Consider the following 115,343-nt stretch of genomic DNA (forward strand, 5'->3'; position numbering starts at 1 on the left):
GCAACTTCTCCGGCCGCACCCGCGGCGAGCAGATGCACCCCGAAAAGCGAATCTGGTGGGTCTATATCGAGACGCAGCAGGCTTCGGGGTGGATTCCGGTCGATGATCGCGTCCTGGTCGATATCCTGAAGACCTGATGGGCCTCGATCCGTCGATCCCTTTTCCTCCTTGATCTGCAGTGCCTATTTTGGCCTATACTGATGAACCTGCAGTACACAGATTGACTGAACGCTTCATCTCACCCGGCAGTTTTCTCGTTTCGCGGTATCGCGGGAAAGAGAGTGTGTGAGGCAGCCGAACTGCGCCCCGATGGGCCGCTTCGGCCGACCGAGACAACCAACGCACGTCATCCCAAACCGAACCGACCGAGAGGACTCTATGACAACGGGCATTCAAAGCCTGTTCGACGCCTTTCTCACCGCCGATCACCGACCTCATCGTATCGTTTTTCCCGACGGCCACGACCCGCGCATCGTCAGCGCCGCAGCCTACGCCGGCAGCAAGGACTGGGTGCGCCCCGTCTTGCTCGGCAGTCGCTCCGAAATCGAGCAGGTCGCCGACGACGCCGGCGCGTCGCTCGAGGCCGTCGAGATTCTCGATCCCGAGGAGTCGCGCCAATTCGACGACTACGCCATCGATTTCGCCGAGCGCCGCGGCATCCCGCTGCATACGGCGCGCTGCATGACGACCGTGCCGTTCTATTTTGCCGCCATGATGCTGTGCAGCGAAGATGTCGACGCCATGATCGCCGGCGCGCAATGCTCCAGCCAAGAGATCTTGATGGCCACCGATTTGGTGGTGGGCACGCGCGACGATGTGTACACGCCGTCGAGCTTCGTGGTCATGCAGATCCCAGGCTACGCCGGCCCCGAAGGCGAGTTGCTGGTGCTCGCCGACTGTGTGGTCAACCCCGAGCCCGATTGCGACACCCTCGCCGACATCGCCCTCGCCACTGCCGACACCGCCGAGGCGGTGCTCGACTGGGACGCACGCGTGGCCATGCTCTCGCACTCGACCCACGGCCACCCGCTCGAGCCGCGCGCCGAGCACGTCTCCAAGGCCGTCGACATCGTGCGTCGACGCGCCCCGGGCCTCAAGATCGACGGCGAGTTGCAGCTCGACGCTGCCCTCAACCTGGCCGTAGCTCAAAAGAAGCTCCCCTTTGCCAGCACCGTCGCCGGCAACGCCAACGTGCTCATCTTCCCGGACATGAACGCCGGCAATATCGCCATCAAGATGGCCCACGAACTCGCCGGCGCCACCCTGTGCGGACCGGTCCTGCAGGGCTTCGCCGAGACGATCGGCCTCGTCTCACGCGGCGCCACCACTCGCGACATCCTCGGCACCATCGCCCTGACCGGCGCCTACGCCACTGCACGCAAGCGCCCCCTCCCGCGCATCGTCAACGGCACCGGCGTCGGCGTCGACGCCCGGGCCGCCGCCGGCCCGGGATGGTCACCGAGGGTCGTGCGGGTCTAGGAGTTTGGGGGCTTGGGGGTTTAGGGGTTTAGGGGGGTAAATCGTCCGGAAGCATCGTAGTGGGGTGAGAATGATTTGCACAAACCGCCATTCAGAGCGACTCTACCCAAGCTCACAACCCCAAACCCCGAACCCCCCAAACCCTAAACCCCTAAACCAAACCCCCTAGCCCCCCATGCCCAACGACTCCAACCAACGCGACCCCTCCGAAGTAATGTACCGCGGCGTGATGGGCATCGGCGGCCTGCTGCTCTTTCTCTTTGGCGCGGGCATGTCCGGCTACGCCATCTATTCGCTGATCACCGCCGGATTTGCCGTGGGAACTCTGGCCACGCTCGGGATCATGGGGGTGGTCGCCATCGTCGGGTTGGTGATGCTGCGCGTGTCGCGAAGCTCGAAGTCGAGTGACGACCATAGCGACGACGGCGACCTGCTCGAAGGAAGCCGACAGCGCGGCGTGCTGCGCACGGCGCGCAAATACGAAGGGCGAGTCACCCTCGCCGAGATCACCCTCGAGACGCGTCTCGACGTCGCCGAGGCCCGCAAGCTCCTCGACGAATTCGAGCTGCACGGCATCGCCGAGTTGCAGATCTCGGACAACGGCCAAGAGGTCTACGTCTTCCCCGCCTTCACCGACGGCGGCCGCGACAAGCTCACCGCCCGCTCCCCGCTCGACGAAGATGCCGAGGTCGAGTTGCTCTTCGAACAACTCGCCGAAGAGCAAGCTGCCAAACAGGCGGAACAATCGGCTGAACAATCGGCCGAAAAGGCCACCGTGTCTGCCCATTCGTCCGATTCCGACGCCTGAATCACGGGCGCCCGCTCCTCCCCAAAGCCTCCGCACAACCATCACCGACGACCTCTCCGGGGGATGTTGGACCTGCCGCACGTGCTTAAGTTTAGCGTGGGCGGACCAGAACTTGGGGATTGAAGGACTATTGGAGCTGTTTCCGGGGAGGAAACCGATGCAGATCAACTGGGGAAAATGTTCGAGTTATGGAGGCCGCGCGGCGGCCTGCACGGCCACTCTTGCGGCCATCGCACTGGCACTCCTTTCGACTGGCTGCGACCGCTACGGCACCCAGGTCGCCAGCCAACCGGTCGCCATGGGCGTGCCGCCGAAGGTGACCCAAAAGGTCGACAACGCGCAGGCTGCCTATATCAACTCGCTGCGCACCATCGCCACCGACTACGACGCGGCCGTCTGCGAAGAAGAGAGCCAGATGGCCCAGTCGAGCCAGGAGCGCCAGGCGATGTCCGAGGCGAACCTGGAGGTGGCTCAAGCGTGGCAGACGGCCAAAGAGAGCGTGCAGACCAACCGCGGCGGCGGACCTCCCGGAGACGAGGGCGTCATCATCATCGAAGAGGCGCCCCCCGAGAAGAAGCGCGACCGCGGCGGCTGGACCTGCCAGAACGCCTCGAACGAACCGTCCTGCGTGGCAGCCACCGCCAGCGCCACCGCGCGCAAGGTCTTCCGCGATCACATGAGCGGCTACAACCTCAACCCGGTGACCATGGGCGACGTCTTTGAAGCCTTCGCCGCCGACGCCGCCTGGGCCGACCAATACCTGGTCGCCGCCGACACCCAGGGCGAGGCCTACGAGCAGATTCGCCAGGCATGCAAAGCCGGCGACAGCCCGCTGGCGCAGTTCTTCCGCGCGGCCGCCGACTTCGACCATCCGCAGGTGCGCCGCGACTTGCTCGCCGTGCGCGACGACTTCGTCGGCGTGCAGCAAAACGTGTGCGAGGCGCTACCCATGTACTACGAGAACGTGCTCAACGACTTGCAATCGGGCCTGAGCATGCGCATTCGCAATAACCGCTGCACGACTCCGCAGTGGGAAGCCATGTGGGAGTAGGCTTCGACTGAGCAGTCGCTCGTCGCCAGGAGGTCGATATGAGCACGAGCCCTCGCAACAACGCCGTACGATTCGTCTGCCTCGTCGCCGTCACGCTCGGCTGGCTGGGCTTCGCGCCCGCTGAGGCCGGCGCTCAGGACCAGTTTGTCGAGCCGGGCGAACTCGCCGAGGACTACGAACCGCGCGAGGGACTCGAGCTCGACCGTCCCCTCGAGCTCGACATCACCTTCGACTACCTGCACGTGGCCCGCAAAGACGGCGATATCGCCGTCGCCTACCAGGTCGCAGATTCAGACTGGAAGCGAGTCCGCCGGCACAACATCACGCTGTGGGTGAGCATCTACATACCCAGCGAGACCACGCCGCCCACTCTGTCCTACTCCTACCACCTACCGCTCGACGACGGGCGCACGGGCCTGGTCGAGTTTCCCGAGTGGCTGAGCACCCTCCACGTCGACGAACTCGGCGTCTGCGTGCTCGGCACCAAACCCTACGACAACCTGGGCCTGGGGCGCGGCTACGCGTGCAACGAGCTGCTCCTGGCGCCGGTGCATCGCCGCCTGCAGCAACGCGGCGACGGCGTGCGCTTCGAACTCACCTACTACGGCGGCATGCCCTATTACGGCTATTTCCCGTGGCGCGGGCCCTTCCTGTAGGCGCTCCACATCTCCGCACGACGACGCTCCAGCAGAGATGACGTCTGGAGCGACATCGCCTATTCTCACCGGTGTGTATCACGCATTTTGATGCTAACCGGCGATGAAACGACCGAACAACGACCTCCAAGCGCTCACCACGCAGTGGCAAACGTGGGGCATCGACGACCAGCCGGTGGTCGATGAGCGAACGCAGACGATGCGTCCGTCCGTCTCCTCCGAAAGCGCGGTCGCGACCTTGCCGCGGCTCCCCTCGCTGCTGAGCCCGCCCAACACCGACACCATCCCCGAGGTCGAACTCGGCAGGCGGCTCGGCATGGGCGGCATGGGTGAGGTGCGCCTGGCGAACCAGGTGCCCGTGGGACGCGAGGTCGCCGTCAAAAGCCTGCGCAAAGACGCCTCCGAGGTCTCCGGTCGCCCCTCGATCGAGGCGACCATGGTGCTGCTCCGCGAAGGCTGGACCACCGGGATGCTCGAGCACCCCAATATCGTGCCCATCTACACCCTCGGGCGCGACGACCAGGGCTCACCCCTCATCGTCATGAAGCGCATCGAGGGAGTCTCGTGGGCCGAGCTTCTGCGCGATCCCTCCAAGGCCCCGCGCAACTTCGACTCCGACGACCCGCTCGACTGGCATATCGAGATCCTCAATCAGGTCTGCAACGCGGTCCACTTTGCCCACAGCAAGGGCATTATCCACCGCGACATCAAGCCCGAGAACGTCATGATCGGCGCCTTTGGCGAGGTCTACCTGCTCGACTGGGGCATCGCGGTGAGCTTCGGCGAGGAGACCGACGCCCGCCTGCCACACGCCTCCGAGGTGAGCGGACCTGCCGGAACGCCGCACTACATGGCCCCCGAGATGGCCGCGGGCGAGGTGGGAACACTCGGCGCAGCGACCGATGTCTATCTTCTGGGCGCTACCCTCTACGAAATCCTGACCGGCGAGCCTCCGCACCGCGGCGAGTCGCTCTACGCGATCATGATCCAGGCCTACCGCGGCGAGCCGGCCGATTTTCCGGACGACGTCCCCGACGGGCTCGCCCAGATCTGCCGACGCGCGATGGCCCGCGAGCCCGAAGACCGCTTCGCCAGCGCCGAGGCCTTTCGCGTGGCCCTGGCCGACTACTCGCGCCACCGTGAATCGATCCGCCTGACCGAGGAGGCCGAAGCCCGGCTCTCCGATCTCGTCGCTCTGTCGAACGAGGACGACGACGAGACCACCCAAGCGAGCCTCTACAAACTCTTCGGCGAGTGTCGCTTCGGCTTCGAACAAGCTTTAGAGACCGACGAGGGCAACGCCCGGGCCCGCGACGGACTACAGCGCGTCCTCGAGGTGATGGCCGAGCGCGAGATCGATCGCGGAGGCTACGCCGCCGCCGCGCTCCTGCTCGCCGACCTGCCCCACCCGCGCGCCGACCTCGAAGAGCGCCTCGAGGCCCTGCGCGACCGGCTCGACGACCGCGAGCGTGAATTCGAGGAGCTCAAGCGCGAGCAATTCGAACACAACGTCGAGGTCTCCCGACGCACCCGCAGCCTGGTGACGCTCGCGCTCGGCCTCGTCTGGGGCACACTATCGGTCTACCGATGGGTCGAGCCGTCCAAGGCCCACGACTCGGGCGACTACTCGCTCTACTTCGTCGAGCTCGGCGTCGTCGCGAGCCTGCTCGCCCTGAGCTTCTGGCTCGGGCGCAACCGGCTGCTCAAGAATATCGTCAACCGACGCATCTTGATCTGCTTCGGCCTCGGGTTTTTGGGCAGTTGGCTGCTGCGTCTCAACGGCGCCACGGCCGGATTGCCCGCCCACATCATCGGAATGCACGAGACCCTGATCTTCGGCGTGTGCGCCGGCGTGATGGCGGTCACCCTCGACCGTCGCATCTGGTGGGCCGCCGTGCCCTACGTAGCAGGCTCGTTTCTCGGGCTGCTCGTCCCCGACTACACCCAGCTCATTTGGGGGCTGACCAACTACACCTCGCTCGGCCTTTTGGCCTGGGCGTGGTGGCCGCGCACCTCTCGGACGGCGACCTCATGAACGATCCCTCGCCAAAGCCCTCGCCAACGGGCATGCGTCTCGTGCGCTTCGCCACCGTCGGATTGATCGCGGCGAGCGCGGCGTGGTTCGTCAACGAACTCGCCGTCTGGCAGCTCGAGCGTCATGCCCCCAAGCCGCCCGCCCCCGTCGTCGCGGCCGCCACCCCGAACAAGCCCGAACCGCCGGCGCCCGCACCGGCGCCCGTGGCCCCCGAGATCATCGTCGAGCACGAGCCCAGCATCGCTCCCGTGCCTGCGCCCCCGTCGGACGCCCCGGTCGCCAAATCCGCCCCCGAGCCGTCCAAGAAGACGCACGACAAGCCGAAAAAGCGTCGCGCGAAGCCGGCCCGCAAGCAGGCCGCCAGCAAGCAAATAGCCGACAAGCCGACCGTCCGCGTCTTCACCGTCGACAAGCAGAAGCTCAAAAGCCGTTTCAAAAAGCCGTCCGACACCGCCGGCCACGGCCACGTCGTGCCCAACTGGGTTGACGGCGAGCGCCGCGGTATGAAGTTCGCCGACGTCGCCGCAGGCGGCATCTTCGCGCGTCTAGGCATCCAGAACGGAGACGTGGTAATGTCGGTCAACGGCATCGAGATTACGACGCAACAAAAAGCGCTGGCCGACCTAAAAAGGTTGCGCAACGAACGCACATTTGATGTTGTCCTGCAGCGCGACGGCAAAGAGCGCCGTCACCGCTACATCCTAAAGTGAGCAACCGAGCCCGCCGTTTCGCTCTTTTGCTCGTTCACTTGTTACTCTTTTGACTGTTTGCGCCCCATGAAACACACGATTCATCACGGACTCGATAAAGACCTCGCCCGCAAAGCCACTCACAAGGCGTTCGAAAGCTACAAAGAGCGCTTCGCCAAGTACGACCCCAAGGTCGACTGGTCGACCGAAGACCGCGCCGACGTGTCGTTTTCGGCCAAGGGTGTCACCCTCGACGGGTCCATCGAGATCACCGACAGCGACGTGCTCCTCGAGCTCGACGTGCCCTTCATCCTCAAGCCGTTCAAGAAGAAGGCCGTCGGCGTCATCGAGGACGAGATCCAAAAATGGGTCAAGAAAGCCGAACGCGGCGAGCTCGACTGAGCTATTTGACCCGTGTCCCTACTCTACCGCTCGCTTCGACAGCTTCTGAGACTGGCGGTCGATCTCTATTTCGTCGAGATCGACTCGACCGGCCGTGAAAAGGTGCCCCGCAAGGGGCCGGTCATCTTCGCGGCCAACCACCCCAACTCGATCATGGACACGGTCATTTTGGGGACGCAGGTCGACCGTCAGATCCACTACATGGCGCGAAGCGGGCTCTTCAAAAACCCCGTGGTGGCGACAATCTTCGACCGCTGCGGGGTCATTCCGATCCACAAGAATCCCAAACAAGACGGCGGCAGCAACGACGCGGCCTTCGCCAGCGCCTACGAGGTGCTCGCCCAGGGCGGCTGTATCGGCATCTTCCCCGAGGGCCAAAACTCCCTCGAGCGCGAGGTCCTGCGCGTCAAAACCGGCACCGCGCGCATCGCGCTGGGCGCCGAGCGCGCCAACGACTACGACCTCGACGTCAAGATCGTGCCCGTCGGCCTGAACTTCGAGGACCGCGACCGCTTCATGTCGCAGGTGCTCGTGCGCTTCGGCGAGCCCATCGACGTCGGCGAGTTCGCCGCGACGCACCAGATCGACCCAAAGCAAGCCGTCGTCGAACTGACCGACCGCATCAGCGACGAGCTTCGCCAGATGGCCACCCACATCGAGGGCGACCGCGTGCGCCGCCTCGTCGAGCAAATCTGGAGCATTTACGGGCGCGAACTCCTCGAGAATATGCTCGAGCACCGCGCCGAGCTCGAGCGCGAGCAGCGCTGGGACTTCGACGACCTGCGCGACGGCGACATCGCCGACGACGCCCTCGTCGACGACCTCGCCAACGACGGCGGCGGCCGCGGGCTCAGAACCTGGCTGTGGGACGCAGTCCGCTCGACCGACGCCCCCCGCGAGGACCTTGAGGCGAAGCTGTGGGTCCAAAAACGCATCGCCGACGCTCTGACCTATTTCGAAGAGCACGACCCCGACGTGGTCCGCCAGTTGCGCTACCGGGTCTGGCGCTACCTCGACCACGTGCGCCAGGTGCGCCTCAAGCACGACTTCTACGAGCGCCCGCCCGAGACGCTCTCCTCGCGCAAGGAGGGCGCCAAATTCACCGCCTACGCCATCGCGTTTGCCCTGCCGGCCATCTGGGGCTTCGTGCACAACTTCGTGCCCTACCAGCTCACCAAGCTCGCGGCGGTGCGCGCCCCCGACGAGGCGATCCGCGCCATCACCGCCCTGCTCACAGGCGCGCTCCTCTTCCCGCTCTTCTACGCGCTCTACGCCGGAGCACTCTGGTGGTCGACCGACGGCCTCATCTGGCCCGTCGTCCTCTACGTGCTCACGCTCGCGCCGGCCGGCTTCTTCTTTCTTCGCTACCGCCAGCGCCTCTCCCTATACCGCGGCCGCATCCTCACCCGCACGATGTTCCGCACCGAGCAAAACCTCGTCGACACCCTCGTCGACGAACGCCGCCAACTCGTCGACGAATTCGACAAGCTGCGCGACCGCTTCCGCGAGGCCCAAGGTCTTCAACTCGACCAGCGTCTTCAACTCGACCAGCGTCTTCAACTCGAAGAGTGACGCCCTCCAAATCGAGCATCTGCTGCTTATCCTTATGGCATGCTCGACCTCATCATCATCCTCGCCTTCGTCGTCTACGCCGTCGGCTCCGGCCTCCGCGCCCGCGAAAAGGCCTCCGAGAACCTGCGCGAGTACTTCCTCGCCGGGCGCTCCATCGAGGGCTGGCGCGCGGGCTTTTCGATGGCGGCGACCCAATTCGCCGCCGACACGCCGCTCTTGGTCATGGGGCTCATCGCCACCGGCGGGGTCTTCTTGCTGTGGCGGCTCTGGATCTACGGGCTGGCCTTCTTGCTCATGGGCTTCGTGCTCGCCTCGAGCTGGCGACGCTCGCAGGTGCTCACCGACGCCGAGCTCACCGAGCTCCGCTACGCCGGGCGCGGCACCCTCTTTTTGCGCTCGGTCAAGGCCATCTACTACGGCACGGTCATCAACTGCGTGGGCATGGCGATGGTGCTCGTCGCCGCCGTGCGCATCGCCGAGGTTTTCTTGCCGTGGCACGAATGGCTCCCCAAGGCCGTCTACACGGTGCCCTATAGCGCCGTCGACTGGGTCGGCATCCCGCTCGGCGAGAGCATGACCGGGCTCGCGCCGATGGTGATGACCACCAACAGCCTGCTCTCCATCGTCATCATCGTCCTCTTCGTCGCGCTCTACTCGACCACCGGCGGCCTGCGAAGCGTCATCGCCACCGACGTCGCCCAGTTCAGCTTGGCCATCATCGGCACGGCCATCTACGCCTGGATTGTCGTCGACGAGGTGGGCGGCATCGGCGCGCTGGGCGAGCGCATCGTCGACCTGTACGGCCAGGCCAAGGCCATCGAAATGCTGGCGTTTGCCCCCACCGGCGAGGAGATGCTCACCGGCTTCCTCATCGTGGTCAGCCTGCAATGGTTCTTCCAGATGGGCAGCGACGGCACCGGCTACCTCGCCCAGCGCTCGCTGTCGTGCAAGACCGACCGCGACGCCACCATCGCCGCCGTCGTGTTCACCTGGCTGCAGATCGTCTTGCGCAGCGTCTTATGGCTCATCATCGGCGTCGGCCTGCTCGTCATCTACCCGTTCACCCAGCAGCAAGCCGGCGCCGACGACTTCGCCGCCTCCCGCGAGCTGGTCTTCGTGACCGGCATCGCCGAGCTTCTGCCGCCCGGCGTCACCGGTCTGATGCTCGTGGGCTTGCTCGCCGCCCTCGCCTCGACCATCGACACGCACCTGAACTGGGGGGCGAGCTACTGGAGCCGCGACATCTACCAGCGGCTCGTCTGCCAAGAGTGGCTCGACCGCCAGCCCGGCGACCGCGAAATGGTCCTCGTCGCCCGCCTGTCGAGCGCCGGCATTCTGGCCATCGCGTTCGTGATCATGGCCAATTTGGGCTCCATCCAAGACGCCTGGCACATCACGCTCACCTTCGGCGCGGGCATGGGCTCGGTGCTCGTGCTGCGCTGGCTGTGGGAGCGCATCAACCTCTTCTCCGAACTCGCCGCCATGCTCGTCTCGATGGTCGCCGCCCCCCTGCTCATCGCCTACACCGACGCCGAATGGATCCGCCTGGGCGGCATGGCCGTCCTGTCGACCGCCGCCGCCATCGGCATCACCTACGTCACCCCGAGCACACCCATCGAGCGACTCGCCGGGTTCTACAAGCAAGTGCGCCCGATGGGCTTCTGGCGCCGCGCCGCCGAAGCCGCCGACCTGCCCGACGCCCGCCCCGTGCGCCGACTCGGCCGCGGCCTCTTCTACACCGCCGTCTGCGCCGCGAGCGTCTTCTTGATGCTCGTCGGCCTCGGCAAACTCGTCGTCCGCCCGCCCGGCGAGCCGGTCTGGTGGGCGGTGCTGTACGTCACGGGCTCGCTGGCGCTGATCCCCGCATGGTGGCGCGGCCTCGCAGAAGACGCGCCGCCGTTCAGGCGCCCCTAATAGCTGGCGCCACTACTCTGCAGGGCCGCCGCATCCCCCTTGAACCCCCCGCTCACCTCACATACACTGCGCGAAAATCCAGAAAATGCCTGATTTCAGGATGTTGTAAGTTGAAGTACTACCATCACACGGCTCTCCTCATCGCCCTCGGCACGCTTACCCTGAGCGCCGCTCCCGCAGCCGCCCAACAGGTCCCATCGGGCGACGACGACGCCTCCACGGTCGCCGCCCCCACCGAAGCAAGCAAGGAAGAAACCGACCTCGGCGCCGCCGCCGAGACCACCGGCGAGTTCCTCTTCGGCTCCTACGGCCGCGCCCAATTCGAGCTCGACGGCGAGGGCAACGACGGCGCCGCGCAGAATATCGTGTCGCACGGCCCGCGCCTCTTCCAAGAGGACTACGCCGAGTTCGACTTCAGCTACACCCTCGAAAAGCCCGACGGGTTCACCTCGCAGGTGCTCTTCACCTTCGCGCTCTTCGGCCCCTTCGCCCACTACGACGGCGACTTCCTCGACCAGCCCATGGCCGTGCGCAACCTGTACGTACGCATGGCCAACCTGAGCCAGGCCCTCGACGGGCTGAGCCTGTGGGCCGGCTCGCGCATGTACCGCGGCGACGACATCTACCTGCTCGACTGGTGGCCCCTCGACGAGCTCAACACCGTCGGCGGCGGGCTGGCCTACCGCAAGCACGGCTTCGACGGCCGGCTGCACCTGGGCGTCAACCGCCTCGACAACGACTACCAACTCCAGGTCATCGAGGTCCCCTCGACCCCCTTCGGCACTCGCCCCAAGGTGCTCCTCGACCGCCAACGCCTGCTCGGCTCGGGCCGCTTCGAGTACGCCGCCACCGACCTGGTCGCCCGCTGGGGCGCCAAGGGCGTGCTCTACGGCGAATACCACCGCCTGCCCGAAGGCCAGCGCATCCCCCAAGAATTCATCCAAGACGGCGCCCCCACGCGCCCCGAAGCCGAAGTCCTCGAAACCCTCCCCTCCGACGACGGCTTCGTCCTGGGCGCCGAGCTCGGCCTCTTCGAGTCCGAGACGACCAACCACCTCAACCTCTTCTTCCGCTACTCCCGCGGCCTGGCCGCCTTCGGCGAATTCGGCGTCCCCTTCGGCACCGCCCTCGACGGCACCTCCGGCGACGCCGAAGAGATCCTGGGAGCCCTCTCCGGCAACTGGGAGAGCCAATACTTCGGCGTGATGGCCGGCGCCTACCTGCGCAAATTCACTGACGCCGACACCAACACGAGCGACCTCGACGAATTCGTCGAAGGCACCGCCGTGGTCCGCCCGGCCATCTACGTCACCGACCACTTCCACCAGGCCTTCGAGGTCAGCTACCAACGCCGCTACCCCTTCGGCCTCGACCCCGATACCGGCGAATTCGAAGACCCGCAGGTCTGGCAACTCAGCGTCCTCGAGCTCCTCAGCCTCGGCCGCGGCAACTACGCTCGCCCCCAGATCCGCCTGGGCTACACGGTCGCCTTCGCCAACGATGCCGCCCGCAACGAGTACCCGGTAGGCGACACCCGCCGCCCGGAGGACGTCGAGCACATCGTCAGCGTCGGCGCAGAGTGGTGGTTCAACTCGTCGACGTATTGAACTCACGCACAACAAGGCAAGGGCATCCTCTCCGCCCGCAGCGAAGCGAAGGGAGGGAGAGGACCGAGGAGAGGCGTCCCTTTCCACGCAGCAAAGCGAAGTGGAGAGGGATTCAGGGAGAGGCTGTTTCGCCGGCCTTCGCTACGCTGCGGCCGGCACTTCCCCACGCGCTAAAAAACGCGCTGGGGAAGGGGATTGCATCTCTGAACCACTCTTCTTGCCTGCAATCCCCCTCCCCGGGCCGCCTTTCAGGCCGCGGGGAGGTGGGGGCTGTAGCGCAGCGGAAGCCCCTGGAGGGGCCCTCTCAACAAGCAAGGGATCTCGACTCGAACCAGCAGCACGGCCTACGTGCATCGACCGCCCACACATGTTCGGCGGGCCGGAGCACGGTCAACCCGCATAAAGCGCCGCCGGCGGTCGCGACGACCGCGCCCCAACCTCGCTGCGCGCCACAGCCAGGCCGGGGCGCGGTGCTCTGCGCCGCCCAGCAGGTCAAAGAGCGGCTGACCCAGCAGGACCGCGACTTTCTGGCCTCGCAGGTCTTCGCCGGTCGACCGCTGGTCGAGGTCGTCGACGCCTGGCTCGACACCGCGCTGCTGATGGGTCGCCGCGTCGACGAAAGCAGCGCCACGACCTACTCGCCAGCCTGCGCGAGGCCGAAGAGACCGCGCGGCGGCGCGCGGCGGGCGAAGAACCGATTGACGAGCCCCAACCTGAGGAGCCCGTGGACGCCGACGTCACCGAACCAGTCTGATCCCGGAGCGCTCCGCTCCGAAAGTCCACCAGAGCATCGCCAGGCCGGAGATCTCCGGCCTGGCGATGCTTTTTTTCATGTTCGAGACGGACGCTTCCGCCAAAAAAGTGCACAAAAGCATTGCGACGGCGGAGGCGTCCGCCGTTTTTCTTCGTCGACAGCCTCGAAAGCCGGACGCTTCCGCCAAAAAAATGCTCTAACCGCCTCGACGGGCGGACGGTTCCGCCCCTTCGATGCTCCAGAGCACACCAAAGCCGGACGTCTCCGCCCAAAAAATGCTCCAGTTGCCTCGACGAGCGGAGGCGTCCGCCAGGAAACTGCTCCAGTTGCCTCGACGGGCAGATGACTCCGCCCGAAAAATGCTCCGGCGGGCTCCGTCGGCGGGCGCCTCCGCCGCGAGCTTGCTGCACGCCACAGCCAGGCCGGGGCGCGGTGCTCTGCGCCGCCGCGACCGCCTCCGGCGTCGCCTTGCGTGGTCGACGGGCGACCTCCAAACACGGTGTCAGACACCATGTTGTGCGTCGACGTATTGAGCGCGGTCTGCGTTGGATTCCCTTGCTTGCTGAGAAGGCCCCTTCGCCGGCCTTCGCTACGCTGCGGCCGGCACTTCCCCACGCGCTAAAAAACGCGCTGGGGAAGGGGATTGCATCTCTGAACCACTCTTCTTGCCTGCAATCCCCCTCCCCGGGCCGCCTTTCAGGCCGCGGGGAGGTGGGGGCTGTAGCGCAGCGGAAGCCCCTGGAGGGGCCCTCTCAACAAGCAAGGGATCTCGACTCGAACCAGCAGCACGGCCTACGCGCATCGACCGCCCACACATGTTCGGCGGGCCGGAGCACGGTCAACCCGCATAAAGCGCCGCCGGCGGTCGCGACGACCGCGCCCCAACCTCGCTGCGCGCCACAGCCAGGCCGGGCCACGAGGCATCATTGGCACGCGTCGTGGATCGTCCTACACTGCCCGGAAGACCCGCTCACCACCGCAGCACGCCCCGTCGAGGACTCAGCCCATGTGCAATCACTACCCCCGCCGACGATGGTCCGTGGCCGCCGGGATGCTCGGCGTCGCCCTCGCCCTGACGTCCTGCTCGAAGCAGGGCGCGGAGCAAGCCTCGCCTGCGCCTGGCGCCGCCCGCGCCGTCGCCGTCGAGGCGACCGCCGAGCGGGAGCGGGCGGAGGAGACACGTGCGCAGACGATCGCCAAGACCGCCATCATAGGCGACCGGTTCGAGGCGCGCTTCGAGCTCCCGGACGACGTCGTCGACGAGTACGTGAGCGTGACGATCGAGCTCGCGCCCAGCCCGTCGCAGATGCGCGTCGCGTTCTACCCACACCTGGTCAAGGCTCCGATGCGGGGCATGATGCTGACGACCTACAGCAATATCCCCAACGCCCTGCTCTTCGAGCGGCTGCAGACGATTTCGCCGCAGGCGTGGGCCAAAGACGTGACCGTGGCCTACTTCGGGGCCCACACGCGGGGCGCCGACGACTACGCCGCGCACCTGAAGAGCACCAAAGAGATGCTCGCCGAGGGCTACCAAAAGCTCCTCGGGTACCAGAATGGCTCGCGTGGCTTCACGAACGAGGACGGCGAGATTACGTCTTTGTCGACCGCGTTGGGACTGTTGCAGTTGGCTGCGCTCGACGAGGTGATCGACATCGACGCCGTGCCCGCGATGCGTCTGGCTGCCGACGGCCTGCTCGAGCGTCAACAGCCGCTCGGGCATTGGGAGTACGATGACGGCTGGAGCGCCAACGATCCTCCAGGCGACGTCCCGACGATTCGCTCGACCGCCTTTGCGGTCTGGGCGCTGAGCCGGGCGGGGCTCGGCGAGGAGTACGATGAGGCGATCGACCGCGGCTGCGCGGCGCTCGAAAAGATGGTCGAAGGCCCGAAAGTCGCCCCCTACGCCCGCGCCCTCGCCGCCAACGCCCTGCTCGCCCGCGGCCGTCGGGCAGCCGCCGTGACCATCCTCGACACCCTCGCCCAGGACGTGCAGACCCAGGGCGACCAACGCTACTGGAAGCAGCCGCACCCGACCTGGTCGGGCAACTCGACGAAGTACGCCTCCGTCGCCGCGACCGCCCTCGTGGTGCGCGCTTTCGCCCGCGCCGAGGTCCACGCCGACCTCATCCCCGGCACCGTCGCCTACCTCGACGAACAGTCGAGCTCGTGGGCTTTCGTGCGCACCGACGCCTCCATCTGGGCCATCGACGCCCTGCTCACCCTGTACGATGGACTGTCCTGGGCGCCGGTCACGCTCACCGTGCAGGCCGACGGCGAGCCGGTGACGGGAGCGGCGGGGCGCCGGTTGGAGAAGCTGCGGATCGACCCGAAAGCTGAGGAGGCCGTGACGCTCGAGGCGATCGTGCCGCGCGGCACGCACACCATCACCGTCGTGCCGGACGAGCCGACGAGTGTCATCGCGACCGTCACAGCTCGTTTCGAGGTCGCCGAGGCGCGAATACGTTGATGGCGCCTCAACTCTTTAACTCTCACAAACTTGGAGACAAATCATGCCCAACGAAAGGAAGTTTATTCTGGTCACCGGCGCCAACCGAGGCGTCGGCCTGGCCACCGTCGCCGCCTTGCTCGACGAGCGCGACGACACGCACGTGTTCCTAGGCTCGCGCTCCCTCGAGCGCGGCGAAGAGGCTCGCGACAAAGTTTTGGCCGACCAATCCGACGCCGACCAATCCGACGCCGACAAGCGCGTCGAGGTCGTCCAGATCGACGTCTCCGACGACGCCTCGGTGCAACAGGCCGCAGAGACCGTGGCCGAGCGCCTGGGCGACGCGCCGCTCTACGGCCTGGTCAACAACGCCGGCATCGGCGACCGCGATCGATCCATGCGTACCGTGCTCGACGTGAACACGCGCGGGCCGCACCGGGTCTGCGAGGCCTTCTTGCCGCTGTTGACCCACGACGATGCGCGCATCGTCAACGTGGCGTCGGCCTCGGGGCCGAATTTCGTGTCGGGGTGCAGCCCCGAGCGCCAGGCGCAGTTGACCGACCCCGAGATCACCTGGGACGAGATCGAAGAGATCATGGACGAGGCCATCGCTATCGACGAGGGGGACGGGGACTTCGAGGCGGCGGGCTTTGGCGGCGGCTCGGCCTACGGGCTGTCGAAGGCGTGCCTCAACGCCTACACGGTCGCGCTGGCCCGCGAGCATTCCGACCTGACGATCAACGCCTGCACGCCCGGGTTCATCGAGACGGGCATGACCCGGCCGATGGCCGAGCGTCAGGGCGTGAGCCCCGCCGAGATGGGCATGAAGCCGCCCGAAGAGGGGACCACCGCCCAGATGTTCTTGCTCTTCGGCGAGCCGGGCGGCAGCGGCTGGTACTTCGGCAGCGACGCCGAGCGCAGCCCGCTCGACCGGTATCGCTCGCCGGGTGACCCGCCCTACACCGGCGAGTGAGGCGAACGCGCCCGCACCACAATTAGAACAATTCTAATACTTTACACTTATCTACCTGGGGCTTTTGTGGCTATACTAAACAAAACAAGCACATGAAGCCCCAGGTAGTATCATGTCGTCGAAGCCCCATGACGTCCTCATCGATTGCGAAGAGGGCCGCGCATTAGGTTGCGCTACTTTCTGTTGTCGTCTGCTGGTGCGCCTCGACCCCGACGAGCGCGAAGTCGGCCCCGACGGTCGCGAGCGCCGGTTCATCGAAAAGCGCCCCGAAGATGGCCTCTGCATCTACTGCGACCCCGAAAATCACCGCTGCACGCGCTGGGAAACGCGCCCGAGGGTCTGCCGCGAGTACGACTGCAACCAGGACAAGCTGCTGCAGGTCGTGTTGCGCGACGGGTTCACCTCGCTGAGCGAGTTGGTGACGGCCGACAAGAACTTTCGCGGCTGCCCGCCGGTATGTGTGCCCCCCGTCGACGAGGAGAGCTGAGGCGGGTTTGGGCGGCCAACGGCTTGCAAATCCACGCTAAATCAGTGAAAGTCGCTTGTCTTCAAGCGGACCTTATCTTGGGCAGTCGTCGTGGTTGAAAACGAGCAAGTATCGCGAGGCGCGGTGCCTCCTCCTGGATCCTCCTCCACTTCGCTTCCCTTCGCGGAGGAGGGCGCCCCTCCTGGCCTCCCCTCGCTTCGCGGGGGAGGAATATTGCTGCTCTGTGCGGCGCTGCTGCTGAGCGGTTGCGGTGAGCCATCCGCCCAGAACAACGAGCCGGCGCCGAAGCCCGTCGAGGCGGTCGAAGAGCGCCCGGTCATCTACCAACTCGTCGTTCGCCTGTTCGGCAATATCAAGAACAACAACCAGTGGAACGGCGGGCTTGTCGAAAACGGCGTGGGCAAGTTCGCGCACGTCGACGACAAGGCCCTCGCCGAGCTGCAGGACCTGGGGGCGACGCATATCTGGCTGACCGGCGTGCTGCAGCAGGCCACGGCCACCGACTACGCGCATATCGGCCAGCCGGCCGACGACCCGGACATCCTCAAGGGCAAGGCGGGGAGTTTCTACGCCATCCGCGACTACTTCGACGTGAGCCCGGACTACGCGCTCGACCCGAAAGAGCGCCTCGAGGAGTTCGACGCGCTCGTCGAGCGTATCCACGCCCGCGACATGAAGGTGGTCATCGACTTCGTGCCCAACCACGTGGCGCGCACCTACGATTCGGATATTCGCCCGGAGCTGAGCTTCGGCGAGGGCGACGACACCTCGGTGTTCTTCTCGCCGCAGAACAACTTCTTTTATCTGAACGACCCGCCCGGCCAGAAGCTCGAGATTCCCGCGCCCGACCATTGGCCGCGGCCCGTCGTCGGTGATGGGATCGTCGCAGACGGGACGATCGAGCAGGAAGACAACGACGGCACCCCCGAGGGCGACGTGCCCAAGGTGACCGGCAACGAGGTGACCAGCGCGCAGGTCAGCGTCAACGACTGGTACGAGACCATCAAGCTCAACTACGGCTACGACTTCACCACCGGCGAGGCCGAGTACGATCCGGTGCCTGACACGTGGGAGAAGATGGACGAGATCTTGGCCTATTGGCAGGCCAAGGGCGTCGACGGCTTCCGCTGCGACTTCGCCCACCTGGTGCCCATCGAGGCGTGGGAGTACCTGATTCGGCGCGCCGAGCAGCGCGACCCGGAGGTCTTCTTCTTCGCCGAGGCCTACGAGGGCGCCGGCGGCCCGCCCGGGTTCTCGTTCTCGAATTTCGTACAGGTCGGCTTCGACGCGGTCTACGATGACGGCTCCTACGACACGCTCAAGGCGGTGTATTGCTGCGGCAAGTGGGCCAACGACCTCGACGATCGCCAGCCGGGCGACTTCATGTTCTCGCGCTTTTTGCGCTACGTCGAAAACCACGACGAGCGCCGCATCGCCTCGCCGCTCGAGGCGAGCAGCAATCCCGACGACAGCGGCTTCGGAAGCTATGAAGCCGGCAAACCCGCCGCCGGCGTGCTCTACCTGCTCGGCGACGGACCCATCCTGGTCTACAACGGCCAGGAAGTCGGCGAGGAGGCCGCCGGCAGCGAGGGCTTCTCGGGCGACGACGGCCGCACGACCATCTTCGACTACTGGACCATGCCGCGCATGGCCGAGTGGGTGAACGGCTACGCCTTCGACGGAGGCGGCCTCGACGACGGCCGCAAGCAGCTTCGCCGCTTCTACAAAAAGCTCATCGCCGTCGCCCAGAAGCCCGGCTTCGCCTCGGGCAACTTCTACGGGCTGCAGTCGGCCAACAACAGCAACCCCGAGTACACCTCGGGCCAATGGATCTACAGCTTTCTTCGCTACGACACCGACCGCGACGCGGTCTGGCTGGTCGTGGCCAATTTCAGCGACGAGACGCACAGCTTCGACTTGAAGGTTCCGGCCGAGGCGACCCAGTTCGCCGGCTTCAGCGACGTCGACGAGGTCACGTTCACCGACGTGATGCACGACGGCGCTCAGCCGAAGGCGGCCGAAGTGGGACGCCTCGACGTGACCGGCGTGCCGGTCGAGCTTGGGGCGTATGGGTTGAAGGTATTTGAAGTGACGTGGGAGAAAGAATGAACAGCAAGAAAGCAACAGTCTCCTCTCCGCCCGAAGGGAAGGAGAGGACTAAGGAGAGGCGTCCTCTTCCGCGTAGCGAAGCGAAGCGGAGGAGGATTCAGGAGGAGGAAGGTCGACGTGCAAACGGCAAAAGGGGCCTCTCCCTCGGTCCCTCTCCACTTCGCTTTCGCTACGTGGAAAGGGAGTCCTCTCCTCGGTCCTCTCCTACCCTTCGCTTCGCTGCGGGCGGAGAGGAAGATGTTGCTTCTCTGAAGCGCCTTTCCGCGTTTGCGTTGCTGTTGTTGCTCGCCCTGCTTGTTGGCGTCTCGGGCTGCCGCGACGTCGAGTCCATCGAGCCGGGCGCCAATATCGACACCCACGTCGAGGACTGGCGCGACGAGGTCATCTACCAGATTCTGGTCGACCGGTTCGCCAACGGCGACCCGAACAACGACTACCGGGTCAACCCGCACGCCATGGCCGCATACCACGGCGGTGACTGGCAGGGGATCATCGACAAGCTCGACTACCTCGAGGAGCTCGGGGTGACGGCGTTGTGGATTTCGCCGGTGGTCAAAAACGTCGAGACCGACGCGGGCGTAGACGGCTACCACGGCTACTGGGCGCAGGATTTCCTGGCGCCGAACCCGCATTTTGGCGACCTCGCCAAGCTGCGCGAGATGGTCGACAAGGCGCACGAGCGCGACATGAAGGTCATCCTGGACATCGTGACCAACCACGTAGGCCAGGTCTTCTACTACGACATCAACGGAAATGGTCAGCCCGACGAGTCGGTCTTCGGCTCGGGGACGACCTCCGAGCTGACGCGCGTCTCCGAGTACGACCCCGACTACGACCCGCGCGGCATCCAGGCGCGCACCTCGCTCGGCGAGGCGGGCTTGGCGCCGGTGATCTTCATGAATCGGCCCGACATCAACCGCATGCCGCCGATGCCCGAGGAGTTCCAGAACCCCGACTGGTATTACCGTAAAGGGCGCGTGTGGGACTGGAACCAGCGCGACCAAGTCTTGACCGGCGACTTCCCCGGCGGCCTCAAGGACCTGAAGACGACCCACCCGGACGTGCGCAAGGCGCTCATCGACGTCTACAGCTACTGGATCGGCGTGGCCGACTTCGACGGCTTCCGCATCGACACCCTCAAGCACGTCGAGTACGGCTTCTGGGAGGAGTTCGCCCCGGCGATTCGCCAGTACGCCAAGGACCACGGCAAGGACAACTTCTTGATGTTCGGCGAGTCCTTCGACGGCAACGACGAGCTCAACGGAAGCTACACCTTCAACGGCGGCGTCGACTCGGTCTTTTACTTCTCGCACAAGTTCCAGGTCATCGACGGCGTCTTCGTCCACGGCGGGCCGACCTCGCAGATCGAGAGCCTCTTCCAGGCCCGCGAGCAGAACTACGCCTCGGTGCCCAACGCCAACGGCCCCACCGACTCGGAGGGCAACGGGCTGAGCAGCCAGGACCTGCTCATCAACTTCATCGACAACCACGACATCCCGCGGTTTCTGTACATGAACCCGGACGTCAACGCCCTGCACAACGCGCTGGTCTACCTGATGACCATCGACGGCATCCCGTGCATCTACTACGGCACCGAGCAAAACTTCGAGGGCGGCAACGACCCATATAACCGCGAGGACATGTGGGACTCGGGCTACGACACCGAAAACGAGACCTTCAAGCTCACCAAGCACCTCATCCAACTGCGCAAAGACCTCGCCCCGCTTCGCCGCGGCGACATGCAGATTCGCTGGGCGACGCCGCGCACCGGCGCCGAAGAGGACGCCGGCATCTTCGCCTTCGAGCGCACCTACAAGGGCGAGACGGTCCTGGTCGTCATCAACACCCACGACGACGAAGCGAGCCACACGAGCTTCGAGGGCAGCGACATGCAGACGAGCTTCTCGCAAGGGACCGTGCTGACCAACGTGTTCGAGGACGACGACACGGCCAACGACCAGGTGACCGTGGGAGCGAACGGGACGTTGAAGGTCGAAGTAGAGCCACGCGGCGGCAAGGTGTACGTAGTCAAATAAACCAAACAAGACGAGCCCGAAGGGCAGATCCCAATCTCTTGATAGCCCCCTGCGTAGCGAAGCGGAGCTGGGGGATGCGAAGGGCGGATCCCACATTTTTGATAGCCCCCTGCGAAGCGAAGCGGAGCTGGGGGAATGAAGGTCAACATGGCAACAGCCCCCAAGACAACCCAACCCCAAGGCGCCATCGACCTCCGCGACCTCATCAAGTCCTACGGCGACACCGAGGTCCTCAAGGGCATCAACCTGACGATCGCCCCCGGCGAATTCTTGGTGCTCGTCGGCCCCTCGGGTTGCGGCAAATCGACGCTCTTGCGCTGCATCGCCGGGCTCGAAGAGATCACCGGCGGTGACCTGGTCATCGACGGGCGCAAGTGCAACGACGTGCACCCGAAGGACCGCGACCTGGCGATGGTCTTCCAGTCGTACGCGCTCTACCCGCACATGACGGTGGCCGAAAACCTGGCGTTCTCGCTGACGGTTCGGAAATTCGACGACGCCGAGATCGAAAAGCGCGTCGCCGAGGTCGCCGAGCGCCTCGGGCTGACGCCCTTGCTCGGGCGGCGCTCGAAGCAGCTCTCCGGCGGCCAGCGCCAGCGCGTGGCGGTGGGCCGAGCGATCGTGCGAGAGCCCAAGGCGTTCCTCTTCGACGAGCCCCTGTCGAACCTCGACGCCGCCCTTCGCGGCAAGATGCGCATCGAGCTCAAGAAACTCCACCACGACCTGGGCGCCACGATGATCTACGTGACCCACGACCAGGTCGAGGCGATGACGCTCGCCGACCGCATCGTGGTCCTCGAAGGCGGCCACGTCCAACAGGTGGGAAGCCCCACCGAACTCTTCGAGAACCCGTCGAATATCTTCGTTGCCGGCTTTATCGGCAGCCCGCCGATGAATTTTCTGTCCAGTGAGCCCAGCTCGGATCTGCGCGTGGCCGGCGAGGGCTTCGAACTCGCCCTGTCCGACCGCTTCAAAGGCGTCGACCTGCCCGCCGAGGTGACCGCCGGCGTGCGCCCCACTGGGCTCGTGCTCGACGGCGACGGCCAAGGCCGCGTGCGCGGCCGAGTCGAGGTCGTCGAGCCACTCGGCTGGGAGTCGTACGTGCACGTGAGCATCGGCGACAGCGAGGACGAGCGCATCGTCGCGCAGATCCCGACCGAGCGTGCACGGCAATACGACCACGGCGACGCGATCGAGCTGACCGTGGCCGCCGAAGACGTGCACGTGTTCGATTCGAAGACGACTCAGGCGATTCGACCCACGACGGAGGAGCGAAATGGGTCGGTATAACAACATCTTCCTCTCCACCCGAAGGGAAGGAGAGGACCGAGGAGAGGCCTCCCTTTCCACGAAGCGAAGCGAAGTGGAGAGGGACCGAGGGAGAGGCCTTCTTCGCGTTTGCAGCGCATTGCTGATTTTGCTGTTCGCACTCCTCACATCGAGCGTCGCCTTCGCCGCCGAGATCGACGTCTGGCACAGCTACCGCGGCGCCGAAGAAAAGGCGCTCGCCGAGCTCGTCACCCGCTGGAACGACACGCACCCCGACGAGCCCGTCCGCCTGCTCGCCGTGCCCCACGAGGCCTACGCGAACAAGCTGACCTCGGCGATTCCGCGCGGCCAGGGGCCAGACCTGTTCATCTTCGCCCACGAGCGCATCGGCGACTGGGCCGAGTCGGGCATCATCGCCCCGCTCGACGACAAGCTCGACGAGGCCGAGCAGGACGCGTTTTTGCCGGTCACCCTCGACGCGCTTCGCTACGGCGACAAGCTGTACGGCGTGCCGCTGGCGTTCAAGACGGTCGCCCTCTTCTACAACAAAGACCTCGTCGACAACCCGCCCGAGACCACCGAGGAGCTCGTCGCGCTCGCCGAAGCGCAGCGCGACGAGGAGGCCGGAAGCTTCGGACTCGCCTACCAGGCCGACAGCTTCTACTTCCACGCCGGCTGGTTCTTCGGGTTCGGCGGCAAGATCTTCAACGACGACGGCACCGCCCGGCTCGACCGGCCGGAGAACGCCAAGAGCCTGGCGTTCGTCGCCGATTTGCGCGAGCGCGGGCTCATCCCCGAGGAGCCGACCGGCGCGCTCGTCGGCGAGTTGTTCAACGACGGCAAAGCGGCCGCGGTCATCCAAGGGCCGTGGTTCTTGGGCGAGATCGACGAGTCGGTCGACTACGCCGTGGCGCCGCTGCCGAGGGTCTCGGAGACCGGGCTTCCCGCCCGGCCCTTCCTGACGGTCGAGGCGGCGCTGGTGTCGGCCGAGGCGACGAACCCCGACGGCGCGATGGCCTTCGCGCGCTATTTGAGCGCGCCCGACGGCGCGAAGTTTCGCCTGCAGGAGGGCAAACAGCTCGTGGCCAACGAGGCGGTCTACGAGGACGCAAGCGTCGAGCTCCCGCAGGCGCTGCGCGCCTTCCAGGAGCAGTCGAAGCAGGCCAAGCCGATGCCCAACCAGCCGCTGATGCGCGCGGTGTGGGAGCCGGCGGCGCTGGCGATGCGCAGCGTGCTCCGAGGCTCGCTGGGGCCGGAGGGCGCGCTTAAAAAAGCGCAGCAGCGCTTCGAAGTCGTCACCCGCGCCCCGCCCGAGCAGAAGAATCCGTTCCCGTACCTCATCGGCCTCGTCGTCCTGCTCGCCGCAGCGCTCGGCTGGCTGTGGCTCGGCCTGAAGCGCCAGGGCGGCATGGCCGCGCTTCGCCAGAAGAAGCACGCCTACCTGTACCTGCTCCCTGGCGGGCTCGCGCTCGTCTTGCTCGTCCTCGTGCCGTTCGTGGTGGGCACGGCGGTGGCCTTCTTCAGCCACCGCGGCGGCGAGTTTACGTTCGTCGGGCTGTCGAATTTCGTGAGCATCATCTTCAGCGAGGACTACCCGGTCACCGACCCGCTGTCGTTCTACTTCACGCTCGGCGTGACGGTGATGTGGACGGCGATCAACGTCTTCTTCCACGTCTCCATCGGTCTGGCGCTGGCGATGCTGCTGCGCAACAAGTGGCTCAAGCTCAAGGGCGTCTACCGGGTACTCCTGATCGTGCCGTGGGCGGTGCCGAGCTATATCACCGCGCTCATCTGGAAGGGGATGTTCCACAGCCAGTTCGGCGCCATCAACGGCATCTTGGAGAGCGTCGGCTTGGAGCCGGTGCCCTGGTTTTCGGGCTTTTGGACGGCGTTCGCGGCCAACGTGACCACCAACACATGGCTCGGTTTCCCGTTCATGATGGTCGTCTGCCTGGGCGCGCTGCAGGCGGTGCCCAAGGACATCGAAGAAGCCGCGATGATGGACGGCGCCAACGCCTGGACGCGCTTCTGGCGGGTCATCCTGCCCCAGATCAAGCCGGCGCTGGTCCCGGCGGTGGTCCTGGGCAGCGTGTGGACCTTCAACATGTTCAATATCATCTACCTGGTCAGCGGCGGCGAGCCGGACGGCTCGACCGAGATCCTCATCTCGGAGGCCTACAAGTGGGCGTTTAGCCGCCAAGAGCAGTACGGCTATGCGGCGGCGTACGCCACGTTGATCTTCTTGGCGCTGATTGTGTATTCGGCGCTCACGCAGAAGCTGACGGCGGGAGGTGGAGATGATGATTGATCGAGTCAGTTGGAACGGAGTTCAGAAATCGCAACGCCCTCTACATAAGCAATTAAGGACATGAGGGCTGCGATTTGGAACCACGTCGCGGCTCGCAACCCCTATGTCCTTAGATGCTTATGTAGCTGGCGCTACGCACCTGCAAGGCTTTGCTAAGATGAGTCAACCATCAAAAACCCAGGTTTTCCTGACGAACGCGGCGCTCATCGTCGCCGTCTTCGTCACGCTCTACCCCGTGCTGTGGGTCGTCAAGATGGCGCTGACGCCCTCGCAGGCGTTTTCGATGTCGGTCAACCCGATCCCGACCGAGTTCTCGCTGGCGAACTTCGAAGACCTGCTCTTCGCTCAGGACATGGAGGGCAACTGGTTGTTTTTGCACCAGTTCATCAACAGCATCGCCGTGTCGGTGGCCACGACCATTCTGGGCGTCGGCTTCGCGACTACCGCGGCGTACTCGTTCTCGCGGTTTCGGTTTCCGGGCCGCGAGGGCGGCATGAACCTGTTGCTCATCACCCAGATGTTCCCGGGCGTGGTCATGACGATCCCGCTCTACATCATCCTCGAGGAGCTCGGGCTGCTGAATTCGCTCACGGGCATGGCGCTCGTGTACTCGACCACCGCGGTACCCTTTTGCGTGTGGATGCTCAAGGGCTACTTCGACACGATCCCGCGCGAGCTCGAAGAAGCCGCCATCATGGACGGCATGGGCCGCTTCGGCATCTTCACCAAGATTATCTTGCCCCTGGCCAAGCCGGGCATCGTCGTCACGGCTCTGTTCTCGTTCATGACTGCGTGGAATGAGTTCATCCTGGCCGCGACCTTTTTGAGCGAGCCGACCAAGTTCACCCTACCGGTGGCGCTGCAGCGATACGTCGGAGACTACTCGACCGAATGGGGCCGCTTTGCGGCGGGCGCGATTTTGGTGTCGATTCCGGTGATGGCGTTGTTCTTTGCGCTGCAGAAGCATCTTGTGGGTGGGTTGACGGCGGGGAGCGTGAAGGGGTGATGCCTCGTTCGAAACGCGAAGCGTAGCAATGCGGCGCCCCCCATCCGCCCTCCGCTTCGCTCCGGGCACCTTCCCCGAGGGGAAGGGATTCCCTTGCTAGAACCGCAGAAGTAGCTTTTCGCAGGGTAATCCCTTCCCCTGGGGGAAGGTGCCGAGCGCGCGGTTTAGCGCGAGGCGGATGGGGGGCGCCAGAAAGCAAAAAAGTACAGATTTGAACCATACAATAGCCCAACGAGTTCTAAGATGAACAAATACACAATCCTACTCCTCACAGCCGCCCTCACCCTGGCGGCCTGCTCCGATGACGACACGAACAACGCGTCGAATAACACCAACAACGCCGCCGACACCGGCGTCGACACGTCCCCTGACACGTCGACAGACACCGCCGAAGAAGGTCTGTCGGTCATGTCGATCCAGCCCACTAGCGGCGGGGTCTCGGGGGGTACGGCGGTGACGATCGCGGGCACGGGCTTTGTCGACGGGGCGAAGGTCTTCTTCGGCGACACTGAGGCGACCGACGTCACCTTCGTCTCGAAGTTCCAGCTCGACGCGACCTCGCCGGCGGGCGCCATCGGATCGGTCGACGTCGTCGTCGAGAACCCCGACGGCGAGCAGGCGACGCTGACGGGCGGCTTCGAGTACGTCGACGATGCGCCGACGTTGTCGGTGGGATGGTGCGTGCTGCAGTTCCCCGACTCGACCAGCGTCGAGGCGGGCAGTGAGACCGAGGAGATCTTCGGGCGCGTCTACGTCGAGGGATGCTCGGAGGCCGACGCGCAATGCGCCGAGGTAACTGCGCAGGTGGGCTACGGTGTGGCAGGCGACGACCCCACGGTCGACGCGAACAAGTGGACGTGGACGATGGCGTCCTACAACCCCGGGCACACGAGCGACGACAACGACGAGTACGGCGCCAAGCTCACGCCCGACACCGCGGGCGACTTCGTGTACGCCTACCGCTTCTCGGTCGACGGCGGCACCAACTGGACCTACTGCGACCTCGACGACAGCACGAACGGCTTCAGCCTCGACCAGGCCGGCGAACTCACCGTCACCGAAGACACGACCGTGCCGACCGTCGACATCGGCTGGTGCCGCCTGCAGTGGCCCGAGTCGACCTCGACCACCGTGGGCGCGAACACCGAGATGATCTACGGCCGCGTCTACTCGGCCGGCTGCACCGACGGCAACGCCCACTGCGACGAGATCACCGCCCAGGTCGGCTACGGCCCCACCGACGGCGACCCCACCGCGGACGCCAGCGCCTACACCTGGACCGACGCCAGCTACAACGCGGGCCACGAGTCCGACAACAACGACGAATACCAGGCCGCCCTGCAACCGACCGCCGAGGGGACGTACAGCTACGCGTATCGCTTCTCGGGCGACGGCGGCGCCACCTGGACCTACTGCGACTTCGACGACGCGGCGGGCTTCGTCGCGGGCAACATGGGCACGTTGACCGTCGATCCGTAACCGCAAGAAATCACCACGGGGAGCACCGAGGCACGGGGAAAAGCCCTAAAAAAGCCTCTCTCCGTGTCCCCGTGCTCCCCGTGGTGAAACCCTCGGCACGTTGACCGTCGATCCGTAACGGCAAGAAATCACCACGGGGAGCACCGAGGCACGGGGAAAAGCCCTAAAAAAAGCCTCTCTCCGTGTCCCCGTGCTCCCCGTGGTGAATCTCTTCTGTTCCGCTACTCACGTGCGGTTGCGCACCCGCTCGAAGCCGTCGCGGATGTCGCTCATCAGCAGGCGGATGTCTTCTTTCATCCGGTCGGCCTCCGACTGGCCCTGCTGGCGCAGCCCTTTCATCTTGGTTTCGAGCTCCTGGAAATTCTTCTCGACGTCTTCCCAAGCGTCGCGCGCTTCCATCTTGCCCAAGTTGAGCTTCACCTTGAGCTCGTCGCGCTTTTGCTTGAGCTTGTCGAATGTTTCTTGAAGATTGTTATTGTCCGCCATGGTCATACCTCGTTTGGTTTCATTCCCATTCGTTTCGAGTCCGAAACCAACGTTTACACACGCCGATGAACGTCAAGGACTGCGCCCTGTTCTTGCGCTTGGGTGGTGGAAACGTTAGGCAAGACGAGACGCCTTGCAGCCCTGAACCACGTTCAAAAGACCCTTTCCAAAACCACCCAAAACGGAAGTCTGTCATGTCTGTACTCATCCTGGGAGCAACTTCGCCGATCGCCCGCGCCGTGGCCGAGGAGTACGCCGCCGACGGCAAGTCGGTGGTGTTGGCGGCGCGTAACGCCGACGAGGCCGAGGCGATCGCCTCGGACATCGCCATCCGCTTCGAGGTCGACACCTTCGCGCGCAGCTTCGACGCGCTCGACATCGACGAGCACGACGCGTTCGTCGCGTCGGTCGAGGACGAAGCCGGTCCCATCGAGGTGGTGTTGGTGGCGTTCGGGGATATGGGTGACCAGGAGGCCAGCGAAGAGGACTTCGAGCGCGCCCGCCGCGTCATCGACGTCAACTACACCGGCGCCGCCTCGCTCAGCGAGGCTGTCGCCCGGCGCATGGTCGAGCGCGGCGCAGGCTCGATCATCGGCATCTCGTCGGTCGCCGGCGACCGCGGCCGCAAGTCGAACTACTTCTACGGCAGCGCCAAGGGCGCCTTCACCCTCTACCTGCAAGGCCTGCGCAACCGCCTGGCCGACGACGGCGTCCACGTCATGACCGTCAAGCTCGGCTTCGTCGACACCCGCATGACCGTCGACCTCGAAACACCCATCCCCATCGCCAACCCCGCCAAAGTCGGCAAGGCCATCGCCCGCGCTCAAGGGCGCGGCGTGGACACCTTCTACTACCCGCACTTCTGGCGCGGCATCATGGGCATCATCAAGGCCATCCCCGAGTCGATCTTCAAGAAGTTGTCGCTCTAAGGTTCACCACGGGGGGCACCGAGACACGGGGAAACACAAAAATGCCTCTCTCTGTCTCTCCCCGTGTCCCCGTGCTCCCCGTGGTGAAATCGCCTGTCTAAGCAGTCGCCCTGAAATCCCGCAAAAAGACCGGCTTGCGTTTGCGCCCCCAGGCGCCCGGCTTCGCCTCGAAGACACCCGCGCACGGCGTGCTGCAGGTGTTGCAGCGTCCTTGTTCGTCCAAGTTCCAGCTCTTCAGCTCGTACCAGTCGCGTACGATCAGTGCTTCGCCGCACTCGTGGCAGAAGGTCGTGTCGCCCTCTTCGTCGTGGACGTTGCCGGTGTAGGCGTAGCGCATGCCGTTTTGCATGGCGAGGCGGCGGGCGCGTTGCAGGGTCGAGGCGGGGGTGCGCGGCTTGTCGCGCATGCGGTAGTCGGGGTGGAAGGCCGAGAAGTGAATCGGAACGTCGGGGCCGAGGTGCTCGACGATCCAAGAGGTCATCTCGTCGAGTTCCTCGTCGGAGTCGTTCTCGCCGGGGATGAGCAGGTTGGTGAGCTCGAACCAGACGTCGGTCTCGTGGGCGAGGTATTCGAGGGTGTCGAGCACAGGGGCGAGGTCGCCGGCGGCGATCTTTTTGTAGAAGCGCTGGGTGAACGCCTTCAGGTCGATATTGGCGGCGTCCATATGCTCGAAGAACTCGCGCCGGGGAGCCTCCTCCATGTAGCCGGCGGTGACCGCCACCGTCTTGATGCCGCGCTCGCGGCACGCTTGGGCGACGTCGATAGCGTACTCCATGAAGATGACCGGGTCGTTGTAGGTGAACGCGATGCTGCGCGCGCCCAGCTCCTCGGCGGCCCGGGCCAAGGTCTCGGGCGTGGCTTGGTCGGCCAGCGTCTGGACCTCGCGCGACTTGCTGATGTCCCAGTTCTGGCAGAACTTGCAGGCGAGGTTGCAGCCGGCGGTGCCGAAGGAGAGCACCGGCGTGCCCGGCAGGAAATGGTTGAGCGGCTTTTTCTCGATGGGATCGATGCAAAAGCCGCTCGAGCGGCCCCAGGTCGTCAGCACGATCTGGTCGTCCTGGCGCATGCGCACAAAGCACATGCCGCGCTGGCCCTCGTTGAGCTTGCAGGCGCGCGGACAGACGTCGCAGCGGATCTTGCCCGAGTCGAGCTCGGTCCAGTACTTCGTCGGTACGGTAAATGCGTCGTGAGTCATGGGATCAATCGTCGTCGGGACCATGCCAGAAGATACTGCTTCGATGTGGTTTGAACGTATGGCGCGGGGTGCTAATTTCTTGGCGGAGAGTTACTTGATCGGAGTACGACCATGACCCGCACGCGCCCCACCGCCGTCGCCGGCCGCTTTTACCCGGCCGACCGAGCCGAACTCGAAGAGCAAGTCCGCGCCCATCTGTCGCGCGGCGACACCCAAAAGCCCGCGCCCCGCGCGGTGATCGCGCCGCACGCGGGCTACGTCTACTCGGGCGACGTCGCCGGGCGTGCCTTTGCGCCCATCGAAAGCGCCGCGGACACCATCCGGCGCGTCGTGCTCGTGGGGCCGTCGCACTACGTGGGCTTCGACGGGCTGGCCATCAGCAGCGCCGACGCCTTCGAGACTCCGCTCGGCGAGGTCCCCGTGGACACCGAGCTTCGCCGGCAACTCGTCGACGCCGGCTTAGCCCAGGTGCTCGACGAGCCCCACACCCGCGAGCATAGCCTCGAGACGCACCTGCCATTTTTGCAAGGCGTGCTCGGCTCGTTCGAGTTGCTCCCGGTCGCCGTCGGCCGCGCCACCGGCGCACAGGTCGCCGACTTGCTCGAAGAGGTGTGGGACGACGACGAGACGTTCATCTCGGTGAGCTCGGACCTTAGCCACTTCCACCCGTACGACGAAGCGCGCGACATCGACCGGCGCACCTGCCAGGCGATCGAAGAGCTTCGCCCCGACGACCTCTCCCACGGCGACGCGTGCGGCCGAATCGGCATTCAGGGCTTGCTCGAGGTCGCCAAACGCCGCGGGCTGCGCGTCGAGACACTCGACCTGCGCAACTCGGGCGACACCGCCGGCCCCAAAAATGAGGTCGTCGGCTACGGGGCGTGGGCGGTTTACGCATAGACGCATCTAAGAAAAAATATCCCCCTCCAATCCCCCTCAGCACGTCTTCAGAGACAATGTCTTCCGATTGGGGGATAGTCACCAATGACAGACGGACTTATGGTTGTAAGTACACCACAACAATGCAACCTATCTCGCTACAAGCGATGAGAAGGTGGACTCTTCCGGGGGGAGGAGTCTATCTGCGGGTCCGCCCTGGCTATCCGAAATCCAAATCTGGGTAACTTGCGGGCGAGGCGTGTCTTGGTCGATACTGTCGGTGTCCGCGACAGTGCTTTTGGAGGCCGAGATGAACGTAACCGAGTTGGGAATGGGGCCCACCCTTGTGCTGCTTCACGGCGACGCGTCGCCCGAAAGGGTCGAGCCGTTGGCGCGCGCGTTGGCAGACGAGTTTCGCGTCTTGTTGCCCGATATTTCGGAGTATTGCGCCTCCGGCCCGCTCGACCCGGACGGTCGCCGACGCTGCCGTGAGGCGCTCGAGGAGATGATCGACCAGTGGACCGACGTCGCCCAGGTCTCCATCGTCGGCCACGCCGACGGCTGCTATCGCGCCTTCGACCTCGCCCTGGCCGGCCGCGTCTCCATCGGCGCCATCGTCGCGCTGGGGCCCTTCGACGCTCCCGACGAGGACGAAGCGGAGCGCTTCGAGCATTTCGTCGAGCAGCTCGGGCGCATCACCGCCCCGGTCTACCTTCGCACCGCGGGCGACGACCAGCCGACCGCGACCCTGCTGGCCCACCAACTCCAACGCTACCTGAGCAACGCCACCCTCGACGACGTCGACGCCGACGACCTGCTCGCCGGCGACGCCCTCGACGACACCGCCGAAGCCATCAGCGACTTCTTTTTGGGCGCGCGCCGCACCGACGTGCTCGAGCTCGCCGACGTGTTGGCGTACGAGGAAGAGTTGGATTAGTCGCGTCGCGCGACGCCAAGCCCCAACCCGACCAACAAGAGCAACGCCACGCTCGCCGGCACGTCGCGCCCGCTCGACGTGCAGCCACACCCGTCGTTTGACTGGAAGTTGGCGCCGGTGATCGACCCGTCGGCACCGGCGTCGGCGCCTCCGGCGTCCGGCCCACCCGGGCCTACATCATCTCCACCCGCGTCGGCGCCGCCGGCGTCTTCACCGCCGCCTCCGAAGTCGGGGCATGCGCCCGCCGCGTTGCCCGCGTCGCCGAGCAGGCGCTCGGCGAGCGCGGCGATGAGCTCGCCGCGCTGCGTGCTGTCGGCGACCGTCTCGAGCGGAAAGCCCACCACGATCGTCTGGCCGTCGGCCGACTCGACCGCCGCCGCACCCGCCGAGTAGGCGAGCACGGCCTGGCCACCCGACTCGGGCTCGAGCACGTCGGGCCACTCCATGCACGCTGCGTCCGCGGAGCAGTCGCCGAAGGTGAGCGTGCCCAGGCCGAGCGCGCTGGCGTCGACCTCGGTGGTGTCGGCGTCGTCGCCAACAAAGCCGGCGCCCAACATCGTGCCGAAGAACTCCTGGTCGGCCGCGTCGCCCTTCTCGACCAAGTCCCAGCCGATCTCGGCGCCCGAGATGAGCACCTTCGTGCCGCGCTCGAGCAGCTCGGCGACGACCTGTTGGTCGGCGAGCGCGAAGGTCTCGTCGCGAGTGCTCGTCTCGCCGACCGCCCAGATGACCAGGTCGTAGTCCTCGTCGGCGATGAGGCGTCCGGCGTCCTCGTCGGAGGTCATGTCGAAGCCCACCCCGCTCTTGGCGAGTTCGATGGCCGGGCCGTAGATGCGTGCGTAGGAGCGCGGGTTATTCGGGTCGGTCACCTGCTTGACCTCGCGGTCGACGCCGTCGACGTAGAGCACGCGCGCGCCGCCCTCGTGGGCGAGCTTGGCGCCCACGACCGTGCTGTCGAGGCTCTCACCGGCGTCGTTGACGGCGGTCACGCGCACGTACATCGCCTCGCAGCCGTCGAGCGGCAGGCTCAACGTGGTGTCGGTCGTCTCGATGGGCTCGGGGTCGAACAATAGACCGTCGGTCGAGGTGTAGACGCGATAGCTCGTCGCGTCCGAGTTCGGGTAGACCGAGTCGGCTTCGGGCTCCCAGCTCATCACGAGTTCGCCGTCGACCGCCTTGGCGTGCAAGGCGACCGGGGCGAGCGGCGGCACGAGCGCGTCGGCGCCCTTGAAGTGGCGGATCATCGCCACGTGCACCGCGCGGGCGGCGTCTTTGCGAAAGCCCATCTCGCGAATGAAGCGCGCGTCGTAGTCTTTGTCGTGGAAGGCGAGCTCGACGAGCGCGGCCGGAACGGTCAAGGGGTCGGCGACGCCGTGGGTGTACTTGTCCTCGTACCAGCCGTGACGGAAGGCCCGCAGCTCGCCGAAATTCGCGCCCTTTCGGCCGCGGTTGGTCCACTCGGAGTCCCACTTGGCGCGGATGCTCTTGACTATCTCGTCGTGGATGGCCGTGCCCCACTCGTCGGTGCCGGGCGGCAGCTCGTTTTCGACGAAGCCCGCCTCCCAGTTGGATTTGGAGACCCACATGTCCTTGTACCAGGTGTAGGTCGAGGTGCCCGTGCCGCCGCCGGCGTTGGTGTGCAGCGCGAAATAGGCGTCGACGCCGCGGTAGATGGCATAGAGGGGCCGCCCGGAGACGTCGCCCACCTTGAGCCAGTCGGGCGCGCCGACCCACTCGATGTAGGGGACGGAGGCTTCCTCCCAACGCGGCCGACCCGACGGCGCGCCGTTGCCGCCGTGCACAAAGCCCTGGCCCGCGCCGATGCGCATGGCGTCGGCGATGACGACCTTCTCGGCGTCGCCGCCCTTGTTGGAGAGGCTGATCGCGTAGGTCTTGTTCGCCTCGAAGGGAAAGGTGCCCACGTAGTGCCACACGTCGTTAAGCGTGCGCGCGGCGTCGGCGCCCGGCGGGATATTCGGGTAGTCGGCGCGCTCCCAATCCTCGACCAAAAGCTCGGACTGGTTCAGCGTGCGCGTGGTCTGCCCGCCGACGTGCTCGACGGTGTACTCCGCGGCCTCGGTGCGGTTGTTGCTCGCCAGAAAATACGCGTAGACCGGATACTCGCCGTCTTCGGGCACCGAAAACTCCCAGCGCGCCTCGGCCGAGCCGTTCGGGTCGAGATAGGCGTAGCGGTACGTGCTGCCAAAGCCCTCGCTCGAGCCGGTGTCCCAGGTGCCCGACGCCTCGACGTAGCCTGTGCCCTCGTCGTTGTCGACGACGACCTCGGCCGTGCCGTAGTTGCGCTCACGCATCGTGACCGCCGTGCCGCCGGAGCGCTCGACCATGTCGATGAGAAAGTCGATCATCGTCTGGTTGGTGTGGATATCCTCGCGCAGGCCCTCGGTGACGCCCCGCTGGAACGACCACGTGCTGCGGTCGCTGTACCACATGATGCCGTGGCCGCCGCTAAGGCCGATGCGAAGCCCCGACAACGCCCCGTCGCCGGGAACGGCGGTGTAGTGCGGCCGTTGGCGAAGCTTCTTGGCCCGATAGACCCGCTTGGCGCGCTCGAGCAACTCCGGCGACAAGTCCTCGCCGACGTGTCCGTGGGCGCTCAGGTTCGCCTCGGTCGACGTCGGCCGCGGGGGCAATCCCGGATCGGCGTCGGCGAATTGTGGGATGATCATCCCCAAAATGACGATCAACAAACAGATCCAGCAAGGCTTCACGCCGGTCTTCGGCGGGCATCCAAACGGTCCACACATGGCAAATTTCGTCGGCGTCGGGCAACACTGATTTGCGAGTCATTGACGCGTCGGAACGTAGCAGAATGGGCGATACGTGCCAAGAGTTGGCGTGCGCACCACGCGCTCCCCGATCTTGAAACCTCCACCCACGCAACTACATCTCATGGCTGCGACAATGACCAACAATCAAGAATTGAGGAGTTACAGATGAGCTATTTCGGCGATCCCAACTACGGCATCACCACCACCCTCGAAGGCGTCGGATTCGACGAGGCCGTCGAGCGCACCACCGCCGCACTCAAGGAAGAGAGCTTCGGCGTGCTCACCAGCATCGACATCAAGGAGACGCTCAAAAAGAAGCTCGACGCCGAGCACCGAAACTACGTGATCTTGGGCGCGTGCAACCCGCCGCTGGCCCACCAGGCGCTCACGGCCGAGGCGCCCATCGGTCTGCTGCTGCCGTGCAACGTCGTGGTCACCGAAGACGACGATGGCAACGCGGTCGTCTCGGCGATCGACCCCGTCGAGATGTTTAATGTGGTGGGACGAGACGACATCCAGCCCATCGCCCAGGACGTCAAAGAGCGCCTCGAGCGTGTCGTCGCGAGCTTGGCGAGCTAAAAGTTTCGAGACGATCGCGGCGCCCCCTGCCCTGCGAGCACGTATCACACGGCTCGCCCCCCCTAACTCCGGTCGCCGGGCAGGATTTTTCGAACTCGACCCCAAGAGCGTTTGCCCACGGGGCAGGATTTTTTCGAACCCGACCCCAGAACTTCTGCCCGATGGGCAAAACGGAAGGGGTGGGATGGGGCAGGGTTTTGCTCACCGGGCAAGATCTTTCGTGGTCGACCCCAAAAATTTTCTGCCCCACGGGCAGAATGAGGGGGGGTTCGACGGGGGGGGTTCTGCCCGTAGGGCATGATGGAGAGGGGTCGATACCGACCTCGCTTAGTACTACTTGGTCAACTTCGTGGCCCGCACCTGAGCGAGACCAGGGCCACGAGCGCGAGAAGGCATTCTGACAGCGATGCCGGTGCGCATCATGGAAGAATGACGCCGAAGCGATCGTGGTTCTGGGCCGCTCCAGGGCGGGTTCACCGAAAGTGACCAAGTAGTATTAGTCACTGTTCACGACCGACATCACCACCCCCGGCGCAGCCACCAACACACTCGCAAAGATCGCGTACACCGCCGGCACCGCCGGGTTGGGGAAGCCGAGTTGCGCGGCGTTCGTGTCGAACAGATAGACCAGCGGGCCCCAGCCGGCGACGACCTCGTTGAGGTTGACCACCGGGTCGCTGAAGATCGCCGAGTAGTACCAGCCGGTCAGGCCCAGGTAGACGCCGAGCGCGACGAGCGCGGCCGGAAACATCGTGTTCTTGCCGACTTTGGGAAAGAAGATGCCGAAGGTAATCGGCACCGCGCAGGTCGCCACGATGGCGTACACGCCAATCTGGCCGAAGATACCCAACAACTCGGGCGGGTTCATCGCGATCAGAAACGTCACCACGCCCATCGCCACCAAGACGCCCTGGCTCACATGGTGGGCCAGCCGGCTCTGCTCCTTTGGGGTCTTGTCTTTGAGCAGATTGTTGCGCGTCAGGTTCAAAAACAGGTCGTTGCCGGCGATGCTCGACAGCGCCACCAAGATCCCATCGAGGGTGCTCATGCCCGCGGCCAACAACACCACCGTGATGAACGCGAGCAGGCCCGGCGAGAAGGTCTCGGTCAGGTAGACCGTCATGACGAGGTCCTGCTTGAACTTGCCGTCGGCCATGAAGGCCTCGCGCGGGATGTCCATCATGTGGGCGTAGAGGCCCACGAGCAGCAGCGAAGTGAACACCACCGACACTGCCAAGCACACGCCCACCGACTGCCAGACCTGCTTCTCCTCTTTGAGGTACAGCGGCTTGATGATGATGTGCGGCTGACACACCAGCGCAAAGCCGATCACAAACCCGCATACCCACACCACAAACGGCGTGCCGAACAAGACACTCTCCGGGTTGGCCATCTTGGTCAGGTTGGGGCTCGTCTCGGCGAGCTTGTCCATGACCGGCGCGAAGCCGTCGCCGAAAAAGTGCAGCCCGCTGGCCACGATGATCGCCCCCACGAAGAACATCAAGATGCCCTGCAGGGTGTTCGTGTAGGCGTGGGCGTAGGTGCCGCCCAGAAAGATATACGAGAAGACAAACCCGATGATGAGCACCAGTGACTCGACGTTGCTCAGCCCGAGCGTCTTCTGCATCACGAGCGACAACGCCCCCACGATGAGCACCATGAAGGTGATCGACAGCAAGTTGAGCGCCGCAAAGAGCACCTCCATCGCCTTCGACCCGTAGCGCTGGCCGACCCACTGCGGCAGTGTGAGCGCCTTGGTCGCCTTGCCCACGCGCAAAAAGCCGATGCTCAGCACGATCAGCGCCGTAAAGATGCCCAGGCCGGCGGCCACCCCGTAGTGCATCAACGCGCTCATCCCGTGCACGTACACGAACCCCGGGTTGATCACGAAGGTCGCCGTCGACGCGATCGACGCCGCCAGGGTCACCCCGACGACCACCGGGTTCATGTCGCCCTTTCCGAGCGCAAAGCTCTCGATGTCGTCGGTCTTCTTGTGGCCCAGCCACGCCAGCCACATGGTGCCGACGAGGTAGACGAAAAAGAGGCCCCAGACGACGGGGTTTTCGGTGATGAGGTTGATGTATCTCATTTTGTTTTCTCTTGTTGTGGTCCCTTGCTTCTAGCAACGTCCCCTCCGGGGGCTTCCGCTACGCTTCAGCCCCCACCTCCCCTCGCGCTAGAAAACGCGCTGGGGAGGCGGATTGCACCTCTGAAGAGCTTTTCTTTCCTGCAATCCCCTCCCCGGGCCGCTTTTCAGGCCGCGGGGAGGTGTCGGCGAAGCGTAGCTGAGCCGACGGAGGGGCCTCGGCAGACAGCAAGGGACTGCTATTCCGCAGCTTCCGCTCTAGCTACCGGTGTCGAACGACCGTCGCGGTCAGCAAGCCACTGTCCGATAATCGGCCACAGATGCTCCGCCGCCTTGCGCGACACGACCGCGCCGACGTGGCCGCCGGGCAGGCGCATCACCTCTTTGTCGTCCGAGCTGATCTCGTCGACGAGCACCGCCGCGCTGTCTGCGGGCACGATGTGGTCGTGCTCGAAGGCCAGCACCAACGTCGGGTTCTCGATGTCCTCGAGCCGGACGGGCGTGCCGCCCAGGGCGAACTCGCCCGCGATGAGCTTGTTGCCGATATAGAGCTCGTCGATGTAGCGCCGGTAGGCTTCGCCCGGGAAGCTGACGTTGTCGTTCGCCCAGGTCTCCTTGGCGACGAAGCCGTCCAAAAACTGGTCGTCCCAAGCGCGGTCCACCAGGTAGACCGCTTTCGACAGGTTCATCGTCGGGCGCAGCAGGTGAAACGCGCCCTGCATGAGCTGCCACGGAACGTTACCGTTCGCCTCGACGAGCTTGTCGACGTCGAAGGTCTCGGTGCGCGTCCAGCGGCTCAACAGCCCGTCGTCGTGGAAGTTGATCGGCGCGGCGAGCGCGATGTGCCCGGCGAGGTACTCCTGGTGCTTGGCGGCGTAGATGGTGGTGAGTGTGCCGCCCAAACAGTAACCCAATAGGTGAGTCTTGCCGGTCTCCGAAGAGCGCGCGACCTTGCGCACCGCACGCCCCAAATACGTCTCGCACACGTCGTCGAACGTCAGGTATCGATCCTCGCCCGTTGGGGTACCCCAATCGATGCAATAGACGTCGTGCCCCTGCCCGACGAGCCACTCGGCGAAGCTTCTCCCGGGCATCAGGTCGAGCACGTAGTGCCGGTTGATGAGCGACGGGACCAGCAAGATGGGCGTCTTGTACGCCGGGCCTTCGGTGCGCGGCCGGTAGTGCAGAAGCCGCCACTTGTTCTCGCGGTGGACCACGTCGGCCGGCGTGCTGCCGATCTCGGGCTGCTTTTCCCGGGACCTTCTCTTCAGTGTCAGGAGATTTGTGAGTCGTTTGAGCATCTTGTTATCCTTGGTGGTCGCCTTGCAGCGGAGTGGCGCCTGCTATTTGAGGCGAGGCATAAACAGCGGCCTCGCGGGACGGCAATTGACGGGCGGACGGATCGTGGCGTTTGAGCGAAACGTGAGAATCTGCCAAAAGCCACGTGGCTACTTGCGAGACGATCGTCATGCGCAAACGCCGCGAATCGTCCACCCTGAAATGCTCGTTTCACCTCAATAGAGAGCGCCTCGATCCCAGAAGGCCTTCTCTATTCGTACAACCCTTCGAACACAGGCTCGAAAGCCTCGTAGACCTTCTTGCGCTTGACCTTCATCGTCGACGTCAAAAACCCGTTCTCGACGGTCAGCGGCGTGTCCAAGACGGCGTACGCTTTGAGCGTCTCGTAGCGCGGCAGACGGTCGTTGGCCGCCTCGACGCGCTCGGCGATGAGCTTGGCGATGGCTGCCTCGCGCTCGTCGTCGGCGACGTCGTTGTCGGTGAGCCACTGGGAGACGGCCTCGGTATTCGGCCAGACGCCGCCGGTCAGGTACTTCTTGCCGTCGCCGTAGACGACCACGTGCTCGATATACGGGTCGTCGTTGAACTGCTCTTCGATATGCGCCGGCGAGATATTCTTGCCGCCGGCGGTCACCAAGATCTCCTTTTTGCGCCCGACGATCTGCAGGAAGCCGTCGTCGGTCCACTTGCCCAGGTCGCCGGTCTTGAGCCAGCCGTCCTCGGTGAAGGTCTCTTTGGTGGCCTCTTCGTTTTTGTAGTAGCCCGCGAAGATATTGGGGCCCTTGGCAAGAATTTCGCCGTCGTCGGCGAGCTCGAGGTCGACCGACGGAAACGGCTTGCCGACGGAGTCGAACCGGAAGTCGTCGGGCCGGTTCATCGTCAGCGTCGGGCTCGCCTCGGTCAGCCCGTAGCCCTCGATGATGAGCAGGTCGTTGGCCAGGAAGAACTCTTTGATCTCTTGCTTGAGACCCGCCCCGCCCGACAGGCAGAACTCGAGGTTGCCGCCGGTCACCTCGGCGAGCTTTTGGCGCTGCTTTTCGGGCGTCTCTTCGCCCATGGCCGCCACGGCGAGCTTCTCCCAATAGCGTGGGATGCTCATAAAGACGTGCGGGCGCACCTCCGGGAGCTTCTGGAGCACGGTGTACGGGTCGCTCATGTAGGTCGTAAACCCGAGGATATTGCCCAGGCAGACCTCGCCGAAGCCAAACACGTGGCTCAGGGGAAGCCACCACAGGTCGACGGCGTTCTCGGGGATTTCACTGCCGAGCACCTCGATCCAGTCGCGCCCGTTCGACACGACGTTATTGTGGGTGAGCGGCACGCCCTTGGGCTTCCCGGTCGTCCCGCTCGTGTAGAGCATCAGCCCGGGCTGATCCATCGTGACGCCGTTCATGCGCTCTTCGAAGCTGTGGGGCTTGGCCTCCTCGAGCGCGCGGCCGACCTCCATGACCTTGTCCCAGATCACCACCCGGTCGGCCAACTCCTCCCAAGTCGGAAGCTCTTCGTTGCCGTTGAGCTCGTTCTCGGTGGTGAGCGAGTCGTAGACCTCGGCGGCGTCGAGCTGGGCGCCGAGCAGCACGATCTTCTCGACGTTCTCGTACGCCGCCCAGCTCGCGAAGACGTTGCTCAACATCTCGGCGGTGTCGACGAACACAAAGCGCGCGTCGCTGTGGCGCACCACGTACGCCGCCTGCTCGGAGGTGCTCGACGGATAGATGGGCACCATCACGCCGCCGGCGCCCTGAATGGCGAGCGCCGCCGACGCCCACTCGACGCTATTGGGCGCATAGACCGCCGCGTGGTCGCCCGAGGCGATGCCGGCGTCCATCAAAAAGAGCCCGCAGCGCCGAATCTGGTCGGCGAACGCGTTCCACGTCATGCCCCGCCAGTCACCGTCTTCGGTGGGCAGCATGAACCGCACGCGCGAACCGCGCTCCGGCAGGCTGTCGAAGACAACCTTGGGGGCGATCTTCTGCTCATCTAGGTATGGTGTGATGTCCATCTTCTCTTCTCCGCTTAAGAAGGTTGTGAGGACCGCAAGCTAAGGTTCACCACTGAGTTCACGGGGACACGGGGAAAGGCATTTCTTTATGTTCTCCGTGCTCCCTGTGTCCCCGTGGTGAACTCGACTGCTATTCGGCCGCCGCTTGCTCTTGATTCTTCTGCTGCTTGAGCTCCCAGAGCTCCTCCTCCATGTCGAGGAGTCGGCTCTCGAGCTTGTTGAGCGCGTGCAGGGCGCGCTCCTGGTCATGCTTGGTCGGCAGACCCATCGAGCTCCACCACTTGGTGGTCGCCTCTTGCTTTTTGGCCTTGAGCTTCATCATGCCGTTGAGCACTGCGCCGGACGGGCCGAGCACCAGCGGGTTCTTGAGCACCTCCTCCAGGTAGTCGGCGGTGGCGTTTTCCCAGGCGTAGAAGCTTTTTTTCCAGAGATCCCAAATCATCGTTTACCTCTCGGTTTAGGGTTACTTAGGGTTACTTGGGGTTACTTGGGGTACTTAAGGTTACTTAGGGTTACTTAGGGCCACTTAGGGTTACTCAGGCAACCACTTTCGACCGGGCATTCTTAGTCACCCTTAGTCACCCTTAGTCACCTTTAGTCCCCCCCTAGCCCCCCTTACTCACTCAAATCCAAGCCGCCGAACCTCGGCGGCCGTTCCAAAGTCCTCGTCGGTCTCTCCCTCCTGGCTGGTCGCGCGGGCGACCTCGCCGAAGCATTCGAACAGAAACGAGACCTGCCGGGTGGTCTGCGACTCGCCGGCGGCCGGTTGGAGGGTGACCTTGGTGTGCACCTTGTGCACCTGTTCGAAGGTGAAGCTGGGCAAGGCGAGTTCGCCCATGGCGTCGACTTTGACCTCGTAGATGTCGCGGCCGGCGTAGGGCAGCCCGCGCACCTTGGAGTTCTCGACGATGCCCGTCGACACCCAGTCTCGGCCCGGCTCGAGCGGGAAGCGGTAGAGCTCGACGGGGCTGTTGTAGACCATCAGTGTCTGCCCTTCGGGCGGGTCTTGCTCGACCGAGGCGAGGCCGTGGAGGCGCAGTGCGTTGTCGGTGCGCGAGTAGACCGCCTCGATGCGCCCGCCCAGGTCGGAGGGCGCGACGAATTGGCCGCCCGGGAACTTGTCGGCGTACCACATCTCGGACAGCTCGCTCGCCTCGATGACGGCGAGTTGGTCGCTCGGCATATCTTCGGACCAATCCCAGACGAACTGGTCGCCACGGGGGCGCCCGCTCAGGTCGACCGGGCGGTGTTCGCCGTCCGGCGAGACCAAATAGCGTACGGGGACGCCGACGCGGGCGGCCATCTCGGCCGAGTCGATCTGCCCGTCGAGGTTGGGCACACAATCGAGGGGCTCGAGTTCGCCGGGGCGGTACGGCTCGTAGCTCGCCGGATCTTCGGGAAGCGGGTCGGCGCATGCGCTCGCGGCGAGCATGCCCGCCAGGGCCAGAAGCCAGGTTTTGTGGGTCAAACGTCGCATTTTAGAATCCGTAGATGACTCGCGCTCGAAAGAGTTGTGCGGGCGTGGCCGAAAGCTCCAAGTCGGGGTTGCTCAGGCCCTTGCCGGGGAAGAGCACCGCGTAGTCGACCGACAGCGAGAAGCCGTCCTCGTGGCGGTACAGCAGGCTCGGGTCGAGCTCGACGCCCAGGTGCTTGGCGTTGCCCGGCGTCGACTGCACGTTGACCGCCCAGGAGGCCGTCGCCGCCATCGAGGCGGTGAAGCTTCCCGGGCCCAACTCGGCGAAGCGCCAGGCCACGTGCGGGCGCAGGTACATCGCGTCGGTGACCGTGCCGATGATCTCGCGAAAGAGGATGCGGTCGACGTGGTAGTCGGGGTGGAACAAGAAGTTGTTGATCTGGTTGTCGCGCGGCGGGTTGGCCTGCGGGCCGTCGAGGTCGCCAGCGACCGGCTGGTCGCCCTCGAGGCCCAGCGTCGAGCCGAAGCCCGGCGCGGAGTCGCCGCTGGCCACGCCGGCGTCCAAGCCGCCGGTGAAGTCGCCGTCCCAGGGGCCGAAATCACTCTCGAAGGCAAAGCCATACTGCTGCGAGGTGATGGGTTCGTTGAGCTGGAAGCCGGGGATGGACGAGGGCTGGCCGATTTCGGCGATGAGGTAGGCCGCCTCGAATTCGAGGCGCATCCACGGGTGCAACACGCGCATCCAGCCGTCGAAGACCCACGAGCGAAAGTCGCGCTCCATGACCTGGCGCGGGTCGAGCTCGACGTCTTCGTTCGTATCGAGCCAACTCGCGGGGACGTCGTTTTGCTGCCAGCGGTACGAGAACGTGCCACCGTAATCGATGGTCGCCATGTCGGCGCGCAGCCTGCGCTCACGCGCCAGGGGACTTCTCCAGCGCATCGACGCGAAGGTGATGGCGTGCACGTCGTCGGACGGGTCGAGGTCGAGCGCGCGGTCCTCCAAGGTGCGCGAGGTCGTCGGCCCGGCGTAGGCGATGTCGTAGGCGGCGGCCCAAAGGTGGCCGGCAATGGGAGAGATAAAGGCGACGCGGTCGGCCGCATCGCCGGTATCGCAGCTCGCGCAGTCGCCGCCGTTAGCCAGCATGCCCAAGCCCCAGTGTGCGCCCATGCGGCCCGCCAGAAGCACGCCGAAGGGGGTCAACACCTCGCCGTAGGCGCGCTTGAGCTGGAAGGCGGTGCCGGGCGAGTTTTGGCTGGTCGTGGTCAGCGGGTTGCCGTTGGGGGTGCTGCCGAACGGCAGGTTGTCGAGCACGTCGATGCGCACCTTGACCGCGGCGGTGCCGTTGAGCGCGTAGAGCGACAGGTCGGTGCGCAGGCGCATGTCGGCGCCGGTGAGCCACTGCGAGCGCGGGTTGCCCAGGGGCAAGGGATACAGGTACTGGCCCGAGGGCGTCGGCCCGCGGTCGAGGTCGAGGTTGAAGAAGGCTTCGCCGCGGGTGCGGAAATAGCCGTCGAACTCGAGCTCGGTGTCGGGGTGCTCGCGCAGGTCCTGGCCGGTGCGGGCGAGGTCGGACTCGGCGGCGGCGGCCGGCGTGGTCATCGAGAGGACGAGCAAGGTTATGAGGAGGCGTTTCATTGGTTGGCCTCCTTTCGACCAGCGCTAGAAGCGCTGCCTCCGAGGTTGAGGAACTCGGCCAGGTCGCGGGTCGACGCGCTCTGCGCCTCCAGCATCGGGAAATGTCCGCAGCGCGGGTAGACCTGGAGGCGCGCGTTCGGAAGGTCGCGCGCCAGGCGCTCGCCCATCTCGAGGGTGGTCACCTTGTCCTCGCGTCCCCACAACAGGAGCACGGGCTGGTCGATCGACTTGTAGCGGTCCTGGACCTCCTCGTAGCGCTGCCCGCGCACGGCGGCCAGGTGGGCGGCCATCGTGCCGGGTTGCTGCTGCATCTTGCGGGTATGCTCGACGAGGTCCTGGGTGACGTAGCGCTTGTCGTAGAAGGCCAGCGCGATTTTGTCTTCGGGGCGCTCGTTGTAGAAGAGCCGGAACATCAACTCGCCGATGCCGCCGGCGCGTGCCCACACGAAGAATGACGGGAGCTGCTCGGCGTACACCCAAGCGTCGTACAGCGCGATGCGCTCGACGCGCTCGGGCTTCGAGAGCGCCATCTGCAGGGCGACCGACGAGCCCCACGAGTGGGCGACGACGGCCGTCTTGTCGACACCGCGCTCGTCGAGCAGCGACCAGACGAGCTCGGCCTGCGCCTCGGGCGAGTAGTCGCCTTCGGGGCGGCCGCTCCAGCCAAAGCCCTTCAGGTCGAGCGCGATGACGCGGTGGTTCTCGGCGAGCACCGGAATCACCGGCGCCCAGGTGTTGAGCGAGGCGGCAAAGCCGTGCACGAGGACGACCGGCGGGCCCTCCCCCACGTCGACAAAGCGCACGCGAGTGTCGGCGACCTCGGTGAAGCTGGCGTCCTGGGGCTCGTCGGGCAGCGGGCCCGGCTGGAACGACAGGCAACCTGCGAGCAAGCTCAGATACACGAGCGCCGCCGCTATGGTCGACAGACGCTTCATCGGGTCAGCCTCCGCACCTCGGCGGCCTCGGAGAACTCGTCCTCGTCCTCGTTTTCCTTCGAGCTGATCGTCGCCACGGTGCCGAAACACTCGGCCACGAAGCTGTAGGTGATCTGGGTCGTCACCGAGAACCCGACGGTGCGGGTGCGGTCGGTGCGCACGCGCAGCACCTCGAAGTCGCCAAACGGTGTCTTCAGCGTGCCGTGCGCGTCGACCTGCGACTGGTACTCCTCGTCGGCCGTCCAGTAGCCGCCCAAATACCAGCCGGCCACGTCCGAATCGCTCGACCAGGTGGCACCTTGCTCGACAGGGAACTGCAAGATCTTGGCGGGCGGGTCGTAGGCAAGCTCGGTGCGCGTCAGCCCGTCGTCAGGCGTGACCACGCCGTGCAGGTACAGGCCCTGGTCGTCGGTGCCGAACACGCCGAGTTCGTCCTCGGTGTCCGACAGCCGCGAGGCGTAGTCGGCCTCGGGAAACTCGGGGTTGTACCAGGTGCCGTCGAGCGAGCGCAGCTCGACGAGCACCGAGTGGTCGCCGTCGAACTGACCCGACAGGTCCCACACCCGGCTGCCGTCGGACTGCTCGGTGCCGTGGGTGTCGACGGTCACGTCGGTGGCCACCCGAAAGGTCGCGTGCAGGCCCGGGCGCAGCGTGACCTCGTCGCGCTCTACCCGACCATCGTGATTCGGCGAGCAGCTCGACGAGCCTGTGTCCTCGCCGCCCGTGGTGTCGGGGTCGGTGCCGGTATCATCGGTCGGCGTGTCGGCCGTGTCCGTACGGGCATCGAAGGGATCGGACGCGTCCGCCACGTCCGCTCCGCCGTCTTCGGTGCCCGCGTCGGCCGCGTCGATCCCACCATCTTCGGTGAGCGCAGCATCATCGTCGCTGCTATCCGACGGTGCATACCCCGGCGCACACGCGCTGGAGGCGACCATCGCCGCAACGAATATCAGAGTTCTAGAGTGCATCGCTCTTCTCTCCGCTGTTTTGTGCAATGCAACAAGTGTGTGGCAACATAGTGAACTGGAATGTGGTCGTCAAGTGGTCCATTCTTGCCATGGCACCGCTCGCTTGCGTGTGTTACGCATACGCCATAAGATGCGGCATCGCACAATGCGCCTTCCAACGACATATGGCCCGTCCACAAGTCAACCTCATGATAACTATCAAAAAATACAGCAATCGTCGGCTCTACGACACCTCGCAGAGCTCCTACATCACGCTCGAAGATCTGGCCGACAAGATTCGGCAGGGCAACGACGTGCGCGTGGTCGACGCCAAGAGCGACGAAGATCTGACCCAGCAGGTGCTCGCCCAGATCATCTTGGAGAGCCGCGGCGCCGCCAAGCTGCTTCCGGTACCGCTTCTGATGCGCCTCATCCGCATGGGCGAGGACAACTTGGCGGAGTTTTTCAGCCAGTACATGAGCTGGTCGCTCGAGATTTATCTACGCTTCAAGCAGGGTTACGAGAAGGTCTCGCCGTACAATCCGTTCGGCTCCCTTCCCTTCGCCGAAAGCAACCCGCTGATGCGCATGTTCGGCGGACAGAAGGCCCCGTGGGACACCACCCCGCCCTGGCAGGACTACCAGTCGACCCAACAGTCCCCCACCCAACCCGCACCTCCCCCCGAGCCCGAGGAGCCGGGCCTTGGCGAGCAGTCGTCCGAAGAAGTTGCTGCAATGCGAAAAGAAATCGACGAGCTCAAGGAGCTTGTGAAGCAGATGGCGGGCAACGCGGGCGATTAATGCCCTTTGCGGAGCGGGGCCTTGGCCCCTGCGGAGCTCGCCCCGTTGTTTGGGGCGCCCGTGCAGCCCCAGGGCTTGCCCTGGGTGAACCGTGCGGTGCCTGAACCACGTCCGAATGGGGACATACCAATTCGCGCACCAGTGATGATTGCGGATCAAAACCCCGCGTCGAGCCGCGGGGCTGCACCGGCGAGTGCTCCGCTCGGGGCAAGCCCCGGCTCCGCGGGGAGGGGCGATTGTGCGCCGCACAAAAAACATCTTGACACTCTTCGCCGCCGCCCCTAATCCTTTGGAGCGTCGACGGGCGGAGAGACCGCCCCCGATTCACTCACACCGATGTTGTTTGAATTTGAGGAGGCACACGATGGCAGACAAAAAGAATTCGCAGGCGCAACATAGCTTCGGTTTCTTCCAGAAGGCCCTCGAGGGTCAGCTGGAGCGCATGGAGTCGTGGAACCAGCAGGTCAACAAGCTGCAAAAGCAGGGGTTCGAGCAGGCCGACCAGGCCATGGAGAACGCCGCGGCGCTCAACCGTGCGTCGATGCGCTACGCGCAGGCGCTGACTCAGGATGTCTGGGAAATCGGCATCGAGGCGGTGCGCAACGCCGGTGATATGTTCTCGCCGCGCGACTGAGTCGACGTGTTGAGCGCGTAGCAGATGGGGTTCACCACGGGGACACAGGGCACACGGGGAACGGCTTTCTTTTCTCTTTCTCCGTGACCCCAGTGTCCCCGTGGTGAATCCCTCCGAGCTCCTCCCCTACTCCATCGACGCGAGCAGTTCATGAATATTGCAACCACTCCCAAAGATACCCTGTTCGAGAACGGGACAGCCAAGCTGTATCGGTTTCGTCAGCCGGAGGGTGTCGAGCGCAAGGAGGGTCTGCCGATCCTGCTTGTCCCCTCGATGATCAACCGCTGGTACGTGCTCGATCTGCGCCCAGGCGCCAGCCTTGCCAAGGCGCTCGTCGAGGCCGGCCACGACACGTGGTGCCTCGACTGGGGCATCCCCAACGACGAAGACCGTTACCTGACGTGGGATGACGTGATCGCGCGACTCGGCCGGATGGTGCGCCGTGTCAAACGCGAAACCGGCGCGCCCCAAGTCGGTCTGCTCGGCTACTGCATGGGCGGCACGCTCACCGCGATTTACTCCGCGCTCGAGCCCGAAAACGTCGCCACCCTCGTCAGCCTGACCGCGCCCATCGACTTTTCGGAAGGCGGCCTGCTCGCGACCTTGGTCGACGAGCGCTGGTTCGACCCCGAGGCGCTGACCGAACCGGGCAACCTGACGCCCAATCAGATGCAGGACGGGTTCGTCAGCCTTCGCCCCACCGGCCAGATCTCGAAGTGGGTGCTCTTGGCCGACCGCATGCACAAACCGGGCTTTACCGACAGCTTCTTCGCGCTCGAAGAGTGGGTCGGCGACAATATCCCGTTTCCGGGCGCCGCCTACCGCACCTATATCGGCGAGCTGTACCAGCAAAACCTGCTGCACAAAGGCGAGCACTACGTGCGCGGTGAGCGCGTCGACCTGGGCCGCATCGACTGCCCGCTGTTGACCATCACCGCCGATCGGGACAACATCTGCCCGCCGAAGGCCGCCACCGCGCTCAACGAGCACGTAAGCTCGACCGAGTCCGAACACCTGAGCGTGCCCGGCGGGCACGTCGGGGCCGTGGTCGGCAGCAAGGGGCCGCGAATTCTGTATCCGGCGATTGCCGACTGGTTTGGGGAGAAGCTGGCGGTGTAGGTTTCCGCCGACGCGCGGCCGCCCCTCCGCCTCGCCCGTCGCTAAGCTGCCGCTCCGCGATTTTCGAAGAAGCTCCTCCCCGCGCCTTTCGGCGGGGGGAGGTGCGGGCGGAGCGAAGCGAGAGCCCGCGGAGGGGCCGCCACAACAACCGAAAACGCAACTCAGTACCCAGAGGAACCCAAAATGAATCTATCCGACGTAAAAATCATCGTCACCGGCGCCGCCAGCGGCATGGGCCGCGCCTTCAGCTTGATGCTCGCCCGCGACGGCGCCGCCGTCATGGCCTGTGACATCGACGAAGCGGGCCTCGCCTCGCTCAAAGAAGAGGCGGAAGGCACCCTGGAGACCTGCGTGGCCGACGTGACCGACGAGGCCAGCGTGGCCAACCTGGTCGAGACGACCGTCGACGCCCTGGGCGGCGTCAACGGCGTGGTCAACAACGCCGGCATCTTCCGCGACGCCCTGTTGGTCAAAAAGGACCGCAAGACCGGCGATATCCGCAAGATGACGATGGACGAGTGGCAGTCGGTCATCGACGTCGACCTGACCGGCCCGTTTTTGTGCACCCGCGAGGTCGCCGCCCACATCATCGAGTCGGGTGGGGAAGGCGGCGTCATCGTCAACATCAGCTCGGTCAGCCGCCACGGCAACCGCGGCCAGTCGAACTACTCGGCGGCCAAAGCCGGCCTGATCGCCGACACCAAGCTGTGGGCCGAAGAGCTGTCGCGCCACGGCATCCGCGTGGGCGCAGTCGCCCCCGGCTTTATCGATACGCCGATTTTGCAGGGTATGCCCGAGCGGATGCTCGAGAAGATGACCGCCCAGATCCCGCTGGGACGCGTGGGCAAGCCCGAAGAGATCTACCAGGCTGTTAAATTTGTCATCGAGTGCGACTACTTCACCGGTCGCTGCATCGATGTCGACGGAGGCGTGCAAGTATAAGACTTGCCGCTAGGGAGGCTCCGCTGCCTCCCAGGTTGGGACCGCTCCCGACCGCTCTTCTCCGCTGTGCGAAAGGACCCGGCTTCGGGTCCTTTCGCCGTTTCTTGGTGCTATGCCATCTAGATCACCGCCGAGCGGTGCCGGTACCACGCGGTCACCGCCCAGCGCGGCGCGAAGGTGGGCATGACCTGATGGGGAATCTGGTCGCTCTGGAAGACGACCAGCCGTCCCGACACGGGCTCGACCTCGCGCACCTCGCCGTCGGGAAGCCACGCACGGAGTACGCCGCCATGTTCGGGCTGCCAGCCCTCATTGAGGTACAGAATCGCGGTGGCCCGGCGGTTGGGGCTGCCGGGAAACGCGTCGACGTGGCGGTCGTAGCCTGCCCCGCCGCCGGGATACTGGGCGATTTGGACCTCGAAGTAGTCGAGCCCCATATACGCTTGTTGGTTGAGCTCGTCGCGAAGCTCCTCGAAGCGACGATGCACCGCAGCCAGCGCCGGCGTCGCCTCGGCCGGGTCGAGCCAGGTGATCAGGTCGCCGCGCACGCGGTCCTCGACCCGGTAGTTCATCCCGCGACTGATGCCCGCCGGCCGAAGCCGCTCGGCCTCGGCGAGTCTGTCGATCTCGGCGCGCGCCTCGGCGGCCAACGCCTCGTCGACGAATCCGTCACGCACAAAAAAGGACGACTCCCCCAGAAGACGAATCTCGTCATCTGTCAGAAGCCGCTGCGGGCCACCCTCCGGCAGCCATCCTGCTCGTTTAGGCAAACGCTTCATTTGGACCCCCTCGGTCTTCACGTTCACATCTCAAACAGTCCAACGAACCAAGCGCCCAGAATACTCCACTCTTTCGAGGTCGGGAAGACCTAATTGCCCACGCCTCGCCGTGCCGTGACGGAGGGTTCAAAGCGTCGGGAGCGCGCCCAGCGTACTCACGGCGAGTCGCGTGAGCCGGTCTTCGAAGGGAAGATCGAACTTGCGCGCACCGGCCAGGCTCTCCGAGAGCAGCGCCGAGGCGTGGGCGAAGTCGCCGTCGACCGCAGCGAGCATCCCCTCATTGCGCAACCAGGCAGGACGCGCGGCCGGCACGTGCGTGGCGAGGTGGCCGAGGCGGTGAGTCAGATAACGTGCCTTGCCCAGGGCCCGCTCACGCTCGTGGGCCGTCAACTCCTCGGAACACCAACAGGCGAATAGAACCTCTCCCAGACACTGGTAGATAGGATAGAGCATCATGTTGGTGTCGGCGCCGCCGCTCAGCTCTTCGAAGAGATCGAGCGCCTCGAGGGCTGTGCGAAACCCGTGCGAGTGTTCGCCACAGTGCACCTCGGCGGAAGCCTTGACCGACAGGGCAAATCCCCGCCCCGTGACCAACTTTGCCAGCGAGCCAGAAGGTGCCCGCAGCAACTCGATGGCGCGCTCGCACTCCCCTTGCTGACGCGCGATCATGGCCCGCACGACGCGACTCCAGGCGGCCATCCGCTCCTGACGTACCGGGGTTCTCGGATCTTCGGCCTCGCGCACGAGTCCCTGCGCATGCTCGAGGCGACCACGACAGACCTCGAGCACTGCTTCCGAAATCAGCAAATTCTCCAGATTGAGCAAGTCACCGGCCCGCTCGCTGACGTCGCGCGCGCGGTTCATCAACCGCTCGGCGTCGTCCCACTCGCCTCGGGCGATGCTCGTGTACGCAAACACCTGCGTCGCGCCCACCACGTCCATCTCCGAGCGCGCGTCGCCAAAATTCTCCCAAGCGCGCATCTCGTAGACGCCGGCGAGCGGACCGAGGTTGAGGCGACGACACAGGGCGGCGATCAGTGCGTATGGAAGAGCCTGGCCGCGCCCGGCGCCGAGCCTGTCGTTGATATTGGCCAGCCGCACCGCCAACACCACCACCTTGTTGATCTCGCCTGCGATCAACCACGCCCACAGAAGCGCCAGGCTCGACTCGAGGATCTCGTCGAGCAGTTGCGGGTCACCAAGCTCTTCGTCGACCTCATGCGGAGGCCACACCAAGTGAGTCAACTGCCTGGCGGTCTGCCCGAGCGCCTGAGTGCTCCACGTGGTGGTAGAGTCCGGGACATCAAAGCCGAGGTCAGCCAGCGAGCGCTCCAGAAGATGGACCGTCTCGTCGATATTGCCTCGCGACCAGTAGACTTTGGCCAAGAGCCGCTCCAAGCGGGCGCGCCGCAGTTTCGGGCCTTGCTCGGCGGGATCGCTGAGCCGCGTGGCCAATCGCAGACCACGGCGAAGCAACCCGAGCGCCTCCACCGAAGCGCCGCGCACCAGCGCGTCTTTGGCGGCGCGCTCGATGTAGCACAACTCTCGCGAAGGGATGCCGGCCCCGCGCCATTGCTCGACGAGTTGGCGGGCTTCGACCTGCTCGCTCGGCCCGTGCTCCAACGCGCGCGCCACTTTCTGGTGGCTCAGATGCCTCTTGTCTTCGGCGAGCAGTTCGTAGGCCAGCCGCCTCACATGCTCGACCAGCCGGTACGCACCTTCGATGGGTGTGAGAATGCGCTTGTCGCAGAGGCGCTCGAGCATTGGGCCGAGCTCCTCAGTGGATCGCCCGGTGACCTCGGCCAGGAGAGCCGGCGTGAAACGGCGCGCGATCACCGCAGCGACGTCGACCAGGTCGCGCTCGGCGTCACAAAGGCGCTCGAGGCGCCCCTCGATCAGCTCGGAAACCCGCCGCGACAAGGGCAAGACGTCTGACGACTCCATCTCCTCGGTGAGCGAGTCGTCGATATCCCAGGAGCCATCATCGCGACGCGAAATCAGCCCCTCATCGACGGCGGCGTGCAGGTACTCCGAGACAACAAACGGGCTGCCGGCCGATACGGCCACCAGCCGGTCGACCAGTCGCGCAGAGACCTCATCGACGGCGAGCATTCCCTGCAGCAGCGAGGCGATATCGTCGGCGGAGAGTGGCTCGAGCTCGAAGCGTCGCAAGCCCGCCGCGTCGAGCAAATCACCGAGCCGGTCGTCGTGCTCGACGCGGTAGGTCGCCGCAATAGCCACTCCCTCGAGCCCGCCATTGCGCAGAGTCGATGCCAGAAACTCGAGCGACATCTCGTCGACCAAATGGACATCGTCGATGATGATGAGCAGGGGCTCCGTCTCGGCAAAAGCTGCCAGCGTCTCGGTCAAGTAGGCGTAGGCGCGCATCCGAGCCGCTCTTGGCGGCAGCTCGGTGGGCGCCTGGAGAGCTTCGTTGCCCGGAAGCCCTGCCAAAGTAGGCTCGTATTGAGCCAAGACGTTGGCGCGACGGCCGACGAGGTGGGCAGTTTCAACGGCGCCATATTCGCGGCAACGATCGGCGATCGTTTGCAGGGTGGCGCGAAACGCCGACAACGGCTCGGCATACGCGCCCTCGGCAGACTCGCCCACCCCGGCTTCGGCGCTCTCGGCGGTGACCACATAGCCGGCGCGCTCGGCGAGCGTGGCAACCTCCATGACCAAGCGGGTCTTGCCGCTGCCGCGCAAGCCGCCGATCATGACCAGGTTGGCAGGCTTGGTCGATTGCAGTGCGTCGAGCACCTCTTCGAGCAGGTGCTCGCGCCCGACAAACCGCGGCCGGCTCAAATGGCTCGACCGAACGGCAGACTCCGAGCCCACCGTTCGGGGCGGCTCGGTCCGGGTCACGCTCTCGAGCTTGCGCGCCACGATGTCGGCGTGGCCGACGCGGTCGCGCGGGTCGGGCTCGAGCAGCCTTTCGATCAGTTGCAACAGCTCTGCGGGGACATCGGCGACGAGTTCCTCGGGAGGTACGTAGGCGCCGTCGAGGTGGTGTCGAATGACCGCCTGTGGAGTGAGTCCAGCAAAGGGATGGCGACCGGTGGTGCTCGCGTACAGGATACAGCCGAGCGCATACAAGTCGGCACGCGCGTCGACATAATCCCCGCGCAACTGCTCGGGGGCCATGTACTGCAAGGTGCCGGCGAAGCGTTGCCGGTCGATGCCGGCCAATCGGTCGCGGCTATAAGTGCCCTCGAACCAGCCGACCACGCCAAAATCGACAAGCACCGGATCTTGTGCCGAACGAAGAAAGATGTTCGACGGCTTGAGATCGCGGTGAACCACCCCTTTGTTATGCAGGTACGACAGCGTGCGGCACACTCGCGTCAAAATCACCAACGTGGAGCGCTGCGCGTCGAGATCGAAGCGCCGCCTGAGTTGCATGCGCCGGTTGCGCCCGCGCTGCTTCAGGCGCTCAGCCACTCCCGCCGCGGCAGTTGGTGTCCGTCCGTTGACCCGCTGGTGGGTATTTGTCGCCGGAGGCTCCAAGTCGAGCTGTGAATCGTAGTTGGCCCCGAAGGACCCCAAGTGGTCCAACAGCGTCGGCCCCGCCAGAAGCTCCATTGCAAACCAGGGCACGCCGGACGAGGTGCCCTTGTCGAGCAGACGCACGACGCCGGGGTGGTCGAGCGTCTCGAGGATTTGCACCTCGCGGCGCAACGCCGCGACGGCCTCCTGGCGGGCGTCGAGCGGCGTCTTAATCGCCAGTTGTTCGCCGGTATCGACGTGTATGGCTCGATACACCAAGCCCATCCCCCCTTTGCCCAACCTTTCGGTCAGGCGGTAGGGCCCGATGAAGAATTCACGCCGCCCGCTCTTTTCGGACGCGCGAACCGCCGGTGGAGTAAACGGACTCATGCGTGAAGTCCCAGGCGCTCGTAAACGACGCCCCCTCTACGACAATGTGACTAAAACACTTTCATTCAAGATACACAGACACCAGCCCTCATGCAAAACAATCGAGCAAAAAAGTCGTGAGGTGTTCGAATACGGCGGGGGGCGCCATTTCGAAGCTTTCAGAGGATGGGGGCGCTACGAGACATAGATCTGCGCCAAGAAGGCTTTGCGGACGCGACCGGTCGGGGTCATCGGCAATGCGTCGCGAAACTCGACAATGCCGGGGCACTTGTAATTGGCGAGGTGGTCGCGACAAAAGGAGATGGCTTCACCGGCCGACAGGGTGTGTCCCGGCTCGACAACGATGAAGGCGGCGACTTCTTCGCCCTGGGCCTGGTCAGCGACGCCGATGACAGCCGCCTCGGCGACGGCAGGGTGGCGACGCAGCACATCCTCGACTTCGCGCGGGTAGACATGGTCGCCGCCGCGGACGATGAGCTCCTTTTTGCGGCCGACCAAGTGCACGAATCCGTCGTCATCGACAAAGCCGATGTCGCCGGTGTGGAGCCAGCCGCTGCGAAGGGCGTCGGCCGTGGCGGCGTCTTCGTCGAGGTAGCCGAGCATGACATTGGGGCCGCGGAGCACCAACTCACCGGCAGCGCCGGTGCGGCGCTGGAGGTCGTCGTCGTCAACCACCTGGAGTTCTTGGCCGGAAAGGGGACGGCCTACGGAGCCGAGGCGCCGGCCGTCGGGGCCATCGACGTTGATGGTGCTGACGCCGCAGGCCTCGGTGAGGCCGTACGAGGTTATAAGGGGGAGCTCGAAGCGGTCCTCGAAGGCCGAATGGGCCTCCGGGGAGATAGGCGCTCCTGTGGCAACCGCCAGGCGAAGCCCATCCAAGTCAGCGTCGTCGAGGCCTTCGGCCCGAGTCAGGCGCTCGAAGAAGTTGGGCACGGCGGCCAGCGCAGTGGCCTGGCTCGACTCGACGGCACGAACGAGTTTCTGCAGGGGTTGGGCGCCGGGGACGAGCAACGTGGCTCCGGCGGCCAGCGCGCCGAGCGGCCCGAGGACCTGGGAGGCGACGTGGCAAAAAGGGAGCGCGCACATGAGCCTGTCGTCGGTGTGGAGCCCGACGGTGCCGGCCACGGTCTGCGCGGCGTAGGCGTAGTTACTGGACGACAGGAGCACACCGCGCGGGTTGCCCGAGGTTCCGGAGGTATAGGTCAGGCTGAGCGGAGTGTCGGCGGCGGCCTCGACGCGCGGGGCCTTCGGGCTGTCGCGCAGTTGGTCGAAGCAGTCGAGGCTGTCGATGTCGGAGCCGCCGGTCAGAAACACGCGACGCACGGTCAGGCGCTCCTCGAAGAGGCCTTCAGCCATGGCAGCGTGCTCGGTGTCGGTGACAAGGACGACGGCCTCGGAGTCGGCCAAGATGCGGTCGACCTCGTCGTACTTGTAGGTCGGGTTGATGGGCACGGCGACCGCGCCGAGGTGCGCCGCGGCGAAGAAGCACTCGAGCCACTCGAGGGAGTTGGGGAGCATGACGGCGACGCGGTCGCCCGGCTCGACGCCGTGGGCTGAGAGCCCGCCGGCGACACGAGCGGCGCGCTCGGCAAAATCGCTGTACGAGACCGACTCGGCACTGGCGACCACAAAAGAATGTTCGCCGCGCTCGGCGACGGACGCGGCGAACAACTCGCCCAGCGTAAGGTGGGTAGACATCGCAAAACTCCTCGAATTACTGCCAGCTAGATTTTCGCACACGGCCAATGTAGGCATCACAAACATAATGCAAAACAAACACAGATCTGCCCCCCATCCCCGCCCTACCCCCGAACGGTGTCAGACACCGTGTGGGCTAAGGTTCATGCGCCTGTGAGCGCGATCTCGTGCGCGATCGCCTCCCGGGTCTTCCCAAGAAATTTCGCCCGAACACGCAACGAATCGCCCCCTTTTGCCGAAAACCGTAATGAGGGCTGTAGACGAACCTTCATCTATTCACGGAGCCAGGCAGATGGGACACCCGCTGCGAAATCAAGAGAAGGACGCTATTTACGAACTCGGCAACCGCACCCTGCACCAGATTTATGCACTTCTGCCCGAGGAGCAGGTCAACGCCATCATCCTGGGGCTGCTGTCCAAATACGCCTGGATGTACGGGGTCGAAATCTTCGCGTTTTGCTTCATGTCCAACCACTTCCACATCCTGGCGCGCTGCCGCTCGCTGCAGATGCACCTGTTCATGCGCGACTTCCAGAGCCAGCTGGCCAAAAAGATCAACAAGTTACGCAACCGCACCGGCACCTTCTGGGAGCGTCGCTACACCGCAACCAAGGTCCTGACCGACGAGGCGATGCTCCAGCGTCTACGCTACATCGTGTGCAACCCGTCTGAATCGAACCTCGTGCACCACCCGAAGCAGTGGCCGGGGCTTTGCTCTTGGGACATCCACAAGAGCGGAAAGCCGATGGTGGGCGAGGTGGTCAACCGCAAGACGTACTGGGCGGAGAAGCGCAAACGGAAGAACAAAGACAAGACCGAAGCCGAGCTCATCGAGATGGCCACCGAGCGGTACGCCCTCGAAATGGCCAAGCTGCCGCAGTGGCAGAATCTCGACGACGACGCCTACCACCAAAAGATCGTCGACGAGTGCCACACACACGCTGGGGAACTCGCCAAACTGCGCACCGTGCCGTGCCCTGGGCCAAAGAAGGTACTCAGCGTGAAGTGGAGCGATTCTCCCAGGAAGTCGAAAAAGGCGCCGCGCCCGCTGTGTCACGGCGGCGATTTCAAGCAGCGCCAGGAGTACCGCGAAGACCGACGACTTCTCGTCGACCGGTACCGAAAGGCGGTCGGCAGGTGGCGCGAGGGCAAGTCGGATGTCGAATTTCCCGACGGCACCATTCCGCCGGGCCGCCAGTTCTGCGTGGGCGGCAGCTGCGATATCCGCCGCGAGCCGCCACCGTCGCTCAATTGAGCCGCCCCCCATTTGCCGTGCCAGCCATTGTACCCGCCCGTTTGCGCCTTCCCGAGCCGCGAGTTCGCCGAGGTGTGCCTTCTAAGCCCCCCTCCTTGCGCCACATGGAAACGAAACAGGCCGACGGGCACCCCGCGCCCCGACCTACCGAACACGGCTGCATTGAAGAGCGTGTAGGGGTTGTCCGACGCAACAGTTTATGCCGCCGCGATCGCCCTCAGGGCCGCATTCTGCGGGGGCCACACGGTGTCTGACACCTGTTGGGGGGTTGAACGAGTTGGTGGGGCGGTTAGGCTCAACAAACCGTAGGCAGTACAGGAAGCATCTTTTTCATCTTCGATCTTTGCGGGGCGGTTTATGGGGTCCGTCTTGACGCGTCTGGAGGACACATGGCTCAGAAGTACGTGCGCTGGTTCGAGACTCTCAATTCCGACGACACTCCGCTCGTCGGCGGCAAGAACGCCTCGCTCGGCGAGATGATCGCCACGCTCAAGGACGAGGGCATCCGCGTGCCCGACGGCTTCGCCACCACTTCCGACGCCTACTGGGAGTTCGTCGAGCATAACGGGCTAAAAGACCCGCTGCAGTCGGAGCTCAACGCGCTCGATGCCGGCGACAAGGAGCTTCACCAGGCCGGAGAGGCCATCCGCGCGCGCTTCGCAGACGCCGAATTTCCCGAGGCCATCGCCGACGCCATCTTCGAGGCCTACGCCGAGCTCGGCCAGCGCTACGAGCGTGACGACGTCGACGTCGCCGTCCGCAGCAGCGCCACCGCAGAAGACCTGCCCCACGCGAGCTTCGCCGGCCAGCAGGAGAGCTTCCTCAACGTCCACGGCGACCAGGCCCTGCTCGACGCCTGCAAGCGCTGCTTCGCCTCCCTCTTCACCGACCGCGCCATCTCCTACCGCGAGCAAAAGGGCTTCGACCACATGAAGATCGCCCTGTCGGTCGGCGTCCAGAAGATGGTCCGCGCCGACAAAGCCGGCGCCGGCGTCCTCTTTACCATCGACACCGAAAACGGCTTTCCCGACGCCGTCGTCATCAACGCCGCCTTCGGCCTCGGCGAAAACGTCGTCGGCGGCACCGTCCGCCCCGACCAATACAACGTCTACAAGCCCTTCTTGGACGCCGACGGCAAAAAGCCCATCATCGGCAAGCAGTTGGGCGAGAAAGAAAACAAGATGGTCTACAGCGACGGGGGCGACGAGCCGACCGAGAATATCGAGACGCCCGAAGAGGAACGCGCCCGCTTCGTGCTCGACGACGACGAAATCCTCCAACTCGCCCGCTGGGCCGTCGTCATCGAGGACCACTACGACCGCCCCATGGACATCGAATGGGGCAAAGACGGCGAGACCGGAGAGCTGTCCATCTTGCAGGCGCGCCCCGAGACGGTGCACTCGCAGGCGACCAAAGGCACCATGAAGTCCTACGAGCTCACCGAGCACGGCGAGCCCCTGTGCACCGGGCTGGCCATCGGCAACGCCATCAGCGCCGGGCCGGTCTGCGTCATCGAGAGCATCGACCAAGCCGACCAGTTCGAGGAGGGTTGCGTGCTGGTCACCGAAATGACCGACCCTGACTGGGTGCCGCTCATGAAGAAGGCCGCCGGCATCGTCACCGAACGCGGCGGGCGCACCTCCCACGCCGCCATCGTCAGCCGCGAGCTCGGCGTGGCTGCGGTCATCGGCACCGGCGACTGCACCAACAAGATCAAAGACGCCGGCGAGGTCACCTTGTCGTGCGCCGAAGGCGACGAAGGCTACGTCTACGAGGGCTGCCTCGACTTCGAAACTCACGAGGTCGACTTCTCCGAGATCCCCGAGGTCGACACCCAGATCATGATGAATATCGCCAGCCCCGGCGCCGCCATGAGCTGGTGGAAGCTGCCCAACCGCGGCATCGGGCTGGCGCGCATGGAGTACATCATCAACAACGTCATCCAGATCCACCCGCTGGCGCTCACCCGCTTCGACGAGGTCGAAGACGAGGAGGCCCGCGAGCGCATCGAGAAGATGACGCGCCACTCCGAGAGCAAGCCCGCCTATTTCGTCGACCACCTGGCCTGGGGCATCGGCACCATCGCCGCCTCGCAGTACCCCGACCCGGTCGTCGTGCGCATGAGCGACTTCAAGACCAACGAATACGCCGACCTCATCGGCGGGCGCCAATTCGAGCCCGACGAAGCCAACCCCATGCTCGGCTGGCGCGGCGCCTCGCGCTACTACAGCGACGACTACCGCGACGGCTTCGCCCTCGAGTGTCAGGCCATCAAGCGGGTGCGCGACGAGATGGGCTTCGACAACGTGATCATGATGATCCCGTTTTGCCGCACCCCCGAAGAGGCCGACCGCGTCCTCGAGGTCATCGAGGAGAACGGGCTCGAGCGCGGCAAAAATGGCCTGAAGCTGTACGTGATGGCCGAGATCCCCACCAATATCATGCAGGCCGACGAGTTCTGCGAGAGATTCGACGGTTTCTCCATCGGCTCGAACGACCTGACCCAGCTGACCATGGGCGTCGACCGCGACGCCCAACGGCTGTCGTACCTGTTCGACGAGCGTAACAACTCGGTCAAACGCCTCATCGCCCAGCTCATCGACACCGCCCACGACCGCGGCTGCTCGGTGGGCATCTGCGGCGAAGCGCCCAGCAACTACCCCGACTTCGCCGCCTTCTTGGTCGAGCATGGCATCGACTCCATCTCGTTGAGCCCCGACAGCATCATGAAGACCCTCGAGGTCATCGCCGAGGTCGAAAAGAGCTAACGACTGATTCACCACGGGGATCACGGGGCTCACGGAGAAAACCATTCTCTCCGTGGGCACCGTGCGCTCCGTGGTGACTTACGTGTTTGACCTGGGCAGGTGTGTGGTCAGATTCGCCCCACGCGAACAACCCCGCTTCTTCGAGTGTGCCATGGCCCATCCATCGAAGTCGTTGTCCCTTGTCTGCCTCGAGGCGGTCATCTTCGACCTCGACGGCGTGCTGACCGACACTGCCTCGGCGCATTTCGAGGCGTGGAAAGAGACCTTCGACGAGCTTCTGCGCGAGCGTGACGGCGCCGATTTCGACCCGTTCACCCAGCAGGACTATCTGGACTTCGTCGACGGAAAGCCACGCTACGAGGGCGTGCAGAGCTTCCTGGAGGCGCGCGGCATCGACCTGCCGATGGGCGATGCCGACGCGGCGCCCGGGCTCGACTCGGTCTATGCGGTCGGCACGGCTAAGAACGAGCGCTACCAGGCCTTTTTGAGCAAGGGTCATATCGAGGTGTTCGACGACGCGGTGCGCTTCGTCGAGATGCTTCGCGAGCGCGGGGTGCGCACTGCGGTGGTCTCCTCGAGCAAGAACTGTAAGACGGTGCTCGACACCGCCGGCCTGGCGCACCTGTTCGCCGCGCGGGTCGACGGCAACGACCTGGGCGCCCACGGACTGGCCGGCAAGCCCGAGCCCGACATGTTCATCGAGGCCGCCGGCCGGCTCGGCACCACGCCGCGCCACGCGGTGGTCGTCGAGGACGCCGTCTCCGGGGTGCAGGCTGGCCGGCGCGGCCACTTCTGCCAGGTCATCGGCATGGCCCGCGGGGACGACGCAGCGCAACTGTCCGAGGCCGGCGCAGATATCGTGATCAGTAGTTTTGACGAACTTCAAATTGCAGCGAGTGGAGAGCGAATGCCCAAGACCGTAAAGAGTGGAATGGAGTCACTGGACGAGATTGTCGAGCAAGTGAGCGACAAGCACCTGGCGGTGTTTTTGGACTACGACGGCACGCTCACGCCCATCGTCGACCAACCCGACCAGGCCGTGCTGTCCGACGAGATGAAGCAGACCGTCGAGCGGTTGGGCGCCATGGACGAAAAGTGCACCGTGGCGGTGGTCAGCGGCCGCGACCTGGGCGACGTGCGCGAGCGCGTCGGCATCGACAATATCGCCTACGCAGGCAGCCACGGCTTCGACATTTTGGGGCCCGAGGGTGAGAGCATGATGCTCGAAAAAGGCGAGGACTTCGTGCCCGCCCTCGACCGCGCCGAAGAGGAGCTACGCCGACGGACGCGCCGGATCGAAGGGGCGCTGCTCGAGCGAAAGCGCTACTCGTTGGCCGTCCACTACCGACAGGTCGCCAACAAGGACGTGCCCACCGTCGAAAAGCACGTCGACCAGGTCGTCGATCATATCTCCGAGCTACGAAAGACCCACGGCAAAAAGGTCTACGACCTGCAGCCCAACATCGACTGGGACAAGGGCAAGGCAGTCGACTGGCTGCTCGATAAACTGGGACTGGCGGGCGACGACGTCGTGCCCATGTATATCGGCGACGACGTCACCGACGAGGACGCCTTTCGCGCCCTCGAGGGCCGCGGCATCACCCTGGCCGTCCAAGACGTCGCCAAGCCGACGGCCGCCGACTACCGGCTGGCCGATCCCGACGCGGTCAAACGCTTTTTGGATAATCTGGCCGACCGCCTGTAAGCCAAGCGAGGCGCAGTATGACGGATGAGCACTGGTCACTGGTCTACCACCAATTTCGCCCCGAGTTGCAGGGCCTGCGCGAGGCGTTGTGCACGTTGGGTAACGGCTATTTTGCCACCCGCGGCGCGTTTCCGGAGGCCCACGCCGACAAAGTCCACTACCCGGGCACGTACCTGGCCGGCGGCTACAACCGCCTCGAGACCGAGATCGCCGGCCGGGTCATCGAAAACGAAGATCTGGTCAACTTTCCCAACTGGTTGAGCCTGCACTTCCGCATCGACGGCGGCGACTGGTTCGACCTGCGCGACGTCGACATCCTCGACTTCCATCAAGAACTCGACCTCAAGGCGGGCCTGCTGACCCGACGGGTGCGCTTTCGTGACGCATCCGAGCGCACCACTTCGTTTGTCGAGCGCCGTTTTGTGCACCTGGCCCGCTCCCACGTCGCCGGCCTCCAGATGGAGGTGTGCGCCGAGGATTGGTCGGGCTCGCTGGAGTTTCGCAGCAGCATCGACGGCCGGGTGATCAACGAGGGGGTCGAGCGCTACAAACGGCTGGCCAGCCAGCACCACAGGCCCGTCGAGATGGAGCAGGTCGACGAGGAGACCGTCTACCTGAAGGTGCGCACGCTCCAGTCGCGCCTCGAAGTCGCCACCGCCGCGCGGACCCGCGTGTATTGCAACGGGGAGCGAATCGAGCCCCACCGCCGGCTCCACGAGGAGAGCGGGGGGATGATCGGCCAGGTGTTCGACCTCGAGGTGGCCGAAGGCGACGAGGTCGGCGTCGAGAAGGTCGTCTCCATGTTCAGCTCGCGCGACCGCGCCATCGCCGAGTGTGGCCTGGCGGCCAAAGACGAGCTGACGGACTTGCCCGGCTTCGACGAGTTACAGCGGCGGCATTCGCTGGCCTGGGAGCTTCTGTGGCGGCGCTTCGACATCGCCATGGACGTCGACAACGCCAAAGGCGAGCGCTTCCACCCGGCCCTGGTCCTTCGGCTGCACGTCTTCCACCTGGTGCAGACCGTCTCGCCGAACACCAAGGATCTCGACGCGGGCGTGCCGGCTCGCGGCTGGCACGGCGAGGCCTATCGGGGCCATATCTTCTGGGACGAGCTGTTCATCTTTCCGTTGATGAACCTGCGCATGCCCGAGATCACCCGCTCCCTGCTCAACTACCGCTATCGGCGCCTCGATGCGGCGCGCCAGGCGGCCAGGGAGGCGGGCTACCGCGGGGCGATGTTTCCCTGGCAGAGCGGGAGCAGCGGGCGCGAAGAGAGCCAGGTCTTGCACCTCAACCCGGAGAGCGGACGCTGGCTGCCCGACAACACTCACCTGCAATATCACGTCAGCGCCGACATCGCGTACAACGTCTGGCAGTACTACCAGGTCACCGACGACTTGGAGTACCTGCTCTTTTACGGCGCCGAGGTCATCTTGGAGGTCGCCCGCTTCTTCGCCAGCTTGACCACCTACGACGAGACCAGCGAGCGCTACGAAATCCACGGGGTGATGGGGCCTGACGAGTACCACGACAGCTATCCCAACGCCGACGAGCCGGGGCTCGATAACAACGCCTATACCAACGTGATGGCCGTGTGGGTGCTCACCAAGGCCCTCGAGGTGCTCGATAGGCTCCCCGAGCTTCGCTACGACGAGCTGCGCGACATGCTCGACCTTCGCCCCGACGAGATCGACCGGTGGCGAGACATCAGCCACAACATGCGCCTCTGCTTTCACGACGACGGCATCGTCAGCCAATTCGAGGGGTACGAAGAGCTCGAGGAGTTCGCCTGGGACGAGTATCGCGAGAAGTACGACAATATCCAGCGCCTCGACCGCATCTTGGAGGCCGAGGGCGACACGCCCAACCGCTACAAGGCCTCCAAACAGGCCGACGTGCTCATGCTCTTCTACCTGTTCTCCGATGAGGAGCTCGCCGAGATCTTCGAGCGTCTGGGCTACGGGTTCGACGCCGACATCAAGCAGCGCAACATCAACTACTACCTGCAGCGCACCTCGCACGGTTCGACGCTCAGCCGCGTCGTGCACTCGTGGGTGACCGCCGACTGCGACCGCTCCCAGTCGTGGAACCTCTTTTTGGACGCGCTCAAGAGCGACATCTCCGATATCCAGGGGGGCACGACCCCCGAGGGCATCCACCTGGGCGCGATGGCCGGCACCGTCGATCTGGTCCAGCGAAGCTACGCGGGCATCGAGATTCGCGGCGACGACGTGCTGCGCTTCAACCCGCAGCTTCCCGACGAACTCGCCCGGCTGCACCTCGACATTCGCTGGCGCGCCCACTCGCTGGCGGTGACCATCTCGAAAGACCGCCTCGAGATCAGCGCTCGCCAGAGCAGCGCCAAGCCGATCCGCATCGGATTCGGCGGCGACGTCTATCGGTTGGAGGCCGGTGAGTGCCGCGAATTCCGCCTGAAGCGAACTTGAAAATGCTCGTCATGGAGTCACGTTTCACGAGGGTAGCCCGTGAAGCAACTACAGGTCGCGCAGGGGGAGAGAATATGGAGATTCGCAGCGAATCGTTCGACGACAACAGCTTCATCCCGAAAAGATTCACGTGCGACGGCGAGGACGTCTCGCCGCCGCTCTTTTGGTCGCAGGGGCCGGAGGGTACCCGCAGCTACCTCATCTTGTGCGAAGACCCGGATGCGCCGCGCGGCACGTTCCATCACTGGGGGGTTTACGATATCCCCACCGACCAGACGAGCCTGATGGAGGGCTTGCCTCCGCGCACTGAAGACGACGGGCTCAAGCAGGCCGAGAACGACTTCAACACCATCGGCTACCAGGGCCCCTGCCCTCCCAAGCAAGACGGCCCGCACCGCTACTACTTTCGTGTGTGGGCGCTCAAAATCGCCAACCTCGAATTCGAGAGCACCCCGACGATCCCCGAACTCAAACGCATGGCCCGGCCGCACCTGTGCGCCGAGGCCGAAATCGTCGGGCTCTACAATCGCGAGTAACCGTTCTTCGAAAGGGCCTGTGCCCGCTCGGCAACAATGAGCGAGTCCGACAGAAGCACCTCTCAAAGTGAGCTCGAACGCTCGCTTGGCCTCAAAGAGGCGCTGACCATTGGCGTCGGCACGATGATTGGGGCGGGCATCTTTATCTTTCCTGGCCTGGCCTCCGGCAAAGCGGGCATGGCGGCCACCGTCTCGTTCGCCCTGGGCGGACTGATCTCGGTGCTCGTCGCCATGTGCACCTCCGAGCTGGCCACCGGCATCCCCAAAAGTGGCGGGACCTACTACTTCGTCTCCGAGGGCCTCGGGAAGCTGCCCGGCGCCGTGGCCGGCATCGGGTTGTGGTGGGGCCTGGTCTTCGCCTCGTCGTTCTACCTGGTCGGCTTCGGCCTCTACATCAACCAGATCTTCGGCGAATTGGGCGTCGGCTTCGAGGTCAACGCCCGCGCTCTGGGCGTCTCGGCAGCGATCGCGCTGACCGTGGTCAACGTGCTCGGCACCGAGAAGACCGGCGAGCTGCAAGACGTCATCGTGTTGATCCTAGCGACGCTGCTGACCGTCTTTTTGAGCTACGGCATCATCGACGCGACCGGCATCATCGGGGAGGCGCGCGTCTCCGAGGAGTTCGCCCCCGAGGGCCTGGGCCCGATCTTTACGACCGCCGCGCTCGTCTACACCTCGTATCTGGGGTTCGCCCAGATCGCCAACGTCGCAGGCGAGGTCAAAGAGCCCGACAAGAACCTGCCCCGCGCGATGATCGGCAGCGTTCTGATCGTGGCCGTGCTCTACATCGCCACCATCTTTGTGGCCACCAGCGTGCTGGGCTACGAACGGCTCGGCGAGCTCGGCGAGACGGCGATGGTCGAGGTCGGCCGCGGCCTGTGGGCTACCGTGGGCGCGGTGGTCGTGCTCAGCGGCGGGCTTCTGGCGACGCTGTCGAGCGCGAACGCCTCCATTCTGAGCTCGTCGCGCTCGGTCTACGCGCTCGCCTCCGACAAGCTCCTGCCCGAGCGCGCCTCCAAGGTCAACGAGATGCTCGGCACGCCCGTGGTCTCGATTCTGATGGCCGGGGTGCCCGTGGTCGCGCTCGTGGCGCTGGGCCAAGTCGAGACCCTCGCCGAGGTCGCCTCGTGCCTGCATCTGGTGCTCTACGGCTCGATGTGCCTGGCGGTCTTGATGCTTCGCCGCTCCTCGCCCGACTGGTACAGCCCGTCGTTTCAGACGTCGCTCTATCCGTTCGTGCCGGCGCTGGGGGCGCTGGCCAGCTTCGCCTTGATCGCCTTCATGAAACCGCTCTCGCAACTACTCGCCGGCGGCATCATCGCCGCAGCCGCGCTCTGGTACCTCGCCTATCGAAAATGGCCTCACGAAAACGGGTGACGTGATGACTTCGACGCATACGCTGTTCGACGACAAGACGAAGATTCTGGTGCCGGTCGAGTTGCCCGACCCCCAACCGTTCGCGCCCTGGCTGGTCGACTTCTTGGGCGCGCTCGATGTGCACGTGCTCGGCTGCTACCTGGTCAAAGAGCAGACATCCCTGGAGCAGTCGCGCGACCAGTTCGAAGAGGAGGCGCGCGAGCGCCTCGACGAGGTCGTCGCCCGCTTCCAAGACACCGGCGCCCAGACCTCGTCGACGCTCGTCTTCACCCACGACATCGTCGAGACGATCGACCGCGCCGAAGCCGAGATCGACGTCGACCTGCTCATCCGCCCCAGCGAGGTCGGCAAGATCTCGAACCTGTTGGCCGTGGTGACCGACGACTTGCACCTCGAGCGAGTCCGCCAGTGCATCACCGCGCTGCTCGAAGAGAGCGTGGTCCCCGTCACGCTGCTGCATGTGATGGACGAGGACGCCGAGTCGAGCGAGCGCGAAAAAGAGTCGCTGGTGCTCGACGGCCTCAAGCAGCGCTTAATCGAGCACGGACTCGACGAGGACCGCATCGAGACGCGCTGCCTGCACGACGCCGACCCCGCCGAGCGAACCATCGAGTTCTCGCGCGACTACGACGTCGTGATCATGGACGAGAACGAAAAGAAGTTGCGCGACCAGCTTCTCCGGCAGACTCCCATTCCGATCATCATGGTCCGCGCGCACGGCGACGAGGACTGAGAAAGTTGGAACAAACGCGACTGTAATTCTGTACCTATACTGAAATCTCGTGCTTGCGGTTTCCCCAGAGAAGTCAGCACCTTGTGGACGTCTCACCGCAAAGCGTGTAAGCTAGGCGGACAATCTTAGCTTCCGAGCGCACGAGAATTGGTACGAGCCGCACAGAGCTTCCACGCGCTGTGTGTGCTCGCTTGGTATTCGGATTGGAATTCGGACGCAGTCGTCGTACATGCCCAGCCTCCACCGCCTGTTTCATCTCCTCGATCGTTACGTCGTCGCTCTCATCGAGCAGTGCTTGCCCGTGGGCAAGGCCGTGCCTTCGAGTTGCGCTGACATCTTCTATGGCGTGTTCATGTCGGCGGTCGCCATCGCCATCATGCAGCCGCCGGCGCCGGACACCGCCGGGTTTGTGCCGCCGCCATCGGAGCGTCCGAGCGTCGAAGAGACGATCGAGCGCTTCGCCCCCCAGGTGAGGTTTCACCCCGAGGAGCGCTATTTCCCGTCGTCGGTCTCCTGGTTCCTCGAGCGCACCGAAATGCGCCTCGAGGTCGAGGACGGCGCCGACGTGCTCGCGCTCGACCACGGCGAGACTTCCCCGGAGGTCATCCCGGCGGTCTACGTCGATGGCAACGGGTCGGGCGGGACCTCGCCGAGCCGCTATTTCCTGCAGATCGCCAACAACGAGAGTGAGCTGCGCACCCGCGAAGGCGACATGGACAGCGCCGAGACCTACGTCCACTTTCGCAAGGCGTCGGACGGCTCGAAGAATTACGACATCCAGTACTGGTTCTTCTTTCCGTACAGCGGCCCGGTGATGGGCGGCCCGGTCGGGGGAGCGCACGAGGGCGACTGGGAGCACATCACGGTGCGCGTCGACCCGTCGCTGCGGAAGGTCAAAGAGATCTTCTACGCCGCGCACGACGCCGAAGGACGCTGGATGCGCCCCTCGCAGGTTCGCTTCGTCGACGGCGACCACCCGGTGGTCTACATCGCCCGCTTCGGCCACGCCTCGTACGCACGCCCCGGCCTTCAGCCGCGCGGCATGCTCCCGGCCGACCGCACGGCCAACGGCGGGGTGACCTGGGACACCTGGCAAGACCTCGAGCTCGTCGCCACCGACGCTGGCCCGCGCGACGGCTACCACTGGCTGAGCTACTCGGGCCGCTGGGGCGAAGTCGGCTCGGTCTTCTCGGGCCCGCATGGGCCGGCCTTCCAGCATTATTGGCTCGCGGACAACTAACTCGGGGCGAGGCGAGGGCAAGATGCCCACGCACCGAACGAGGCGAGGGCAAGATGCCCACGCACCGATTTCGGGGGCGTCACCGCCCCAGCTTGCGTGTTCGACGCGCGACGAGTACCGACACGCCACTCTCGGCAGAGCGGAGCGGCTGCTTGCTGCGCGTGGGTTGATGAAGGGTGTCGGTCGAGTCGATCGCCAGGGCCGTACGGACACGTTCGGCGTCCCGGAGGCAGCGCCGGCGGTCGAGATTTGGAGGCAGCGCTTCCAGCGCTGGTTGCAGGAGCGTGCTACCTTGCACCGAGGGCAAGATGCCCACGCACCGATTTCGAGGGCAAGATGCCCACGCACCGATTTCGAGGGCAAGATGCCCACGCACCGATTTCGAGGGCAAGATGCCCACGCACCGATTTCGAGGGCCCGATGCCCACGCACCGATTTCGAGGGCAAGATGCCCACGCACCGATTTCGAGGGCCCGATGCCCACGCACCGATTTCGAGGGCAAGATGCCCACGCACCGATTTCGAGGGCCCGATGCCCCCGCACCGCCCTATTCAGCCGTGACGTTGTCGAGCGCGTAGACCACGCCCAGCGAGAACGAGCTGATGCGCGGGATATTGCTGCCCCACACAATCTGGCCGTAGGAGGCGCGCATCTCGAGGTCGCGCAGCTTCAAGATCACCCCGCCCTCGACGTTCAGGTAATCCTTGTCGAGGGTGATGTCGATCGTCTCGATATCCTCGGTCGCGTCGAACTCGCTGGGCGACTTGCCCGGGGAGCGGGTGATGAATGACTTGCCGATCGACTCGCCCTCGAAGAGCGTGTAGGCGCCGTTGCCCGCCACGAAGACTAGAAAATTATCGCCCAGATATTGGCCGATGCTCACGCCGCCGACCGTCTGGTCGCCGGGAGTTCCCACGCGCAGGCGGTAGCCGGCGTCGAGGCGCGCGAAGCTTCGGGTGGCCGGGACGTAGGCGCCGAACAAAAAGCTCTGCGTCAGGTTGGTCTGCCCGTCGCCCAGGGTGACGTCGTCCTCGATGGCGGCCGGGTTGGGCTCGTCGTCCAGGAAGGTGCCGCGCGGGGTCTCGTAGCCGACCGGGAACTGCACCGAGGTCTGCGAGGTCACCCGCACCAGGCCGCGCACCAGGGCGTAGCGCCCGTGCAGCTCGGCGTCCCCTACCCCGGCGGCCGATTTGCTGAAGTCGAAGATGGCGTCGTTGAGCGTCGCGCTGTCGGCGCCGTCGGGGATCTCCAGGAGCACCGGGGCGGACTTGTAGTTGATCTGCTTGAGGTTGAGGTCGCCGGCCAGCTCGATCTTGTCGGTGATGCCGTAGCGCGCGCCCACGCTGAACGTGATGGCCGTGAACTCGCCGTCGAGCGGGAATTGCTGCAGCTCGCCGTCGGGCAGGTACTCCTCGTCGGCGCTCTGGTAATTCGAGTCGAGCGTGAGGACGAACTTGTCTTTGGGCAGCGTCCACGGCGAGGCGTCGGCCATCGTGGGGGCCGACGCCAGGCATAGCGCGGCGGCGACGAGGGTGTAGCGGGACATCGAGCGAAACATCGGCAGCTCCTCAGGGCAAATCAGCTTGCGTACGAACAAGACGACTATAGCGGATTTTTCGTTTCAAGAAACTTCTACCTGAAAACTTGTCGTTTGGCCTTTCGCGAAACTCACAAACACCTCCCGCGCGAGTTTTGGGCTTCTGTGAAACTCACAGACGCCTCCCGCGCGAGCTTTGGGCTTCTGTGAAACTCACAGACGCCTCCCGCGCGAGTTTTGGGCTTCTGTGAAACTCACAGACGCCTCCCACGCGAGTTTTGGGCTTCTGTGAAACTCACAGACGCCTCCCACGCGAGTTTTGGGGCTTCGTGAAACTCACGGACCCCTCCCACGCAAGTTTTGGGGCTTCGTGAAACTCACAGACGTCTCCTGCGCGAGTTTTGGGCCTTTGTGAAATTTCTGAAGCCCTCCCGCGCGAGTTTCGGGCCTCTGTGAAATTCACAAGCCCCTCCCCGCCAAAAAAATCTGTAACGTTTCGCGCCCTCGCCGAACTAATCGATGTAGGCCCCCGGAGTATCGACCTCGATTTGCGACTGGAACGGAGCGACAGCCATGGAATTGCAGGCCCTTGGGAGACTCGAGCGATCGCGTGTGACCTTTTGCCCGGAGTGCAGCGACCGCGAGTTGGTCGACCGGACCAACGCGGGTAGCTGGGCGGCCTTCGAGGAGTTGGTCGACCGCTACCAGGACCAGTTTCACCGGCTGGCGTGGAGCTACATGAAGAACGAGGCCGACGCGCAGGACGTGGTGCAGGTGGCGTTCTTGAAGATCTATCGCAACTTGGAGGGCTTTCGCGGGGACGCGAAGTTCAAGAATTGGGCGTACCGCATCGTCGTGAACACGGCGTTGAGCCGCATCCGCAAGGAGAGGCGGCGCCGCGAGGTCGCCCTCGACGACGTCAGCCCCGACTTCGACGAGCGTGACGAGGCGCCGATCACCCTGGCCGACTGGCGCGTGCGCGCCGACGAGGCGCTGGAGAACCGTGAGCTGCGCCAAAAGATCGTCGAGGCGGTCGACGAGCTCGAGCCCAAATACCAGTCGATCTTTTTGCTCTACGAGGTCGAAGGTCTGTCGCTCGACGAAATCGGCGAGGTCGTCGGGCTGACCGTGCCCGGGGTCAAGAGCCGGCTGCACCGCGCGCGGCTCTTTTTGCGCGCCACCCTAGAGCGCTACCTGCGCGACATGGGCCCCGAGCTCACGAATCTGGGTCGCGAGTGACCTCGCCTTCGGTGAGCTTGTCGAGCTCTTGGCGGGCGCGCCGGGTCAAGAAGACGGTCACGAGCACCGCGGCGATGCCCCCAACAATGAAGAGCGCGTTTTGCATCGGCGTGCGCTCGACCTCCCCGGCGAGCACGCGCGCCAGGCTGCCGGCCGCCGAGCCGAAATAGACGTACATGACCGTGGCCGGGAACATCCCGATCCACGAGGCGAGCACGTATTTCCAGAAGGGCACGCGGGTGACCGAAAAGCCGTAGTTGAGCAGGCCGAACGGGAAGATGGGCACCAGACGGGCGAGCATGACCGTCTTGAAGCCCTCTTTGTCGATGGCGCGGTACAGCGCGTGGAAGCGCGGGTAGTCCTCGACCTTCTCGGCGACCCAGTCCTGGGCCAAAAAGCGCCCGATCAGAAACGCCAGCGCCGCGCCGAGGGTGCTCGACAGCGACACGATGACGGTCCCCCAGACCACACCGAAGGTGAACCCGGCCGCCAGCGTGATGACCGAGCCGGGCACGAAGAGCACCGCGGCGAGCACGTAGACCAGCCCGAAGACCACCCCGCCCCAGATGCCCAGGCCCTGCACCCAGACGATGAAATCGTCGAGGAGTTGGCGCACCGGGAAGAAGAAATAGAGCGCGGCGAAGACCAGGACGAGCACGATCACCGCGCCGATGCGTAGTTTTTTGCTCATCTCGTCTAACTCCGTACTCCGACACCGATGTTCGCTCGGCATTCACCTATACCGACCGAGGGGTGGTCTTCGACAGAGAAAAAAAGAGCGCCCCCGGCGCGTGCTGCGCCGGGAGCGCTCCGAGAGCTTCCCTGGCTCGAATTAAGCCAGTCGGTAGATGTCAGTCGTAGGACTCACCGAGCATGTCTTCGAGGTTGTCCTCGAGGTCATCCCAGTCGTCCTCGATATTCTCGGCTTGGGTCTCGATCTCGGCGTCGATCTCGGCCACGCCCCAGTCAGTCTGCTGCTGGAGCTCGTTGTACTGCTTTTTGACCAGCGAGATGCGCTCTTCGATATTCTGCATCTTGAGCTGGGTCGCCGCGTCGAGCTTCTGGCCCTTCTCGTCGATCGCCTCTTGATATGCCTTCATCTCGCGTTCGACCTTGGTGATGATCTTCTCGGTGTCGCTCTCGACCGGGCCACCGCCGATGAACTCTTCAACTTCTTTTTCGGCCCTCTCCTGAGTGACCTTGGCGCTTTGCTCGACGTCCTTGGCCTTCTCTTCAGTCTCCTGGGCCCCGTACTCGGCCACGCCGACGACGCCCTCTTCCTCCTTGGTCTGCTGGGCCTCCTGGGAGCAAGCGGTCATGCCGCCCAGGGCGAAGAAAGAAATCAGAATTCCGGTACTGATACGTTTGATAGTACTCATAGCGTTTCCCTTCGTTTCAGTTGGACAAACTGACCTGCACTGAACGCAGCAGGGTTCTCGACAACAAAGGTAACTACGCAGCGAGTTTCGTCGAACTGCAGACGTCGGGGGTCAGGGCTTTGCGAGGGGGAGTTCGAAGAAGAAGGTGGTGCCCTCGCCGAGTTCGGTCTCGAAGCCGATCTCGCCGTCGAGGCGCTCGACGATGGACTTGGAGATGGTCAGGCCGAGGCCGGTGCCGCCGTGCTTGCGCGTCGACGAGGAGTCGGCCTGGGCGAATTTGTCGAAGACGCGGTGGCGAAACTCCTCGGGGATGCCCGGGCCCTGGTCGCTCACCGAGATGCGCGCCTTGCCCTCGGCGGTCGTGCTCAGGCGGATGTCGACGACGCCGTTGTGCGGAGAGAATTTGGCGGCGTTCGACAGCAGGTTGGTCAGCACCTGGATCAGCCGGCCCTTGTCGCCGCGCACCGTCGCCTCGGGGGCGTCGTTGGTGAAGGCGAATTTGACCTTGTTCTGGTGCTCGAGGCTGATGTTGATGCGCAGCGACTCGCGCACGACCTTGGCCAGCTCGAGTTCACGGATGTGGAAGTCCATCTCGCCGCTCGACATCTTCTGGATATCGAGCAGGTCGTCGATCAAGTAGAGCAAGCGGTGGCTGTTGCGAAGGGCGAGGTCGACCATCTTCTGGGCGCGCGGCGAAAGCTCGCCGCCGCCTCCGCCGGCCAGGAGGGTGAGCACGCCGGTGATGGGGGTGAGCGGTGTGCGCAACTCGTGGCTGACAATGGAGACGAACTCCTCTTTGAGCTGCTCGACCTTTTTGCGCTCGGTGATGTCCTGGATGATGCCGACCATCGCGACGGCCTCGCCGGAGGCGTCGCACTCGACCTTGCCCTCCGAGTGCACAATGCGCGTCTCGCCGTCGACGCGCACGATGTGGTGTTCCATCTGAAAGGGCTCGAGCGTGTTGGCAGCCCGATCAGTGACCCGCTCGATGCGCTCACGCTCTTCTTCGAGGACGTGATCGAGCACGAAGTCGAGCGTGAGGGGCTCGCCGGCTTGTTCGGTGTCGCGCCCGAAGATACGGTCGACCTCGTCGGACCAGGCCACCTGGCGGGTGTCGAGGTCGAGGTGCCAGCTGCCCAGGTGGGCGATGCGCTGGGCCTCGGCGAGTCGCTCCTTGCTCTCCTTGAGCGCCTCTTCGGTGCGCTTGCGCTCGGAGATGTCGCGGGCGACGACCAGCAGGCCTTTGCGGCTGCCGTCGTCCTCGAAGACCGGCACCTTGATGACGTCGAAGGTGTGCATCTCGCCGTCGAGTGCGGGCACCTCCTGCTCGAAGGAGTAGGGCTCGCCCTGCTCCCAGGCCAGCTCGTCGGTGCGGTCGCACTCGAGCTGGACGTCGCCGTAGCTGTTGCTGAATTCGGCGAGCTCGCAGGTCGTCTTGCCCTGATAGTCGAAGCCGTCGAGCCCCATGAACTCGAGGGTGCGGTCGTTGGCCAGCAGCCAGCGGCCCTCCCCGTCGCGAAACGAGATGCCGTCGGGCATCGCCTCGATGAGGGATTTGAGCCACGAGCGCTCGTCGCGCAGCAACTGTTCGGAGCGCACCGTTTCGGTGACGTCTTGGACGGTGCCCACCATACGCGCCACGCGGCCGTCGCAGCTCAGCTCGGTGACCCGGCCGCGCCCGCGGACGTGGCGAAGCTCGCCGGTATCGGCGCGACGAATGCGGAAGCGGTGCTTGTAGGAGCCCGTCTGCGTCAGCACTTTGCGGCTGATGTCGAAGACCGTGTCGACGTCCTCCGGATGGATATACTCGCGGTAGGCCTCCAGCGACGGCTCCATCTTGTCGGGGTCGACCCCCAGGATGCGGTACATCTCGTCGGACCAGGTCGTCTCGCCGGTGCGCAGGTCCCACTCCCAATAGCCGAGCTGGGCGATGTCGAGCGCCTCGGCCAGCGTCGCCTTGCCGCGTCGAAGCTGTGTCTCGGTCTCGCGCCTCTCGGTGACGTCGACCACGTGACCCACGAAATGCTTGGGCCTGCCGTCGGGGCCACGCACCACGCGGTTGGCCTCGTCGACGTAGATCACCGAGCCGTCGGCGCGCACCACCCGATAATTGGAGTGTACGCTGTAGGCGCTTCCCCGCTGCAGATACGCCTCACACTCGGCGGTGACGCGCTCACGATCATCGATGTGAATGATATCGTTGTAGAGCAGCTCCCCGCTCAAAAAGCGCTCGGCGGGATACCCGAAGACCTGCTCGACGTTTGGCGAGACATACTCGACCGGCCACCCTTCGGCCGCCTTCCATTTGAAGACGACCACGGGACCTTCGAGTTGCGGCTCAGAGTCGGCACACACAGCCGGCTCGATCTCTGTCGACGTGCTCACGATGCTTCCCCACCTCACCCACAAAGCCGGTGAGAGGCTCGAAATAGCTACTCTTGACGCTATCGGGGAAATCCCCAGCGTTTCTCCTACCATAGTCGGTTCGCTCGAATTAGACCAGTGACGCGTTTTTCCAACACGGCCGGCTCCCGGCTACTTCTGGGCGGGTTGCTGTTTACTTTTGATGCAGCAAAGCGACCGCACAACGTGATCGAAGCGGGAGAGACGCATGTTCCTCATCAAAGAGTCGCCGGAGTCACCGCGTATCTTCGACAACGACGTTCTCGACGGGCTCTCGCGAACGCCGTGGTTCATCGTGCCGCTGTTGTATATCCCCGCCTCGGCGGGGCTCATGTGGCACAGCGTGGCGCGCGCCGACGTCGGCGTGCTCGCCTCGGTGGGTTTGGCCCTGGCAGGCGTCTTGGCCTGGACCTTCGTGGAGTACTGGCTGCACCGCACCCTGTTTCACTGGGTCCCCGACACCTCCTGGGGCGAGACGATGCACTTCTTTTTGCACGGCGTGCATCACGACTGGCCGAACGACAAGTACCGGCTGGTGATGCCGCCTGCGGTGAGTATTCTGCTCTTTTTCGTCTTTCTTTTTGCGTGGACCTTGCTGCTTGGCGACTATGGTTGGGCGTTCCACAGCGGTTTCGTCTTTGGATACATGTGCTATGATGTCATCCATTATCACGTCCATCATCGTCGCGCCGGCTTCCGGTGGCTGCAGCGACTCAAGAAGCACCACGTAAGCCACCACTTCGTCGACGACTACTCGGAGTTGCGCTACGGCGTCTCCACCCGGTTATGGGACGTGGTCTTTAACACCGATGATCTGCGTGAGTCCCACAGGGTCCAAGCACGCGACTGACAATGAGAGATTGAAATGGGCTGGCAGTTTCTGGATATCTCGATGCTTCGCGACATCGAGCTTTTCACCTCGCTGAGCGACCACGCTCTGACCGACATCGTCGCCCTGACGACCACCGAAGAGTACAAGCCCGCCGACCGCATCTTCCAAGAGGGAGACAAGGGCGACGCGATGTACCTGATTCTCAAGGGCGAGGTGCGCATCTCCAAGGATATCCCCGGGGTGGGCGAAGAGGCGCTCGCGTTTTTGAGCGACGGGGCCTATTTCGGCGAGATGTCGCTGGTGGGCGACGAGTCGCCGCGCAGCGCCTCGGCGATCGCAAGCTCGCCGGTCAAGGTCGCCCGGCTGTCGCGCGTCGACTTTCAGAAGTTGCTCGACGAGAACAAGGAGGCGGCCGTCGAGATCCTGACTTCGTTTGTAAACACGCTGGCCGAGCGGCTGCGGGCGTCGAACGACAAGCTGGCGTTCTTCGCTATGAGCGACATGTTCGAGTGAGGGGGGGTTAGGGGGTTTAGGAGATTGAGGGTTGGAATGTAGAAAAGGCCCGCCGGGGTTGATGCCGGCGGGCCTTTTCTGTGGGTCACTCGATCACTCCGAGATTACGGAGCGTACGGGTTACCGAAGTCCATGACCGGGGTCATGAACGAGACGGCCTTGATGAGCTCGAGGTAGTCCTTGAGCTCGCGGGTGGCCTCGCCACGCATCTCGGGGGAGACGCCCGACTCGCAGTCGTCGTCGGTGGTCATGGTGTTGCCGGCGTCGTCGCAGTGGTCGGAGCGACGAAGCAGCAGGCTGGCGCGCTCGATGACCGTCTCGCCGGCGCCCTTCTTGGCGCCCAAGGTGGCAGCTTCGTAGACGTAGCCGCTCCAGGGGTCCTTGAAGGAGACCTTGTCGTCGGCGTCGAGCTCGGGGCAGTTGCCCATGCCGCGGATGCAGATACGCGACGACTCGACGAAGCTCTGGTCGTAGCTATCCGGGAAGCGCGCCTGACCGAGCACCTGCCAGTACAACTGGATGGTGAAGGTGGCATAGGGGTCGACCACGTCCGTGTTGGACGTGTCCAGCTCGCCGGTGTAGTCGGGGAAAGCCAGCTCGCCGTTCTGAAGATAGGGGCCGACCTTCTCGTAGTTCTGACCCATGATGGCGTTGTTGAGCTCGAGGATCTGGTCGTAGAAGGTCGTCGAGTAGCCGACCTCCCACTCACGGATATCCTCGGGGGTCGAGCGAGCCACGAAGTTGGTCTCCGTGTCGGTCAACGCCTCGATGGCCATGATCTTGTCGAGGTAGAAGCCGATGTGGTGCAGACACTCGTACCACATGTAGCCACACTCGCGGTCGCCGTCACCCCAGCTGGTGGAGTAGTAGCGCGCGTCGGTGATGCCGAGCTCGGCGTCGATGCGGCGCATCGGGCTGGTCAGGATCTCGGTGCCGTCGACGAGTTGACGTTTCTCGTACTGGCCGACGTTGGGCATCATGATCGTCTGGATGAGGTAGTTGAACGCGTTTTTGACTGCCCACGACTTGCCGCCCCAGCCGTTGACCGGGTCGGTGAAGAAGCTCTCGACGGTGCTCGCCGGGTAGAAGGTGGGCAGCAGCTCGGCGTACAGCCCGTACAGGTCGTGCCACTTTTTGAGGCGACGGAAGGTGCGCGGGTAGTACGAGTTGATGTAGCTCCAGGAGCTGGTGCCGATACGACCGCGGGCGAACGACCGCGAGATGTACCAGGTGTCCAGGTCGTCGAGCATATTCTTCATACGCTCGTAGGAGTCGGCGCCGTGGTCGCGCGTCAGGCAGCTGTCGCTCAGGTTGTAGTTGTTGTGCGAGCAGTAGATGTACGGCACGCGGGTGTACTGCTGGCCTTCGACCTCGGCGGTCGACCAGTCGCCGTCTTTGACCACGTCGGCCACGTCGACGAGCATGCGGTTCGAGTCCTCGTACATCTTCTCACCCATCGTGTTGTACAGCTGGGTGTAGTGGACGGCGCGCGGGCCGAAGGTGGTGAACTGCAAGATCTCACCGTCACGCTCGCCCCAGTCACGAAGGATCTGGTGGTCCATGCCGGCGTTGTCTTTGAAGACCTCGACCTTGCCGGCGTAGCCGTAAAGGATGGCGGCGCGGTCGTACTTGGCCACGCCCTTGCCGTCGATGGTGTAGCGGCCGGCGTAGTCCATGATCGAGCTGTAGGCGTTGTCGTACAGCTTGGCGTCGATCTCGTCCTGGGTGATCGGGTCGTTCAGGCGCGGGCCGACGTTGCCGTCGTCGCGGATCTTCCAGTAATCGTCGTGGTAGTTGACCACGTCCTCGGAGCCGCCGAAGTTGTGCATCAGGCCGAGCGAGTGGCCGACCTCGTGGGCCAAGACGGCGGTGTAGATCGACTCTCGGATGATGTCGTAGACCTTGTCGGGGTCCTCGTCCTTGAGCTCGCGGGCCAGGCCCATGAGCGCGTCGTCGGCCATCTCGGGCAGGTACATGTTGCGCTTGGCGGCGAACTGCTCGCGAAGCTCGGCCAGGGTCTGGGCGCGCTTGGCGAAGCCACCGCGCAGCACGCTGGCAGCCTGCATGTCGACGTCGGTCACCGGGGTGCCCGGCTGGTGGCCGGTCATCATCAGCAAGTCATCGCTGATGAGCATGTCCTCGATGGGCGAGTTCTTGAGCTGCTTGAGCTTACCCTCGGGGGCGTAGTCGTCGGCGTTGAGGCGGCTGGTCTGGTGGAAGCGATCGAGGCGCTTCTCGAGGAAGGCGTCGAAGCCCTCTTCTTCTTGCAGCTGGACCTCTTCGGCGGTGATCGGCGACAACTCGCCGTCCCACCCGTGGGCGATGCGCTTGATGAACTGCTCGTTTTCGGTCAGGTCGACGGTGCGCGAGTTGCCCTCGGTGCTGTTGACCTCTTCGACCCAGCGGCTCAGGTCGACGCCGTCGATGTAGTCGTCGGTGCTGCGGTTGCCGTTGAGCAACTCGACCATCTCCTGGGTGCGGTAAGCGGCGGTGTTGTTCCAGTGATACACGTAGGCCATGCCGCTGATGATCTCGCCGGTCTCCGGATCGTTGTTTGACGGTCCGAGGCCCAGAAGCCCGTAGTCCATGAATTTGGGGACGTAGGCCATGAACGAGTAGCGGATATCGCCCAGACGCGGCGACGTGCCCGGCTCGCCACATTCGGCAGGGTCGCCCTCTTGGATGGGGTTGTTCGGGCACAGGATGAAGGTGCGCTCGTCGGCGCCGAGCTGGTAGCCCTGAGCGGTGACCGCGTCGTTGAAGACGCTGTTCCACTGGTCGGCGACCTTGTGGGCGATGGGCTTGAGATCGTCGGGGAAGTCGGTGTTGACGTGGTAGACGATGGGACGCAGCTCGCGGTCGGCCGGGTCGAGAAGCTCGCCATTTTCGTCATACCAGTTCTTCCAGAGGTTGTGACGGTTCAGGAAGCGCTTCTTGTGCTGCTCACGCACGCCTTCGTGTTCGTCGTAGACCATGCGGTCGGTGGTGAAGTAGCCGAACACGTCGGTCGACTCGCCCTTGTAGGGCATCGGGACGTACTCGCGCTCGGGGTCGATGCGCTTGAAGCTGTTGCGGATGGTGTATTCGCCCGAACCACACTCTTTGAACTCGCCGCCGAAGAACCAGCACAGCGGGATTTCGCCGTAGCCGGGGTAGTACATCGTGCCGGCGCGGGCGTGGATTTTGTTGGTCAGGTCGAAGTAGGAGAGTTCCTTTTCGCCGTCGGCGTTGGTCCCGTAGTCGAAGACCGGAGCGTCGGGATTGGGCACGGCTTCGCCGTCGACGTTGCCGTGCTCGTCCTGGACGTAATACGGAATCGGCTCGATGGAGGCGCGCTCGAAGTCCAGGTCGAAGTTCGTCGACAGGTCGGTCGACCAGTCGACTCGCATGTAGTCGCGCTCGTCCCAGGGACGGTCGCTGTAGTTCTCGACGATGACGTTGGTCTGCTCGCCGGTCGTCGGGTTGTACTGACGTTGAACGTCGAAGTGGCCCAGGATGCGATAGGCGGCGACCACTTCACCTTTGTAGTTTTCGCCCTCTTCTTCTTTGCCGTCGGCGTTTTCGATCAGCTCGGTCTGACGGCGGGCATACAGGTAATGCTCCTGGATGTCCCAGTCGATCTTTTTGAGCCCGGCGTGGTCGGTGTTGCCGACAAAGGTAAACCCGTCGGCGGCAGGCACGTCGACCACGGTGCGCTGGAAGTACCAGTCGCCCTCCAGATCCGATTTGAGGATCTTGTTGGGTTGGGTGCGGTCGATGTCGCCCACGTCTTGGGCGCAGCTGGCAAGCAGCGCACATGCGGCAATCACAAGCGCCGACATGTACGTCATTCTTCTAAGTATTTTCATTGGCGATTCCTTCACTCCTAGACAATCGGAACGTTCGACGTGGGGTTAAAGCAAGTTCCGTTCCGTTCGTCTTCTAACGCCCGTCAAACAGGCGCAGGAGTGAAGTTCGCCGGCCTCACCGAGGCTATTTCTTCTCGTAGGTCAGGCTGTACTCGAGGGGGCGTGGCAACTGACCGCTCTCGAGTCGAACGCGCATCAAGATTGTCTTGCCGCTGGGGGTCAGCGTCATTTTGTTGGTGCGCGTACCATCCTCGCTGACGAACGTCTGGGTCAGCGTGCGACCGTCGAGATTCTGACGCAGCGCGTACTTCGAGCCGTCGGAGGCCGTGTACGTGGTCTTTTCGTTGCCCACCGGCGACTTGTAGACCGGCCGATCGTCGCACTCGACGGCGATGTCGTCGCCGGGAAATGACACCTCGAGGGTGGCGCACGGCACCGTCTTGGCCTCGAGCTTATCGTCCGCCCAGGGCCGCTTGTAGAACGCCATCTCCTCGACGATCCGGTCGATGGAGCGGTTGATCTTTTTGCGCGCGGCGTCCTTGCCGTTTTCGACCCCGTACGTCCCGCTGAACTCCTCCTGGACCTTCTCTTTGTCGTCTGTGCCCTGACCGACGGCCGTCGGCAGAGAAACCATCAGGGACATAGCTGCGGCGATTGCCAAGCTCGTCCAAAGTTTGCCCTTCATAACTACACCTCGCTGCCTAGTTGAGTGCGCCGATGGTGGATGCATCGACACACGCGATCGAGCGTGCTCACCCTAAAAATGCCCACCGACGCACGCACAGCAATCGTTTGACGGATGCGACAGCCGTTCGAGCTTTAAGAAGTAGAACCACTACGACCTCATTGGATGTACTCGAGCAGCGGGCGATTCATGCCGCGCCGAACCATTATTCGCTATGTCGTCCTGAGCGCCGTGAGCGCGGCGCTGGTGCTGTGCGCCCCGCCGGTGCGGGCAGACGAGGGCTATTTTGCCGCCGGCGAGACCGGGGTGTCCTACCTGGGTGAGTGGGCCTCGGGGAGCCTGACGCCGGGCACGGCCGCCGTGGGCGTTCGCGCCGGCTACCGTTGGGAGTCGTGGGACGTCTTCGGCGTCGCCGACCAGGTCTTTTGGTTCGATCCCGAGCTCGGCGGCGCGGCCGATCCGATCCTGAATATCGGCGCCGGCGTGGGGCTGCGTCATATCGGCGGGCATGTGCGCTCGTCGGTGACCCTCGGCACGTCGACCCTGCTCTTCGACACCCGATTGACCCAGGCGGGCAAAGTGGGCGCCTTTATCGAGGTCCAACCGGCGGGGTTCCGCCTGCCGGTGGCCGACCGCTGGAATCTGGAGTTCCACCCGCTCGGGTTTGTGCTCTCGAGTCCGGTGCTCACCGAAATCCCGCTCTTCAATGCGTCGTATCGGACGAGTTTGGCGGTGGAGGCGACGTTTTGAGTGATTGGCGTGACGATGCTTCTTTCGAAAATGGCGCCGCCCCTCGGCCTCGCGGACTGCGCTCGGCATCTCCCCTTCGCCCGAGGGGCGTGGGGAGAGGACTTGCCTTCTTGGCTCTGGTGGGCCTGCTGATCGTGTCCGCCTTGCCGGGGGCGCAGGCGGCGCAGCCTGACGACCATCAAGACCACCAAGACCACCAAGACCAGCAAGACCAGCAGAACCAGCAAGACCAGCAGAACCAGCAAGACCAGCAGAACCAGCAAGACCAACACGGCGAATGGTGGGCCCAACTCGACGCCAACGTCGCCCTGCTCAACGGCATCCCCGGGCGCAACATGCTGCCCAACGAGTTCGGCTACGGAGCGCGGCTGGGCCACCGTTGGGAGCGCTGGGGCGTCGTTGGCCAGCTCACCCACAACCTGTGGGTCCCCAATCGAGAGGGCTGGACCGTCAAGCCGGGCGTGCTCAACGCCGGCCTCGGCGTCGAACACCTGCTCTTCGATAACCGCGTGCGCATCAGCGCCGCGGCCGGCACCTCCACCCTGGTCTTCGAGACGGTGCTCGACGCCGCCGGCACCACTGGCTTTTTCGTGGACGTACGCCCGGCGGGGCTTCGCTGGAACATCACCGACAGGCTGCGCCTGGAGTGGGACCCGATCACCTTCAGCCTGTCGCAGCCCGCGCTCGACGAGCCGACGCTCGACCAGACCGAATTCAAGACCGTCTTTGTCATCGAGGTAGGATTGTGATGTTGCGGTGCGACCAAAGAATCGAGCGACTGGCGTGGATTGTGGGCCTCGTGGTGGCGCTCAACATGGTGTCTGACACCGTGTGGGCCTGGGAGATCGAGACCGGGTTTTCGGACGCGTGTCACGAGTCGATGTCCGGCGAAGTCGCCGCGCACACCATCGTGGGAGCGGACGCTTTCGGGGAGACGGAGGCGGGGCTGGCAGTCGATCAAGAGGTGCCACTGCCGGACAGCGACAAGTGGAACAAGCTGTCGGATCTGTTGCTGGAAGGCGTCGACGTCGAGGTCGACTCGCGGCGAGAAAAGTTCGTGATCACAAGCCTGGTCCTCGGCTCGCGCTATCCCGACTCGGGGGGCACGGCCGTGGTCAACTTGTCGTCGAGTCGCGAACTGCACGTCTACTCGGTCGATCAACAAAAACACTGCCTGCGCCGCGCGCAAGATGACGGCCCCAAAGGAAACGCCAGCGCCCTCGAGGCCACCCGCGCACACATCACCGAGTTGGTCGAGCGTGCGCGACGCGCCAGTCGGCGCCCGCCCGGCGAGCAGCTCATCGTCCGCGAGACCTTTGTCGAATTGTACGGCGCGGTCGACATCGAGGTGTGGGCGCCTGCGTTCTGGGCCGGCTCGGCGCTGCACACCTTCCAGGATTGCTTCTCGCACACCATCCGCACCGACGACCTCGAGCGCGTGCTGCACGTGCTCAACTACACCGAGGCGATCACCGAGCAGCACGAGCCGGCGCGCGACGGCCTCGCCCACTCGACCGCCATGGACGCGTGCAAAGGCGACGCCGAGCAGATCGCCGACGTGACCCGCCTGGCGACCGCGCAGTTTCTGGCCGCCTTCGTCGACGAGGTCTACGAGCGCGACCGCGACGCGATGCAGGCGGTGCTTCGCGACTGGACCACCTACCAGCCGGGATGCACCGTCGAGAACGATATCTGCGAGTCGAAGTGGCTCGACATCGCCCAGAAGGGCAAAGCCGCGCCGCTGGTGAACACGCCGAGCTGCTCGACGTCGGGCGGACGCGGCCAGCGATGGGGAGTGTGGATGGCCTTCTTGCTGCTGATTGCCTACGCGAGGAGTTCCTTGACGAACTCGCGCAACAAGTGACTGGCGTGCGGGCTGGGCCGGTGCATTTGCAACGCCTTTTCTTCGGCCTGCTCGCGTGAGATCGCTGCGGCTTCGTAATTTTGAAGATACGCGATGTAGCGCTCGATATTGTCCTGGGCGCACAGCTCCGGGTGGAACTGCGTGGCCACGATGGGCGCATCCTGAAAGCGCACCGCCTGGTGCGGGCAGCGCTCCGAGCGCGCCAAGAGCACCAACTCGTCGGGCAACTCGGTGGCCGAGTCGTTGTGGCCAAATTGGGCATCGAAGGTGTCGGGATGCGCCCCGAAGATCGGATCGCGACGGCCGGCGTCGGTCAACGTCACCTCATAGGTGCCCAGCTTGGACATGTGCGACACTGTCTCGACCGTGCCGCCGAAGGCTTGCACCAGCGCCTGAAACCCGAAACAGGAGGCGAACATCGGCATGCGCTTTCGAGCCACCGCGCGCATCAACTCGAGCATTGACTCGTGCCAATCGAAACCTCCCTCGACCACCGAATATTCGCCGGCGCCGCCCACCATCACCGCGTCGGGCCCCTCCAGCAACTCGCTGCTCAAGTCTGCCTCGGCCATATTGACCGACACGAAGGCGTCGGGGCTCAACTCGCAGCGCTCGGCAAAGCAGCGAAGCTCGTGGTCGAGCATCGGATCTCCGGGCTCGCGCGCCTGAAACAACAAAATCTTTGGGGTACGACCGCTCACTTGTGCTCCTGGTCCTCATCATCAAATCGGCACTCGGCGTGCTCGATACCAATGGCAGCGCCCAATATTGGCACGCCGTCGGCCAAACGCAAAGAAGCCGCCCCCGTCGCCATGCTCGGCGGCGACAGGGGCGGCTCGGTAATCGGGTCGGTCTGTTCAGAACTGCGTTGGTCTGTTCAGAACTGCGTTGGCCTGTTCAGAACTGCGTTGGTCAGAAGAAGCTCAGGTCCGGATGACGCGATAGCGCGCTTTGGCGAAGCAGAACACGCCGTAGGCCGCCAGCCCCAGCGCCACCGCGCCCATCAGCCAGCTGCCGTAGGGTTGCTGGAGCAGCGTGGCCAGCGTCTCCTGCAGTCCCATGGCTTGCTGCGGGTTGTGCTGGACGGCAGCGACGATGAGAAAGGCGCCGATCATCAAAAAGACCACCGCGCGCGCCCACAGACCGACCTGCCCCAAGATCTTGATGCCTCGTCGCTCTTTGGGGCTGATCTCGGACTCATCGAGGCTCTCCAGAAACTTGAGCTCTTTGCCTCGCCAGGCTTGCACCAGTCCGTAGATGCCGATGATGCCGCCGGCCGCGCCGACCATCCATTCGCCGCCGGGCCACTGCATGACCTTGGCCGACCACGTGGTCGCCTTGCCTTGGCCCCCCGAGCCACTGGCAGTGCCCTGGGAGAGTCGCGCGGCGTAGACGCCCAAACCGCCGTAGATCAAGCCACTGATGAATTTCGCGCCGCGCTTGGCCAACGCCTTGGCGTCGGTGCCCTCGGCTTCGGGGTCGACGAAGGCCTGAATCATGGCCCACCCGGCGTAGGCGAATAAGCCGACGGCCAACACGATCATGAGAAACTGGCCGAACGGCTCGTTGGCCAAGGAGGCCAGCGCCCCCTTCGAGCCGGTGGTCTTCCCGCCATAGCCGAACGCCGCCATGGCAGACAACACTCCGGCGGCGATGTAGACGAATCCTTTGGCCGCGTAGCCCACCCGTGCCATCGGCTCGGCCCAGTCGGCCGCTTCGTCTCCGGCACGTCGGGCCGCTCGTTTTCCACGTTGTACATTCTTGTCTATATGCTCTGACATCGGATACCTCCGGTAATCCAGCAAATCGAGCACTTCCACCGATGCCAGCTGCAGTCAGAGCCACAGCGACACCGGCCCTCGTCATTAAACCTGCTCACGGCGCTCCCGAGGACCATGCGATATAGAAGAGGCCGCGGCCCGAAGGGGGCCGCGGCCTTGCTTCCGTCAACGCCTCAAGGGCGTCGACGGATCACGCCTATGGCGCTTCGTAGACGCGATTACTGATTGTCGCGATGGGCCTGGTGGTTGCCACCACGCAGAGTGCTCGAGACGTCGAGCACCAACTCGTCGTCGGCGTCGTAGATCCGAATGCTGAACAGATCGTTGCGCCCCGGCTCGCCGGCATCGGTAAACGTCCACTCGGCGCGCGCGCCCGACTCGCCGTTGTAGCGACCCATGCCTTCACCGGTGAGCGTGTCGAAGCCGGCCATCGGCTGGCCTTCGTCGATCGTCGGATCATCCGAGCACATCACCGAGGTGAGCGACTCGAGATGGAAGCGGTTGCCCCGTCCCCAGTTGACCTGCAGGTTGTCCGAGGGTCCCTCGAGGTCGCAGTGCAGCTGGAAGCCGTGGGTGACCCGCAGGCCATTGACCACGATGTTGCCGCCACCGGTCATCCGACCTTCGATCTCGTCGTCATCATCATCGTCGTCTCCCACGTCCGGGAAGCCGGCGTCGTCGTCATCATCGTCGTCGTCTCCCACATCGGGCTTGCCGACGTCCGGGAAGCCGGCGTCGTCGTCATCATCGTCGTCGTCTCCCACATCGGGCTTGCCGACGTCCGGGAAGCCGGCGTCGTCGTCATCGTCGTCTCCCACGTCCGGGAAGCCGGCGTCGTCGTCATCGTCGTCTCCCACGTCCGGAATGCCGGCGTCGTCGTCATCGTCGTCTCCCACGTCCGGGAAGCCGGCGTCGTCGTCATCGTCGTCGTCATCGTCATCGTCGTCGCCGGGCGGAGGCGTCGGCGGTTGGGGACCGGGCACACAGATATTGGTCAGGCACTCGTCACAACCGACGTCAGCTGCGGTCACCGGCTCTTCGGGGCAGGTCTGCGAGTTGTCCCCGGTGACCACGTCGCCACCGATGGTGTCGATGTCGGCGACCAAGTCGTCGATGGTGCACTGGGCGAGGCTGAAGTTAAACAGCGCGACGAAGTCGCCGGCGACCGTCTCCAGGCACGACAGGTCCAGGTGGGCCAGCTGCGGGTTACGCTCCAAGACGACGTCGCCCCACACGGTGGTCAGCACCGGGGCGGCCACGCTTCTCAAGCCCCCGTTGAAGTGCACTTTGAAGTCGCCGTTGACCACGACCAGGTTGGGCAGGCACAGGCATTCGAGCCCATCGGAGTGCTCGAAGATGAACGTGCCCATCACGCAAGTCAGCCGCGGCAGTTCGAGGTTGGTCAACGCGTCGACGCCGGCAAAGATGACGTCATCGCCCACGCCCAGAAGCCACGGAAAACTGGCCGACTCGAGCGCCGGGTTGTTGAACACGTGCAGGTAGCCGGACACGTGGCGCAGGTTGGCGAATTCGATCGTCTCGAGCGCGGTGTTGCCCTCGAGCACCAGGCCTTCGCCGGTCTCCTCGAGGTTGGGCAGGCTCACTGACACCAGGGCGGTGTTGTCGGCGATGCCGATAAAACCGCCGGTGCTTCGAAGCCCGCTCAGCGCGCTCAAGTCGGTGATATCGTCGGTTTCTTGGACGAACAGGTGACGCTCCACGCGGAAGCAGTCGAGTCCGGCGAATTGCTGAAGATCGGCCTGCGAGTTGATGTTGACCGTATCCTCGAAGAGCTGACACTGGCCGTCTTCGGCACCATTGGTTTGCCCACCCGAGGCGGTGGCGCTCTCGGGCACCGGTCCGTCGTCTCCGGCCTGACCACACGCAGTCACGCCTGCTACCATCAGCGACAGAAACGCCGTGGCCAAGAGTCTCGCAAAGGTATTTGGTCTTCTGCTCATGGTTCTCCCCCATGTGTGAAACCAACAAACGAGCAACCTGGTCACCACCGCAGACTCCGATGCACAGGTTCTCACGAAATGCCACCAAACCTCTGACATTTCACTACTTTTCGTTGCCGCAACAGAGAACCTAAGTGGGTCGCAGAAGTTGAGAAGTAAAAAGAGCGAGAGCCAAAACCCACCAAACACAGCCACTTCCGACGCTTAAGCAAAACGCAACAAAAAAAGGCCGCGGCTCCCGAAGAGCCGCGGCCTCGAAGCGCACCGCGCAGTCAGTCGCGCTCGAGGCGACTGCGTCGGCTGCGATTCGTCGGAACGTGCGCCGTTACAGGGGGCACGGGTATTGGTTGTTGATGGCATCGAGCTCGTCTTTGAGATCGAGCATGTCGCTGCGCTCCCCGGACGCCAGCGCGGCGTTGACCTTGGAGACGATCTCCGCCTCGGTCAGGGGGTAATCGAGCGCGCAGGCGTTGAGCAAGGCGGCGACCGCGTGGTGGAGCAAGAGTCCGGCGGCGTCGACCTCGCTCGGGCCACCGCTAAGGCTGAGTGCGGCCTCCAAGCTGATGCCGGACAGCGACGTGTAGATCGACAGGTCGAAGACCGAGCCGAGCGTCGCGCCGGGCGAGTAACCACACCAGTCGTTCAGGTGGTTCTTCCAGTAGCCGGGCGTGCACCCCTGGAAACCGTCACCGACGTCGTCATCGTCGTCGCCCACGTCGGGCATGCCGGCGTCATCGTCGTCGCCCACGTCGGGCATACCGGCGTCATCGTCGTCATCGTCGTCGCCGGCGTCGGGCGTATCGTCGTCATCGTCGTCGCCCGGAGTCGGCTGCTCGGCCGGCACGCAGATATTGGTCATGCAGTCGTCACAGCCGACGTCGGCTGCGGTCACCGGCTCTTCGGGGCAGGTCTGCGAGTTGTCGCCCGCGACCACGTCACCGCCGATGGTGTCGATGTCGGCAACCAGCTCGTCGATGGTGCACTGGGCCAGGCTGAAGTTATGCAGCGCGATGAAGTCGCCCTGGACCGTCTCCAGGCACGCCATGTCGAGGTGGGCCAGCTGCGGGTTTCGCTCCAGCTCCACGTCGCCCCACACGGTGGTCAGCACCGGTGCAGACAGGCTCTCGAGGCCGCCGTTGAAGTGCACTTTGAAGTCGCCGTTGACCACGACCAGGTTGGGCAGGCACAGGCATTCGAGCCCGTCGGAGTGCTCGTAGATGAACGTACCCATCACGCAGCTCAGCCGCGGCAAATCGAGGTTGGTCATGGCGTCGACGCCGGCAAAAATGACGTCGTCGCCCACGCCCAGAAGCCACGGAAAGCTGGCCGACTCGAGCGCAGGGTTGTCGAACACGTGCAGGTAGCCGGACACGTGGCGCAGGCTGGCGAATTCGATGGTCTCGAGCGCGGTGTTCCCCTCGAGCACCAGGCCTTCACCGGTCTCCTGGAGGTTGGGAAGGCTGGCCGACACCAGGGCGGTGTTGTCGGCGATACCGATAAAGCCGCCGGTGCTTCGAAGCCCGCTCAGCGCGCTCAGGTCGGTGATGTCGTCGGTCTCTTGGACAAACAAGTGGCGTTCGACGGTGAAGCAATCGAGGTCGGCAAAGCGCTGCAGATCGCCCTGGTTGTCGATATTGACCGTGCCTTGGATGACCTGGCACTGGCCGTTGCTCCCGCCGCCGGCGGTCTGCCCGGAAGTGGAGGTCGCGCTCTCGGGGACCGGCCCATCATCGCCAGCCTGCCCGCATGCGCTCACCCCGGCCACCATCAGCGACAGCGCCGCCGTGGTCAGTAACTTAGTCAAACTACTCGCTGTTCCTCTCATCATACGTCCCCCAGAAGCCGGCGACGGCTCCAGCGCCCCGTCCGTAACGGGCACAACGCTACACCCACCGGTCTTCCTCAGTGAGAAAAATCGAATCGACTCACGCCCCGCATCGTGCATAGATGCATCCGGGTGCCGGGCGTGGACATGTCGCTAAATGTGCGACATCCCCCTACGTTTCGATGCTGCAATTCCGAAACTAAGAGGATATTCGAGGTTGAAAAGGGGATAATTGAGAGGAATGGAAACCCGTGCGTTGTCAGCCACTTGCAGAATTGACTGTTACACGCCGGCTATCGGATCGTCTTTCAACCTTTTTAGCCGGAAGGGCTCGCGTTCGAAGCGGTAGTTGGGAGACTGCGGGCTCAAGTATCAGACTCGGACGAGCCGGTAGAGAGGTCGAGGGCGACCTTGACGAGCAGCAGCACCAACGCCGTTCCGTGAAAAAAGACGTCGAAGATGTCGAGGGGGCGGGTCAGCTGGCCGTCGGCGAGCATGTTGAACTTCTCCCACAGGTGCGGCTCGGCCCCTGCCGGCCACGGCGCCAACGCGGTGAGCGCAGCCAAGGGCACCAACCAACGGTAGGAGAGTTCTTCGAAAAAGGCGCGTATGCGGCTGGAGGATTCACTCGCCATGACGGTTGCTCGGCGCAGACGTGGTGTGCACCTTCGATGGACGAGAGTGCACCATGACTTTGACAGTTAAGAGGCCGTCGATGGGAACGCACGAAACAGAAGAAGCCGCTCGCCTCATCCAACGACACTCCGAGCGCGCCGACTTTCGCGGCGGCGCCTCCGATCACGAGATCGCCCGCGCCGAAGACCGGCTCGGGGTGAAGTTTCCGCCCAGCTACCGACGCTTTCTGGAAGATCTCGGGGCCGGCCAGTTCGGCGACCAGACCTTCTTCGGGGTCATCGGCCCGGAGGTCGACAGCATGCTCGACGTCGTCAGCCGTACCCTAGACCAGCGTACCCACGGCAACCTGCCAACTACCCACGTCGTGGTCGCGCCGTACGGCAGCGAAGCCTTTTTTGGCTTCGATTGTGCCGATCGGCGCTACAACGAAGAGTGTCCGGTCGCAGAGTTTCCGCGGGACTACGGTGATACTCAAGAGCCCAACTATTTCGAGCTCGATTTTGGCAGCTTTTTGCTGGCGCGCATTCGCGATGAACTCGGCGAACGCGGCCAGTTTTTGCATCCCTGACTAGGGTGCCTTACTGCTGGAAGAATTCGGCGTTCTTCTCGGTGTAGTCTTCCCACTCCGAGGGGACGTCCCACTCTTCGAAGATCGCCTCGACCGGGCATTCCGGCTCACAGGCACCGCAATCGATGCAGATGTCCGGATCGATATACAGTTGGATGTTGGCCAGCCGCTCGTCGTCCCCGGCGGCTTGAATCTCGCGAATCTCGTCGACCGACAAGGGGCCGTGGATACAGTCGACGGGACAAACTTCCACACACGAGGTGTCACAGGTGCCCTGGCAGGGCTCGGCGATGACGAAGGTCATGATGGGTCTCCTTGCCAGCAAACAATCGGCGCGTCAAACAGCGCTGCGTTGACCGGATTGGTCGCACGCTTCTTACGCCCGCGGGACCGCATGCGTCAAGTCTCCGCGGCGAGTTCCTTACCGAACTGGTAGACACAGCACGGATCGCCGTCGAGGATATATTCGGTGCGTTCGACTTTGCGCCCGCTGAGCTTCTCGAGCAGTTGGATTTCGAGCCGGCACGGCAGGCGGGTGGCCGCCACCGCCGAGCGGTACGGACAGTTGCACACCTTGACCTGGGTGCCGTTGGTCTCGCCGTCCATCTCGGGCAGAAAGCCGCGGTCGCTCAGAAAGGCGCCCAGCGCGTCCATGCGCGCCTGCCAATTGCCGCCGGCGGCGTCGGCCTGAGCCATGACACGTTCGCTGTCCTGACGCCACCGCTGGCGAAAGAAGTCATCGACCAGGCCCAGGTGACCTTGCTGGATGAGATACTCCACCAGTTCGTGGAGCAACTCACCTTCGAGGCTGGGGTAAAACTCGCGTGCTTCTTCAGTCAGGCTGTACATGATCCGCGGGCGACCGCGGCCTTGGCGCTGCTGGCGCCGCTTGACCAACCCGTACTGCTCGAGCAATTGCAGGTGTTGTCGAATGGTCGTCTTGGCCAGGTCCAGCTCGTCAACTGCGTCGTCGACGGAGATTTCCCCCTCGACTTTCATCATGTCGATCAGCGCTGCTTTGGCCTCAGAGAGTAGGCTCTTCTTCATCAGCTGCTCCCAAGAGCGTATATGCGTACTGAGTCGCGCGTGCGACCCGACACTTGTGTTGGCCGTGTCCGACAAGCTATTTGACCGGACGGTTCGAGCACAAGCGCCCTAAAGTTGCTCATAAACTACACGAGCAGCGGGTCGAGGTGAAGGCGTTTGTTCAATACGCGTTGAAATAAGTTTCAGCAAAGCTCATGAACAGCTCGGAAAGCCTCGCTCAAACGGTTTTAGAGTAACTCCGCGGGCCGTCTTGACCCGCTTTGAGATAGCCGTCGAACTTCATCGCAATGTTACGAATAAATAACCTCCCCGTTTCAGTAATCTCGAGGCGGTCGGGATGGCGACGCACCAAGCCGTCTTCCTCGAGCTCGTCCAAGCTGGCGATGTCCTCGGCGAAATACGAGGCAAAGTCGATGTCCATCTGCTCGGACATCGCCGCGTAGTCGACCTGGGCGCGACACATAACCTCCATGATAGCCTGGCGGCGAATCTGGTCCTCCTCGGAGAGGATCACGCCGCGATAAGCGGGCCCCTGCCCCGCCTGAAGCGCCTGCCCGTAGTCGTCGAGACCTTTGTAATTTTGAAAATACATATCTTCGGACTGCGAGATGGCCGACATGCCATAGGCCATGATCTCGGTGCCGCCCCAGGTGCTGTAGCCTTGGAAATTGCGCTGCAGCTTGCCGGTGCGCTGGGCGACGGCGAGTTCGTCGTCGGGACGAGCGAAGTGATCCATGCCGATATAGACATAGCCTTCGGCACACAGCCGCTCGATGACCAGCTTGAGCAGTTGCAATTTGGTATCGGCCGAGGGAAGGCCCGTCTTCTCCAGGTGTTTTTGGGCGGGATTGACCCACGGCACGTGCGCATAGCTGTAGATCGCAAACCGGTCGGGGTCGAGTTCGAGCACATCGTCGATAGTGCGCTCGAACGACTCCAAGGTCTGGTGCGGCAGTCCGTAGATCAGGTCGACGTTGATCGAGTTGATCCCGGTGGCTCGAAGCCACGAGACCGTCTGGCGGTTCTGGTCCATCGGCTGGATGCGGTTGATCGCCTGCTGGACCTCAGGGTTGCTGTCTTGAATGCCCAGTGAGGCGCGGTTGAAACCGATCTCAGCCAGCGCTTTGGCCTTGGCCGGGTCGAATTCGCGCGGGTCGATCTCGACGCTGATCTCGGCGTGCCGGTCGAAGTCGAAGTGCTCGTGGATGCGCTCGCCGAGCAGGCGGATCTCGTCGGCACTCAAGAAGGTCGGGGTGCCCCCACCAAAGTGCATCTGCACGACCGGGCGCCCCGCGGTAATCTCGTCGCGCAACGACATCTCGCGCTCGAGCAACTCCAGATAGTCGCGACTCTTGCTGCGATCGCCGGTGATGACCTTGGTGCATGCGCAGTACCAGCACAGCCGTCGACAGAACGGCAGGTGGAAATACAGCGACATCGGCCGGCTGCGATCGAGTTGCTCGACGAGGCGCCGACGCACGGTGGCCGCGTCGACCTGTTCATCAAAATGCAACGCCGTGGGATACGACGTGTAGCGCGGGCCGGCGACGTTGTATTTTTTGAGCAGGTCGATATCGACGACGAATTGCTCACGATCGGTTTGAGTTTGGGCAGTCTGTTGGGACATCACTTCTCCAATGGGCGGATGCTGCAGGCCGGCAAAACCCGGCCACAAGTCTGACCCACACTTGTGATGCAAGAATGCGACCGAGAGTTCCAAATATACGTAATTTAAAGTGAATATACTGTATGCGCGCCCCAGCCGCGCGCAAAACCTGCGCATCAACTCGCCACCCACGCATATTTTGCGCACCGATCCTTCTCCGATCGCCAGCAGGGCCATATGGAACGCCCTTTGCTTAAAAGCCACCACAGGCGACGATAATCCCGTCGGCGCCGACTGCCCGGGCACGCCACCGACTCAATCGGAGCACTATGGACCCGCGTACGACCCATCGATGGTCCAAATATTGGATCTTAGCGCTCGGCTGCTTCGTGCTCGCCGCACTTGCAGGCACGGCGTTCCGCGTCGGCTTTACCACCGGCGCGCTGCCCTTCGAGCTGGCCTTCGACAACGTGCGTCGGGCTCACTCCCACCTGATGTTCTTCAGTTGGGTCACCCCAGCGTTGATGGCGCTGATGGTCTCGAGACTCGACCGGCGGTTGCGCGAAGGGTTCGGCCGCCCCATGGAGTGGGTGCTCGGCGCGAACCTGGTGCTCGGGCTTTGCAGCTTCCTTCCATTCGCCCTCGACGGCTACAAAACCACGGGCGTGCTCGGCGTCGAGATGCCGCTGTCGATCATCTTCTCGACCGCCTCGATGTTCGCCTGGTACGCGTTCGCCTGGTTGTATTGGAAGCGAACGCGCGCGCTCAGACGCGACACGACGCTGGCGCTGTGGGACGTCGCCGTGGTCGCCCTCGTGGTCAGCTCCATCGGCGCCTGGGCACGTGGGGCGCTGATGGGCATGGGGGTCGAAGACGTGTTCCTGACCGACGGGGCCGTGCACTTCTTCCTGGGCCTCTTCTCGGACGGCTGGCTGGGCATTGCCCTGTTGGGGCTGGTCCACGATCACCTCGGCGTCGAGATGAGGGGCAAACGTGGCTGGCTGACCTGGTTGATCGTCGCCGGGCTTCCGATCACGTTCTTGCTGGGAATGCGCTCGGCGATCGTACCGCACGAGTTGCGCCAAATGGCAGCCCTCGGCGGGTTGATGGTCGGGGTCGGCTTCGTGGGCCACACCGTAGTATTGTGGCGCGCGCGTCGTGCAAGAAGCGGATTGTGGCGGATGGTGCTCGTCTTTTTGGGCTTGAAAGGCCTCGCCCAGATGCTGTTTATTGTGCCCGCGGTGGCTGCCTGGGCCGAGACGGCCGGGCTGCGCATCATGTACCTGCACGTCCTCTTTCTGGGCGCCGTCAGCCTGGGCTTGGTCGAGTCGGCCAGGCGAACCTGGGGGAATGTGCGCCCGCGGCACAGCCGTTGGATGCAGGCGGCCGTGGTCGGCCTGCTGGTGACCATGCTGCCGACCACCGGCCTGTGGCCGCCGCAACTTCTGGGGGCGTATCGCCTCTGGATTGCCGCCGTGGGCAGTCTGCTGCCGATAGCCGCGGCCGTCTGGATCTTGGCGGCGCAACCCAAGCTATTGTCGACGCGCCCGAGGAACGCCCGTGCTCAACCAACTGACGAAAAAACTCGCCGGTCACCTCTGGACGATCACACCCACGGTGCGTCATCGCATCTTGCCGCGTCGAGCTCCGAAAGCTCGGGCGTGGTCCCACACTCTTGACGATCCTGCGGTGGGGCCGATCGAACTGCACGGCCTCTATCGGCGGCGGCCCGGCAGCGACACGCTGGTCACGATCGTCCACGGGTTGGGCGGGCACTGCGACAGCGCCTATGCCATCGACGCGGCCATCGCGGTCGAGCAGGCCGGCTTTTCCTGCTTGCGCCTCTGCCTTCGCGGCGCGCAGGGTAGCGGCGAAGACTTCTACCATGCCGGGCTGACCGACGATCTGCGCGCCGCGCTCTCCGACGCTGACTTCGAGCGCTACGATCATCTCCTGGTCATCGGATTCTCACTCGGCGGGCACGTCGCGCTGCGCACTGCGGTCGAAGGCGCCGACGCACGCCTGCGCGCGGTGGCTGCGGTCTGTCCGCCGCTCGATCTGGGGGCCGTGCAGCGGTGGCTCGACGCGCCGGCGCGCAAGGTCTACCGCGAATATATCCTGCGCGAGTTGCGCGACATGTACGCCCACGTCGACCGCCGCGGGCGCGCGCCCACCCCGCTGGAGCGGGTGCGCCAGGTGCGTACGCTGCGCGAGTGGGACGCCCTGACGGTGGCTCCGCGCTACGGCTTCGCGGGACCCGACGACTACTACCGTCAGATGAGCGTGGGCCCGCGTCTGGGCACGCTCCAGATCCCCGCGTTGCTGGTGGCCAGTCACCACGACCCGATGATTCCAGCCGGCAGCATCGAGCCCCTGGTGCGCCAGGCGCCCCAGCTCCTCGAGCTTTGCTGGGTCGACGACGGCGGTCATGTCTTTTTTCCCGCGGCACTCGACGCCGGGCTCGGCCAGGCCCGCGGAGTTGTTCCTCAGGCGCTGGAATGGCTTGTCACTCACCGGTGACAATCGCTGCCAAATCGCGAACCCGACCTTTTTAATCTGCAAACCACGTGTTAAACGTGCTAAACATGCCTCTCGAGACGTGTTCGTGACACGCATCTCGACGAAGCATTTCTGCATCTCAGGCACGGCACTTTGCCGCCGATGACTGCAACACAATCCGGTCCCAAGCAACGTTTGTAGGAAGCTCCCACCCACACGTACCGTCAAACACGCATTTTGTTACGTAAAGTCGACGGCACAAACAAGGGTCTTAGGTTTAGAGTGGCGACCTATTGAGGATGGACCGCGCTTTCTGCCGCGAGTTGAGCACCATGGCTGACACACGTGACGAAAAACCCAACCCGATCTCCTGCGGCCGGCGCCTTGTCGGCGGCAATATCCGGCGCTTGAGGCTCGAGCGTGATATGTCTCAGGAGGACCTTGCCTTCGAAGCAGGGATCAACCGCGCCTATCTGTCGACGGTCGAAAACGGCAAACGCAATATCTCCATCGACAATATTATCGCGGTCGCCAACGCTCTGACGGTGGATCCGCGCGAACTCCTTCGGCCCTTGGACCAGGCCAGCAAAGGCTGAGCGCCATTTCTGCACGACCTGTGAATGTGAGCCCGGCATCGTCGGTTATACGATGACGTTGGTTGACCTCGCGCCTCGAACACCGTAGCTAGCGAGGCATCACATTGCTTTTTGCATCAGGAGTGCCGATGACCGCCCAACCCCAACAAGATCACACCGTCCGCGCGATGACCGACAAAGACGGCTTTCGCGCCATCGCCATCCGCAGCACCGACACGGTGCGCCGAGCCATCGAAACTCAGGGGGTCAGCGGCGACGTGGCCCGCATGTATGCCGAGTTGTTGACCGGCGCCGTGCTCATCCGAGAGACGATGGCCCCCAAGATGCGCGTACAGGTGATCCTCAAGCGCACCGAGGGCGGCAGCATGGTCGCCGACTCGCATCCCGATGGCATGACCCGTGGGCTGGTCAATCTGCGCGGCAATACCCAGATCGAGTTGGGTGACAAAACCCACCTGCAGATCATCCGAGAGCTGCCCAATGGCGAGTTGCATCAAGGGGTCGTCGCCACCACACCCGAGCACGGGTTGTCGGCGTCGTTGACCACCTACATGCTTCGCTCCGAGCAGGTCGAGGGCGCCATCGGCGTGGGCTGCAAGCTCGACGGCGACGAGGTCGTCGCGGCCGGCGGCTACATCGTCCAGCATATGCCCAAAGCGGACCTGATGGCGCTCGTGCGCGTCACCGACCACCTCGAGCAGCTCGGCCACACCGAAGATTTGTTGGTGGAGGTCGACGCCGATCCGAAGGCCCTCCTCGACCGCATGCTCGAAGGCATCGACTACGACGTGCTCCAAGAGGACGAGGTCCACTTCGGCTGCAATTGCAGCAGCGAGCGCTTCCTGAGCTCGCTGGCAACGCTCGGCCGCTCCGACCTCGAAGAGCTCGTCGAAGACGACGAGCCCCTCGATATCACATGCGATTATTGCGCAGAGAAATACCGCATCAGCACCGTGCGCGTGCGCTCGTTGCTCGATGCGGTATAAATGTGGGGCGTGTGGGGCGAGCGCGTCATGCACTCGCACCGACTGATTATCTCATCAAAATCTGGGGCGTGCCCGCCACGACGATAGCAAGAGCGTCGAGCTCGAGCTTCTCGTGGCGCACGCTGTCGATGAGCTTTTCGAGCAGCTCGAGCTCGTAGGCAGCTTCGTTCGCGCGCTGCTCGTCGTCGCTGGCCGCCTCGGCCTTCAAGACCTCCATCTCGGCGGCGAGGTCGTCGCCCAACTCGGCGGCCGCTCCATCGACCAGCCCGGCGCGGTCTTCCTTCAACTTCTCCAAGGCCAGCTCGACGGCTTCGTTGAGAAGCTTTCGGAAGCGGGCGATGTCTTCGATGGCCTGGATGAAGATCTCGTATTCGATCTTCTGGTCGGCCTCGGGGCCTTGGTAGCTCTCCTCGATCTTCTGGATCAGATCCCAATCTTCGACGATGCGCGGGTCTCTGCGGCCTTTGAGGTCGATCTCGACGGGTACCGAGATCGACTCGGGCCACAAATGCCGATAGGCGCGGTTGATGAGTCCCGGCGGCATGTCGTGCGCTCCCCAGGCTTCAGGGTCGAGCTGAGCGAGCGCGACTACGTTGAGATAGGCTTTGCCTCGGTTCTGGGGACCCAGACGGCGCGCGAACACGGTGGTGCGACCATCGGTAGGGGCGAGCGCGTCTTCGATAAGCGCGTCGATAAACCGGTGGCCCGGGGCGAAGAACTCGAGGTTTTCACTTCGAAGCGCCCGCTTGCGACTGAACGTGCCCGACATCATCTCGACTTGCTCTTGAGGCATCAAAAAGTCGACATCCTCGGGGCTGGTGTCGAAGCCGGTAAGGCCGCGACGCACGTTCTTCCAGTGCCACTTGAAATCGTAGATACCCGGCCCCGCCGAATGATCTTGGATGCCGAGCATGCGCGCCCAGTGGCGGATGGGCAGCGAGTCGGCGACCCCGTCGACAAAATCGAGCAAGTCGGCGAACTCGGCGTCGGCCTCCAAACGCTCATCGGAGGCGTCCAGCGCCGCCTGATAAGCGGTCGTGTCGACCTCGGCGAGGGAGTCGAGTTTCTCTTTAGTCCGTGCGACTAGCCCGCCGACGGCCTCTTGGCCGGCGCAGGCCGCCATCCAAATGTCACGGTCGATGTCGGCAACGGTGTACTCTCGGTCGTACGACGTCGCCGCGTACACCCCGAGCACCTCGTCATATAGCTCGTGCAGAGCTTGCTCGACGCCGGTGGGCCCGACGAGCACCACCGAGCGCACCGGGGTCTCGCGATTGCGGTGGATCTGGTCGACCCACGAGATGCGTCGCTCGACGCGGGTGGCCGACCACGGCTGCTCGACGTGCACGATGACCGAAGCGTTCGACAGGTCGCGCCCAGCCGCGCCAGTCTCGTCACACACCAGCACACGACACGTCGCATCGCGGCGGAACCGCTCGACGGCGTCGTTTTGCTCGGGCGCAGGCTGGCGTGCGTGAACCACCTCGACAGCGTCCATTTCGAAGCGGCTCTCCAAAAAGAACGACAGGTCCTGGGCCGATTGCTCGGAGGTGCAGGCCACCAAGACCTTGCGCGGCGGCTCGCCGTCGTCCTCCTCATCGTCTTCGGCTTCGTTCTCCTCGGCCAAAAACGCCTCGATCCACCCGGCTGCGGCCTCGAAGCGCGCGCAGGCCATCTCGGATTCGGCGTGCCACTGGCCAACCAGGCTCATCGCCTCGGCGATCCACTCGCCTTCGCCGTCCATTTCGCTGGCGCCGGCCACGATCATATCCCACAGCATCTCTTCTTCGCGCGGCCCGGCGTCGATGCCGAGTAGGTCGAAGGGAAGCAGTTCCTGGTGGGCGTTGCCCGCCGTCGTCTCGATGGATTCGAGGCGCTCGTCGAGCATCGCGAAGAGCCGGTCGGGAGCGCCTGCCGCCGCGGCGTAGTAGAGCCCCCGGAGGGCGAGCTGCAAGGGATTGCCCAGGCTCTCCGGTGGCAGCGCTTGCAGATGTTCGGCGATGGCGCGCTCGCTCTCGTCGGGCTCGTAGCGAAGCACCTCGTGCTCGCGCTCGTTCCACGTGACATCGTACTGCTCGAGTCGCTCGCGGCTGCTTCGGACCACGCGGCGCTCCAAGTGGTCGCCGTCGAGTCCGTCGAGCCGGGCTTGGACCGCCGCTGTATCGGTCGCGTCGTAGACGCCCGGACGAAGCAGCGCCAGCATCGGCGCCAGGCTGGCAGCATCGGGCGTCTCGGGAAGCGCGCCGAGCATCAAAACGTGCTCACTCTCCAGCGACACGGCCGACAGACAGTCATAGGCCGGGTCATTGTGGCGAAGGCGGTGCACGTCATCGAAGACCACCATGTCCCATCCCGCCCCCAAGATCAGCTCGGAGCACGCCTGGGGAAACTGCTGCAGACAACCCATCGAGACGATTAGACGCTGGTTGTGGCTCACCGCGGCCCAGCGCTCCTGGGGATTGGCCTCCAGGTGGCTGGCGTCGACACGCACGAACGAGCGGTTTCCGAACCGCTGCTCCAGGTCGGTCTGCCAGCGATGGGTGCGCCGCCCCGGGGCGATGACCAGCACGCGCAGGTGCGGATCGGAGGCATACATGCGCTGGATGACCATCCCCGCCTCGTACAGGCGAGCCTGAGCATCCTCGTCTGCGAGCAGGTAGCGCCGCTTGGTATCCCACAGCACGTTTCGCACCGCGTGCACTTCGTGCAACTGCGGCACGATGCGCGCGCCGATCATCGTCGGAAGTCCCTCCGAGTCCTCGTACCAGCGCGAGATCGTGCGGTGCATGTCCCAGCGCGAGAAGAATCGGAAGGGCCCGCGCCAGTGCAGCGCGCCGAAATGGTCGCGCGGATCGCTCGAGGCGGGCTCGCGGGGGGTAATCTGCGACTCGAAGATGGTGTCTTCGTCACCGTCGATGTCGACCATATAGACGCACAACTCGCGCGGCGAGTCGGGCCAGTCGACGTCGGTGATCTCGCCTTCGAGCACTTTGTCGCCGCGTTGGACCTTGACCAGCGTACCCGGCATCAGCGGCTGGCGCACGATATCGGCGTGCTGCAGGCGTACCTCGCGCACTTCATCGGAGTTTTCGAAGACAACCTTGGCGGCCCCTCCCTCGAGTTCCGCGATCACGCGGCCAGAGCCGAGTTCAGGGACTTCACGGTTACGAATAAGCGCGCCGGCGGGGATTACGGTCATGGCAGGAAAGTTCTTTGGTTAAGGATATTTGGTGGCTTGATCATTGGCACCGAGGCCGTCAAATCAACACGCAATGGCAACAACTCGTCGAAATTTCAAGGGCGATTTGAGCGGACAAGCTACGATTTGGGGGTCGGTCCTTTGAACGCGGTGGGTGGATTGGGCGCTATTTGGGCAGACAAACTACAATTTGAGGGTCGATCCTTCAGACGTGGTCGATAACACGCCCCCCAAATTGTAGTTTGTCTGCTTCAATAGCTCATCGATCCGCCGTCGGCTGCTGACTCTGCAACGCATCCAGCGTTGCATCCCACCCTTTTTTGACTTTCTGAGTCCCTTGCTCGCCTGCGTGAGGACCGATGATCCAGATCTGCTCTTTGGGCACACCTGCGCCGATATAGGCGCTGATATCGGTCGTGGCGTTGCCGTGGGCGACGTCGACCGACAGGCCCGCGGCCTGCAGCAACCGAAGCTCGGCCAGCTTGAACTCGCCGACGGCCGAATCGGAGGGCCACGAATCGCTGTGGGTCGTCGTCAACCGCAGCACCCCGTCGGCCATGCCCTCGTCGACAAGCCAATTGCGGCTGTGCTGGGCGAGCCAGTAGGGACGACCGGTAAGGTAGACGAGCAGATAACCGCGCTGAGCGTAGTACTTGCTGATTTCCTTTCCGCCGGGATAAGCCTCGGGCACGTAATCGCCGACGTCGACAATGTCGTCGGTGACCTCGGCGAAGATCTCTTCGTCCCCTGTGGTCAGCGTCCCGTCGATGTCGAAAATGGCTACTTTGGTCCCTTTGGGCACCACCCAGAGCTTGGACGTCGCATAGGTGCCGTCGGCGACTTGCTGGAAGAGGACGCGGTAGACCCCGGGTTCGAGCGCCCCAGTATAGTCGAGTTGCATCCAGCCGTCGTCGTCGGTGAGCGCCTCGCCGAGCTTTTGCCAACCGTCGCAGGTCTGGAGGAGCACCCGGACCTTCTCGTCTTCCATATCCTTGGAGACGTCGCCATAGGTGAACTTGGCCTGCAATTCGACCCCTGAGTTGGTCACGGTCACAGCATCGCGGGCAAAATGCCACGGCTCTCCAACGTCGGCGATGAGCTCGCTGCGTGAGTGGCGCCAATCGGCCTCAGGCAACTTGGGAAACCCGTCTGGATAACTACACGCGCTGTGGTCCTCCAAATCGAGTTCCTGCGCGCTCACACTCGCGCTCCACAACCACGTGAGAGCGACCACCGACAAGAACAGTGCTCGGGTGCGTCGTTTTTTCATCATCATTCGTTGTCCAGTAAGGCAGCATTCGTTATACGAGCCGTGTTACTAAGCAAGCTGACGGCTAATTCAGCAAAACGCAAGGAGCGCAAAGTGGGAACGAAAAACGTCGAAATCTGGCACTATCCGCGCTGCAGCAAGTCGCGAAAAACCCTCGCCCTCCTCGAAGAGCGCGGCATCGAGCCCGAGGTTCGCAAGTATCGCCAAGATCCGCCCGACGCCGACACTCTGGGCGACGTGCTCGACAAACTGGGCATGAGCCCGCGCGAGTTGATGCGCAAAAAGGAGGACGAGTACAAGGAACTGGGCCTGGACGACGAGAGCCTCAGCCGCGACGAGCTCATCGAGGCGATGGTCGACAACCCCATCCTCATCGAGCGCCCGGTGGTCATCGCCGGCGACAAGGCCGCGCTGGGACGACCGCCCGAGAACGTCTTGTCGCTCTTCGAGGAGGCCTGATTCGCTCAGGCGGCGCGTCGCCGGCTCGACTGTGTCTGGCGCACGGATTCGAGCCGGTTCGCACACGCACGCGTCGCTAATCGGTGGAGCAAGCGCACCCGCCAATGCTGGCCGGCGGGGTCGAACCAGCGCAACACGGCCTGTGCCCGCACCGTGCCGAGCAGACCGAGAATCACCAGAGCGCGCTCCTTGCTCGACGTGCGGACGCTCGCATCGACTAAGGTCTTGGCGAGTCGCTCCGGACAAGCGCCGCTGACCTGGTCGGCGCATCGATCGACCAGCCACTCGAAGCGTTCGAGCGCCGCACGCGTTGGTTCCATCTGTCGATTTGTTTCGCAAAGGGAGGTCGCCATCAGTCTCTCCGTCGAACGAGTTAAGGCCAAACCCCTCATATAGGTTTTCGGCAGAGAGACCGATTTCGTTGCGTGCCGATCGCCAGGATCGACCCGCGGCGGCCAGCAGGCGGCGAATTAAGGTTGCTGGTTCTGTTTGCGCTGCTGCTGGCGTAAGCGCTTCTGCAGCTTCTTTCGCAACGCCTCGCTGCCCTTGATCGCGGGCTGCATGTCGTCGCTCTTCTCGACGTTCACCTCGATATTCTCCGGCTTGCGCTCGATGGTTGCGTCGGCTTCGAGCTTGGCGATCAATTTCTTCATGGCCCCGCGATACTGCTTGCGCTCGAGTTGCTGGCGAATCTGGGACTTCGCCTCCTCGAGAGGAGTGCGACCTGCAGGTTTGACGTCTTCGACCATGATGACGTGAAAGCCAAATTGAGTCCGCACTGGTTGCGAGATCTCGCCGGGATTGAGCGAGAACGCTGCTTTCGAAAACTCGGGGACCATGCGCTGTCGCGGGAAGTAGCCGAGATCGCCTCCCCGGCTGGCGGACGGTCCCTCGGAGTGCTTCTTGGCGAGTTCGCCGAAATCGGCGTTGGGCCTCTTGGCCTTCTGCACGAGGTCGGCGGCTCGCTGTCGGGCCTCGGTCTCCTCGGCGGCCGTGGCTCCCTTGGCGACTTTGACGAGAATGTGGCGTGCCCGCACCTGCTCGTCCTTCTCGAAGCGCTCGAGATTCGAGTCGTAGTAGTCCTCGATATCCTGTTCGGTGACCTCGAGCTTGTACTCCCTTTTCAAGAGCTTTCGGAGCCGAAGATCTTTGGCCAAGTTCTGGCGCATCTCCTCTTCGCTCAGACCGTTGCGGTCGAGAAAGGTCTCGAACGCTTGGCGACTGGGAAAGCGCTCGACGAATTCGGCAAACTCGTCTTCGACCTCGCGGTCGCTGACCTCGAGATTCTTTTCGGCCGCGAGGCGCTGATCGACCAGCCTCTGCTCGATCAGGCGGTCGAGCACGCGCTTTTTGAGCATGTTCGCCATGCTCGGCGGCATCTGCCCGCCCATTGCCCGGGTCCGGTTCTCGATCTGGGCGTTGTACCTTTCGGCAGAAATCTCCTCGCCATCGATCATGGCGACCGGTCCGGTCGCGTGAATCACCGGCTTGTCGGCTTTGTCAGCGGCTGACTTTGCATCTGCGCCCTCACCGGCCTGGTCGGCCTCCCGCTCCGCCTCGGAGGTAGCCGCGTCGTCCGGCTCGGTCAGCGGAGCGCGCTCGGTGGGCGCGTCCGCCGCTCCATCGGCCGACGAAGAGGAGGCACAGCCTGCGAGGATCAACGCAGCGGTGGTAGCGAGAGCAATGCGGCGGGGCAATTTCATCGGGTTCCCAATCTGTGTGGTCATCTTCCAGCGCTTCAATATGCGATAAACGTAGCATATCGAATGCTCCGATGCAGGCGCGGGGAAGCCTCCCAGCGCTCCTGCCGGCGGACTCGACGCTCGTGTGGTTCGTCGATATCATTTCCCCCATGAGAGAGCCCTCCACAGCCGTCGTCCACTTTTACCGCGCTGCCCTCGCCCACGCCGACGTATGGCGCCAGCGCCTCGACACGACCACAAACTGGGCCGTGGTGACCAACGCGGCGATCATCTCGTTCGTGCTCAGCTCGGCGAGCACGCCGCATTTCATCTTGCTCCTCCTGGTGCTCCTCGACCTGTTCTTTTTGCTCATGGAGTCGCGGCGCTACCAAATCTACGACATCTGGCACAACCGCATTCGGCTGATGCACCAGTACGTGTTCGCCGAAGCCCTCTCCGGAGAGGCTCGGTGGGACGAAGAGAGAGTGGCCGAAAAACTCGGCGAACTCGCCGACGATCTCGGCCACACGGTGCCGCGTATCAGCCTGTTCGACGCCATCGGCTTCCGCATCCGGCGAAACTACTTCTACGTGCTGCTGGTCACCCTCGGTGCCTGGTTTCTCAAGCTGGATATCCACCCGTCACGGCCGACGAGCACCGCCGAGTTTATCGGGCGGGCTGAATTCGGCCCGCTGGGAGGCACGGCAGTGATGACGGGGGCCATCGCCCTGCTGGTCTTTGCGCTCATCTTGGCCGTCCGCGCCCCCTCCGACCGGCTGATCAACTGGACCCAACAGCCCTCCCCGTTCCGACGCCTCGTTCCCACCGGCTGGCTGTACCGGCCGCCGACGGCCGAGGAGATTGAAAAGCACCCGGAGAACGACGAGGAGAAGGACTAAGGGCCGCGCTTGTATTCGTCCTACCATCCGCTAAAATCGCGCCAGAAAAGCCTTAACTGAGCGAGGATACGATGATTGGCTCGAACGGGAGCACACGTTGGAGACGCGCGCTTTGTGCGCTGTTGGTGATGGGTCTGGCCGCGGCGGCGGGCTGCTCGGAGGACGAAACCGCCACCGGTGGCACCGCTGACGCCACGTTGGAGGCCCCCGACGCCGACGACACGCCTCCGCAAGACACTGCGGCGCCTGAAGATACGAGCGGAGAAGAAGACACTGGCGAGGCGCCCGACACCGGCGAGCAAGACACAGCGCCCGATGTCGAGGAGGACACCAGCCCTCCGCCACCTCAGGTCACCCGCTTTATCGTCATGGGCGACACAGGCGAGGGTAACCCCGAGCAACTTCGCGTCGCCCAGGGCGCGCAAGCGCGCTGCGACCGCGCCGGCGGCTGCGACGGCTTCTTGATGCTGGGCGACAACATCTACGACACCGGCCCCGAGAGCGCGACCGACCCGCAATTCACCACCAAAGTCGACGAACCCTATCGTGGCCTCAAGCTCGGCCCGCCCCCCGCCGACGGTGAGCCAGACAACCGCGAGCGCATGCCGATCTACGTGTCGCTCGGCAACCACGACCTGGGCGGCGCGGGGCTCAACCGCGACCTCATCCAGCACTACATCGACTACGCGGCGCAAAACGACTGGTTCTACTTTCCGTCGGCCTGGTGGGAGAAGAAAGTCGGTAACGTGCACCTGATGGCCCTCGAGACCAACTCGCTGGCCTACCTGGGCACCAAGTACGACGACCACGGCCAAATGGTCGAAGGCGTGCTTTCGAGCACCGACGCACGCTGGACGATCGCGTTCGGCCACCACCCGTACCGCTCCGACGGCCAGCACGGAAACGCCGGCTCCTACGAAGGGATCCCGGGCGACCTGACGATCAACGGCGGCGAGTTCCGCAAGTGGATCGACGAATTCGTCTGCAACCGCGTCGACTTCTACCTGTCGGGCCACGATCACAACCGCCAGTGGTTCAACAGCGTGCCCGATATCCCGACCTGGCCGTTCTGGGAGGACGACACCCGCCCGTGCAACAGTTGGTTTGCGGTCAGCGGCGCCGGCGCCAAGCTGCGCGGCATGAAAGACCGCGACAATGACCTCGCCTTTGGCGAAGCCACGCTCGGCTTTTTGTTCATGGAGTTCCACGAGAACAAGGTCGTCGCCGAATATTGCGACGCGGACGGCAACACCGAGTGGACGCGGACGCTGACGGGGCACTGATGCAGGCACGTACAGTGACAGACTTTTTGAAACGTACTCGCCCTGCGCGAGGTGGAGGCCCGATGAGTAGGTTCTTGATTCTTGGTTCTTGGTTCTTGGGAGTTGCTGTCGCCGGCAGCCAATTCGGTTGTGTCGATTCGGCGCCCGAGCCTGGTGAGGCGGCTTCTGAGACGCAGTCCGCCAAGTTGGGAGTTGCTGAAGTGACGCGTGCCGAGTCGGGTGCGACGGCCGACGAGTCGGGCTTCGACTTCGAGTGGTTGCGCCAGAAGTCCGAGTCGGAGCGGCCGCTCGAGCATATCGACGACTGCGAGAAGGGCTCGGCCCGGGCGTGCTACGAGCTCGGCGACATGCTCCACGGCGGGGACGACATCGTGCGCGACAACGACCTGTCGGTCGCCCTCATCGACCACGCCTGCCAAGAGGGCTACATGCGCGCCTGCTACGATATGGGCGTGCGCTTTTATCTGGGCGCCGAGGTCGACCAAGACCTGCACGCCTCGCGCGCCTATTTCCAACACGGCTGCGAACAAGGCACGGCCACGGCGTGCCACATGCTCGGACGCATCGCCCGTGAGGGCGTCGGTGTCGAGGTCGACCTCGAGCTGGCCCAGCGTTACGCCCAGCGCGCGTGCGAACTCGGCTACCGCCCCGACTGCCACGCCACATGGCCCACTCAAGCACAGGTCGGCGAGCACGAGGCGACGTTGCCGGCCGACGCCACCGACGAGGTCGCCGGGCACGCACGCGTTTGCGACAGCGGCCTGATGAGCGGCTGTGGAGCGCTGGCGCGGGCTTACGAATTTGGTGTGGGGGTCTCGCCCGATTGGAATCGAGCGTTCGCGCTTTACGAGAGCGCGTGCGACTGGGGCAGGCTGGATGCCTGCGAAGTCTTCCGGGAAGGCAAAGAGTAGATAGGAGCAAGGGGCTCCTCCCCGCGGCCTTAGCCGGGGGGAGGTGCCTCGCGCAAACCGCCGCAGGCGGTGGCGCGCGAGGCGGAGGGGCCCCTCAACAACCCATACCCATCAAATAGCCATCAAGTCGGCTCTTCACCCTTGGCCGCCTGCTTCATCCCGGGAAGCTCCGGCTTCTGGATATAATCCTTCGGAATCTCACCGGTCAGCGACTTCAGGAAGGCGACGATGTCGTCGACCTGCTCGTCGGTCAGCTCCATGCCGCGCTGGTGCGTGGCCATCAGCTTGACCGCTTCCTCGAGCGTCTCGACCGACCCGTCGTGGAAGTACGGCGCGGTCTTCTCGACGTTGCGAAGAATCGGGACCTTGAACATCATCTTGTCCGACTCCTCTTTGGTCACCTTGAAGCGGCCCAGGTCCGACTTGTCGGGCCACTCTTTGATGAGTCCGAGCTTCTGATACATCGTGCCACCGACCTGGTCGCCCATGTGGCAGCTGGTGCAGCCCACCTCGACAAAGGTGTTCAGCCCGCGAATCTCCTGCTCGTTGAGCGCCTTGTCGTCGCCCTCGACGAATTTATCGAAGCGGCTCGGCGTGACCAACTTGCGCTCGAAGGCGCCGATGGCTTTGCCGATATTCGTCAGGGTGACCGGCTCTTCCTCTTCGGGGAACGCCTTCTCGAACAGATCGGCATACCCCTCGATCTTTTTGACCTTCGCGGCAACTTCCTTGCCGTCGGTCATCGCCATTTCGACTGGGTTGACCACCGGTCCGGTGGCCTGCTCTTCGACGTCGGCGGCGCGCCCGTCCCAGAACTGCGCGACCTGGTTGGCCGCGTTGTAGACCGTGGGCGAGTTGCGATCACCCGTCTGCTTTTTGTGGCCCTCGGAGACCGGCTTGTTGTCGACACCAAAGTTGTCGAGCGCGTGACACGAGTTGCACGAGACGTCGTCGGCTTTCGACAGACGCGTGTCGTAGTAGAGCTTGCGGCCCAGGTCGACCTTGGCCGTGGTGATGGGATTGTCTTTGCTCTCGAACTGCTCGGGCAGCGCGCCCAAGGCCTCGGCGTTCTTCTTCGCCTGGGCGAGCGGGTCGAGCTTTTCTTGCTTCTCTTCTTGCTTGTCAGCAGCCGCCTCTTTGGGCTCGGACGTCTCTTGTTTGTCCTTGCAGGCCGGCAGCGCCAACAGTCCAGCGATCACAAGTGCGTACAACTTGCGCTTCATGGTTCCCCGTCTTGTTCTGGAAAAATGTACTTCATACGATTCATCGCTCGGTTGCCGAAACGGGCCCGGTCGCTCGGCATCGAGAAATCCAACAGCAATTTAGCATAGTTCTAAATGCTCAGTCATCCCTCGATTGACACGACCGGCGTCAACAGACCCCACTTACCGGCAACTCCACCTTCCACCCCCGCCCTCCAGACAGCTTCACGCGCCGATCTCGGGTTGGCATGCAACTTGTAGTGTTACTGGGCCAGTTACACTGTATAATGCCTTTTACGATAAAATCTGACCCGTGATGGAAAGAGATCCCATGAAAGCCCCGACGATGCTCTCTCGTCTGAAGACGAGTCCGTTTGTGGTGGTTGTGCTGCTCTGCTCGTTCGTGTTGGTGCTGAGCGCCTGCGGAGAAGACGCCGGCACCGACGACTTGCTCGCTCAGGGCGGACAGGTCGACGAGAATGGCAAGCCGGTGCTCGGCGGAAGCGGTTGGAGCGAGCCGGCGGGCAAAGACGACGCCGTCCAAGGCCGCCGCGGCCTGCCGGTGTCGGTCGACTCGGCCGACACGGCCGTCTGGGAGGTGCGAAACGCCTGGGACGACACCGACACCGCCGAAGCGCGCGAGGCCGGCATCGCCTGGGGCGAAAATAGCGGGCTGACCTGGGAGGAGAAGTACCGCGCCTGGATCGACTCGATGGAGCGCATCGACGCCGAGAGCTACGGCGACACCTTCATGCTGACGACGCCGTGGGGCAAAGAGCTGCCCGCGCCGTCGCTCGAATGCGCCGAGGTCGCCATGTTCATGCGCGTGGCCTTCGCCAGTTGGTATGGGCTTCCCTACTTCATCGAGGGCTACGATCGCCACGGCCGCCGACTCTACTTCGGCCACTTCGGCATCCGCACCAAGGACGGACGCTGGAGCAATATGCCCAGCTTCAAGACCCGCTATGCCGACTACACCGACCAGGCTGACGCGTTCGTCAACGGCGAGGTCGAGTGGCCGCGCGACGAAAAACTCGCCGGGCTGACCATCCCGGGCTCGTTCGACGACGAGCAGAAGATGCTCGAGCCGAACGAAGACGGCGAATATCCCCACGCCGGCGCCTACTTCGACGAGGTCTTCTTGAACAAGCGCGTGGGCTATTTCATGCGCCTTCACCTGGTCTACTTCGGCTCGGTCAACCTGGCCGACTCGGCCAACACCTTCAACCTGACCGCCGACGCGGTGCTGCCCGGTGACGTGCTGCTCGAGCGCTGGCAGAAGACCGGCATCGGCCACACGCTCATCGTCATGCGCAGCCGCGACCTGGGAACCAAGGAGGTCGACGGCGAAGAGGTCCCGCAGCTCGAAGCCGAGCTTGCCAGCGGCTCGATGCCGCGCCGCCAGCCCAAGTGGGACAGCGCGGCGGCGAGCAAGCGCTACTTCACCATGGAAGAGACCGGCGGCTGGGGCTACGCCGACCTCGGCGGCGGCATCAAGCGCTGGCGCCAGGCCAAGAATATCGACGGCCGATGGACGAACGTCGTGCCCGAGGACTCGATGGACGCGTTCATCAACAGTAACGACCACGAGACCATCGCCGAGCGCCCCGAGCGCTTCGAGCAAATCCTGACCGAGCTGTCCGGTGAAGAGAAGATGCAGGTGATTTTGGGCGTCATCGAGGACAAGCGCGCCCACCTGCGCAACTACCCCGCGAGCTGCGCGGCGCGCATCGGCCGTGAGGACGCCTTCAAAGACCTGTACGAAGTGGCCGCCGAGCTCGACATGACCCGGACCGAGGTCGACGCCAAGTACCGCGAGTTCGAAGACTACGTGTTCGCCGAGCTCGTCTACGACAAGTCGAAGACCTGCTGCTGGAACTCGTCGACCTCCCAGATGTACGAGCTGGCCATCGAGTACAACCTCAACCGCGTCGAAGATCCCGAAACGGGCATGTGCCGCGACGTGGCCGTCTTCAAAGCCCGCGACGACGGCGGCGACGGCTTCGAGCTGTTCCGCGAGTACGCCGCCTCGGTCGGCCAGGGCGACGCCTGGGTCGACTGGAGCGCCGACGAGTCATGCCCGCAGGCGGGCGTGAGCGCCGACACCGAGGCGGAGCATGGGTGGGCGCCAATTTGTGAAGTTTATGAGGATGTGTCGGCGCGTTTGTGAGGCGTAGCAGTGCGGGGCCCCCCATCCGCCTCGCGCTAAACCGCGCGCGAGGCACCTTCCCCCAGGGGAAGGGATTACCCTGCGAAAAGCTACTCCTGTGGTTCTAGCTTAGGCAGCCCTTCCCCGGGGGGGAAGGTGCCCGTAGCGAAGCGAAGGGCGGATGGGGGGCGCCGCAAACCCAAACGTCCCTACTCGGCGTAGACCAACTCGTTGGTCCAGTAGTCACTCGCCACGACCGTGCGCTCGATCAGCCCGTAATCGTACATCCAAGTCTGTAGGTCCGCGTAGTACTCGCGGCTCATCGAGAAATCGAACGTAAAGCACGGCACCGTCGCCTTCCAGATCGCCGACATGAGCGCGTCTTCGGGGTCGGTCTCGGTGCGGCGGAAGTAGATCTCGCGCGCCTCGTCGGGGTGCTGGTGCAGGAAGTCGAGGCCGCGCTGCATGATCTCCAGGAAGTCGCGCAGGGCGTCTTCTTTCTCGGCGAGCACCTCGGGGGAGGTGATCAGGATGAGCTGGCAGAAGTCGGGCACGCCCCAGTCTTTGAGCGCGAAGAAGTCGGCCTCGGCGCCGCGGTGGCGGGCCTCGACGACCTCGAAGTTGTAGAAGGCGAGCGTGGCGACGTCGGCCTTGTCTTCGAGCAAGGCGTCAGTGTGGAAAAAGCCGTTGTTGACCGGCTCGAAGTCGTTGGGCTCATAGTCGCCGCCGTCGGCCGCGATCATGGTGCCCACGATCGCAGGGCCGCCAGGCCCGGGCGCGCCCGGATACTGGATGCGCTTCCCGGCCATGTCGCGCGGGCGCTCGATGCCGCTGTCTTTGAGGTAGAGCACGCCGCCGTTGGTGTGCAAGAAACGAGCGATGCCAACGACAGGCTTGCCGTTGGCAACGTCTTCGACCAGATGCAGCGGCTCGGTCACCGCCAGGTCCATCTCGCCCTTCTCGATCTCCTCGACGGCGTCGAGGTGCTCTTCGGGCTCGATGAGCTCGATTTCGAGGCCGGCTTCATCGAACCAGCCCTTGTCTTCGGCGACCAGAAAGGGGACGTGATCGGGGTTGAGAAACCACTCCAATCCGAGACGAAGCTTTTGCTTTGGCATGGGGAACCTCCGTGAGATGACGTTGTTTAGATGATGGTTACAACGGCTAGTTTCATCCCACAGGAGCCCCCATCACGCAACAGGTGCGCCGGCCTCAGCTCTGAGGCGCGCACTCGCCGTTCTTGCAGGTGTTGATGCCCACGAGGCGATACAGCGGGCAGAAGCCCACGGCACCGGTCGCCAGCGGAATGATGCCGAGCAGGCCCCAGGCCGTCTGCGGGCCGACGAAGACCAGGCTGAGCAGCACGACGCCGAGGACGACGCGTGCGATGCGATCGATGCTACCTTCGTTGGTCAGTTTCTTGAGAGCCGTCATGGGAGCCTCCTTCGAGCAAGCATTGGCTTGCGGTTTGAAAAAAGATCAATCTGTCGGGATAGGTACATTGCGAGGTTCGTGCCAACGCCATAAAAAACCGGATCATACGCCCGAATGCGCCCGTGAAGGGGTCCACGCCGGGATCGTGAGTGCAAATTTTGCGCTCAAGGGGGATGCCTGCAAAATTTTCTTCGGGTCGTCCGGGGCAATTTCTTTCACAAACCTCGTGCGCACCGATATGATCGCGCCGACCCTGCATGACGACGCATTAGGAGCAGTACGCCATCGAAGTTTCGTGTCCCGGTTGTGAAAAGCGCTTTCGGCTCCGGCCGGCCCAAGGGCAAGATCTGCCTGACGAGGTCCCCTGCCCGCGCTGCCACCACCCCATCGACGTGCCCAAAGAATCGCACGGATGGGTCAAGACCGAGATCTCGACGATCTTCGAGCATCCCGACGCGCCTCGCCGCCCCGAAGACCGCCCACGACCGCAACCCGAAGCCGAACAGCCGCGGCGCGTATTTCGTGACGTGACCCGCGTGGGACGGCCCACCGTCGGGCTGGGCGGTGACGAGGCCGACCCGATCGACGAGGCTGACGAGGCTGACGAGGCGAGCTCGGCGAAGGTCGCGGAGCCCCCGAAAGAAGAAAAACCGTCGACGAGTACGCTCCTCCAGCGACTGCGTGAGCTCGAGCCGGGACGACTGAGGGCGCCGAAAGCGGAGCCCGACGAGGCTGAGTCCGACGAGGCTGAGGAGCGCGAGGCGCACGAAGATGCGCTTACGGAGGCGATCGAGCAGGACCTGCTGTCGATCGCCGACGAAGTGGCGAGTGTGGTGACGGAGACGGGGACGGTCACGGAGACGGAGACGGGGCCGGAGCCGGTCACGGTCACGGAGACGGAGACCGGGAGCCGGGCGCCGGACACCGGGAGCCGGCCGCCGGACACCGGGAGCCGGCCGCCGGACACCGGGAGCCGGGCGCCGGACACCGGGAGCCGGCCGCCGGACACCGGGAGCCGGACGCCGGACACCGGAAACCGGGCGCCGGACACCGGGAGCCGGGCGCCGGACGCCGTTTCTTTTACAGGGGCGGATCGCGAGGGCCCCTGGCCCATACGCGTCGAAGAGGTCGTGTATGATCCGGTCGACGAGGACGCGCTCGCCACGCTCCTGAAGTCGGGTGTGTGGCTGGCCGTCATCGAGTTGCGAACGCAAAGCGGCCATTGGATTCCGCTCGAGCAGCATCCGGCATATCCAGATGTGCGTGAGCGCCTGCTTCGCCAAACGCAACAGATTGTCGAGAAGGTCGCCACCGGCGAGTGGTCTCGAGACAGCGTCCGCGCGAGCAGTCCGCCTCCCCAGGTGCCTGCGCCCGCTCCGACTCCGACTCCTGCGCCGCCCGAAAAGCAGACGATTTCGCCGCAGCCCCAACCTCGGCCGACCTGGCCGACGTGGGTTTACGGTACGCTTTCGATTCTCGGCGGCGTCGCCCTGGCTGTCGTCTCGCTGGCGATCGTCATCCCGATGGTCCACAAGCCGGCGCCGACAAAGCCCCAACCCGCCGCCAAGCTCGAGGGGCCGCGGCCGGTGCTGACCGTACCGCCACCGTCGGAGCCCACCGACGAGGACTGGCGCAAGGCCATCGCCAAGGCGCGCGGGCTGGTCGCGAAGGCGCGGCGCGCCGACACGTTTGCCGACGCGCTCGTCGCCGCCGAGCGGCCCACGATGGCCCGCCAGGTGGTGCTCGAGGCGATGATCGAAGACGGCGTGACGCCCTACTACAAGCGCGCGTTCAACGCTGCGATCGCCGCCGACGAGACGCTCCATCCCGACACGACCCACATCGGCATGGACGTCAAGGTCGACGCCATCTACGCGCTCGGCGGCGGACGCTCCATCTCCCTGCGAATGACCCGCGGCGGCAAAAACGCCTTTGCGTTCAAGCCCGCCCAACACGAATGGGGCAACGGCTGGCGCGGCGAGGTCGCCTCGTATCTGTTCTGCGAGATCGTCCCGTGCGGGTTCGAGGTGCCTCGAAACCGCGCCGCGCGCATCAGCAAGCCGCGCTTCCAGGGGTTGTACGGGCGGGTAAACGGCAACTGGCAGTCCAAATACGCCCAGCGCTTCGAAGCGCTGCACTGGACCGAGGAGAAAGGCCCCGACGGCGTCGTGCGCCCGTACCTGTACGGCACGCTCAAAGATTGGGTCCCCCACTTTGTGGACTGGCCGATCGAGTACACGCAGGTGTGGGAGGACTGGCTCGACGTGCGCTTCCACCCGGCGAACCTCGACGAGCCGTACGCCGAGGCGATCGCTCCGCTCGAGCGCCTCGGCGGCGGCAAATTCCATAAGGACGCCCTCGCCGAGCAAGGCGACGCCAAGTTGCGCGACGTCGCCCGACAGCTCTCCTCAATTTTGGTCTTCGATTACCTGACCCAGAACTGGGACCGGTTTAGCACGAGTTCGAAATACTACGGCGTGAACAATCAATTCGCCGACGGCCGGTTCATCTCCCTAGACAACGGCGCGGCGTTTTACGACGAGCCGATGCCCGACGTCGGCCCCCGCTTCGAGAAGACGAGCCGGTTCAGCCGCTCGATGATCGTGGCGGTGCGCGCGCTGGAACCCGAGGCGGTCGACGCGGTGTTGTTCCCCAACGCCGACCGGATCGACAAGCGCCGCCTCGAGCTGTTCTGGAAGCAGCGAGACAAGCTTCTCGCCCGTGTGGATAAGCTTGTGGAAAAGTACGGCGAGGAGCGTGTCTACGAGTTCGAGTAGACGCTTCGGTGCGAATGCATTCCTGCTCTCGCTAACGAGGGCAAGATGCCCCCGCACCGATTCTCGAGGGCAAGATGCCCCCGCACCGATTCTCGAGGGCAAGATGCCCCCGCACCGATTCTCGAGGGCAAGATGCCCCCGCACCGATTCTCGAGGGCAAGATGCCCCCGCACCGATTCTCGAGGGCAAGATGCCCCCGCACCGATTCTCGAGGGCAAGATGCCCCCGCACCGGTTTTCGAGGGCAAGATGCCCCCGCACCGAACTCTTACTCGACCACGTCGAAGTCGTGCACGTCTTTGCCCGCCTCTTTCGACATGATGTCGAGCGCAGCCGCCGCGCCGTCGCCGGCCGAGATGATCGCCTGGATCTTCTGGCTGCGCGCCGCCCAACCGACCGCGTAGGCATCGTCGACGTTGGTGCGACCGTTCTGGTCGACCTTGGCGACGCCGCCGTCGCGCTCCATGCCGGCCTGATCGATCAAACCTTTGTTGCTCACCGCGATGATCAGGTAGTCGCCCTCGTGCTCGGCGCCGTCGTCGGTGCTCACCTTGAACCCGCCGTCGGTCTTCTCGATGCTGGCGACCTTCGTCTCGTGCAGATTCGCCCCGAAGCCTGCCACCTGCTCACGCGCGACCTCCTGGAACTTGCTGCCCGTCATCTCGGGAATCCCCAGATAATTGTAGAGCATCGCCTTGTGCATCGGCGTATCATCGGTGCCGAATACGTCGACGTCGATGTCGTTTTTCGCCAAGAACAAGGCGGCGCTCAGTCCACCGGGGCCATCTCCAACAACCAGTACTTTGCTCATCGTAAACCTCGTGAGTGTGCGTGAATATTATGTGCAGTTGACGCATTGTTCCGGGTGATGGAACGTGGCCCTGTCTAACGTGGCGTGGCCGCGACTTCAAGATCGAGCCCCCAAGACCCTAAACCCTAAACCCCCAAACCCTAAACCCCCAACAAACCCCTACACCCTAAACCCCCAACAAACCCATGTCCTGGCATCCGCACCCGACCGAAATCCGCGCCCTCGAAGACGAGGGTATCCTGCGCATCAAGTTTAGCGACGACGAGGAGTTCGACTACGACACCGTCATCCTGCGCGGCTACTGCCCCTGCGCCGTCTGCCAGGGCCACGGCAGCCGCCCGCTCAAGTGGAACCCACCCAAACGCAAGTCGCAGATCGTCGTCGATGATATCGGCCAGGTGGGCAACTACGCGATGTGCATCGCGTGGGAAGATGGGCACAACACGGGGGTGTACTCGTGGGAATTCTTGCGTGAGATCGTCGAGAAGCCGGAGCAGATCTTCGAGGAGTGGCCGGTGGAGTTTGAAGGTTTGGATTCTTGACGCGCCCCAATTGACCCAGCGGAGGTTCCCCCCAAGGCCAGCCTTGGGGCTGCACCGGCGAGAGCTCCGCAGGGGGCAAGCCCCCGCTCCGCGTCACGAAATCAACGGCCCCTGTGCAGGCTCCTCCCGATTGACATGCTCGAACGCCGCCCTGCCCGACGAGCGCAAGATGCGGTCGAGGCCCCGTGACGGGTCCTGAATCCGCACCGTCAGGTCCGACAATTTGCTGTTGTAGCACCACAGGTGGGAGCCGTCAGTGTCGGTATACTCGACGAGCGCGACATTGTTGGGTGAGCGCGCCTCGCCGCTCAGGACGACGTCGCCTTTGCGCGCCGAGAAGACCCAGTGGTCTTGGCCGTACTCGCTGTTGTTGAGCAGCATGCCCATCGGGGTGCGAAAGCTGTATTGGCGCCCGTCGACCCAGATGACGAAGGCGCTGAGCTTCGGCGAGACTCGGTCGCCGAGCAGCGCGCGCACCGACAATCCCTCGAAGGCGGCGTCGGGGTTGTCGTCGAAGCAGTTGCAGTGACTCCACGCCCAGTTATAGCCCATGATGCGCTTTCCCTGGATGTGGCCGACCATGCCGGGCACGCCGTCGACGTCGATTTGCTCGTCGCCCACCTCGATGGTGCCCGAGACGCGTAGGTCGAGCAGGCAGTCGTCGTAGGTGCTCTTGGCGAGCCCGATCTTTTCGAGCACGTGGGGCATGTAGCTGAAGTGCCGACCGCTGTCCGTCCACCGCAGCTTCCACGAGACCTCCCCTGCCCGGCCGATGGCCTGGCCGTCGTCGAGGTGCAGCTCGTCGGAGAGGTGAAAGCCTCGGTGGGGACCATCGAGCGCCGCGAGCTGCTCGAGCGGATAGTTGTCCTTGCCGCCCACACAATCCTCGCCGTCGAAGTAAATCGCCCAGGTCGACGCCTCCTGCTTTTTGCCGTCGAGCGTGGTGTAGCGAAACCACAGCGCGCGTCCCGGCGCGATGTCGACCTTGCCATACCAAACTTCGTAGTGCGGACCTGTGCCATCGTAGCGTCGTGCAAATCCGGGGGTCATCTGCCTTGCTCCATC

Annotated in this window: 92 protein-coding genes (1 of these 92 cut by a window edge); 55 read left to right on the forward strand and 37 right to left on the reverse strand. The window is 64.2% G+C overall.

Annotated elements, in window-relative coordinates; all coding sequences use genetic code 11:
• From FIV42_RS05715 to FIV42_RS05810, 20 genes are all read left to right on the forward strand, one after another.
• Positions 1-137, forward strand: partial view of a hypothetical protein gene (locus FIV42_RS05715; protein ID WP_141196740.1) — the 3' portion only. Its footprint begins 595 nt before the window's first position; the window shows 137 of its 732 coding nt (coding positions 596-732); its start codon lies beyond the left edge, outside the window; it ends in the stop codon at positions 135-137.
• Between the two features lie 241 nt (positions 138-378).
• Positions 379-1,479 carry a phosphate acyltransferase gene (locus FIV42_RS05720; RefSeq protein ID WP_168210442.1) on the forward strand — a complete coding sequence of 367 codons (1,101 nt, stop codon included), beginning with the start codon at positions 379-381 and terminating at the stop codon, positions 1,477-1,479.
• A 175-nt stretch (positions 1,480-1,654) separates the two neighbouring features.
• Entirely contained in the window at positions 1,655-2,287 is a 633-nt protein-coding gene (locus tag FIV42_RS05725; RefSeq protein WP_141196742.1) for an AAA family ATPase, read from the forward strand.
• Between the two features lie 157 nt (positions 2,288-2,444).
• A complete protein-coding gene (locus FIV42_RS05730) occupies positions 2,445-3,338 on the forward strand; it encodes a hypothetical protein (protein ID WP_141196743.1) in 894 nt (297 codons plus the stop codon).
• Positions 3,339-3,376: 38 nt separating this feature from the next.
• The gene (locus tag FIV42_RS05735; protein ID WP_141196744.1) at positions 3,377-3,994 is read left to right on the forward strand and encodes a hypothetical protein; all 618 of its coding nucleotides are present in this window, start codon (positions 3,377-3,379) and stop codon (positions 3,992-3,994) included.
• Positions 3,995-4,097: 103 nt separating this feature from the next.
• On the forward strand, positions 4,098-6,029 hold the full coding sequence (locus FIV42_RS05740; protein ID WP_141196745.1) for a serine/threonine-protein kinase: 1,932 nt from the start codon (positions 4,098-4,100) through the stop codon (positions 6,027-6,029).
• Entirely contained in the window at positions 6,026-6,739 is a 714-nt protein-coding gene (locus tag FIV42_RS30025) for a PDZ domain-containing protein (protein WP_168210443.1), read from the forward strand. The genes FIV42_RS05740 and FIV42_RS30025 overlap by 4 nt, the downstream gene beginning before the upstream one ends.
• A gap of 66 nt (positions 6,740-6,805) precedes the next feature.
• A complete protein-coding gene (locus FIV42_RS05750) occupies positions 6,806-7,120 on the forward strand; it encodes a polyhydroxyalkanoic acid system family protein (RefSeq protein ID WP_141196746.1) in 315 nt (104 codons plus the stop codon).
• Between the two features lie 12 nt (positions 7,121-7,132).
• A complete protein-coding gene (locus FIV42_RS05755; protein WP_141196747.1) occupies positions 7,133-8,692 on the forward strand; it encodes a lysophospholipid acyltransferase family protein in 1,560 nt (519 codons plus the stop codon).
• A 39-nt stretch (positions 8,693-8,731) separates the two neighbouring features.
• On the forward strand, positions 8,732-10,606 hold the full coding sequence (locus FIV42_RS05760) for a sodium:solute symporter family protein (RefSeq protein WP_141196748.1): 1,875 nt from the start codon (positions 8,732-8,734) through the stop codon (positions 10,604-10,606).
• Positions 10,607-10,716: 110 nt separating this feature from the next.
• The gene (locus FIV42_RS05765) at positions 10,717-12,213 is read left to right on the forward strand and encodes a carbohydrate porin (protein ID WP_168210444.1); all 1,497 of its coding nucleotides are present in this window, start codon (positions 10,717-10,719) and stop codon (positions 12,211-12,213) included.
• 1,760 nt (positions 12,214-13,973) lie between these two features.
• On the forward strand, positions 13,974-15,437 hold the full coding sequence (locus tag FIV42_RS05770) for a prenyltransferase/squalene oxidase repeat-containing protein (protein WP_141196750.1): 1,464 nt from the start codon (positions 13,974-13,976) through the stop codon (positions 15,435-15,437).
• Between the two features lie 43 nt (positions 15,438-15,480).
• A complete protein-coding gene (locus tag FIV42_RS05775; RefSeq protein WP_141196751.1) occupies positions 15,481-16,389 on the forward strand; it encodes an SDR family NAD(P)-dependent oxidoreductase in 909 nt (302 codons plus the stop codon).
• A gap of 112 nt (positions 16,390-16,501) precedes the next feature.
• Positions 16,502-16,876, forward strand: a complete 375-nt coding sequence (locus FIV42_RS05780) for a YkgJ family cysteine cluster protein (RefSeq protein ID WP_141196752.1) — start codon at positions 16,502-16,504, stop codon at positions 16,874-16,876.
• A gap of 213 nt (positions 16,877-17,089) precedes the next feature.
• Positions 17,090-18,985 carry an alpha-amylase family glycosyl hydrolase gene (locus tag FIV42_RS05785; protein ID WP_168210445.1) on the forward strand — a complete coding sequence of 632 codons (1,896 nt, stop codon included), beginning with the start codon at positions 17,090-17,092 and terminating at the stop codon, positions 18,983-18,985.
• Between the two features lie 272 nt (positions 18,986-19,257).
• Complete coding sequence (locus FIV42_RS05790) at positions 19,258-21,021, forward strand: alpha-amylase family glycosyl hydrolase (protein WP_168210446.1); 1,764 nt, start codon at positions 19,258-19,260, stop codon at positions 21,019-21,021.
• A 147-nt stretch (positions 21,022-21,168) separates the two neighbouring features.
• Positions 21,169-22,311 (forward strand): ABC transporter ATP-binding protein, encoded by a 1,143-nt coding sequence (locus FIV42_RS05795; protein WP_141196755.1) that lies wholly within the window; start codon positions 21,169-21,171, stop codon positions 22,309-22,311.
• 127 nt (positions 22,312-22,438) lie between these two features.
• Positions 22,439-24,598: an extracellular solute-binding protein gene (locus FIV42_RS05800; RefSeq protein ID WP_222615390.1), complete on the forward strand. Its 2,160-nt coding sequence runs from the start codon at positions 22,439-22,441 to the stop codon at positions 24,596-24,598.
• Between the two features lie 157 nt (positions 24,599-24,755).
• Positions 24,756-25,604, forward strand: a complete 849-nt coding sequence (locus tag FIV42_RS05805) for a sugar ABC transporter permease (RefSeq protein WP_141196757.1) — start codon at positions 24,756-24,758, stop codon at positions 25,602-25,604.
• Positions 25,605-25,847: 243 nt separating this feature from the next.
• On the forward strand, positions 25,848-27,083 hold the full coding sequence (locus FIV42_RS05810) for an IPT/TIG domain-containing protein (RefSeq protein ID WP_141196758.1): 1,236 nt from the start codon (positions 25,848-25,850) through the stop codon (positions 27,081-27,083).
• A 225-nt stretch (positions 27,084-27,308) separates the two neighbouring features.
• Here the strand turns inward: FIV42_RS05810 and FIV42_RS05815 are convergent, their stop codons facing one another.
• Complete coding sequence (locus FIV42_RS05815; RefSeq protein WP_141196759.1) at positions 27,309-27,569, reverse strand: hypothetical protein; 261 nt, start codon at positions 27,567-27,569, stop codon at positions 27,309-27,311.
• 194 nt (positions 27,570-27,763) lie between these two features.
• Here FIV42_RS05815 and FIV42_RS05820 point away from each other — a divergent pair, with 194 nt between their 5' ends.
• On the forward strand, positions 27,764-28,498 hold the full coding sequence (locus FIV42_RS05820) for an SDR family oxidoreductase (protein ID WP_141196760.1): 735 nt from the start codon (positions 27,764-27,766) through the stop codon (positions 28,496-28,498).
• Positions 28,499-28,595: 97 nt separating this feature from the next.
• On the opposite strand, the gene amrS is transcribed toward FIV42_RS05820, so the two are convergent.
• Positions 28,596-29,693, reverse strand: coding sequence for an AmmeMemoRadiSam system radical SAM enzyme (gene amrS / locus FIV42_RS05825; protein WP_222615391.1), 1,098 nt, complete (start codon positions 29,691-29,693; stop codon positions 28,596-28,598).
• Positions 29,694-29,804: 111 nt separating this feature from the next.
• On the opposite strand from amrS, the gene amrB reads away from it, so the two are divergent.
• Positions 29,805-30,593, forward strand: coding sequence for an AmmeMemoRadiSam system protein B (gene amrB, locus FIV42_RS05830; RefSeq protein ID WP_141196762.1), 789 nt, complete (start codon positions 29,805-29,807; stop codon positions 30,591-30,593).
• Positions 30,594-30,882: 289 nt separating this feature from the next.
• A complete protein-coding gene (locus FIV42_RS05835; RefSeq protein ID WP_141196763.1) occupies positions 30,883-31,509 on the forward strand; it encodes an alpha/beta fold hydrolase in 627 nt (208 codons plus the stop codon).
• On the opposite strand, the gene FIV42_RS05840 is transcribed toward FIV42_RS05835, so the two are convergent.
• Positions 31,506-34,274: a golvesin C-terminal-like domain-containing protein gene (locus FIV42_RS05840; protein WP_141196764.1), complete on the reverse strand. Its 2,769-nt coding sequence runs from the start codon at positions 34,272-34,274 to the stop codon at positions 31,506-31,508. The two genes, FIV42_RS05835 and FIV42_RS05840, sit on opposite strands and share 4 nt — an antisense overlap.
• 189 nt (positions 34,275-34,463) lie before the next feature.
• Here FIV42_RS05840 and FIV42_RS05845 point away from each other — a divergent pair, with 189 nt between their 5' ends.
• Complete coding sequence (locus FIV42_RS05845) at positions 34,464-34,877, forward strand: DUF302 domain-containing protein (RefSeq protein WP_141196765.1); 414 nt, start codon at positions 34,464-34,466, stop codon at positions 34,875-34,877.
• 496 nt (positions 34,878-35,373) lie between these two features.
• Here the strand turns inward: FIV42_RS05845 and FIV42_RS05850 are convergent, their stop codons facing one another.
• From FIV42_RS05850 to FIV42_RS05885, 8 genes are all read right to left on the reverse strand, one after another.
• A complete protein-coding gene (locus FIV42_RS05850; protein ID WP_141196766.1) occupies positions 35,374-36,966 on the reverse strand; it encodes a sodium:solute symporter family transporter in 1,593 nt (530 codons plus the stop codon).
• A gap of 236 nt (positions 36,967-37,202) precedes the next feature.
• Positions 37,203-38,264, reverse strand: coding sequence for a PHA/PHB synthase family protein (locus FIV42_RS05855; RefSeq protein WP_141196767.1), 1,062 nt, complete (start codon positions 38,262-38,264; stop codon positions 37,203-37,205).
• Positions 38,265-38,512: 248 nt separating this feature from the next.
• Entirely contained in the window at positions 38,513-40,264 is a 1,752-nt protein-coding gene (locus FIV42_RS05860) for an AMP-dependent synthetase/ligase (RefSeq protein WP_141196768.1), read from the reverse strand.
• Between the two features lie 130 nt (positions 40,265-40,394).
• Complete coding sequence (locus FIV42_RS05865) at positions 40,395-40,706, reverse strand: hypothetical protein (protein ID WP_141196769.1); 312 nt, start codon at positions 40,704-40,706, stop codon at positions 40,395-40,397.
• 177 nt (positions 40,707-40,883) lie between these two features.
• Positions 40,884-41,741 carry a hypothetical protein gene (locus FIV42_RS05870; RefSeq protein WP_141196770.1) on the reverse strand — a complete coding sequence of 286 codons (858 nt, stop codon included), beginning with the start codon at positions 41,739-41,741 and terminating at the stop codon, positions 40,884-40,886.
• A 1-nt stretch (position 41,742) separates the two neighbouring features.
• Positions 41,743-43,314: a TIGR04551 family protein gene (locus FIV42_RS05875; protein ID WP_141196771.1), complete on the reverse strand. Its 1,572-nt coding sequence runs from the start codon at positions 43,312-43,314 to the stop codon at positions 41,743-41,745.
• Entirely contained in the window at positions 43,311-44,249 is a 939-nt protein-coding gene (locus FIV42_RS05880) for an alpha/beta fold hydrolase (RefSeq protein ID WP_141196772.1), read from the reverse strand. The genes FIV42_RS05875 and FIV42_RS05880 overlap by 4 nt, the downstream gene beginning before the upstream one ends.
• A complete protein-coding gene (locus FIV42_RS05885) occupies positions 44,246-45,217 on the reverse strand; it encodes a hypothetical protein (RefSeq protein ID WP_141196773.1) in 972 nt (323 codons plus the stop codon). The genes FIV42_RS05880 and FIV42_RS05885 overlap by 4 nt, the downstream gene beginning before the upstream one ends.
• Positions 45,218-45,405: 188 nt before the next feature.
• Here FIV42_RS05885 and FIV42_RS05890 point away from each other — a divergent pair, with 188 nt between their 5' ends.
• The 4 genes from FIV42_RS05890 to FIV42_RS05905 all read left to right on the forward strand — a co-directional run bounded on the left by FIV42_RS05890 (position 45,406) and on the right by FIV42_RS05905 (position 48,691).
• On the forward strand, positions 45,406-45,996 hold the full coding sequence (locus tag FIV42_RS05890) for a polyhydroxyalkanoate synthesis regulator DNA-binding domain-containing protein (RefSeq protein WP_168210447.1): 591 nt from the start codon (positions 45,406-45,408) through the stop codon (positions 45,994-45,996).
• A 364-nt stretch (positions 45,997-46,360) separates the two neighbouring features.
• Positions 46,361-46,630, forward strand: a complete 270-nt coding sequence (locus FIV42_RS05895; protein ID WP_141196775.1) for a hypothetical protein — start codon at positions 46,361-46,363, stop codon at positions 46,628-46,630.
• A 150-nt stretch (positions 46,631-46,780) separates the two neighbouring features.
• The gene (locus FIV42_RS05900; RefSeq protein WP_141196776.1) at positions 46,781-47,749 is read left to right on the forward strand and encodes an alpha/beta fold hydrolase; all 969 of its coding nucleotides are present in this window, start codon (positions 46,781-46,783) and stop codon (positions 47,747-47,749) included.
• 183 nt (positions 47,750-47,932) lie between these two features.
• The gene (locus FIV42_RS05905; protein WP_141196777.1) at positions 47,933-48,691 is read left to right on the forward strand and encodes an SDR family oxidoreductase; all 759 of its coding nucleotides are present in this window, start codon (positions 47,933-47,935) and stop codon (positions 48,689-48,691) included.
• 119 nt (positions 48,692-48,810) lie between these two features.
• On the opposite strand, the gene FIV42_RS05910 is transcribed toward FIV42_RS05905, so the two are convergent.
• From FIV42_RS05910 to FIV42_RS05920, 3 genes are all read right to left on the reverse strand, one after another.
• Positions 48,811-49,470: a 2OG-Fe(II) oxygenase gene (locus FIV42_RS05910; RefSeq protein ID WP_141196778.1), complete on the reverse strand. Its 660-nt coding sequence runs from the start codon at positions 49,468-49,470 to the stop codon at positions 48,811-48,813.
• Between the two features lie 126 nt (positions 49,471-49,596).
• Complete coding sequence (locus FIV42_RS05915; protein WP_141196779.1) at positions 49,597-53,346, reverse strand: serine/threonine-protein kinase; 3,750 nt, start codon at positions 53,344-53,346, stop codon at positions 49,597-49,599.
• A gap of 174 nt (positions 53,347-53,520) precedes the next feature.
• Positions 53,521-55,044, reverse strand: a complete 1,524-nt coding sequence (locus FIV42_RS05920) for a class I adenylate-forming enzyme family protein (protein WP_168210448.1) — start codon at positions 55,042-55,044, stop codon at positions 53,521-53,523.
• A 292-nt stretch (positions 55,045-55,336) separates the two neighbouring features.
• Between FIV42_RS05920 and FIV42_RS05925 the strand changes: the two genes are divergently transcribed.
• From FIV42_RS05925 to FIV42_RS05960, 8 genes are all read left to right on the forward strand, one after another.
• A complete protein-coding gene (locus FIV42_RS05925; protein ID WP_168210449.1) occupies positions 55,337-56,299 on the forward strand; it encodes a transposase in 963 nt (320 codons plus the stop codon).
• A gap of 389 nt (positions 56,300-56,688) precedes the next feature.
• On the forward strand, positions 56,689-59,067 hold the full coding sequence (ppsA, locus tag FIV42_RS05930) for a phosphoenolpyruvate synthase (protein WP_141196782.1): 2,379 nt from the start codon (positions 56,689-56,691) through the stop codon (positions 59,065-59,067).
• 151 nt (positions 59,068-59,218) lie between these two features.
• Complete coding sequence (gene otsB / locus FIV42_RS05935; protein ID WP_141196783.1) at positions 59,219-60,772, forward strand: trehalose-phosphatase; 1,554 nt, start codon at positions 59,219-59,221, stop codon at positions 60,770-60,772.
• 17 nt (positions 60,773-60,789) lie between these two features.
• Entirely contained in the window at positions 60,790-63,219 is a 2,430-nt protein-coding gene (locus FIV42_RS05940; RefSeq protein WP_141196784.1) for a glycoside hydrolase family 65 protein, read from the forward strand.
• A gap of 74 nt (positions 63,220-63,293) precedes the next feature.
• A complete protein-coding gene (locus tag FIV42_RS05945) occupies positions 63,294-63,755 on the forward strand; it encodes a YbhB/YbcL family Raf kinase inhibitor-like protein (protein WP_168210450.1) in 462 nt (153 codons plus the stop codon).
• A gap of 36 nt (positions 63,756-63,791) precedes the next feature.
• Positions 63,792-65,132, forward strand: a complete 1,341-nt coding sequence (locus tag FIV42_RS05950) for an APC family permease (protein ID WP_141196786.1) — start codon at positions 63,792-63,794, stop codon at positions 65,130-65,132.
• A gap of 4 nt (positions 65,133-65,136) precedes the next feature.
• Positions 65,137-65,865, forward strand: coding sequence for a universal stress protein (locus FIV42_RS05955; protein WP_141196787.1), 729 nt, complete (start codon positions 65,137-65,139; stop codon positions 65,863-65,865).
• 229 nt (positions 65,866-66,094) lie between these two features.
• Positions 66,095-67,105 carry a Vps62-related protein gene (locus FIV42_RS05960; protein ID WP_141196788.1) on the forward strand — a complete coding sequence of 337 codons (1,011 nt, stop codon included), beginning with the start codon at positions 66,095-66,097 and terminating at the stop codon, positions 67,103-67,105.
• 548 nt (positions 67,106-67,653) lie between these two features.
• Here the strand turns inward: FIV42_RS05960 and FIV42_RS05965 are convergent.
• Complete coding sequence (locus FIV42_RS05965) at positions 67,654-68,664, reverse strand: hypothetical protein (protein ID WP_141196789.1); 1,011 nt, start codon at positions 68,662-68,664, stop codon at positions 67,654-67,656.
• A gap of 552 nt (positions 68,665-69,216) precedes the next feature.
• Between FIV42_RS05965 and FIV42_RS05970 the strand changes: the two genes are divergently transcribed.
• On the forward strand, positions 69,217-69,882 hold the full coding sequence (locus FIV42_RS05970) for an RNA polymerase sigma factor (protein ID WP_141196790.1): 666 nt from the start codon (positions 69,217-69,219) through the stop codon (positions 69,880-69,882).
• Here the strand turns inward: FIV42_RS05970 and FIV42_RS05975 are convergent.
• The 3 genes from FIV42_RS05975 to FIV42_RS05985 all read right to left on the reverse strand — a co-directional run bounded on the left by FIV42_RS05975 (position 69,860) and on the right by FIV42_RS05985 (position 73,646).
• The gene (locus FIV42_RS05975) at positions 69,860-70,573 is read right to left on the reverse strand and encodes a TVP38/TMEM64 family protein (RefSeq protein WP_141196791.1); all 714 of its coding nucleotides are present in this window, start codon (positions 70,571-70,573) and stop codon (positions 69,860-69,862) included. The two genes, FIV42_RS05970 and FIV42_RS05975, sit on opposite strands and share 23 nt — an antisense overlap.
• 160 nt (positions 70,574-70,733) lie before the next feature.
• A complete protein-coding gene (locus tag FIV42_RS05980; protein ID WP_141196792.1) occupies positions 70,734-71,261 on the reverse strand; it encodes a hypothetical protein in 528 nt (175 codons plus the stop codon).
• A 111-nt stretch (positions 71,262-71,372) separates the two neighbouring features.
• A complete protein-coding gene (locus FIV42_RS05985; protein WP_168210451.1) occupies positions 71,373-73,646 on the reverse strand; it encodes a PAS domain-containing sensor histidine kinase in 2,274 nt (757 codons plus the stop codon).
• Positions 73,647-73,872: 226 nt separating this feature from the next.
• On the opposite strand from FIV42_RS05985, the gene FIV42_RS05990 reads away from it, so the two are divergent.
• Together FIV42_RS05990 and FIV42_RS05995 are read left to right on the forward strand one after the other, a co-directional pair.
• Positions 73,873-74,514 (forward strand): sterol desaturase family protein, encoded by a 642-nt coding sequence (locus FIV42_RS05990; RefSeq protein ID WP_141196794.1) that lies wholly within the window; start codon positions 73,873-73,875, stop codon positions 74,512-74,514.
• Positions 74,515-74,529: 15 nt separating this feature from the next.
• Complete coding sequence (locus FIV42_RS05995) at positions 74,530-75,009, forward strand: cyclic nucleotide-binding domain-containing protein (protein WP_141196795.1); 480 nt, start codon at positions 74,530-74,532, stop codon at positions 75,007-75,009.
• Between the two features lie 104 nt (positions 75,010-75,113).
• Here FIV42_RS05995 and FIV42_RS06000 read toward each other — a convergent pair whose 3' ends face one another.
• Both FIV42_RS06000 and FIV42_RS06005 read right to left on the reverse strand, forming a co-directional pair.
• Entirely contained in the window at positions 75,114-78,857 is a 3,744-nt protein-coding gene (locus tag FIV42_RS06000) for a zinc-dependent metalloprotease (RefSeq protein WP_141196796.1), read from the reverse strand.
• Positions 78,858-78,981: 124 nt separating this feature from the next.
• On the reverse strand, positions 78,982-79,542 hold the full coding sequence (locus tag FIV42_RS06005; protein ID WP_141196797.1) for a hypothetical protein: 561 nt from the start codon (positions 79,540-79,542) through the stop codon (positions 78,982-78,984).
• Positions 79,543-79,731: 189 nt separating this feature from the next.
• Here FIV42_RS06005 and FIV42_RS06010 point away from each other — a divergent pair, with 189 nt between their 5' ends.
• The 3 genes from FIV42_RS06010 to FIV42_RS06020 all read left to right on the forward strand — a co-directional run bounded on the left by FIV42_RS06010 (position 79,732) and on the right by FIV42_RS06020 (position 82,156).
• On the forward strand, positions 79,732-80,292 hold the full coding sequence (locus tag FIV42_RS06010; protein ID WP_141196798.1) for a hypothetical protein: 561 nt from the start codon (positions 79,732-79,734) through the stop codon (positions 80,290-80,292).
• Between the two features lie 89 nt (positions 80,293-80,381).
• Complete coding sequence (locus tag FIV42_RS06015; RefSeq protein WP_141196799.1) at positions 80,382-81,041, forward strand: hypothetical protein; 660 nt, start codon at positions 80,382-80,384, stop codon at positions 81,039-81,041.
• Positions 81,038-82,156, forward strand: a complete 1,119-nt coding sequence (locus FIV42_RS06020) for a hypothetical protein (protein WP_141196800.1) — start codon at positions 81,038-81,040, stop codon at positions 82,154-82,156. Before FIV42_RS06015 ends, FIV42_RS06020 begins: the two co-directional genes overlap by 4 nt.
• Here FIV42_RS06020 and FIV42_RS06025 read toward each other — a convergent pair.
• From FIV42_RS06025 to FIV42_RS06045, 5 genes are all read right to left on the reverse strand, one after another.
• The gene (locus tag FIV42_RS06025; protein ID WP_141196801.1) at positions 82,117-82,857 is read right to left on the reverse strand and encodes a type 1 glutamine amidotransferase; all 741 of its coding nucleotides are present in this window, start codon (positions 82,855-82,857) and stop codon (positions 82,117-82,119) included. The genes FIV42_RS06020 and FIV42_RS06025 overlap by 40 nt on opposite strands.
• A 222-nt stretch (positions 82,858-83,079) precedes the next feature.
• Complete coding sequence (locus tag FIV42_RS06030; RefSeq protein ID WP_141196802.1) at positions 83,080-83,937, reverse strand: DUF1206 domain-containing protein; 858 nt, start codon at positions 83,935-83,937, stop codon at positions 83,080-83,082.
• Between the two features lie 218 nt (positions 83,938-84,155).
• Positions 84,156-85,898 carry a hypothetical protein gene (locus FIV42_RS30030; protein WP_168210452.1) on the reverse strand — a complete coding sequence of 581 codons (1,743 nt, stop codon included), beginning with the start codon at positions 85,896-85,898 and terminating at the stop codon, positions 84,156-84,158.
• A gap of 325 nt (positions 85,899-86,223) precedes the next feature.
• Positions 86,224-87,702 carry a hypothetical protein gene (locus FIV42_RS06040; protein ID WP_141196803.1) on the reverse strand — a complete coding sequence of 493 codons (1,479 nt, stop codon included), beginning with the start codon at positions 87,700-87,702 and terminating at the stop codon, positions 86,224-86,226.
• 386 nt (positions 87,703-88,088) lie between these two features.
• Positions 88,089-88,358, reverse strand: coding sequence for an RND transporter (locus FIV42_RS06045; protein WP_141196804.1), 270 nt, complete (start codon positions 88,356-88,358; stop codon positions 88,089-88,091).
• Between the two features lie 80 nt (positions 88,359-88,438).
• Here FIV42_RS06045 and FIV42_RS06050 point away from each other — a divergent pair, with 80 nt between their 5' ends.
• A complete protein-coding gene (locus FIV42_RS06050; protein WP_168210453.1) occupies positions 88,439-88,927 on the forward strand; it encodes an SMI1/KNR4 family protein in 489 nt (162 codons plus the stop codon).
• 10 nt (positions 88,928-88,937) lie between these two features.
• Here the strand turns inward: FIV42_RS06050 and FIV42_RS06055 are convergent, their stop codons facing one another.
• The 3 genes from FIV42_RS06055 to hemN all read right to left on the reverse strand — a co-directional run bounded on the left by FIV42_RS06055 (position 88,938) and on the right by hemN (position 91,601).
• Positions 88,938-89,231: a 4Fe-4S dicluster domain-containing protein gene (locus FIV42_RS06055; RefSeq protein WP_141196806.1), complete on the reverse strand. Its 294-nt coding sequence runs from the start codon at positions 89,229-89,231 to the stop codon at positions 88,938-88,940.
• A 95-nt stretch (positions 89,232-89,326) separates the two neighbouring features.
• The gene (locus tag FIV42_RS06060) at positions 89,327-89,974 is read right to left on the reverse strand and encodes a helix-turn-helix transcriptional regulator (RefSeq protein WP_141196807.1); all 648 of its coding nucleotides are present in this window, start codon (positions 89,972-89,974) and stop codon (positions 89,327-89,329) included.
• Positions 89,975-90,191: 217 nt separating this feature from the next.
• Positions 90,192-91,601, reverse strand: coding sequence for an oxygen-independent coproporphyrinogen III oxidase (gene hemN / locus FIV42_RS06065; protein ID WP_141196808.1), 1,410 nt, complete (start codon positions 91,599-91,601; stop codon positions 90,192-90,194).
• Positions 91,602-91,909: 308 nt separating this feature from the next.
• On the opposite strand from hemN, the gene FIV42_RS06070 reads away from it, so the two are divergent.
• From FIV42_RS06070 to FIV42_RS06085, 4 genes are all read left to right on the forward strand, one after another.
• On the forward strand, positions 91,910-93,259 hold the full coding sequence (locus FIV42_RS06070) for a hypothetical protein (protein ID WP_141196809.1): 1,350 nt from the start codon (positions 91,910-91,912) through the stop codon (positions 93,257-93,259).
• A 10-nt stretch (positions 93,260-93,269) separates the two neighbouring features.
• A complete protein-coding gene (locus tag FIV42_RS06075; protein ID WP_168210454.1) occupies positions 93,270-94,100 on the forward strand; it encodes an alpha/beta fold hydrolase in 831 nt (276 codons plus the stop codon).
• A 311-nt stretch (positions 94,101-94,411) separates the two neighbouring features.
• The gene (locus FIV42_RS06080; RefSeq protein ID WP_141196811.1) at positions 94,412-94,675 is read left to right on the forward strand and encodes a helix-turn-helix domain-containing protein; all 264 of its coding nucleotides are present in this window, start codon (positions 94,412-94,414) and stop codon (positions 94,673-94,675) included.
• A gap of 128 nt (positions 94,676-94,803) precedes the next feature.
• Complete coding sequence (locus FIV42_RS06085) at positions 94,804-95,661, forward strand: Hsp33 family molecular chaperone HslO (RefSeq protein WP_141196812.1); 858 nt, start codon at positions 94,804-94,806, stop codon at positions 95,659-95,661.
• Positions 95,662-95,707: 46 nt separating this feature from the next.
• On the opposite strand, the gene FIV42_RS06090 is transcribed toward FIV42_RS06085, so the two are convergent.
• Positions 95,708-98,860: a helicase-related protein gene (locus FIV42_RS06090; RefSeq protein WP_141196813.1), complete on the reverse strand. Its 3,153-nt coding sequence runs from the start codon at positions 98,858-98,860 to the stop codon at positions 95,708-95,710.
• Between the two features lie 259 nt (positions 98,861-99,119).
• Positions 99,120-100,130 (reverse strand): LNS2 domain-containing protein, encoded by a 1,011-nt coding sequence (locus FIV42_RS06095; RefSeq protein WP_141196814.1) that lies wholly within the window; start codon positions 100,128-100,130, stop codon positions 99,120-99,122.
• Positions 100,131-100,223: 93 nt separating this feature from the next.
• Here FIV42_RS06095 and arsC point away from each other — a divergent pair, with 93 nt between their 5' ends.
• Complete coding sequence (gene arsC / locus FIV42_RS06100; RefSeq protein ID WP_141196815.1) at positions 100,224-100,589, forward strand: arsenate reductase (glutaredoxin); 366 nt, start codon at positions 100,224-100,226, stop codon at positions 100,587-100,589.
• Positions 100,590-100,594: 5 nt separating this feature from the next.
• Here arsC and FIV42_RS06105 read toward each other — a convergent pair whose 3' ends face one another.
• On the reverse strand, positions 100,595-100,909 hold the full coding sequence (locus FIV42_RS06105) for a hypothetical protein (protein ID WP_141196816.1): 315 nt from the start codon (positions 100,907-100,909) through the stop codon (positions 100,595-100,597).
• 150 nt (positions 100,910-101,059) lie between these two features.
• Positions 101,060-102,316 (reverse strand): peptidylprolyl isomerase, encoded by a 1,257-nt coding sequence (locus tag FIV42_RS31390; RefSeq protein ID WP_141196817.1) that lies wholly within the window; start codon positions 102,314-102,316, stop codon positions 101,060-101,062.
• A 125-nt stretch (positions 102,317-102,441) separates the two neighbouring features.
• Here FIV42_RS31390 and FIV42_RS06115 point away from each other — a divergent pair, with 125 nt between their 5' ends.
• From FIV42_RS06115 to FIV42_RS06125, 3 genes are all read left to right on the forward strand, one after another.
• Positions 102,442-103,170, forward strand: a complete 729-nt coding sequence (locus FIV42_RS06115; protein ID WP_168210455.1) for a DUF2270 domain-containing protein — start codon at positions 102,442-102,444, stop codon at positions 103,168-103,170.
• A 71-nt stretch (positions 103,171-103,241) separates the two neighbouring features.
• On the forward strand, positions 103,242-104,453 hold the full coding sequence (locus FIV42_RS06120) for a metallophosphoesterase (protein ID WP_141196819.1): 1,212 nt from the start codon (positions 103,242-103,244) through the stop codon (positions 104,451-104,453).
• Between the two features lie 62 nt (positions 104,454-104,515).
• Positions 104,516-105,364: a tetratricopeptide repeat protein gene (locus tag FIV42_RS06125; protein ID WP_168210456.1), complete on the forward strand. Its 849-nt coding sequence runs from the start codon at positions 104,516-104,518 to the stop codon at positions 105,362-105,364.
• A gap of 122 nt (positions 105,365-105,486) precedes the next feature.
• Here the strand turns inward: FIV42_RS06125 and FIV42_RS06130 are convergent, their stop codons facing one another.
• On the reverse strand, positions 105,487-106,587 hold the full coding sequence (locus FIV42_RS06130; RefSeq protein WP_141196821.1) for a cytochrome-c peroxidase: 1,101 nt from the start codon (positions 106,585-106,587) through the stop codon (positions 105,487-105,489).
• Positions 106,588-106,897: 310 nt separating this feature from the next.
• On the opposite strand from FIV42_RS06130, the gene FIV42_RS06135 reads away from it, so the two are divergent.
• The gene (locus FIV42_RS06135) at positions 106,898-108,736 is read left to right on the forward strand and encodes a hypothetical protein (protein ID WP_141196822.1); all 1,839 of its coding nucleotides are present in this window, start codon (positions 106,898-106,900) and stop codon (positions 108,734-108,736) included.
• A 188-nt stretch (positions 108,737-108,924) separates the two neighbouring features.
• Here the strand turns inward: FIV42_RS06135 and FIV42_RS06140 are convergent, their stop codons facing one another.
• Complete coding sequence (locus FIV42_RS06140; protein WP_141196823.1) at positions 108,925-109,833, reverse strand: ABC transporter substrate-binding protein; 909 nt, start codon at positions 109,831-109,833, stop codon at positions 108,925-108,927.
• Between the two features lie 94 nt (positions 109,834-109,927).
• Entirely contained in the window at positions 109,928-110,149 is a 222-nt protein-coding gene (locus tag FIV42_RS06145) for a YgaP family membrane protein (protein WP_141196824.1), read from the reverse strand.
• Here FIV42_RS06145 and FIV42_RS06150 point away from each other — a divergent pair.
• Both FIV42_RS06150 and FIV42_RS31090 read left to right on the forward strand, forming a co-directional pair.
• Complete coding sequence (locus FIV42_RS06150) at positions 110,148-110,459, forward strand: hypothetical protein (RefSeq protein ID WP_141196825.1); 312 nt, start codon at positions 110,148-110,150, stop codon at positions 110,457-110,459. The two genes, FIV42_RS06145 and FIV42_RS06150, sit on opposite strands and share 2 nt — an antisense overlap.
• 82 nt (positions 110,460-110,541) lie before the next feature.
• Positions 110,542-112,926: a hypothetical protein gene (locus FIV42_RS31090; protein ID WP_168210457.1), complete on the forward strand. Its 2,385-nt coding sequence runs from the start codon at positions 110,542-110,544 to the stop codon at positions 112,924-112,926.
• A 267-nt stretch (positions 112,927-113,193) separates the two neighbouring features.
• Here FIV42_RS31090 and FIV42_RS06160 read toward each other — a convergent pair whose 3' ends face one another.
• Positions 113,194-113,736, reverse strand: a complete 543-nt coding sequence (locus FIV42_RS06160; protein WP_141196826.1) for an FAD-dependent oxidoreductase — start codon at positions 113,734-113,736, stop codon at positions 113,194-113,196.
• Between the two features lie 185 nt (positions 113,737-113,921).
• On the opposite strand from FIV42_RS06160, the gene FIV42_RS06165 reads away from it, so the two are divergent.
• Positions 113,922-114,278, forward strand: coding sequence for a gamma-butyrobetaine hydroxylase-like domain-containing protein (locus tag FIV42_RS06165; protein ID WP_141196827.1), 357 nt, complete (start codon positions 113,922-113,924; stop codon positions 114,276-114,278).
• Between the two features lie 93 nt (positions 114,279-114,371).
• Here the strand turns inward: FIV42_RS06165 and FIV42_RS06170 are convergent, their stop codons facing one another.
• The gene (locus tag FIV42_RS06170) at positions 114,372-115,328 is read right to left on the reverse strand and encodes a hypothetical protein (RefSeq protein ID WP_141196828.1); all 957 of its coding nucleotides are present in this window, start codon (positions 115,326-115,328) and stop codon (positions 114,372-114,374) included.
• Positions 115,329-115,343: the final 15 nt, after the last annotated feature.

Origin of the sequence: Persicimonas caeni, from assembly GCF_006517175.1 — a bacterium.
Lineage (GTDB): Bacteria > Myxococcota_A > Bradymonadia > Bradymonadales > Bradymonadaceae > Persicimonas > Persicimonas caeni.

Coding starts and splice junctions, on each gene's coding strand:
- FIV42_RS05720 (WP_168210442.1), top strand. CDS start 379: ATGACAACGGGCATTCAAAGCCTGTTCGACGCCTTTCTCACCGCCGAT.
- FIV42_RS05725 (WP_141196742.1), top strand. CDS start 1,655: ATGCCCAACGACTCCAACCAACGCGACCCCTCCGAAGTAATGTACCGC.
- FIV42_RS05730 (WP_141196743.1), top strand. CDS start 2,445: ATGCAGATCAACTGGGGAAAATGTTCGAGTTATGGAGGCCGCGCGGCG.
- FIV42_RS05735 (WP_141196744.1), top strand. CDS start 3,377: ATGAGCACGAGCCCTCGCAACAACGCCGTACGATTCGTCTGCCTCGTC.
- FIV42_RS05740 (WP_141196745.1), top strand. CDS start 4,098: ATGAAACGACCGAACAACGACCTCCAAGCGCTCACCACGCAGTGGCAA.
- FIV42_RS30025 (WP_168210443.1), top strand. CDS start 6,026: ATGAACGATCCCTCGCCAAAGCCCTCGCCAACGGGCATGCGTCTCGTG.
- FIV42_RS05750 (WP_141196746.1), top strand. CDS start 6,806: ATGAAACACACGATTCATCACGGACTCGATAAAGACCTCGCCCGCAAA.
- FIV42_RS05760 (WP_141196748.1), top strand. CDS start 8,732: ATGCTCGACCTCATCATCATCCTCGCCTTCGTCGTCTACGCCGTCGGC.
- FIV42_RS05770 (WP_141196750.1), top strand. CDS start 13,974: ATGTGCAATCACTACCCCCGCCGACGATGGTCCGTGGCCGCCGGGATG.
- FIV42_RS05775 (WP_141196751.1), top strand. CDS start 15,481: ATGCCCAACGAAAGGAAGTTTATTCTGGTCACCGGCGCCAACCGAGGC.
- FIV42_RS05780 (WP_141196752.1), top strand. CDS start 16,502: ATGTCGTCGAAGCCCCATGACGTCCTCATCGATTGCGAAGAGGGCCGC.
- FIV42_RS05795 (WP_141196755.1), top strand. CDS start 21,169: ATGGCAACAGCCCCCAAGACAACCCAACCCCAAGGCGCCATCGACCTC.
- FIV42_RS05805 (WP_141196757.1), top strand. CDS start 24,756: ATGAGTCAACCATCAAAAACCCAGGTTTTCCTGACGAACGCGGCGCTC.
- FIV42_RS05810 (WP_141196758.1), top strand. CDS start 25,848: ATGAACAAATACACAATCCTACTCCTCACAGCCGCCCTCACCCTGGCG.
- FIV42_RS05815 (WP_141196759.1), bottom strand. CDS start 27,569: ATGGCGGACAATAACAATCTTCAAGAAACATTCGACAAGCTCAAGCAA.
- FIV42_RS05820 (WP_141196760.1), top strand. CDS start 27,764: ATGTCTGTACTCATCCTGGGAGCAACTTCGCCGATCGCCCGCGCCGTG.
- amrS (WP_222615391.1), bottom strand. CDS start 29,693: ATGACTCACGACGCATTTACCGTACCGACGAAGTACTGGACCGAGCTC.
- amrB (WP_141196762.1), top strand. CDS start 29,805: ATGACCCGCACGCGCCCCACCGCCGTCGCCGGCCGCTTTTACCCGGCC.
- FIV42_RS05835 (WP_141196763.1), top strand. CDS start 30,883: ATGAACGTAACCGAGTTGGGAATGGGGCCCACCCTTGTGCTGCTTCAC.
- FIV42_RS05840 (WP_141196764.1), bottom strand. CDS start 34,274: ATGTGTGGACCGTTTGGATGCCCGCCGAAGACCGGCGTGAAGCCTTGC.
- FIV42_RS05845 (WP_141196765.1), top strand. CDS start 34,464: ATGAGCTATTTCGGCGATCCCAACTACGGCATCACCACCACCCTCGAA.
- FIV42_RS05850 (WP_141196766.1), bottom strand. CDS start 36,966: ATGAGATACATCAACCTCATCACCGAAAACCCCGTCGTCTGGGGCCTC.
- FIV42_RS05855 (WP_141196767.1), bottom strand. CDS start 38,264: ATGCTCAAACGACTCACAAATCTCCTGACACTGAAGAGAAGGTCCCGG.
- FIV42_RS05860 (WP_141196768.1), bottom strand. CDS start 40,264: ATGGACATCACACCATACCTAGATGAGCAGAAGATCGCCCCCAAGGTT.
- FIV42_RS05865 (WP_141196769.1), bottom strand. CDS start 40,706: ATGATTTGGGATCTCTGGAAAAAAAGCTTCTACGCCTGGGAAAACGCC.
- FIV42_RS05870 (WP_141196770.1), bottom strand. CDS start 41,741: ATGCGACGTTTGACCCACAAAACCTGGCTTCTGGCCCTGGCGGGCATG.
- FIV42_RS05875 (WP_141196771.1), bottom strand. CDS start 43,314: ATGAAACGCCTCCTCATAACCTTGCTCGTCCTCTCGATGACCACGCCG.
- FIV42_RS05880 (WP_141196772.1), bottom strand. CDS start 44,249: ATGAAGCGTCTGTCGACCATAGCGGCGGCGCTCGTGTATCTGAGCTTG.
- FIV42_RS05885 (WP_141196773.1), bottom strand. CDS start 45,217: ATGCACTCTAGAACTCTGATATTCGTTGCGGCGATGGTCGCCTCCAGC.
- FIV42_RS05890 (WP_168210447.1), top strand. CDS start 45,406: ATGATAACTATCAAAAAATACAGCAATCGTCGGCTCTACGACACCTCG.
- FIV42_RS05895 (WP_141196775.1), top strand. CDS start 46,361: ATGGCAGACAAAAAGAATTCGCAGGCGCAACATAGCTTCGGTTTCTTC.
- FIV42_RS05900 (WP_141196776.1), top strand. CDS start 46,781: ATGAATATTGCAACCACTCCCAAAGATACCCTGTTCGAGAACGGGACA.
- FIV42_RS05905 (WP_141196777.1), top strand. CDS start 47,933: ATGAATCTATCCGACGTAAAAATCATCGTCACCGGCGCCGCCAGCGGC.
- FIV42_RS05910 (WP_141196778.1), bottom strand. CDS start 49,470: ATGAAGCGTTTGCCTAAACGAGCAGGATGGCTGCCGGAGGGTGGCCCG.
- FIV42_RS05915 (WP_141196779.1), bottom strand. CDS start 53,346: ATGAGTCCGTTTACTCCACCGGCGGTTCGCGCGTCCGAAAAGAGCGGG.
- FIV42_RS05920 (WP_168210448.1), bottom strand. CDS start 55,044: ATGTCTACCCACCTTACGCTGGGCGAGTTGTTCGCCGCGTCCGTCGCC.
- FIV42_RS05925 (WP_168210449.1), top strand. CDS start 55,337: ATGGGACACCCGCTGCGAAATCAAGAGAAGGACGCTATTTACGAACTC.
- ppsA (WP_141196782.1), top strand. CDS start 56,689: ATGGCTCAGAAGTACGTGCGCTGGTTCGAGACTCTCAATTCCGACGAC.
- otsB (WP_141196783.1), top strand. CDS start 59,219: ATGGCCCATCCATCGAAGTCGTTGTCCCTTGTCTGCCTCGAGGCGGTC.
- FIV42_RS05940 (WP_141196784.1), top strand. CDS start 60,790: ATGACGGATGAGCACTGGTCACTGGTCTACCACCAATTTCGCCCCGAG.
- FIV42_RS05945 (WP_168210450.1), top strand. CDS start 63,294: ATGGAGATTCGCAGCGAATCGTTCGACGACAACAGCTTCATCCCGAAA.
- FIV42_RS05950 (WP_141196786.1), top strand. CDS start 63,792: ATGAGCGAGTCCGACAGAAGCACCTCTCAAAGTGAGCTCGAACGCTCG.
- FIV42_RS05955 (WP_141196787.1), top strand. CDS start 65,137: ATGACTTCGACGCATACGCTGTTCGACGACAAGACGAAGATTCTGGTG.
- FIV42_RS05960 (WP_141196788.1), top strand. CDS start 66,095: ATGCCCAGCCTCCACCGCCTGTTTCATCTCCTCGATCGTTACGTCGTC.
- FIV42_RS05965 (WP_141196789.1), bottom strand. CDS start 68,664: ATGTTTCGCTCGATGTCCCGCTACACCCTCGTCGCCGCCGCGCTATGC.
- FIV42_RS05970 (WP_141196790.1), top strand. CDS start 69,217: ATGGAATTGCAGGCCCTTGGGAGACTCGAGCGATCGCGTGTGACCTTT.
- FIV42_RS05975 (WP_141196791.1), bottom strand. CDS start 70,573: ATGAGCAAAAAACTACGCATCGGCGCGGTGATCGTGCTCGTCCTGGTC.
- FIV42_RS05980 (WP_141196792.1), bottom strand. CDS start 71,261: ATGAGTACTATCAAACGTATCAGTACCGGAATTCTGATTTCTTTCTTC.
- FIV42_RS05990 (WP_141196794.1), top strand. CDS start 73,873: ATGTTCCTCATCAAAGAGTCGCCGGAGTCACCGCGTATCTTCGACAAC.
- FIV42_RS05995 (WP_141196795.1), top strand. CDS start 74,530: ATGGGCTGGCAGTTTCTGGATATCTCGATGCTTCGCGACATCGAGCTT.
- FIV42_RS06000 (WP_141196796.1), bottom strand. CDS start 78,857: ATGAAAATACTTAGAAGAATGACGTACATGTCGGCGCTTGTGATTGCC.
- FIV42_RS06005 (WP_141196797.1), bottom strand. CDS start 79,542: ATGAAGGGCAAACTTTGGACGAGCTTGGCAATCGCCGCAGCTATGTCC.
- FIV42_RS06010 (WP_141196798.1), top strand. CDS start 79,732: ATGCCGCGCCGAACCATTATTCGCTATGTCGTCCTGAGCGCCGTGAGC.
- FIV42_RS06030 (WP_141196802.1), bottom strand. CDS start 83,937: ATGTCAGAGCATATAGACAAGAATGTACAACGTGGAAAACGAGCGGCC.
- FIV42_RS30030 (WP_168210452.1), bottom strand. CDS start 85,898: ATGAGCAGAAGACCAAATACCTTTGCGAGACTCTTGGCCACGGCGTTT.
- FIV42_RS06045 (WP_141196804.1), bottom strand. CDS start 88,358: ATGGCGAGTGAATCCTCCAGCCGCATACGCGCCTTTTTCGAAGAACTC.
- FIV42_RS06050 (WP_168210453.1), top strand. CDS start 88,439: ATGGGAACGCACGAAACAGAAGAAGCCGCTCGCCTCATCCAACGACAC.
- FIV42_RS06055 (WP_141196806.1), bottom strand. CDS start 89,231: ATGACCTTCGTCATCGCCGAGCCCTGCCAGGGCACCTGTGACACCTCG.
- FIV42_RS06060 (WP_141196807.1), bottom strand. CDS start 89,974: ATGAAGAAGAGCCTACTCTCTGAGGCCAAAGCAGCGCTGATCGACATG.
- hemN (WP_141196808.1), bottom strand. CDS start 91,601: ATGTCCCAACAGACTGCCCAAACTCAAACCGATCGTGAGCAATTCGTC.
- FIV42_RS06070 (WP_141196809.1), top strand. CDS start 91,910: ATGGACCCGCGTACGACCCATCGATGGTCCAAATATTGGATCTTAGCG.
- FIV42_RS06080 (WP_141196811.1), top strand. CDS start 94,412: ATGGCTGACACACGTGACGAAAAACCCAACCCGATCTCCTGCGGCCGG.
- FIV42_RS06085 (WP_141196812.1), top strand. CDS start 94,804: ATGACCGCCCAACCCCAACAAGATCACACCGTCCGCGCGATGACCGAC.
- FIV42_RS06090 (WP_141196813.1), bottom strand. CDS start 98,860: ATGACCGTAATCCCCGCCGGCGCGCTTATTCGTAACCGTGAAGTCCCT.
- FIV42_RS06095 (WP_141196814.1), bottom strand. CDS start 100,130: ATGAAAAAACGACGCACCCGAGCACTGTTCTTGTCGGTGGTCGCTCTC.
- FIV42_RS06105 (WP_141196816.1), bottom strand. CDS start 100,909: ATGGAACCAACGCGTGCGGCGCTCGAACGCTTCGAGTGGCTGGTCGAT.
- FIV42_RS31390 (WP_141196817.1), bottom strand. CDS start 102,316: ATGACCACACAGATTGGGAACCCGATGAAATTGCCCCGCCGCATTGCT.
- FIV42_RS06115 (WP_168210455.1), top strand. CDS start 102,442: ATGAGAGAGCCCTCCACAGCCGTCGTCCACTTTTACCGCGCTGCCCTC.
- FIV42_RS06120 (WP_141196819.1), top strand. CDS start 103,242: ATGATTGGCTCGAACGGGAGCACACGTTGGAGACGCGCGCTTTGTGCG.
- FIV42_RS06125 (WP_168210456.1), top strand. CDS start 104,516: ATGAGTAGGTTCTTGATTCTTGGTTCTTGGTTCTTGGGAGTTGCTGTC.
- FIV42_RS06130 (WP_141196821.1), bottom strand. CDS start 106,587: ATGAAGCGCAAGTTGTACGCACTTGTGATCGCTGGACTGTTGGCGCTG.
- FIV42_RS06135 (WP_141196822.1), top strand. CDS start 106,898: ATGAAAGCCCCGACGATGCTCTCTCGTCTGAAGACGAGTCCGTTTGTG.
- FIV42_RS06140 (WP_141196823.1), bottom strand. CDS start 109,833: ATGCCAAAGCAAAAGCTTCGTCTCGGATTGGAGTGGTTTCTCAACCCC.
- FIV42_RS06150 (WP_141196825.1), top strand. CDS start 110,148: ATGGGAGCCTCCTTCGAGCAAGCATTGGCTTGCGGTTTGAAAAAAGAT.
- FIV42_RS06145 (WP_141196824.1), bottom strand. CDS start 110,149: ATGACGGCTCTCAAGAAACTGACCAACGAAGGTAGCATCGATCGCATC.
- FIV42_RS06160 (WP_141196826.1), bottom strand. CDS start 113,736: ATGAGCAAAGTACTGGTTGTTGGAGATGGCCCCGGTGGACTGAGCGCC.
- FIV42_RS06165 (WP_141196827.1), top strand. CDS start 113,922: ATGTCCTGGCATCCGCACCCGACCGAAATCCGCGCCCTCGAAGACGAG.
- FIV42_RS06170 (WP_141196828.1), bottom strand. CDS start 115,328: ATGACCCCCGGATTTGCACGACGCTACGATGGCACAGGTCCGCACTAC.